The organism is Pseudoalteromonas obscura (assembly GCF_030135505.1).
GTDB lineage: Bacteria > Pseudomonadota > Gammaproteobacteria > Enterobacterales > Alteromonadaceae > Pseudoalteromonas > Pseudoalteromonas obscura.
Map to the genome: position 1 here is coordinate 111,387 of NZ_JASJUT010000003.1, position 115,343 is coordinate 226,729.

The following is a 115,343-nucleotide window of genomic DNA, read 5'->3' on the forward strand; positions in this document are numbered from 1 at the left end:
CGTACCAACTTAATTTAGTTAAGTTATGTAACAGTTTTATGATACGACCGTAGCTCAGTTGGTTAGAGCACTACCTTGACATGGTAGGGGTCGGTGGTTCGAATCCACTCGGTCGTACCAACTCAACTAAAATAAGAAACACAATTCAGTACGACCGTAGCTCAGTTGGTTAGAGCACCACCTTGACATGGTGGGGGTCGGTGGTTCGAATCCACTCGGTCGTACCAACTTAATTTAGTTAAGTTATGTAACAGTTTTATGATACGACCGTAGCTCAGTTGGTTAGAGCACTACCTTGACATGGTAGGGGTCGGTGGTTCGAATCCACTCGGTCGTACCAAGCTGTAAGCCTCCTTTAAATTTTCTAAACGTTCTCTCTTACTGATAGTAAAACGCAAAAACTCTGCCCTATTCTAAACTTCATTCTGACATCATAAATTTCAATAATAGTGCTTGCTAATTTATCACCGTTAACCCAATAAAGTTGAGGCCGATATTTGTTAAAGCCGACAATAGAAAAAAGAAAGCCAGCATTATTCAGCAAAGAACTTTTAGGCCATTGCTGTAGTTATGGTTACACTTATATTGATTGAATGGGGTAAAGATAAAAAAATAGGCACCTAATTACCTGATTATTTGCCTAGCTTATATAAAGAAGTTCTGTGCTAGTTGTTGTAGTTAAACCCCTAAACACTGGGCCTTGAAACAAGATCAGGATGACTAAAAGGGCGTATTTTGATCGGTTACAGAATTCATCATACTTGGCTAAGTTCGTCATCCCGGACTGGCTCCGGGATCCATGTAAAGCGTATAACAAGTACATATAATATTGTGAAAAGTGAGGCGTATCATCTTGCGAAAAGAAATGTACTCACTGTGCTTGCAGTCATTAGTCCTTTGCACCCTACTTGATAATTATCTGTTTTTAAAGCAAACTCATCCTACCTCTTTATAAATATAAGGAAAGAGTATGGATACTGAGTTGTTTTCCTTTGCGTTTAATCTATTTTTGTTTATTGGTGTAGTCATTGCACTTAAAGATCGTGGTCAGATCAAAGAGCTCATTCAAAAAGTCACACATCTTCAAAAAATTATCGACTTTCAGACTGCACAAATCGACAAGCTCAAACAAGCAATACACGAGCAAGCACCTGAGCCATCATCAACAAATATACAAGCACCGACGGAACAAGCAACCGTAGCTCCTCCCAGACAAATCCAGGCTACTGAAATTGACCAGTCACACAAATCGACTATTTCCCAATCGATTACTCCGAAGCCTCCAAAGCGACCGGTTAAAAGCCAATTTTCACTGCCTGAATTTAATTTAGATTCCCTTCTAAAAGGCAATGGTATTTTTTGGTTAGGCGCACTTATTTTATCCATCGGTGGTGTATTTCTCGCCAAATATTCAATTGAATCAGGCCTTATGCCACCAGCTGTGCGTGTTGTTTTAGGCGCTTTGTTCGGCTGTGCGCTAGTCGCTGGAGCTGAGCTGGTTAACCGCTTTAAAACTAAGCTCAATGTGAATACGCCCTATATCTCTGCGGCGCTTGCCAGTGGCGGTGTAATCACCTGCTTTGCTATGGTTTTGGTGTCATTTAATCACTATCACTTTTTACCTGCCAACCTCGCATTTATCTTTTTAGCGGTCATTGCCCTGTGCGCAACCTATTTGGCGCTGCGCTTTGGGCCTGTGCTTGCTGGAATTGGGATCATAGGTGCGTATGCCGTGCCAGCACTTGTCTCGACCGGATCTAATAATATCGGAGCGCTTTTACTCTATGTGGCTTTTGTGTCTGTATCTGCAGTATGGGTTGCAGACTACGTCAGACAAAAGTGGTTGTGGTGGCAAAGCTTTGTTGGCCATTGTGTTTGGTTTGTCGGTGCCATTGTTTTGGGTGATAAAGGTGATTTTGCTGCTGTTACCCTCTTCACTGTTGCTACCCTGTATTTTTATGTGCTCTCAAACCTACTTGGCTGGCGACTGAATTTAACCATGCACAATCCACTTCCCATTAAGTCATTGTTGATGGCAAGAAGGGAACAAGTCGCGACCCTCATCACCCTATTCTTGTTTGCCATTTACCTGATGTTTTCACCAGTATTCAGTCACATGGTCATAGCAGCTTTAATTGTTACAGCCATCACTTTCGCTTCAGCTTACAGGCATAGTGCCTTAGATACTTGGCCATATTTGGCACTGTGTTTTGCGTTAATTATGTTTATCAATATGCATCACAAAGTAGATTTTAATGACATCCTTTATCCATTTACTGGTAAATATTTGTTTATTCAAATAGCCGCGTTGTTAGGAATGGTATTCAGTGTGCTTATGATTAAACGTGACGCAGTACGCCACGCTTATTTACTACTACTTGTGTTAGTACCGCTTAGCCTATTTGGGGTAAGCTATATTTCACTACCCGTAGACAGTGATACTACCCTTTACCCTGTTTGGGCTTTTGAACTCCTGCTTATCGCCGCAGTCGCAGCACTTGCCGCTGCAAAATCATCAATGCCTTTGCAACGAGTGACATTTTTAGTGTTAGCAAATGCCATGCTGACTTTGTGTTTGACCATGTTGTTATCGGCAAGTACGCTGACCTTGGCCATAGCAGCGCAAGTCGCATCCATGAGCTATTTAAGTTGGAAGTACAAGGTTGAGCTCCCTGATTGGCTATACAAAGTAGCCTTATTAGTTGTGGTTGCTCGATTATCTGTGGCCCCTTGGGCACTTGACTACAAACATGAAACCATTTTAGATATCCATTGGACACTCATCGTCTACCCAATTGCGCTGGCTTTAGTTTGGTTTGCAGCAAAATATAATCCATCCAAGGTGCTTAATACTTGGTTTATGGGCGTGTTTATTCACTTATGTGCGCTACTTGTCACCACCGAAACCAGCTATTTACTAGTTGGGGATTATCCTGACTTTGATAATTTAAGTTATCAAGAAGGCATCGTTTTATCCTTAAACTGGTTAATTTTGGCAGGTGTATACTATTGGCGCAGTCAGTTTACACAAAACCTACACAAACTATACATGATTGGTGGCAGCATATTACTCGGTGCAAGTGGCCTGATACATGTGCAATTCTCGTTGTTTGAAAGCCCGTTTATACACAGTCAACACGTAGGCGGATATGTTATAAACTGGTTGTGGATCCAATGGCTTGCACCTGTATTATGCCTGTATGGGTTTATACACTTTAAGCTAGTTAAAGCGCACTTTAACCGTTTTATTTATGTGGCGATGACCATACTTGGCTTTATGTTTATCAACGGTGAAATACGCACCTTATTTAATGATGGCTTCATCAATTGGCATTTGGGGATGGAAGAAGCGGAGCTATACACTTATTCGATTGTCTGGTTATTGATCTCAACCACAACAATTTTTGTCGCGCAGCACTTTAATCATAAGCACTTAATCAATATTGGTTTTATCGGCCTAGCCATGGTGATTTTAAAAGCCTTTATGGTCGATATGTCTAATCTTGAGGGGCTGCTCCGAGCCTTATCATTCATAGGCTTAGGCTTATGTTTGGTGGGTGTGGGTTGGCTATTTCAAAAAATGCAGCCCAAGTCCGCTGCTAGCGTTTCAGGCAAAGAGAGTTAATTGCCAGCAATCATAAGCGAGTGCAGGTCACTCGCTTTTTTTCAATCACAAAAAGATTAACTTGAACTTTTATTTTTACTGGGCAGGACTTCTGAAAAACCGTCATCATACAAGTCAATCACACTTTCAAACCCATATTGTGGGGTCCAACCCAATTCGTTTTGCGCCTTAGCTGAGTCATAAACTCTGTCTAAGGTTTGTGGTAAAGACCAACCACGCTGTTTAAACAGCGCCACCAGTTTTGGTGATCGTGCGCGTAAAACGGCCTCACAATCGTAAAATAATTGCTCACAGCAACTTAAATCGAACGGTGTTTTCCCTGAAATAATAAAACGATTAAAACCTGGCAACGCTTTTTCAATGGCACTGCGGTGCGCAGACGCCACATCTCGGTAGTCAATTCCTCGATTTAACCGATACAGTGCCATTTGCTCAACTGGCTCTGGGAAACATCTCGACATTTGTAGTACAGTCACGGCGAAAGCAAACTCATTGCTTATCGCCCTAAGTGCTTTTTCCGCCTCAATTTTAGTATGATGGTAGATGGTTTTAGGTAAAGGTTTTGTCTGCTCTGTCACCCACCCTGCTCGACCATTCGGCGTGCTTGCATGCCCGTATAACGCTGTGGTACTGGTAAACACGAACTGCTTTACACCATAGGCGATGGCAAGCTCTGCTAATTTTATAGTCGCCAAAACATTCACGTCATGAAACATCTCGTCACTCATATGACCGATATGCGGCGCATGGAGTGCCGCGGTGTGCACAACCACATCAACCCCTTCAAGTGCCTGTTGTAAAAGTGCTTCATCTCGAATATCGCCAATAAAATCTGCGGTTGAACAAGGTGTGCTATCCAAGCCCACAACCTGATATGTGTGTGCCAAATTAATATAAATGGCTCGACCAACGCGTCCAGCGGAGCCTGTTACTAAAACCTTCATAAACCACTCAGTGTGACTATCATTGCTTTTATTGTAACAAACGAAAAAGGGCCTTTAAATCGGCCCTTTACTTAGTTTAATTCGTGTATCGTCTTTCTCGGCTTCAGTTTAGGCGACTGACAAGAATAAGGTCTTATCTCGCAAAATATGCCCGAGCTATACCCCAAGTAAGCTATTGAGTGCAGAATGCACTTGCATCTTGGCTTTTTCTTCAGTGTAAGGTGTAACCGCCAAAAGCGGAAAGTTGAGCCGTTGCTTTAACGTCTCAAGGTTTGCGTCGTACTCGGCCATGTTTGGGTCAATTTGATTGGCAATCCAGCCAACACATTTTGCACCTGAAGCCTCAATAGCTTGCGCTGTCAAAAACGCATGATTTAAACAACCAAGTTTCATGCCGACAACCAAAATTACAGGTAGGTTTTGCTCCGCAACCCACGTTGATAAAAAATCCTCGTCATTGATAGGTAACGCCCAACCACCAGCCCCTTCTACTAGGGTAAACTCAGCACCTAGTGTAGAAACATCAGCCAGTTTATTGGTCAAATCCTGCTTTGAAATATGCACACCTGCTCGACTTGCAGCGATATGCGGCGCAATCGGTGGTGCAAAGCAAAACGGATTAATTTGCTCATAGGTGCCGTGTACATTTGCCGCTTCCATTAAAGTTAAAGCATCTTCGTTGACCAGCTCGCCAAACGCTTCTTCAGCACCAGCGGCAATGGGCTTAAAACCAAGTGCCTTTTTCTTTTTTGAGACGAGATACTTAAGCAGCAAACTCGTGACATACGTTTTGCCAACTTCAGTATCTGTGCCGGTAATAAAAAACTGACTCATTATTTTGTTAACTCCAAAAATGCCACTTCGTAACTAACATGGGCGAAGCCATCGACTAACGGATAAGCTTTTAACAAAGCCTGATAACTTTCTTTACCTACTAAGCCACGGCGCGTATCCGCATTGTTTAACTGGTTTGCACCTATGCTTTTTACCGACTTAAGTGCCTCGCGTGGAGTGTTATAAATATCCACCAAGCAACGTTTGCTCATCGAGCGGATCGAAAACCCAGCTTGCCTTGCAATCTGCTGTATGTCCTCAAATCGCGTGAATTGGTTTACATGGCAATGACCATCTACCCCCTGCCAAGCTTTGGCAATTTCACGTAACGAACCATCAATAACAATGGATAAATGCGCACTGCCACCAGCCTTTAACACGGTATTCAAACGGCTAAATAATGTTGGTAAATCACTGCTCCACTGCATCGCAAAATTACTAAACACACATTCCACAGATTCAGCTTGCAAAGGCAATGCATCCATATCCGCGCACACTTTCATGGCGGATGCTGGCCCTTGCTTTAACATGCCTTCGCTCAGGTCCAAAGCCACTAAAGTATCGCACTTTTGTGACAACACACCATGATGCTGCATAGGCCCTGCACCTAAATCCAACATAGTGTTGTAACGACGGTTTAAACCCGCAAACAGGATTTCGGCAGAGCGTTGTTGCACGTTGGCGTGCTTAATATACTGTGCAGACGCGCGTGAGAACTTATCTGCAATATTCAGTTTTAACACAGCACTCATACAACCTCCTTAAGGCACTGCACCAAGTATTCGATGTCAGCTTGCTGGTGTGCTGCGGTGAGGGTCACACGCAATCTAGCAGTATTGTGTGGCACCGTTGGCGGTCTAATCGCGGTCAGCCAAATCCCTTTTTGTGCAAGGCGTTGCTGAGCATTTAGCGTGCTTTGCGCATCACCCAATACAATAGGCTGAATCGCACTATTTGACGCTTGTACAGGAATGCCCGCATCGCCACAAATCGCTTTAAATTGCGCAATGTGGCGATGTAGTGCCTCACGAGCGCTATGACTATCGCATAGTCGCTCTAGCTGCGTCGATGCAATCTCAGCTAAAGCTGGTGACATGGCCGTTGAGTAGGTGTATTCACGATTAAACTGCACCATGTAATCAATCACCCGCTTGCTTGAGAGCACAGCAGCGCCTTGACACCCCATGGCTTTACCAAAAGTGATGACCAAAATATCTGGCCTCACATTGGACTCAACAGAGCCTAATCCATTTTCACCGCACACCCCGAAACTGTGCGCATCATCAATCATCAACCAAGCACTGTGGGTATCAGCCAAAGACTTCAGCTCATGCAACGGCGCACCATCGCCATCCATTGAGAAAATACCTTCACTGACAATAAGCTTGTTTTGGGCGCGTGTTTTTTCCAAACGCGCGCGCAAATGACCCATGTCGTTGTGATTAAACCTGACCAGCTTAGCGCTGCTGTTCAGCCCACCATCGATGAGACTGGCATGATTGAGCTTGTCTTGAAAAATAGCGCTATCTTGGCCAGCTTTATTATCATGAAATAAAGTGCTGAGCACACTAAAATTAGCGCCAAAGCCACTGGCAAACAGCATCGCCCGCTCATAGCCGAGCAAATTACATAATTTGGCTTCTAGCAGTCGGTGAGTACGCTGATATCCAGTAACTAGTGCAGAGCTTTTGCTGCCAGCAACAAAGTCACCGGATACAGCTTGATCTGCAAGCGCTAAATAATCATTACTGGCAAAGTTTAAGTACTGCTGCCCATCAACCTGGATATGACGAGCAGACACTTTATCTATGCAGATACGGCGACGCTGTAGCGCGTCACGTGCTTTGTCTTCTAGCGCTTGATCTATAAATTCAAACGCCATTTATTTTGCTTCGTAGAATAGCTCTGACGTTGCTTTGTCTGCAATTGCAGAGTTTAAAGACGCTTCATACGCTTCATCTGAGTAATCTTCGCGCGTCTCAGGCTTCATACCTAGCTTTTTAAGTAGGTTCATATCCGCATCTGCTTCAGGGTTTTCTGTGGTTAATAGCTTATCACCATAGAAAATCGAGTTTGCGCCAGCAAAGAAACACATTGACTGCATTTGCTCATTCATTGCTGTACGACCAGCTGATAAACGCACATAGCTCTCTGGCATCATAATACGCGCCACAGCAATAGTACGGATAAACTCAAAATGATCTAAATCTTCCACATCTTCAAGTGGTGTACCTGCTACTTTTACTAGCATGTTGATTGGTACACTTTCAGGCTGTTTTGGTAAATTTGCTAACTGCATTAATAAACCGTAACGGTCAGCTGCTTGCTCACCCATGCCTACGATACCACCAGAACAAACCTTCATACCTGCATCGCGCACATGATCTATGGTATTTAGTCGATCTGCGTAAGTACGTGTTGTGATAATCTGCTCGTAATATTCAGGAGAGGTATCTAGGTTATGATTATAATAATCTAGACCAGCATTTCTTAGTGCATGTGCTTTTTCGTTGTCTAGCTTTCCTAGCGTCATACAAGTTTCTAGACCAAGTGCGCTAACTTCTTTAACCATTTTTTCGATGTATGGCATGTCTCTGTCTTTAGGATCTGACCAAGCAGCGCCCATACAAAAACGGGTTGCGCCCTTCTCTTTAGCTAGTTTTGCTTGATTGACCACCTTTTCCACTTCCATCAGTCTTTCTCTTTCTAGGTCTGTTTTGTAATGACCCGACTGCGGACAGTATTTACAATCTTCTGGACATGCACCTGTTTTGATCGACAGAAGAGTAGAGATCTGGACTTCATTTTGTTTGAAATTTTTGCGGTGTACACTCGCTGCATAAAAAAGTAAATCGTTGAAAGGCATTTCAAATAATGCTTTTACTTCTGCGTGTTTCCAATCGTGACGAACGATGCCATATTCCATAACTTAATCTCTTCTTTTTCTGGTTTTTTTTCGCCAGATAATTTGACGGTGATTGGCTTAGTCTACTTCTTGCTTTAGTATTGTCAACGAGTGATGAGCAAACAAGGTTTACAAATGAATAAAAATCAACCGATTGATCTCGATTTTGACAAGCAGCATATTTGGCACCCATATACATCGATGATTGATCCACTGCCTGTTTACCCAGTGACACACACAGACAAAAACCGGATCTTCCTAGAAACTGGTGAATCGTTGATCGATGGTATGGCATCATGGTGGAGCGCTTTACACGGTTACAACCACCCCAAACTGGTAAAAGCCATGACTGAGCAAGCTAGCCAAATGAGTCATGTGATGTTTGGCGGTATTACCCATGCACCTGCTGTAAACCTATGTAAAAAACTCGTCGAAATCACACCTGAGCCTTTGCAGCGCGTGTTTTTAGCCGATAGCGGTTCTGTAAGCGTTGAAGTTGCTATTAAAATGGCTTTGCAGTATTGGTTGAGCCAAGGGCGTCAGTCTAAAAATAAGTTAATGACAGCAAAAAAAGGTTACCACGGCGATACATTTGCGGCGATGAGTGTGTGCGACCCAGTCAACTCCATGCACAGCATGTATCAAGGTTTTTTACCTGAACATGTCTTTGTTGAAGCACCACAGTCTAAATTCAATGCACAACAAGAAGAAGCGGAACTCGCCACCTTAGAACAAGCATTCGCAGAGCATCATACCGAACTTGCAGCATTTATAATCGAGCCGATTGTGCAAAACGCCGGTGGTATGAACTTTTACAACCCCGCATATTTGAAAAAGCTTCGCGCACTTTGCGATCAATACGATGTGTTGTTGATCCTCGACGAAATAGCCACTGGATTTGGCCGAACAGGCAAGATGTTCGCCTGCGAACACGCAGATATCGCACCCGATATCTTGTGTGTAGGCAAAGCACTCACAGGCGGTTGCATGACTTTATCCGCCACGCTAACCACAGATAAAGTGGCATTGGGAATTAGCCAAGGCGAGGCCAAAGCCTTAATGCACGGCCCAACCTTTATGGGCAACCCGCTCGCATGCGCTACCGCAATTGCAAGTCTCGAGCTGCTTGAACAAACAGACTGGCAAGCAAATGTAGAAAGAGTCTACCAAGCCATGCAAAACCTGCATCGTTGCGAGACACTTGATGCAGTCAAAGAAGTCCGGACACTTGGTGCCATTGGCGTGGTCGAATTATTCGAAACCGTTGATGTGGCAAAAATCCAGAAGTTCTTCATTCAAAAAGGCTTGTGGATCCGACCATTTGGAAAATTAATCTATATTATGCCGCCTTATATCACGTCAGATGAAGACATTGCACATTTGAGCCACGGTATTTACCAAGCGATCGAGCAAAAAGCGTATTAAAATCGTGCTGTACCAGCGCACCTCTATCCCTGGGCTGGTACAAAACATTCGCTAGATGATTATTGTTCAAACAAGTCTGTATATATTCCAACCACATACGATGAAAAGTATCATTTTTTCATAATGTTTGATGAATTGTACCTGAAATTACTTCAGCTTTTTGATACAATACGCCTCTTATTTTTAATAATCTAGCAAGCTGAGAAGTAGTAAGTATGCAACAATCCGTCCAATTGCAGCCGGCAGAGGCCTATCAGCCACCTCGCTTTACTGTGTATCAACACCGTCAAATTGATAAAATCGAACAGCTCGATAAGCTACCTGAGCACCTTCGTTTTCAAATGAAGGTCGTTGCTAACGTTTTCCCATTTCGTGTAAATAATTACGTTATTGACGAACTGATTGATTGGGACAAGGTGCCTAACGATCCAGTATTCCAGCTCACATTCCCTCAGCGCGGCATGCTTGACGATGAGTCTTATGACGAAATGGCTGCTTTATTGAAGCGCGATCACACACCAGAAGAAGTGTTCGAGCTTGCAACCAAACTAAGACAAAAGCTTAACCCACACCCAGCAGGTCAAATGGACAAAAACGTACCGTCTTTTGAAGGCGAAAACGTAGCTGGTGTTCAACACAAGTATAAAGAAACAGTGCTGTTCTTCCCTGCGCAAGGACAATACTGCCACTCTTACTGCACTTTCTGTTTCCGTTGGGCGCAATTTGTTGGTAAGGCAACGCGTTTCAACAATAACGATGAAGAGCTACTGCACAGATATCTTGAAGAACACACAGAAGTCACCGATCTACTTATGACAGGTGGTGATCCTATGGTTATGCGTACTGTTAAATTGCGTAAATACCTAGAGGCACTTAAAGAGCCAAGATTTGATCATATCCGCACAATCCGAATTGGTACTAAGTCTTTAACTTTCTGGCCTTTCCGATACGTGACAGATCCAGATGCAAAAGACTTACTCGCACTTATCAAAGAGCTTGTTGATGCAGGTAAACACGTGTCATTCATGGCACACGTAAACCACAAACAAGAACTACGCACTGATGTTGCTAAAGAAGCTATCAAGCTTATCCGTAAAACTGGTGCGCAGATCAGAACGCAAGCGCCTTTGCTTAACCACCTAAATACAGATCCAAATATGTGGGCAGAAATGTGGAAAGAGCAAACACAGATGGGCATGATCCCATACTACATGTTCATTGAACGTGATACAGGCGCAAAACGTTACTTTGAATTACCACTTCACAAAACGTGGGAAATCTTCAAAGATGCGTATAAGCAAGTATCTGGTGTAAGCCGAACGGTTCGCGGCCCATCAATGAGTGCTGGCCCAGGTAAAGTTGAAATTTCAGGCGTTACTGAAATTAACGGCGAAAAAGTATTTGCTCTGCGCTTTATCCAAGCACGTAACCCTGAGTGGGTACAACGTCCATTCTTTGCAAAATTTGACGAGAACGCTCACTGGCTAGATGACTTGAAACCAGCATTTGGCGAAGAAAAGTTCTTCTGGCAAGAAGAATACGAAGCGATGTAACGCAGAAAAAAGCCGACTTTAAAGTCGGCTTTTTACCATTCAAACATATGTGCCATTTTACTTATGGTTTTTAATGCAACGCCATGTTGGTTTCGCTTGGCATATAGGTGCTGCATTGATTTATCTTTAACCTCTCCCACGATCACCTCTTTAACTTGGTAACCCATTGCATGTGCAGCACTGACGTAAGCGATAAATTCCCACTTTTTAATGTTGGTATTATCAAGAATAACCAGAGGCATACCTTCAGCCATTGCATTTATAAAACGTGCAATGTTTAGGTTGTGAAACTGAGGTAGTTTGGCTTTATTGAACTCATAATGGCCTTGTTCGTCAGTGAAATAATCATCGGTAGAGCAAATGGTGTACCTTGATTCATCACCCGAGACAAGTTCATCGGCCAATGTGTGCGCATAGTGTGTTTTGCCAGAGCCCGGCAACCCTCTAAGAATAAAAGCTTGTTTCATTTAGTGAAAATTCATTCCGACTATTTTTATTTATAACCGAGCTATAATGCCATAAAAATGTGCTGTCGCACAGTCTTCTATACCCCGTAAAACAAAGTGATAAGTCAAATATTGGTCGCAATCGTCAAATTTTTTTGAAATAGCGCCATTTGGTAGTTTTTTTATGTAGCCATCAGAGGTAAGATACCGATCACGTGACTCCAAACACAACAAGCAAATTGCGTTAAAAAACCGAGTCACAACAGAATTTGCGCTCAGTGCATTGAAATTTGCGCTGGTGAGCATATATAGACAAAAACAAGCTGGGCACTTTTAGCCCTTTTTACAAATCATTTTGGAGTAAAGATGAGCCACATAGCGATAACGGAGCTACTAGCAGGCACCGTTGCGGTAGACAGCCAAGTTACAATCAAAGGCTGGATCCGTACACGACGCGATTCAAAAGCGGGTATTTCATTCCTTGCCGTCCACGACGGTTCTTGTTTCGACCCTATTCAAGCAGTAGTACCTAATTCGCTTAATAATTATGAAGAAGTAACGAGCCTAACTGCTGGTTGCTCTGTGGCTGTAACAGGTGTGCTTGTTGAATCACAAGGTAAAGGCCAAAGCTTTGAACTACAGGCTAACTCTGTAGAAGTACTTGGCTGGGTAGAAAACCCAGACACGTACCCTATGGCTGCAAAGCGCCATTCAATCGAATATCTTCGTGAGCATGCACATCTTCGTCCTCGTACGAATGTAATAGGTGCAGTAACGCGTGTTCGTAACTGTTTATCACAAGCGATTCACAGATTCTTCCACGAGCAAGGTTACATGTGGATCAGCACACCTATTATCACTGCAAGTGACTGTGAAGGTGCAGGTGAGATGTTCCGTGTATCTACTTTAGATATGAACAACCTGCCTCGTACAGACAAAGGCGACGTTGATTACAATGAAGACTTCTTCGGTAAAGAGGCCTTCCTTACGGTATCTGGCCAGCTAAACGGTGAGACATACGCAAGTGCGATGTCAAAAATCTATACTTTTGGTCCTACGTTCCGTGCTGAAAACTCAAATACATCACGTCATCTAGCTGAATTCTGGATGGTAGAGCCAGAAGTTGCATTTGCTGATCTAGATGATGTTGCAAACCTGGCTGAGAGCATGTTGAAGTATGTGTTTAAAGCGGTATTAGAAGAGCGCCGTGATGACATGGAGTTCTTTGCTCAACGTATAAACAAAGAAGCGATCTCTCGTCTTGAAAGCTTTGTAGATAAAGATTTTGCTCAAGTAGACTACACAGATGCAATCGACATCTTGAAAGCGTCTGGTAAGAAGTTCGAATTTGACGTTGAGTGGGGTGTAGACCTTCAGTCAGAGCACGAACGCTACCTAGCTGAAGAGCACTTTAAAGCACCTGTGGTTATCAAAAACTATCCACGTGATATTAAAGCATTCTACATGCGTCAAAACGAAGACGGCAAAACTGTTGCTGCAATGGACGTTGTAGCACCAGGTATTGGCGAGATTATCGGTGGATCTCAGCGTGAAGAGCGTTTAGACGTATTGGATGCACGTTTAGAAGAAATGGGCTTAGACAAAGAAGATTACAGCTGGTACAGAGACCTTCGTAAATACGGTACTGTACCACACTCCGGTTTCGGTCTAGGCTTTGAGCGCCTAGTTGCATACGTGACTGGAATGGCAAACGTTCGTGACGTTATCGCATTCCCACGTACTAAAGGCAGCGCAACTTACTAGACTGGCCTAGTTTAAAAATGAAAGCCCCGTTATTACGGGGCTTTTTTGTTTCCACGCTTTGTTCTTTGAAGAACAATAGCTTGTGGTGATTTTTTCTTTTGCTTGCGCACAACTTAAAGTGGATTCTGAGGCAAGCTCAGAATGACGACAGAGGTATGAATAGAATAACTGGCGTTTTAATACACCAAAATGCTCAGAATGACGAAGAGGAATATTACCTCGTCACTCTGAACTCGATTCAAAGCCCAATTCCTTAGGTTAAACCACTAACGTATACGTATTATGGCAAGAGCTTCAATTGTAAAACCTAGCTTGCCTATTAATTGTTCAATACGTAAGTCTTACATGCACCAAGATCTGTATAGCGATGTGCATGGCCTAAAGTTTGAGGTGCCACACCATGCAATGGGCCGCCATTTACCTCCCAGTTTTTACCTTCAAAGCTTACTACATCACCTGTACTATATACGCTAGGGTACGGCTGCCACTGCTGTGCACATGGTTGACACTTAGGTAGCTCTTGAGCAATTACATCCAATAGCTTGTAGTCGTCATCGCGTGAGTCTTGATGTAGCTCCCATATAAAAATTCCTGGATAACCGTTTTGTGATACAAAATCCGTTTTCGTCTTTAGTAACTCAGGTGTTTCCCAAAAATGTACATAGTTGTCTAGCTCGTAAAAGCCTTGATCGTAATCAATGCCCTCTCCTTTGACGATAACATCGACTATTTCTCTGGCTGTAAGCGTTTTCACAGGCCCACTGCCCAAGGGAAATGATTTATTGTAAAAAGGGATACCAAGGCTGGTCTTCGCGACTTCATATTTCGTTATCATACTTTGGCTCCAAGGTGCTGGGTGTACCAAACCGCCATGAATATACTCCCAAGCAGCATGGTGATTTTTAGGAGAACCACCCCATCCGCCAGTATAGTCGTAAGCCATAAAGCGAATAATATCTGCATATTCATCTAGATCTTTATGGAAATTGATCCCTGACCAACCACCAGCCTGAACATCTACTGAAACCTCTAAATGCTGAGGTAACTTTTCACGTAGTTCTTTAACTAAGTTTAATAAGTACGCACTCTCAACCGGGTTTGGCTGGTTATATGTACTCCAGTCTTCCCAATCAACATCAATACCATCTAGTTTGTGTAACTCAGCATACGCGACTAAATTGTCAACCAAGTTGCTTCGGGCCTTCGCATCCATAGATAGGAAATCTACCCCTGCTCCACCAACAGACAACATTACACCTGTATTATTTGCATGCGCATGTGCCACAATGTCATCAATATAACGATCAGCTTCTGTCGTATCCATGGTGCCATCAGAGCGAGGATAGGCGAAAGCAACAATAATATGAGTGAGCTGATCTGTCGCAAGATCCCTTACATCAAGTTCACCACCAGCGGGGTAGTCCCAAGTTGAATAAAAGCCTTCGACTCTAGGGCAAGACTCTGCACTTACAGCACTTGTTGCTATTGTACCAAGACATGCAGCAGTCAATGCTGCAATGCAATTTAGTTTAAACATAACCTTCTCCATGTTGTTAAAAAGTGTATCCTTACTTTAAGTAACACGAATAACCTTCACAGAGTATTGAATTTTTATACGGTCAATATGTACCTTTTTTATTAGGCTTATATTGTTAAAAACAACAAATAAAATGTTTAATTGCCACAGCTTGCAAATCCAAAAAACCGCTAACCGCTAGTGCTTTGTGTTAAACGCATGATTTTTCATCACAGTTGCAACAACTTTAAATACATCGATCCAAGCTTGCCTTAACTCTGAATTCCAATCGCTCCCCAATCCCTTTTTCAAGGTATACAGTAATGCGTTCCCAACAAGTGTAAAATGCTCAGGTTTAACTCCATAGTTGACATGTCGCTCGGCCAGTTTTTGCAGAACCGGGACCAATGCGTCTATATCATCTAAAGAATTGACTGCAACTTTTAAGGTCGCCATTAACTTTTGGCCTTGGCTTTTAATACTGTTTTTAAATAACGATTTAAGCGACGGGTCATATTCGAAAAGTGTAGTGTAAAAAATATCAGCCGCCTGTTCTGAAATAGGTTCAACCTTTGCAAAACTTTCTTGTACTAACTGCTTTTGTCTCTGTGATATGCTCATATTAACATCCGAGATTTATGGCTCTGTTAACAACTCTAGACCCTATAACTCAATCTGGCTAATAATACGTAATATCACAATAAAATTGGTTATTCCCCCACTTGTATAAACCCGTTAAACCATGAAAAAAAATCAAGCTAACCGCTAATCAACACTGCGTTCCATTGTTTTCGATTGGGCACAACCCGCTCCAAGATATCAAGCTATGACCTAACAAAAAATGACCAATGAATTTACATAGCAACGCCAGTAGATTCCAACTCTAAAAACAAATAGTTGTAGATCAATGTGATCACCGCCCTACTATTATTACTTCTTTCAGTATCGAATCTACTTAAGCCGAAATGATAGGTCAATGTGGAAACCACCACTGTTCTGAAAAAGTATAATCGCCAATACAACAAGCCAAATAGCTCCACTAGCAGCAGGCTCTGAGGCGTGGCTCTCCAGACTCGCTCAAAAGGCAATCACGCATCCACCGTACAATGCAGTATATGTGTATATCAATATTTAAATTATCAATCACTTTATGGAAGGATAAGTACTAAAAATTCTGTCACCCAGTCACAATAGGTCAGAAGTCATTGGAAATGGAAACTATACAAGCTGCGAACAATTACGTCACAGCCTGCGTAATTACATCACTATTTTTTTCTAGAATAAAAATTGGCGAATATGAAATCGCGTTCTTCAATGCTTGCATGACAGTTTGAACACATTTGTTTTATCATTGGTTCACTGCCTTTCCCAGCCAAAACAATATTACCTTCTTTGTCAAATTGAACGTACTCCCAATCACCAAACCCTTTAGAATAACCTTTTTCTCGTTTAATCATCATCGTAATAGTTAAGGCATCATGCGGTGCCCCAGATACAGATGAAAAGTTCTCCTTCAAAACAATGGTACCTGGACTGTAGGCCTTAAAGTTTGGCTCTGCTATTTCGTCTTCATCCTCTTCTTCATCATAATCTTGATAATACCTTAAGTATTCTAAATAGTTTTGCTCATATACTTTCGCCTCTTTATTTAGAAATACAACAATAAACTGCTGCCAGTGAAGGCCTGAATGCTCAAAGCCCGTCATACGATGCCACTTTGTTCGATAATCCTTCAAAGCATCTTTGTATTTATCTGGTATTTTAAACGGGTACACATTAAATGGATCTGCCGCCGATACGGAAAAGGCATTAATACTGAGTAACAGACAAAGCATTTGTATAGTTCGAGTCATTGATGGCTCCCTAATTTAGAGCAAGCTTTAATGTCGCACGTTTTTTACCTTTATACATCACATCAACACTCGTCTCTTGTCCCTTTGCCAACTTTAGCTCGACAGGGTCATACTTGGGGATTTGAAGCACAAATTCAGTATGAGAGCCAACGTCTAGTTTAATTGGGTATACCTTTTGCTTTTTTGTAAAAGGCAGCACCTGATAGGCATCCGAGTTTACATTCGCAATATAGCTGCGCATTTTAGGGTGAATTTTACAGCCAATTCTGGTCAACGTATTTTCTGACCAATCAGCTGACACCTTAGTCGTCTGCCCATGGTTCATAAGCCCAACGTCAAACTTAACGCCTGAATTAGGGTCATTAGCAAAAATGTTATGCTGAAATTCGTCGGAATTTTTAAACGTAATTTCTCCATTTTTTCCAATAACTACCGCTTTTTTATCGAACACTTTATTGGACTGGTCCAACTCTGCAACGCTTGGCCCCTTACCACCTTTCGCATAGACTAAACCGACAAATGAAGGGCGTTTAACAAACTCTAACTCCCCGGTTAAAACCGCCGCTTCGGCAGAAAATATCGAACATAGCCCTATACTTATTAACATATATTTTTTCATGGCCACTCCTTAGTTTGGTAATTGGGGACGGGTGATGACAACCGGATCTGTTAAAGCCGCCATAAATGCAATGAGATCCGCTTTTTCCTGTGGATTTAAATTAAGCGGTACAATCAAAGGGCTAACATTTTTCACGTTTACCGCACCTTTGTCATAGTGTTCAACAACCTCTTCTAGGCTAGCCAAAGAACCGTCGTGCATATAAGGCGCACTCATGATGATGTTTCTGAGCCCAGGAGTTTTAAATGCACCTTTTAACTTACTATTTGGATCTACAGCAAAGCGACCATCGTCATTGTCTTCAATGCCTATGTTATGAAAGCTGTCGTCAGTAAAGTTCGCACCATCATGACACTTGACACATCTAGCCTTACCTACGAATAGCTTGAGCCCCCTAATTGCTGAATGCGACATCGCCTCTCTTTGACCAGCGAGGTATTTATCAAATGCCGAGTCGTCACTAATAATAGTCATTTCAAATGCCGCGATTGCTCGGCCAATATTTTCAAATGTTAAGGCTCCATATACCTCTTTGAATTCTTTTTTGTAAAACGCTACTTTTTCTAATCTCTGTAGCGCCTCTTTCGGTGTCATTTGCATTTCAACATCAGAAACTATCGGTCCTAAAGCTTGTTCTTCGAGGCTTTTTGCCCTGCCATCCCAGAAAAAAATAGATGACCAAGCTAGGTTGTAAAGATGAGGTGCGTTGCGCCCCAAAATATCCCCACCGCTTCCAATGCCTTTTGCTAAACCATCACTAAAACCCAACTCAGGGTTGTGACAAGTTGCACATGACTGGTTTTGGTGTTTTGACAATCTGTTGTCAAAAAATAGCATTTTACCGAGATTTACCTCTCTCTCGCTGGGCTCTTCATCATCGATATATTCTATGTCGTCAATATCCGGTGTTGCCAAATTACCATATGCGGGTGAATCCACCGCCCACGCTCCCGAACAAAGCGTCAGAGCACAAGAAAATAAAAGCCATTTGTTACAATCCATTATCAGCCCCCAAGTAATCAATAATCATTTGTAAATATTTAGATATAAACTTTGACCTTACCGAAGGATTGACTATATTTTTCAATAAATCAAAAAATTAGTAGCTTTTAATAAAAGTTTATTAAATCCAAGCAAGTAGGTACAAACACCAAAGTACCTTGCTACTAAAATAAATCAGAGCTCATAGCAAAATATGAAAATTTCTCGTTTCGTTCCAGGCATTGCTGCGCAAATGTTACTGGCTTTTGGTGTGATTACATCATTAGGCATTTTTAGTAACTTTTTTGTTTACTTGAGCACAGGTACATTGGCTAGCAACTTCACTCAAGTATCGTCAGTGTCGATCCCATTGGTGAATGTCAATTCTGATCTAAAAATGAAAATCCTCGATTCATTAATTGCACTTGAAGAGCAAATTATTACAGGTAGTAATGTACAAGCACGTAATATTGCAGTTGCGAGAAGAGAGAATGCATGGGAAGACATAGAGCGAAACTTTTCACAACTGAGCCAACTTGCGAACCAAACAGGGTTTAGCGAGGATAAGTTACGCGTCATTCAATCAAATCTAAAGCGGCTTAAACAAGAACAACAAATTACTTCCAACATCGCAAACACGCTTGAGAACGAGCCAGCGGTTAAGCTACTGGTTACACAGGCTATCCCGCTTGCTGAGTCCATGGTGCAGTTACTAGCACAAATGATCGAAATTGAAAGTGAACAAGATTTGGATGAAGACCGCATTGAGCTGTTCAAATTGTTAGTCGATTCTGAAGTCAGTTTTGCCACTGCCATTTCAGAGCTGCGGGCTTTTTTATTGACTCGCGAACAAAAGAACATAGATGGATTTGATCAAGCTTGGTTTAAAAATAGTGATGCGTTTGTATCTATCCTAGATGACTTCGAAGACTTATTTACCGATGAGCAATTAGACTATTGGAGTTCGTACAGTGAAGAGCGGGAAAAACTCGCCCCTATCACCATACAAGCCTTTGAAAAACAAGCCAGTGAAGAAGCCAATTTCGCCACTCACCACCTCAGCACAACAATAAAACCGTTGACAGAAACTATTTTCAGTGAACTGCAAGAAATGAACGAGCACGTAGAGTTTGTCACCAAGCAAGGCATTGATGACACACAACATGCGCTCTCCAATATGCTTGTTGTACTGGCGATCAGCTCTATCCTCACAATCATAATAGCCAGTGTGATCAGCGTGATGTTCAGCAGCAAGCTCAAAAACCGGGTTAAATCTTTGTTGACGAGAGCAAAAAACATATCTGTGGGTGATTTTAAAACACAACAATCGTATTTTGTTATTCGTTCTGATGATGAGCTAAACCAGCTGTCGGAAAGTTTTAACCACATGACGCTCTCTCTGTCCTCGACCATTGCGACAGTAAGGCGCCAATCTAGACAAGTTGGCCACTCGGCTCACCAAGTAGCTGCAATTGCGACAGAAATCAGCACTGTTGCCAAAAATGAGAACGCGAGTTATTCAGAAGTAATGCGCGTAATAGAGTCATTTATGGATTTGTTAGTTGAATCTGGGCAAGCTATTGAACAAAGCCAAGGAGTCTTAGAGCAAGCCAAAACAGAAGCTGACACAGGCATACAAGCGGTAGAGAGCAATCTCAATGAAATGGCAAAAACAGTTGAGGTCGTTACCCTTGCTTCTGAAGGCGTGGAAGAGCTCAAAGCTGCGAGTGAAGAAATTGAATCAGTGACTGACGCCATCTCAACGGTCGCAGATCAAACCGCGCTGATAGCGCTTAATGCCGCAATTGAAGCTGCGAGAGCTGGTGAACAAGGCAGAGGCTTTGCCGTTGTTGCAGACGAAGTGAGAAACTTAGCACAGAGAACAGCCAACTCTACAGACGAAATTAGAACTGTGATCTCTCAACTAACTAACAAAGTGGGTGATGTGATCAGGTTAATGTCGGATATCATTCATCAAGTGGATGTCAGTAAAATGCGTTCAGATGAAAGCGGTCAGGCGCTTAGAGCGATGACAAACACAATTGATTCTATTATTTCTGCAAATGACCAAATTGCACAACGTTCTAATGAACAAAGCAATCAGATGCACGAAATGCAACACAAACTACAGCACCTGTTCTCATCACTGCAGCAAAACGCTGAAAAAGCACAGATGGTTTCCATGATTGGGGCCGACTTATATCAGACATCAGAACTTGTAAACAACCTAATGGATAGTTTCCATTTTGACGAAGATAAAGATGCCATTAAAAAGCGACACGAGAAAAGGCGCTCAGACAGATTGGAAGCAAAAATTAAGATCCAACTCATCGCACAAGACATATCGTATTCTACCATCACTAGGGAGCTAAGCTGTGTAGGCTGTGGTGTCACTCTAAGCAAACAATTAAATCAAGAGTTAGACATTGATGCAAATTTAACCTTGGTAATGTATCTCCCCAAAAAGAATTACAAAGAGTATATGGATCAAACACCTATGAAGATATCCGCACGTGTGGTAAGGAAAGAGGAAAAGAATCAGGAATATACTTACTACGGTATGGAGTTCGTGATTGAAAATGAAGAGAGACGTGGCAAGTTGTCAGAACTATATGAGTTTTTTGATCAGTGATAATAGAATAAGTATGCTCAGCGCTTACTGAGCATACTACTTTTCAAGACAACCTAACTTATAGGATCTCTAGAAGCTCAACATCAAAGATAAGTGTTGAGTAAGGTGCGATTGATGCACCTGCGCCACGCTCACCGTATGCTAGGTCGTGTGGAATGTATAGACGTAGCTTAGAGCCAGCAGTCATAAGCTGTAGTGCTTCAGTCCAACCTTTGATAACACCATTTACTGGGAACTCAGCAGGTTGACCACGGTCATATGAGCTATCAAATACTGTACCGTTGATCAATGTACCGTGATAGTGAACACGAACTGTTGAATCTGCAACTGGCTTGTCGCCTTCGCCTGTAGTAATCACTTCGTACTGTAGACCTGACTCAGTCACTGTCACTTCTGCACGCTTTGCATTTTCTTCTAAGAAAGCAGTGCCTTCAGCCGCTAGTACTTTTGCTTCTTCTTCACGACGAGCTTGGATTTCGCCATTGATCTTTTCGAAAGCAGCTTGGATCTCAGGGATCTCAACGCGGAACTCACCGCCTGTGTATGCGTCTTTCATACCTTCAAAAACTGCATTTAAGTCTAGACCTTCGAAAGGGTTAGCTTTTAACTGCTCGCCCATCTGTAGACCAATACCGTAGCTCGCTTTACCAGCGTCTGTGTTGAATAAATCTGACATATAAATTCACTTTATTTATCATTTTAAAAGGACGCGCAGTTTAGCACAGAGAAAGGATAACTTATAGGGCGCAAAGAAAATACACGCCCTATAAACTACTTATCATGAGTTAGTATCAAAATTTTTTGATTTTAGTTCTTTAACTAAGAATGTCGCAAACGGGAGAGATAACACTAAACCTATAATCAGCTCATAGCTGTAACCAGCAAGTTTGTCGCCAAAGAACACCCCAAAACCAATCACACCAAATAATGAAATAACAATTGATGCTAAAAATGGCCATAGCTTTTCATATTTCGTAATGAGATGTCCAATCAGCGCATTAAATAGAAACGTATATAAAAGTGTTTGCCAAAGTGTCGGTTCAGACTGGCCATCAATTGACATTATCACTGCCATTTGCAGACCACTTAAATAGAAAAAACTAAAGACAATCCATAACGAGCAATGTTTAACAACATCTTGAGCCATTGAACTCTCCTAACGAAAAAAACCGCCGTTAGGCGGTTTTGGGAATGAGGTGGCGGAGAGATAGGGATTTGAACCCTAGATACGCTATTAACGTATGCCGGTTTTCAAGACCGGTGCTTTCAACCACTCAGCCATCTCTCCGTTGTTGGCGCGAATATTAATGGCTATTCATAAATATGTAAAGTACTTTTTTGAACTTTTGACAATTATTATATAATACCGAATTTAGTAATATTGTTTTGGACGTCGTGCCAAGAAAGCACAGACAATGCTCACTAATACGATACACAGAAACACAGCACCAGAGTCAATTGCAATATGGATTAGTTTTTCCCAACTATTGAACTTTTCTGCCATGAGTGGAATAACCGAAATAGATGCAACCACCATGAAAATTTTTAATGCAGCGAAGAAATCAAAACGCCGATTAAAGTTCATCCACGTGGTAATCATAACAAGTAGTAAAACAGGCGATGATAACGACACCCAAGCGTTGCTAACATATATAAGTAAATAGTGGCAAATGATACACCCGAGTACACCCCATGTGATCCACACCCACCAATTTTCTCGTCGCTTTAGAAACAAATCTCCCATAACCCATCTTCTTATATTTATTCACAGGTAACAAACTAGGTACATCTATACTAAGAATTACTAGACTAACAAACACAGTTTAAAAAACAACCAGCACACGAAGAATTATTTCACTCATCAGTATTAAGGTTTTTGTAAGGGTTATAAGAATGGACAAAACTTAATTAGAAATTACTTTTTGCACAGAAATTACTTCGCCGATAACCATAGACTCTATAAAGAAAACAAAATTTAAGTAAAACCTCCCTATTCCATTAAAAACTTAATATATGGCAATTTTTCAAGTTGTTATATCTAAATCAGCTTGACTTCACAATACCCATAACGATAATGCAAACCATTATCAGTTAACACTATATTTGGTACAAGCGTATGGACCGCATATTCCTTAACTGACTTCAGTTGCACCATTTATTGGTGTGACATTCACTTGTTCTTCTGGATAGGATTTTATGGACAACTCAACTTTTCAATCTTCTAATAAGCGCAGTGGTACTCTCCGTTTGGCTCCTGTTGCTATCGCGCTTGCTTCAGCTTTTACGGGTACTCATGCCTTTGCCGAGACCGAATCAGATAGCAGTCAATCTGCGAACGAAATCGAACGTATCTATGTTACAGCATCAACGGCTGGCAACTACTCTGACGCGGCGACCAAATCTGCGACAAAGATGATTCTTTCTTTGAAAGAAACGCCGCAATCGGTGTCGGTTATTACTCAACAGCAGTTGGAAGACTGGAAATCAGTTAATATCAAGGACATTTTGCAACACACAACGGGCGTCTATGCCAGCACATCTCGCAGCCACGACCGTCCATTTTTCATGGCGCGTGGTGAGCGAGTCAACTTAGTTCAAGTCGATGGTGTACAGCAGTTCCCTGGTGGTCGCCGTTCGGATGTAAATGGTGACGCCATTGCTTATGAACGTGTTGAAATTTTACGTGGGGCAAATGGTTTAATGACTGGCGTAGGTTCCCCGACAGCAACCATTAACTTAGTTCGCAAACGTGCTATTAGCAAAGAACTAGATGGTCATGTAGGAGTGACTACTGGCCGCTGGAATAATAATCGTGTTGAGTTAGACGTCTCTACCCCACTTAGTAGTGATGGCAGTACTCGTGGGCGTGTTGCAGCTGCGCATTACGATAGAGATTCTTTCGTAGACAGATACAGCCAGGAAAAAACCTCTGTTTATATGACAGCTGAAGCCGACTTAACAGAATCGACGCTTTTACGTATCGGCTACGAATATGCAGACACTGAGTCTTTGGGTGCAATGAATTCGCACGCTGTTCCATACTATTTCAGCGACGGCTCATTGTTTAATGCTGATAGAAGTGATACGGGTCTTGCCGCAAAGTACAGTTCGTGGCCGCTTGAAGAAAATACTTACTTTACAAGTATTAACCACGGTTTCGATAACGGATGGCAGCTAAATACGATTGCAACATATAACACTATTGAGATGGAAGGCGGCAATCTGTTTTTTGTGTGGACAGATGACTATTACAACCCCGACGGCACTAATACACTTGGTCACGGTTACAATTTTGTGATCAGTAATTCAAAAGACACGCAAAAGACTTTTGATATTAACTTACAGGGCGGCTTCGAGTTTTTAGGTCGAGAGCATGACCTTATTGTCGGTTTTAATTTATTTGATAGAGAGCGTATTGGTTACAATAAAACTGACAGTCAACGAGATATCTCAATCGACAACATCAATTATTTTGAGTGGACTGGAGATGTACCGCGTTATTCGTACACTCACTTAGACACACCAAATTACACAACACAGCATGATAGTAACGGTTTGTATATCGCCACACGTCTTTCTCTTACTGATAATTTAAAGTCCATCATTGGTCTCAGACAAACTGATTGGGAAGTAGTTGAATATAGAACTAATCGAAGGACGGGAAAGTATGCTCATAGCCAAGGCGGCAGCTATGAATTAAACAACGAAGTTACACCGTATGCAGGCCTCATTTATGATGTGAACGACGAGTTTAGTATTTACGCAAGCTATACCGACGCATTCGAGCCCCAAAACAAATACGATAAAGATGATAACCTACAAGACCCTGTTGTCGGCGACAGCCTCGAAGCAGGTTTGAAAGCTGAAGTCGGGCTGTTAAACTTTTCTTTTGCAGTATTTGAAAGCAATAAAAACAATGTTGCCCAAGATGACCCCACTCAGAAGCAACTCACACCAAATGGTAATACTGCTACCATTCTTATTGATGGTGCCAGAACCAGAGGCTTCGAATTAGAGCTCAGTGGTGAAGTATCTCCTGGGTTTAATATTTATTCTGGTTATTCATACGCTAAGACGGAAGATGAAACAGGTTACCCACTGAATACAGAAGTACCAAAGCAACTGTTTAACTTATACACAACTTACGAGCCAACTGAACTGATAGAGAATTTAACGGTTGGTTTAGGCGTCAACTGGAAGGACGGCTATTGGGTAAATAGTACCCGCCCTGCGGGCAATGGCGAATATTACGAAGCGCCTTGGGGACCAATGCCTGTAGAGGTTAAAGAGCTTCGTACCCACGGCTCTATAGCATTATTCAATTTGATGGCGCGTTATGACGTAACCGACAATTTGAGCGTTTCACTTAATGTAGACAACCTGTTTGATAAGAAATACTACAATGCCATTTCTAAAAATCAGGGTTATGTCACATGGGGTGAGCCAAGAAATTGGAAGCTATCAGCAAGATATAATTTTTAAGCTAACCTCACTTTCTCTCTAACAAGCGAGCACTGCGGCTCGCTTTTTCACACACACCAAAATTATAGCTAATACCGCAACCCCCTTTGTAAATTTATTGTTACACACAATTGTTTGTAATTAATGCAAATATTAACAATCTGATTTAGAAACAAAGTGGTCAAACCTCTGTTTATTTATCGGGCAAATCTTGAAATCTAGGTGTATCTCAGATTATTCATATATTAGCTCAATTCCGAGCTATTAAAGGAAACGATACATCATGAAAAAGGTTAATTTACTCCTATCAGCGCTCACAATAATGACAGCTAATGCGTATGCTTCACCACCTACAGATGTCCAACCAAACGTGGTTGGTGGCATAGAAACACCAGCCTACTCAAGACCATACCAAGTTGCTCTACTTATGAATGGCCGTCAGGGATGCGGCGGAACACTGATCAGCCCTAATTGGGTATTAACAGCTGCACACTGCCTCGACAGTGCTTCAACTTCGAGCTTAACCGTACGCGTTGGTGCGCATTCAATTAGTCGTGGTGACGGTCAATCTATCAGAGTATCTCAGATTATCAATCACGAACGTTGGCGCGGTGCAAACGGCATACGTTCGGGCTACGACATTGCACTTTTGAAGCTAGACTCTCCTGCCTCGAATCAGTATACCCCTGCAAAACTACCAACTGCCGCCATTGAATCTCAATATGCAAATGTAGGTGACTATGTCACTGTCTCGGGTTGGGGACTTACTTCAAATCGCGGTAGACCAAGCGATGTATTGCGAGAAGCTGAACTGCCGGTAATTAGCAATAGTAGCTGTAGCTCCTTACTAAACTTCTCTATTCCAGGCTCAGTAATTTGTGGTGGTGGCGAGGGTGGTCGCTCAGCCTGTAATGGTGACAGTGGCGGTCCGTATGCCGTGCGCGTAGGTAGTGACTTCTATAGTATTGGCACAGTCAGTTGGGGGATTGCTTGCCAAGGCGCAACCGCTTTTACGCGCACTACAAGCTATGTCGACTGGATCAAACAAAAAACCGGAATTGGTGAAGACAATCCGCCTGTAGCAGACTTCTCATACACAGTGAATGGCACTTCTGTTAACTTCACGAGTAAATCAACAGATGACAATGGCATCTCAGGTTTCGATTGGCAATTTGGCCAAGGTAATGCCTCTTCATCGTTAGAAAATCCAAGCTATGATTATAATTCAGAAGGTAGTTTTAACGTTACTTTGACAGTAACTGATACCAAAGGCCAGACTGACAGTATTTCAAAGCTTGTTACTATCGGTAAACCGACCGATTGCGCCGCGCAATGGCAAGCAACACAGAATTACTCGCCAGGTGATAAAGTGACATTTAATGGTGTAGTCTATGAAGCGATTTGGTGGTCACAAGGTGCGCAACCTGATCTATATAGCAATGTATGGAAATCCAGTGGTAAATGTGATGGTTCAACAGGCCCGCTTCCTGTTGCTGATTTTACCGTCGTTAAAAATAACCTTACCGTCTCGTTACAAAACCAAAGTACAGGAGCTGTTACGTATTCATGGGACTTCGGTGATGGCGCTATGAGCAGCCTACAATCACCAACACATACTTATGCTGTAAAAGGTCAGTACACGATCACTTTGGTTGCAAAAAATAACAAGGGTGAATCTGCAACATCCAGCAAACTTGTAACAGTTGGAGAGGTTACAGGAGGATGCGGTGGTTTACCAACTTGGTCTCCTGATGCCGTCTACTTAAAAGGTGACCGAGTTGCACACAATAGTGCTGTCTATGAAGCAAATTGGTGGGTACAGGGAGAAAACCCGGCTAACTCAGGTAATTGGGGTCCATGGACATATATCCAACCTTGCAATTAACAAACTGATAGTAAAATGTAAATTTTACTTTTAAAGCCAATCAGTCCCATGTAATCTTGTAGGAAAAATTTGTTATACAGAGAGCATGGGACTTAATCAACAAGACAGAACAGAATTAACCCGGTTAGGAGAAAGGATCCAAAAAACCTTTATCGCAGTACGAGATGCATTGCCCGATCATGCACAAACGATCGGCGGATTTACAAAGTACTTAGATTATAACCGCTCAAATAGCCAACGATTTTTCTCTGCATGTAAAGCGAACAGTGGATTGCAAGTACTCGTTGAGTTACCAGGTATTCACGCCTTAAAACAGCTATTACAAAAACTCTCCCCTATGTTATCCCAGTCACTGATGAGCCAAGTCAATCAAGTTGTTACTTTGTTTGTTCAGTGTATTGAAAATAATGCGAAAAGTCATGCTGACTTAAAACGTCGTATTCTTGCGCCACTGCACCAGATAGATGACAACAACGAAACCACTAACCATAAAGCTCAACTATATAAAGCGGCACAAGCACTTTTAAAATTTAGTGTTGAAGAAATATTTTGCGTCTATATTTTGCGCAAAAATCAGAACGATCCAAGGTATCTACAAGAAGTCGCACTTATTAGTAAATCCGGTATAAACCGACAAGTTGGTGCGGTACCTTTCGTGCAATTTTACACCCACCCTCACCCAGAGCATTTTAAAGGCCCCATTGCAATTACGCGCACTAGCACTTTACAGCCAAACGAATTCACACTTGGCGTCTCTAAAGAATATTCAAGTGCTGGGTTTCTCGAGGCTTTCAGTACTTATTCACCTAGTAATTCTGGGCTGGTATTTGATCCTTTACCTAGCAATAATTGTTACGTCACATTTGTATTTAATAACCCAGACGAAGTAGTCAACCCTTTACATCAAAACAGCCCTTGCAGTTCCACCAGCCTATCGATTAAAAACCCAGCAAAAAAGCTCACAATGCTTGTTTTGCTTGAAAAGCAAATAGATAAATGTAGTACGGTAAACATTGGCTGCTATCACAGCAACCAAAAAGTAGAGGAAGGTAAGCTCAAGGCCAGTGACTTATGGACAGAGCGTTTTCCTGAGTTTCCCGAGCTTAAAATTACATCTTTAGAAGAGCGCTTCGCACACAGCCAATTGCAACCGGCTCAAAAAGACAAGCTGCGCTATTTGCTCGACGTCAGTGGCACCAGAACAGATGACTTTATCTGTTATGCGACAGAAGTAGATTATCCAATTTGGTCAAGTACCTATAGAATATATTTCGAGCATCAGTGATCAGAGCTTGTCCAAGTTGCCTAGAAGACCTGAAGCATGCTGCAGTATTTCAGTTTGTTGTTCAGGTGACTTTTTGCGCCACGTTGCATAAACCATTCGATTGCGAGGATTAGCAGAAAACTGCTGCTCATGTTCGTGCATAAAATGCCAATAGAGTGAGTTAAGTGGACAAGCATTGTGCCCTGTTATAGATTTAATCTCGTAGTGGCAACTGGAGCAGTAATCGCTCATTTTGTTGATATAGTTACCACTTGCCGCATATGCTTTGGAGCCCACAATACCACCATCAGCAAACTGGCTCATACCACGAGTGTTTGGCATTTCTACCCATTCAATCGCATCAATATATATACCCAAATACCATGCATCAACTTGAGATGGTTCAATACCTGCAATCAAACAAAAATTACCTGTCACCATTAAACGTTGAATATGATGCGCATAGGCATAATCGAGGGATTGTTTAACAGCATGTTTTTGACAATTCATTTTGGTTTCTCCATGCCAAAACCAAACTGGCAAGTCTCGCTTTGCTGCAAGCGTATTTAATTGTCCATATCGCGGCATATTGAGCCAATAAATACCGCGTACAAACTCTCTCCAGCCAACTATTTGCCTAATAAAACCTTCTACTTGTGCAATATCTATTTCATCTTCATGTTGATGAAAATAAGCTATGACTGTATCTACAACAAATTTTGGGCTGATAATTTTACTATTCATTGCAAATGACAATCTCGAGTGGTACAAACTCCATTGTTTTTTCACATACATATCATCTGCTTTACACGTCATAGCATCTTGAAAAAAGCCAAATTTACTGAGTTGCGTTTCACAAAAAGAAAATAGAAGCGCCTTAGCTTGCTGCCTGGTTATGGGCCACAGACATTTTGATTCGTAGGTTCCAAAGGTGCTTATCTGATGTTTTTTTACTCTTGAAAATATATCACTCACATCATTTGCAAACACCAAAGGCTCTGGGATATGAGATAAATCTTTTTGTTTTAGTTTATTACGGTTACTAGTGTCGAAATTCCACTCTCCTCCCGCAGGTTGTCCATTATTCATAAGGATATTAAACCTAACCCGCATTTTTCGATAAAAAGCTTCCAACCGGTGCTTCTTTCCAGCGCTGAAATAGGTCGTTAATTCACTATCGGATAAATAAAAGTGCTCTGTTTCATATCCTCGGGTACTCAATTTACAGTACGCGCAAAAGTCACTCAGCTGTGTGCGGAGCCGATACTCATCGGGCAGCTGATATTCAAAAGTCTCTATCGCGTATTTTTCAAACAGTGCACCTAATAACGCTGGTAAATCCTCATGAGGCAGAGTGTCATCTAGCGTTAAATGAACAACATGATGGCCCGCTTTTTTAAGCGCATGCGAGAACTCCTGCATTGCGGCAAAAAATGCACAGACTTTCTGAACATGGTGTTTCACATAACTTGTCTCTTGGTGCAACTCTGCTATCACGTACAACGTACTGTCATTTATAGTCTTGTACCATGAATGACTGGCGTTGAGTTGATCGCCCAATATAAGTCGAAGCGTTTGATAGGTTTTAGCCATAATTTATTAACTCTCTTTAACGCGGTTCAACGCACAGCGTTTCGAACAGTACTTTACATTAGACCAATCCCTTGCCCACTTTTTCCGCCAGTAAAATGAACGCATGCACACAGGGCAAATTTTCGAAGGTAAGTTCAGTTTCTTGTGCATTACCTTTCCCTTACATGCGTCGCCAAAATACGTTTCGACTCCATTGTGACGTCTTCTCGTTTTTTCCAGTGCCATAACAAGGCTTGTGCTTTGGTATAACTTTCTTTTAAATTTATAATCGGCGACGGATAATCAGAACCAATCTCAATGCCATACATCAATTGCTCCATTTCCGATAAGTCCCAAGGAGAGTGCACCAAAGGAGCTGGAATATTGGACAGTTCCGGTACCCATTTTTTGACAAATATGCCCTCGGGATCTTTCTCTTGGCCCTGTTTAACTGGATTGTAGATCCGTATGGTATTTATCCCTGTGACGCCAGCTTGCATTTGAAACTGGCTGTAGTGGATCCCGGGTTCAAAATCTAAAAATAATTTGGCTAAATGCGCAACTCCCGCTCGCCAATCTAGCTCTAAGTGGTGGCATAAAAAACTCACCAACATGGCTCGCATTCTAAAGTTTAAGTATCCTGTTTTGATTAAGCTTCGCATGCAAGCATCAACCATAGGTATACCGGTATGCCCAGTTTCCCAAGCCCGAAGCCTCACGGTGAATTGATCACCTGCAATCCTTGGCATGCCCTCAAAGGCGCGGTTAACACACCTAAACTCCATCTCGCACTCGCTCTCAAATTTCTGAATGAAATGACAGTGCCAATGTAGCCTCGATGTAAAAGCGACGAGTGAGCGCCGCCATTGTGGCTTCTTCCAATTAGCCAAAACCGATTGGTATACCTGTTTCAAGCTCACATTCCCCCAGGCCAGATGAGCCGATAGCCTAGAACAGTGTTTCTGCGACTTTTCAGGGCTCGACAAAGAAAAAGCATACTCCTTCCCCCGATAGTCAAAAAAAGAGTCGATCACATACCAAGCTTGAGTTTCTCCACCTTTTTGAAAATCAGCTGCATCTTCTTCATATTTAAAGCGTGCTAAATCAACATGTCTGTTGAAATGGTTACCTCCTGAAAACCAATTAACCTGATTGCAATCGACGTCGTATAGCTGGCCGCGCATCACTTGTTGCCAATGTTTGTCCCAGTAAGTTCGCATTGTAAGACCCCGGACCACCGCCCCTTGAGGAAACTCTAACCAAGTAATATCACATTCATCGCACCACTGAGAGACCTGCTTATCTCTATCAAATGTTAAACCAAGTCCAATCTCTTGATGGGAATATAAGCCATCAATACCCACCTGTTGGTTGATCTGCTCTAGCACGTCTAGGATTTCTCCGTAGGCACAATACAAACTTCCAGAAGGGATATTTTGTGCGATGTCTTCTAGCGACTGTGTAATAAACCTAAGGTGGCGGCGTGATGTATGCTTATCTTTTACTACATTAGGTTCAAAGCAGTAAAAAAGTAAAACTGGACTACCCGATTGAGTAGCTTTGTGCAATGCAGCATGATCCTTGAGTCGCAGATCTCTCTTTAACCACACTAGACTAACGCCCATTGTCGGTTCTCATTACTGGCCAATCGACCATATCTACATCTACCAGACTTGGTTCTGATCCGCAGAGCCATTTCTTTTGAAAAGATCCATCAGGATCATACATTTGAGTTTGTTTTTCGATATTGAAATGCCGACCACCTCTGGGGTCATCGCCAACACCTGCAATGTACTGCCAGTTCCCCCAATTTGAAGCAACATCATAGTCAATCAGTTGCTGTTGGAAATACGCTGCACCATAACGCCAATCTACTTGAAGCTCGTTGACCAAACAGCTAGCAACTATTTGCCTACCTCGATTAGACATGAATCCTGTCTCATTTAACTCCTTCATAAAAGCATTCACGAGTGGGTACTGAGTTGTACCGCAACACCAGCTTTTAAATCGCTGAGGGTAATAACTTGTCAAGGGGCGAACACCCTGCGCGCCTGAAAACTTGAACAACATTGGACCTTTTAACATGGCTTTATGATGGAAGAAATCTCTCCACATCAACTCAAATCGTATCCATTGGGTTGACTCATTTGTTCCATTCTCTTTTTCATACTGCATTAAATGGTTAATTATTTGCCTTGGTGACAAGTTGCCAACACACAGGTAAGGGCTAAATTTAGTTGAACTGTATTTTCCATCTAATGCATTTCGAGTCAGCTTATATGTGGAAGCCGCTGGTTTTGAAAAGTATTCCTCAAGGTGATTTTGAGCTGCTCGTTCTCCTCCTATAAATTGGTGATGACCTATTGAGTATTGACTTTCCAGTTGATAGTTTTTTGAATTAAAAACTTTTAAATTTAAGGGTAATGGTAACGTATCCGAAAAAACATCTTCTGTTGGCTCAGTGGTAGCTAATTTGTCCACCTTTTTCCTAAATTTTGAAAAAGAGCCACTCAAATCTTGGTCATTCAACTGCTGAGGACCAAACAACAAGTTGTTGTGCTGATGTATAAAACGTACACACCCATTATCAGATTTTATATCACTCAGTAATGCTTGCTCATAATACCCTGCTCCTGCATGACAGCCCACTATGTCTATATCTGTCTGTTCGATTACTTGATTTAATACATCCCTTGAATTTCCTTGAAACACATGTAACTCATACCCCAATTGTTGCAGCTGCTCAGCTATATCAATTAGGCTGTCGTTTATAAACTGCTCCCGCTTTGGACCAAGGTGAACATGACTATAGTTGGTCGGCATAAAGAGCGCTTGGTCAAACACATAAATAAAAAGGATGTTTTTACACGCGTAAAGGGTTGAGTTTAAGGTAAGATTATCTTGAAGCCTTAGATCATCGGTAAACCAATATAGTGCATTGCTCATGACGCGTTAGTACCCTGCCCGTAAAATCAATATTTGACAGAGATATACGTATCAACAAAGAGATTAGATTTAAATATCCGGAAGAGTTTATGAGGAAAAGGGTTAAGGCTGGAATTAGCCTTAACCAAAAATCTGATTTTGTTTAAGCAATACTCTGGTTAATCTCTCGAAGCGCCTGAGCAGGATCTTCTGCTTTGGTAATTGGTCTGCCAATAACCAAATAATCACTGCCAGCTGCGATTGCTTTTGCAGGTGTCATAATACGCTTTTGATCACCTGCATCACTACCTGCTGGTCTAATACCGGGAGTGATCAACTTAAACTCGCTACCTAGCTCAGCCTTGAGAGATTCAGCTTCTTGAGCAGAACAAACAACGCCATCTAATCCCGACTCTTTAGCAAGTTTTGCAAGGTAGAGCACTTGCTCTTGCGGTGTTTTATCAATTCCTAACTTATCAAGCTGAGCTTGATCCATACTGGTCAGCACGGTTACGGCGATAAGTAATGGCGCTTTTTCACCATATTTGCTTAAAGCTTCTTTCGCTTTACTCATCATTTCAGTGCCACCGCTTGCATGCACGTTAACCATCCATACGCCCAACTCTGCAGCCGCAGTCACGGCCTTTGCAACCGTATTCGGAATGTCGTGGAACTTCAGGTCTAGAAATACGTCAAATCCAAGGTCTACCAGCTTTTTAACAAACTGAGGTCCAAAATAAGTAAACATCTCTTTACCTACTTTTAGTCTACACTCGTTTGGAGAAAGCTGAGACACAAACGCTAACGCCGCATTTTCGTCATCGTAATCCAATGCAATTAGCACTTTTTTTAGTTCAATATTTGACATAATTACCTTAATTTTCTTTTAAAAGAATCACATACAATATTAATATCCATCTAATCCCCGACTTGGTACAACTGACTCCCAAGTCTTACAAGATGGGCATAACCAGTATAGCTTATGGCTCGTAAAGCCACATTTATTGCACTGATAGTCAGGTTTTGTGGATATATAAGATGTCACTAGATGATCTATCTCTTCTAGCACATCTTGGATCTTTACATTTTTGGTACTCAATAACTGTAATAGATAACTAAAGCCTCTAATTGAAGGCTCTCTTTTTAAACTATCAGTTAAAAACTCTATCGCTTCAGCTACTCTTCCAGATTCTACTAACCCCTGACAGTGTTTTATTTTTATCGTTACACCAGCGTTAGGTAATAGCTCTTCAATCAACCCATAAAAGTCATCTGAAATATTTAAAGATGCATAGCAAGATTGAAGGTCATGAACAACAAGAGGGGCAATTTGAGGAAACTCAGAAGTTAACTTTCGCCAATAGTAAATGGCTTTAACATTGTCTTGGCGCTCATGCGCGTCTAAACCAAGCTCATAAAGTGGCCTGATCGCCTGATGGTTAAGCTTGGTTGCCCTCTCCAAATATTGAGTATCACTGGACTCAAGGGCAACTTCACAATAGAAGTTTGCTATCGCTGCACAGCTTGCTTTATCGCTAAAAAGTTCTGAATACGCCTCATACATATTCACCCCTTTTTGCCAATCCCGTGTTTGTGAGTACAGCTGAATCATGGGTTCCAATGCATCTTCAAAACCAGCTTTAACCAAAACAACTAAATTTGATTCAGCCCCATCTAACAAACCTGCCATTATATAATCTTTTGCAAGTTCAAGCCGACATGACTTTACCAACTCAATGTCTAAATTGGGCTGTTCTATAAGAAGTTCATGGATTTTAATTGCTCTATCCAATTCGCCGCGTTTTCTAAACAGCGTGGCCAAAGTGAGGTAGTGCTCTACGGAGTCTGCGGATACTTCTAATAATTTAATTAAATGCTCAAGACCCTGATCTTCTTCTCTATCAAGTAAGAATTTCAGGCCTTTACTGTATTCAGATGTGATTTTTCTATTTTGCTCATGTGCCAAATTTTTAGCACTGTTCTTTCCCATTACATAACCATAAGCAGCGGCAACAGGAAGCAGCAAGAACAAAAGCTCGATCATGGGTGGCTTTGATCTTTATTCAATAATAAGTTATTTGTTTTATGTAACTGACTATTCTTTCGTTTTAACCTTACTATTGAGCCCAAGTTAAACAAAACACCAAGAATTATACCTGTAAATAGACATAAACTCAGTAGTGTCGCTAACGGCATTTCGGCACTTGCAACGATAAAGTTTACTTCAACAACATTCGGATTTTGTGTGCCTACTACAAACGCCACTAAAAGCAACACCAAAAGTAGTCCCTTTTTTACAACTCGAACCAAACTAGGTACTCCAATTACCCTTCGAGACTGGCGTTAACGCGATCTCTTAATTCTTTACCAGGTTTAAAATGTGGCACATACTTACCATCTAGTTCAACCGTTTCGCCTGTTTTAGGGTTACGACCAGTTCTAGGTGAGCGATAGTGCAGAGAGAAACTGCCAAAGCCACGGATTTCAATTCTATCAGAACCAGATAGTGAACCCGCCATTTGTTCTAAAACTTCTTTTACTGCATTTTCTACGTCTTTTACAGGAACATGTGCATGCTGTTCAGCAAGTTTTTCTATTAATTCAGACTTTGTCATAACGTTTCCTTTAAATAAAAAAAGAAGGGCTAAAGTGCCCTTCTTGATTAGACTTAAAAATTAGTCTTTTTGAGCATTTTTGAAAGCTGCTGCCATTGCATTTTCGAATGCAGGCTCTTCTTTCTTCAGCTTCTCTAGCGCTTCTTTCTCTTCAGCTTCGAAGATAGCTTTAACTGATAGGCTGATCGCACGGTTCTTACGGTCAACACCTACAAATTTAGCTTCAATTTCGTCACCTGCAGAAACAACAGAAGTTGCATCTTCAACGCGCTCTTGAGCGATGTCAGCTACACGGATGTAACCTTCAACACCTTCAATAAGCTCTACAGTTGCGCCTTTCGCGTCAACTTCAGTCACTTTACCTTTAACAATAGCACCTTTTTTGTTTGCGTCTAGGTAGTTATTGAAAGGATCTGCTTCGATTTGCTTAACGCCTAGTGAGATACGCTCACGCTCTGGGTCAACTTGAAGAACGATTGCAGTGATCTCGTCGCCTTTCTTGTACTCACGTACAGCTTCTTCGCCTGGAGTGTTCCAAGAGATGTCAGAAAGGTGTACAAGACCGTCGATGCCGCCGTCAAGACCGATGAAGATACCGAAGTCAGTGATTGACTTGATCTTACCAGTAACTTGGTCGCCTTTGTTCTGTAGACGAGCAAATTCCTGCCAAGGGTTAGCTTTACACTGCTTAAGACCAAGAGAAATACGACGACGCTCTTCGTCAATTTCAAGAACCATTACTTCAACAGTATCACCTAGTGAAACAACTTTTGAAGGGTGGATGTTCTTGTTAGTCCAGTCCATTTCAGAAACGTGTACTAGACCTTCAACGCCTTCTTCGATCTCAACGAAACAACCGTAATCAGTTAGGTTAGTTACGCGACCAGTAAGCTTAGCGCCTTCTGGGTAACGACCAGCGATTGCTGCCCAAGGATCTTCGCCAAGTTGCTTAAGACCTAGAGAAACACGAGTCTTCTCTTTGTCGAATTTAAGTACTTTAACAGCGATTTCGTCACCAACATTTACGATCTCAGATGGGTGCTTAACACGCTTCCAAGCCATATCAGTGATGTGAAGTAGACCGTCAACACCGCCTAGATCTACGAATGCACCGTAGTCAGTAAGGTTTTTAACGATACCTTTAACTTCTTGACCTTCAACAAGGTTAGCAAGAAGTTCTTCACGCTCTTGTGAGTTCTCAGATTCGATAACTGCACGGCGAGAAACAACAACGTTGTTACGCTTCTGGTCAAGCTTGATCACTTTGAATTCAAGCTCTTTACCTTCAAGGTGAGCAGTGTCACGTACAGGACGAACATCAACAAGTGAACCAGGTAGGAAAGCACGGATTGAATCAACTTCAACAGTGAAACCACCTTTAACTTTACCGTTGATAACACCGATAACAGTCTCTTGGTCTTCACATGCTTTCTCAAGACGGATCCAAGCTTCGTGACGCTTCGCTTTCTCACGAGAAAGGATAGTTTCACCGAAACCGTCTTCGATTGCGTCTAGTGCTACGTCTACTTCGTCGCCAACAGCAACTTCTAGTTCACCAGCAGCATTTTTGAATTGCTCTGCAGGGATTGCACTTTCAGACTTAAGGCCAGCATCAACAAGAACGATGTTGTTCTCGATTGAAATAACAGTACCTTTAACGATAGAGCCTTGCTCTGCTTCAAAACCCTTTAGGCTTTCTTCAAATAACTGCGCAAAATTTTCTGACATACTAAATACGTCTCATATATAAATGTACCAATAAGCAACCATGCCGCATGGGGTAGTTAAAAAAACACCAGCAGCCCTGCCAGTGCTATGAAAAATTAGCTAACTTTTGGAAGTTTACCTGCCAAGACAGCTTCATCAACAAGTTTAAGCACTTGCTGGTACACTTGGTCAGCATCTAAAGTCGTGGTATCAATATGAATAGCATCGTCAGCTGGCACTAGCGGCGCCACCTTTCTATTCATATCTCGCTCATCACGCGCTTTAATATCTTCTAAAAGGCCCTCAATTGTAACATCAAGGCCCTTTTCCTTCAACTCATTAAAGCGTCTCTTAGCTCGCTCTTCGGCACTCGCTGTAAGATAGATTTTTAATTCAGCTGATGGAAAAACAACAGTACCCATATCTCTGCCGTCCGCGATAAGGCCGTTTTCTGTTCTGAACGCACGCTGCCTGCGAAGGAGCGCTTCCCTAACGCGTGGAAGCATTGCTATTTTGGACGCTGTGGCACCTACTTCTTCGTTTCGAATAGTGTTCGTTACATCTTCACCTTCTAGTACGATTTTAGACTTCTTTGACGCACTATCAATCACAAATTGGACATCAAGATTCGCAGCCAGAGGCACAAGCGCTTCTTCATTATCCAGAGCAATTTGGTGATGTAACACTGCAATAGATAACACGCGATATATTGCGCCACTATCTAATACATCCCAATTTAGTTTCTCAGCCAACAAGCGACAAACAGTCCCTTTGCCAGAACCGCTTGGGCCGTCTACGGTGATTACGGGCATTGCAGCCTGCATTAAAACCTCCTGAAATGCACACCTTATATAAATCGGCGCCCATTATACGCAAGTTTGCTGAATAGATCCTTATCAACATGTAACTTTTTGTTCTATTGTCGAATTTGTATCTTTTATAGGTATGAGAGCGTGTAAGAAACACGCTCTTTTTACAGAAAATTAATGATGTGAAATTGATGCCAATACGTCAAAGTACGTCGGGAAAGTTTTGGCAGTACACCCAGGGTCATTGATGGTGACAGGCTGCCCACCTACAGACACCATTGAAAAGCACATTGCGATCCGGTGATCATTATAAGTGTCGATCTCTGCAAGTTTAAACTCTTCTGGTGGCGTAATTTCAATAAAGTCCTCACCTTCAACAACTTCAGCGCCAACTTTACGGAGTTCTGTCGCCATGGCATATAACCGGTCCGTTTCTTTAACTCGCCAGTTGTAAATATTGCGAATAGCTGTTTTACCTTCTGCAAATAATGCCACTGTTGCAAGTGTCATAGCCGCATCCGGGATCGCATTTGCATCAATATCCACCCCCATTAACTGGCCTTTTTTGACAATAAGCTTCTCGTCAAACCACTCAATTTTCGCACCCACTTGTTCCATTACTTTTGCAAAGCCAATATCACCTTGAACGCTCGATTTACCTACACCATTGATCTCGATTTCACCACCAGCAATAGCAGCAGCCGCAACAAAGTAAGAAGCAGACGACGCATCGCCTTCAACCATTATACTTTTAGGCGATGTATAACCCTGTTGCCCTTTGACATAGAATACTTGGTAGTTATCGTGTTCAACGACGACACCGAACTGCCTCATAACACCTAACGTAATATCAATATAAGGCTTGGAGACCAACTCTCCAGAGATTTTAATCTCACTGTCTCCATCAAATATCGGCGCTGCCATCAACAATGCAGTTAAAAACTGACTTGAGATACTTCCGTCAATTTCAACTGTTCCACCTTGCAGCTTTTTGCCTACAATATCTAATGGAGGGTAGTGTTCATTTTTAAGATAAGTAACATCTGCCCCGAGTGCATCCAAAGCATCAACAAGGTGACCAATTGGGCGCTCTTCCATTCTCGGCTCACCCGTAAGCGTGAACTTACCTTGTGTCGCGGCCAAAACAGCTGTTAATGGTCGAAATGCAGTGCCAGCGTTACCTAAAAACAAAGGTTCAGATGGCGTTTTAAACTGTCCGCCATTACCGTGCACCAGTGCAACCGTTTTGTCGTCGTTTAGTTCAACTTTAACACCCATAACGTCAAGTGCAGCGAGCATATGACGAATATCATCGCTATCAAGTAAATTGCGCACTTCAGTGACGCCGTCACACAATGCAGCGAGCAATAAAATACGGTTCGATAAACTTTTTGAGCCCGGTAATGTAACTGAACCTGACACTTTTTTAATTGGTTTTAAAGGTAACTGTTCCATCAACTATGCTCCTTGGCGAACTTTTTCATAAATGCGATAAGTGCTTCGATACCTTCTTTTGGCATCGCATTGTAGATGCTAGCACGCATACCACCAACAAACCGGTGGCCTTCAAGTGCCATTAAACCGTGCTCTTCGGCTTGCTGCAGGAAGGTGTCATTTAAGGCATCATCTTTTAACCAAAATGGGACGTTCATCAATGAACGACAAGACTCAGCCACTTTGTTGTAGTAAAAGTCAGAGCTATCAATATAGTCGTATAAAAGCGCAGCTTTTTCTTTGTTATGTTTCTCCATCGCTGGCACACCGCCAATTGTCTCTAGATACTTAAATACTTCGGCTGCTAAATACCAAGCATAAGTTGGGGGTGTGTTGTACATGCTATTTTGCTTTGCTTCGATGGCATAATCTAAAATTGCAGGCTTTGGCAGGCCTTCTCTTTCAAGTAACGACTTTCGAATAATTGCGATACTTAAACCTGAAGGACCAATATTCTTTTGCGCGCCAGCATAAATCAAATCAAAATCATCTACGTTGATTTCGCGAGAGAGAATCATTGAAGACATATCGGCAACAATAGGTGCTGTAGGATGCTTAGGTACTTCAAATATTTCTATACCATCAATGGTTTCATTTGGGCAATAATGAATAAATGATGCGTTTTGTGGTAGTGGCCATTCTGACACTGGCAAAATATCAAATTGACCATCTTTGTCGGTGCGAATGTCAACTGATTCTACTTGTGTAAATTTAGCGCCCTCTTTGGTCGCACCCACAGACCAAATGCCATTTTCTACATACACGCCAGGCGCATTATCTAAATGCAGATTCAAAGGCACAGCTGAAAAGTGCCCTCTACCACCACCATGCATGAATAACACTTCAAATTCATCCGAGATATTCATTAACCTTCTCAGGCTCGCTTCACATTCTTCTGCCAGTTTTAAAAATGGCTTTGAACGGTGGCTGATCTCCATAACAGATACGCCCAACCCCTGCCAGTTAATGAACTCAGCTTGCGCTTTCTCCATAACGGCGGGTGGCAACATAGCAGGACCTGCACAAAAGTTATAAACAGTCATATTTTCCTCATTCCAAATAAAACGTGTCGCTCAAATAGCACAAATAAAGTTTGTACAGCGCGACACGGAAATAAAATTTTCAATCTATGAATTTACATCAAATACGGGGTCAGATAAAACAAAATTCTGGACTAAATCATCTTGGTTGGTTGAATTTTTTTAATAAAAAAGCGGCCTAAGCCGCTTTTGTATTATTCAGAATCTTGTTCTGGTGCACTTGGTGGTGCTTCTTCGCCAGTTGCATCATCTACAACGGCGTCTTCTATGTCATCTACTTCAATTTCTTCGATGCGCTGAAGCCCAACAACTTGCTCGTCTTCTATAGTACGGATCAAAATAACACCTTGCGTGTTACGACCAACTGTAGAGACTTCATTTACGCGTGTTCTAACCAAAGTACCACGGTTAGAGATAAGCATAATCTCATTGTTATCTTCTACTTGGACTGCACCAACCACGTTACCATTACGCTCAGTAACTTTGATAGATACAACACCTTGTGTAGCACGACTCTTAGCTGGGTACTCATCAAGAGGAGTGCGTTTACCATAACCGTTTTCTGTTACAGTCAAAATTGCACCATCATTCTTTGGTACAATTAAAGACACAACTTTCACGCCGTCAGGCATCTTGATACCACGAACACCGGTCGCAGTACGACCCATTGGACGCAAGGCTAACATTTCTTCACCCGTTTCAGGGTCAAGTTTCACTTCACCAGTCTCAGAGTCGCGTAACTTTTCATTGAAACGTACAACCTTACCGTGATCAGTAAATAGCATGATGTCATTGCTGCCATCAGTGATATCTGCACCAATTAGGTTGTCACCTTCATTAAGATTGATTGCAATGATACCACTTGCACGCTGTCGACTGTAGGCAGTCAATGGCGTCTTCTTAACAGTACCATTTGCTGTTGCCATCAAGACATATTTGTCTTCTTCGTATTCTCGAACTGGAAGAATTGTCGTAATTCGCTCGTCAGCTTCCAATGGCAATAAGTTTACTATCGGCTTACCACGTGCTTGACGCGACGCCAATGGGAGTTGATAAACTTTTAGCCAATACAGTCGGCCCGCTGTCGAGAAGCACAATATCGTGTCATGGGTATTGGCAACAAGTAGACGCTCGATAAAGTCTTCATCTTTCATCTTAGTCGCCGCTTTACCTTTACCACCACGGCGCTGTGCTTCGTAATCTGATAATGGCTGGTACTTTACATACCCTTCGTGTGAAAGCGTTACTACAACGTCTTCTTCGTTAATCAGGTCTTCTAAGCTGATGTCATGAGCGGCTGCTGTGATTTCTGTCCGGCGTTCATCGCCGTATACTTCTTTAATTTCAACCAATTCGTCACGGATAACTTCCATTAGACGCTCTGGTGAAGAAAGAATAAATAGTAGCTCTGCAATCAAATCAAGAAGCTCTTGGTACTCACCTAAGATCTTCTCATGCTCAAGACCGGTTAGCTTATGTAAGCGTAAGTCTAGAATTGCTTGTGCCTGTTGCTCGGATAGATAGTACTGACCATCTCTAATACCAAGTTCATCCGCTAACCAGTCAGGTCTAGCAACATTTTGCTCACCAGCACGCTCTAACATGGGTGCTACTGAACCTAGCTCCCATGCGCGTGAAGTCAACGCAGCCTTGGCCTCTGATGGAGTTGGTGACTTTCGAATAAGTTCGATAATAGGATCTATATTCGCAAGGGCGATTGCCAAGCCTTCAAGTGTATGTGCTCTGTCTCTTGCTTTACGCAAGTCAAATACAGTACGACGTGTCACAACTTCGCGACGGTGGATAACAAACGCCTCTAGCATTTCTTTTAAGTTGAAACACTTGGGCTGGTTATTGTCTAGCGCAACCATGTTCATACCGAACACAGTTTGAAGCTGCGTTTGAGCGTATAGGTTATTTAATACAACCTCTCCCACTTCTCCACGCTTGATCTCAATGACAATACGCATTCCGTCTTTATCCGACTCATCACGTAATGCACTGATCCCTTCAACTTTTTTATCTTTTACTAACTCGGCGATTTTTTCAATAAGACGCGCTTTGTTTACTTGATACGGGATCTCATGGACAATGATTGTTTCTTTGCCCGTTTTTTCGTCCGTCTCAATCTCAGCACGTGCGCGGATATAAACTTTACCACGACCCGTTTTATAAGCTTGCTCAATCCCTTTTTTACCACTGATAATTGCCGCAGTTGGGAAATCAGGGCCAGGGATATATTCCATTAGCTCTTCAATGGTGAGATCTGGATTTTGAATAATAGCCAAACAGCCATTGATAACTTCTGTTAGATTGTGTGGCGGAATATTTGTCGCCATACCAACTGCGATACCTGATGAACCGTTTACCAATAAGTTTGGAACCTTGGTCGGCAATACATCGGGAATTTGCTCAGTACCATCGTAGTTTGGCACATAATCAACAGTTTCTTTCTCTAAATCAGCAAGTAGTTCGTGAGACATTTTAGCCATACGTACTTCGGTATAACGCATTGCTGCAGCTGAGTCACCATCTACAGAACCGAAGTTACCTTGGCCGTCTACCAACATATAGCGCAAAGAAAACGGCTGCGCCATACGTACGATAGTATCGTATACTGCACTATCACCATGAGGGTGGTATTTACCGATGACGTCACCGACTACACGAGCTGATTTTTTATAAGGTTTATTCCAGTCATTACGTAGCTCGTTCATTGCGAAAAGTACACGACGGTGAACTGGTTTTAGTCCGTCACGTACGTCTGGCAATGCACGCCCTACAATTACACTCATCGCGTAATCTAGGTATGAATTTTTCAATTCATCTTCAATATTGACCGGGAGGATTTCATTGGCGAGATCAGTCATTTGATACCACTTTCCTTCAGAGTCTTGCCCTTTTGTGTCAAACTATTAGCAACAAAGGGTTAAGTTATTATTTATTCGGCTGCCGATAGTAACACAGTTAAATTCAATTTGCAGTCGTAAAATGTCTGGTATTTTTATAAATAGCCAATACAATGCGCCCAGATAAACGAGGAAGCTTTTTATGACCGAACATCAAAATGTAGATCACCAAGAAATCGCAAAATTTGAAGAAATCGCTGAGCGATGGTGGGATACCGAGGGAGAATTTAAACCGCTACATGACATCAACCCATTGAGATTGGACTTTATTAATGATAAAAGCGCAGGCTTGTTTTCTAAAAAAGTACTAGATGTCGGTTGCGGAGGCGGGATCCTAACAGAAAGCATGGCAAAACTTGGGGCACAAGCCACAGGTATCGACATGGGTCAAGAACCACTAAACGTAGCCAAATTGCACAGTCTAGAAAGCGGAATAGATGTGGATTATCAAAAGATCCCCGCCGAAGTATTTGCGCAGCAACATACAGAAGAATTTGATGTCGTCACTTGTATGGAAATGCTAGAACACGTGCCAGATCCAGCAGCGATTATTGGCGCCGTTGCACAGGCAGCAAAACCCGGGGCCAGTGTCTTTTTCTCTACTTTAAATAAAACACACAAAGCCTACTTACTTGCTGTGGTCGCTGCCGAAAAAGTATTAAAAATGGTGCCTGAAGGCACTCATGATCACAACAAATTCATTCGACCGTCGACGCTAATTGGGTGGGCCGAAGAACATGGTTTAAAAGTACGCAACGCTGCTGGTATCAGTTATAACCCTTTCACTAAGACATTTACGCTGACCAAAGATGTCAGTGTGAACTACTTACTTCACTTTGAGAAATTAGCATGACCAAAGCCGTTCTGTTCGATTTAGATGGTACGCTATTAGATACCAGTGACGACCTCGGGGCTGCATTAAATCACGTGCTCGAAGAGCATGGATTACCGACTTTACCCAAAAATGAATATAGCCCCGCAATCTCTAATGGAGTAAAAGCCCTATTAGAAGTAGGCTTTAAAGACAAACTGGTCGACTACGACTTTGCTTCTTTAAGGAAGCAAGTCTTAGACTATTATGAACAAAATATTTCTGTTCACAGCCATTGCTTTGACGGTATTACCGACATGCTAAAATCGTTGTATGAGCAAAATATCGCTGTTGGTATAGTCACAAACAAGCCTGAGTTTTTGACTTTCCCACTTCTTGCAAAAATAGATGCATTAAAAGACATTAAAGCAGTTGTGTGTGGAGATACGCTAAAAGTTGCTAAACCACACCCAGATCCACTGCTATATGCAGCCGAAAAACTTGGTGTCACGGCAACACAGTGTACTTATGTTGGTGATGCACAACGTGATATAGAAGCAGCTAAAGCAGCGAAGATGCGCTCAGTCACTGCTTTATGGGGGTTCATTCCTTCTCTTGAAGAAGCTCTTTCTTGGCAAGCCGAGTTAAACTTAAAGCAACCAAAAGAGTTAATTTCGCACATATAGTGAAAAATTATAATTTGAGACACTACATATTGTGTCTTACACTTTATTGGGCAATAAATTGAACATAAAAAAATCATTCAGTTTTTTTGTTAAAAAAAGACAAAAATCACCGAACTGAAGTTGATTTTTTTACGCACGCAGACTTCGTGGATAACAGAAGGTTAGTAAACACTAACACGCTAATTTTATCCCAATGTTATCCACAATTTGAGTGAAGTTGTTCTATTGCAAAATATAAATAACCACACTATCTTGTGATGCACTTTCAAATAGGCACCATATCTAGTGGTGATTTCCTAGCCAATATAAGAATTTGGGAATACAGGCATAGCTTATGAACCAACAATTATCTGTCAGTAAAAGAAACGGTCGTAAAGAGCCGCTTGATTTAGATAAAATCCATCGTGTGATAACTTGGGCTGCCGAAGGCCTAGACAATGTTTCAGTCTCTCAAGTGGAATTGAAGTCTCATATCCAATTTTACGATGGGATCCGTACTGAAGATATCCATGAAACAATCATTAAAGCAGCTGCTGATTTAATTTCAAAAGATACACCCGATTATCAATATCTAGCAGCACGTCTTGCAGTGTTCCATTTAAGAAAGAAAGCTTACGGTCAATTTGAGCCACCACATTTATACGATCATGTAGCCAAGCTGGTTGAAGATAAGCGCTACGACGAACACCTATTGAAAGACTACACCCGTGAAGAGCTTAACGAGCTAAATGAATACCTCGACCACAGCCGCGATATGACATTCAGCTACGCTGCGGTTAAACAGCTTGAAGGTAAATACCTGGTACAAAACCGTGTGACAGGTGAAATCTATGAGAGCGCGCAGTTTCTATACATGCTAGTTGCAGCAAGCCTGTTCTCAGATTATGAAAAAGAAACTCGTCTTGACTATATTAAGCGTTTTTACGACGCAGTTTCACAATTTAAAATTTCATTACCAACGCCTATTATGGCGGGTGTACGCACACCTACGCGCCAGTTTAGTTCATGTGTACTAATCGAGTGTGATGATAGCTTGGACTCAATCAATGCAACTTCTTCTGCAATCGTGAAGTATGTGAGCCAGCGAGCTGGTATTGGTGTTAATGCCGGCCGTATTCGTGCGCTAGGTAGCCCTATTCGTAACGGTGAAGCTTTCCATACTGGCTGTATTCCATTCTACAAGCACTTCCAAACAGCAGTAAAAAGCTGTTCACAAGGCGGTGTGCGTGGTGGCGCTGCAACACTATTCTACCCATTGTGGCATTTAGAAGTAGAAAACCTACTTGTTCTGAAAAACAACCGTGGTGTTGAAGAAAACCGTGTTCGTCACTTAGACTACGGCGTACAATTCAATAAAACGATGTATACGCGTCTATTAAAAGATGACTACATTACCCTATTCAGCCCGTCTGATACTCCGGGGCTATATGATGCATTCTTCGAAGATCAAGCACTATTCGAAGAGCTATACCTAAAATACGAGCAAGACGAGTCTATTCGTAAAAAACGCATCAAAGCGATTGAACTGTTTTCAATGTTCGCGCAAGAGCGTGCTAGTACTGGTCGTATTTACTTACAAAATGTTGACCACTGTAATACACATAGCCCATTTGACTCAAAAGTTGCGCCAATCCGTCAATCAAACTTATGTTTGGAAATAGCGCTTCCTACTAAGCCACTAAATAATGTAAATGATGCAGAAGGCGAAATCGCACTGTGTACCTTGTCTGCATTTAACTTAGGCGCGATTAACGACCTTTCAGAGCTTGAAGAACTTGCTGAGCTAGCGGTTCGTGCACTTGATAACCTACTTGATTTCCAAGATTACCCAGTGCCAGCAGCGCACACAGCAACAATGGGACGTCGTACGCTAGGTATTGGTGTTATCAACTACGCTTACTACCTTGCTAAAAATGGTAAGAAATACTCAGATGGCAGCGCAAATGCCCTAACACACAAAACATTTGAAGCAATTCAGTACTACTTAATGAAAGCGTCAAACGAACTAGCAAAAGAGCGCGGTGCTTGCCCTATGTTCAATGAGACGACGTATTCACAAGGTATTATGCCAATCGATACTTACAAAAAAGACATCGATGCAATTTGTGATGAGCCGTTACACCTTGATTGGGATTCGCTAAGAGCAAGTATCCAAGAGTATGGAATGAGAAACTCTACGCTATCAGCACTGATGCCTTCAGAGACCTCTTCTCAAATCTCTAACGCAACGAATGGTATTGAACCACCTCGAGGCCATATCAGCGTAAAAGCAAGTAAAGACGGTATCTTAAAGCAAGTTGTACCTGAGTACGAAAAGCTTAAAGATCAATATGAATTGCTATGGGATATTCCTTCAAATGATGGTTACCTAGGTCTAGTTGGTATTATGCAAAAGTTTGTCGACCAAACTATTTCTGCAAACACAAACTATGATCCAACTAAGTTTGAAGGCGGTAAAGTACCAATGAAGCTGTTACTAAAAGACTTACTAACAGCATACAAGCTTGGTGTTAAAACACTTTACTACCATAATACTCGCGATGGTGCAGCCGATGCACAAGACGAGTTGAAGCCTGAGCCAGAAGATGATGGCTGCGAAGGCGGTGCTTGTAAGATTTAACAAGCTTTAAAATAATAAAAGCCCAGCTATCGCTGGGTTTTTTTGTCAAAAAATTTTAACTCTCTTTTCAATAATCAACTCATTACATCAGATCCAACACCATATTAATCGCTCTAAATTATTCAGCCCAATTGACGTAACCAGCTATTTTTTCGTAAGCAATTTTCTTTTTGATGCCAAAATGCTCTTTCAAGGCTCGATTAAAAAGCTGCTCACTGTCCAATATTGTCTCTATGGTTTCGTCTTGCGTGTCAATTTTTAGCCTATTATTAAATAGAATATTTTTTCCGTATTTTGTACGCTTTACCAGCACTATATTCGATGTAAATAAAGAACTAGAGCCGGTAGAAGCAAAGTGATTACCATACTCAATATCTCCCTCACAGACATAGCTCATGTCAAGGCTGTAGAGACTTTGCCAACCACCTTCAATTTTACTTTGTAGCATCACACCAAAAGTGGTGTCTTTGACGAATCGAAAAACTTGCTTGTCGGTATTAAACTCCTGATCAAAAACAAGAGGTAATGGTTTTCTCGGTGTATTTGCACCAAACCCTACATCAACAACCCACTGCTGGCCTTCTATTGATACTAAATTAATAAGATGCCCTCGCCCTGTAGGTTTGTCTGACAAATGAACTCTGCCTAATGCTTGCGTCACCTCAAAGCCAATGGTCTTTAAAACTTGGTATAACAAGCCATTTAATTCGTAGCAGTATCCTCCCCGCTGTTTGTCCACCAGCTTTTTAAATACATGTTCATTAGATAAATCTATGGGGTTGCCATCAATAATGTCGAGGTTCTCAAAAGGGATGAACTCATGTTGCAATTCATGAATATGGAAAAGTGAATCAATATCCACAACCGCATCAGTTTTAAGGTTAATTCTATTAAAGTACTTTGCTAGTAACTCGCTATTCATAGGTATACCTCGGCTTTACTGTTGGCGCTTGCTTAAATTAACAGGCTCAATGTCATTACTCTTAAATGAATCTATTAACTGAGAATTAAACGAATCACTCGTAACCGTATTTGTTTCTAAGTCAAAATTGTCATAAAAACTAGGAAGCGATATAGCGCCAATAAGGTTAGCACTGAAGCTACTGGCTGATGATTGAGCCGATGATAAAACCTTTTTTGCTCCCCCTGCCCCCGGTGATGTGGCCAGCATGAGTACCTGCTTTTGCTGAAAAATTTGCATGCCAACTCTCGATGTCCAGTCAAGCAAGTTTTTATAAGCGGCAGTATATGAACTATTATATTCTGCAAATGAAACCACAATTAAGTCGGCCTCTGCTATTTTGTTGTAAAACCGAGTTGCTAGCTCTGGTATACCAAACTCCTTCTCTCTGTCCTCACTATAAATTGGCATTTCGTAGTCATTGAGATCGATTAGAGAAATAGTCGCGCCATTCACTTGTGTGGCAGCATAGAAAGCCAGTTTTTGATTTATTGATTTTTTACTATTGCTTGCACCAAATGCCAGTATATTCATTTAAAGCCCTCATTAATTAATCATAAGTTATCGATTTAAGTCGCGGCTCCTTACAGTCCAGCTTGCCTCAAATCTTATACTGCCACTCTAAAACCTTAAGTTAAGTTGAGGTCAAGCACTTAAAATAACTTTTAACGACAAGAGCAAAAAAGACGGAAAAACAAGAATCTAGTCGTAGAATGACCAAATATGGCAGCTCTGCCATACCAACTAAAAGAGGATCGAATTAAATAAAAGGTCTGAATACTTGGAATATATCAGCGCTTAAAAGCACCCAAATGAAACAATATGATATTTTGGTTTGTTTTAGAAAAAGTGATTACAAATATACAATTCGGATATTATTTACAGTGCCCAGGTAAAAGAGATGCAATACACGTCTTTTACCTGAGCATCACTATTAATTATTCGCAGTGAGAAGCTGACTGTTTTCACTTTTTATCTGTTGAACGTTTTTAGCAAGTAACATATAAACCGTCGGCAGCACAAATAATGTGAACACTGTGCCTATCAACATACCAGCAACCAGAATAATCCCTATGCTATTTCTTGCCTCTGCGCCTGCACCTGTAACCAACACCAAAGGGAAATGCCCCAACACGGTCGCTGCGGTTGTCATCATGATAGGCCTTAACCTGACTACCGCCCCTTCAATAATCGCTTCACTCTTGGACTTCCCTTGCGCTAATAATTCATTTGCAAACTCAGTGATCAAAATGCCATTTTTTGCGATTAAACCAACCAATGTAATAAGCCCAATCTGGGCGTAGATATTCATACTTGTTAGATTGAAAAAGCTAAATGACATAGCGCCAGATATCGCTAACGGTACCGACCCCAATAAAATTACCAATGGCGATCTAAAACTGTTAAATTGCACTGCAAGTACCAAGTAGACTACTAGAATGGCGACGCCCAATGTCGCTAAAAAGCTATTGCCTTGCTTTCTCAGCTGACGACTGTTTCCCGCATAATTTAGCGCGTACTCATCAGGTAAAATATGTCGGGCTTGTTCTTCAAGCGCTTTAAGTGCCTGCTCCGCCGTCACCCCGGGGGCCACTCCGCCAAGAATTCTAAATGCATTTTGCTGATTAAATTTCCCCATTTGCCTTGGTCCAACTCTCTCTTTAAGCGTCGCGATTGAACTCAACTGGATAAGCTCACCACTGGGTAGTTTTATATGTAACCCTAATGCTGCTTCAGCGAAACGACGATCTTTATGTTCAACCATAGGTATGACACGGTATGCCTTACCGTCAGCATCAAACCGATTAACCGCCTGCTCAGACAGTAAAGAAGACACTTGATTAACAACATTTGATACATCCAACCCCAAATCAGCCATTTGTTGATGATTAAATTCAAAATGTGCGAGCATCCGATCCACCTTCAAATCAGTATCTACAAAAAGAAACATGTTCGTTTCATATGCCGCACCAACCAATTGATATGCATAATTCAACATTTCTTCATAACTATCTTGAGATTGCACCACAAGCTCCACGTCAAACTTTCCAGCTGTTGGCAAAGGCATGGGCAAAACCGGGAACACTTTAATACCGGAAATCTGAGATAACTGCCCATATAATGTAGGTAGCATGGATTGTACTGACTCATCTCTTTGTTCAAAATCAACAAAGTTGATGCCACTGAATGCATTGCCCGGGCGTATAATTTGCCAAATAGCTTCAATGCCTTGGTTTTGACTCAAAGTATCAACAGCTTTAGACATATATTCAGTACCATAAGCCAACGTAGAAGCGGGAGGTGCATCCGAAACAATGTATACTGAACTTTGATCTTCAACTGGCGCTAACTCTTTCGCCGAGTACAAATAAAATGGCACCATCAAAGAGCTCAAGACAATTGATGTGAAAACGATTTGTACTTTATACCTAAAGCTTGCTTTTAATACCTTGGCGTACATCAACCCGAGTCTGTCAAAAAACTGGTTTACCCGTTTGGTGAAACTGCTCTCTGCGCCGCCTTCATTGAGCACAAATGCGCTCATCACCGGAGATAAAGTAACAGCAACAATACCGGAGATGAAAACAGCGATTGCCAAAGTAAACGCAAACTCTTTAAATAAAGCGCCCGTGAGGCCCGAGACAAAGCCAATTGGCGCATACACTACGGCCAAAGTTATTGTCATTGCCACAATTGGTGAAAACAGCTCTTTGGAACTTATCAGCGCAGCTGCGAGACGAGATTTGCCTTGACGCATGTGTCTGGCAACGTTTTCAACCACTACGATGGCATCGTCAACGACCAATCCCACTGAAAGTACAATCGCTAAAATCGTCAGTAAATTAAGTGAAAAGCCCATCGTTAAAATCACAGCAATACTGCCTAGAATTGAAATGGGTATCGTCACTAAAGGAACAATCGCCGAGCGAAAAGATCCCATAAGAAACAGAATAACAATACCGACAAGCACCACAGTTTCTAGCAAGGTTGTAAAAATTTCCTGCAAGGCATCTCGCATATAAAGTGTACCGTCAAAGCTAATATTGATTTTGATGCCTTGCGGTAAACTTGCATTAATTTGTTCCAACTGTGCATACAGCGCATCACCGATTTCGATTTCATTCGCCCCCGGTAGCGGATAAACAGACAGGTAAATGGTTTGACGTTGGTTGATTCGAGCATCTACCCTGCCCCTATCTTCTCCTTTCTCTACTCTCGCGATATCAATTAACCGAATGAATCCGCCATCAAACTTTTTAATGATCATCATTTCAAAGTCATTAACCGTTTTCATGGTTGCGTTACTTAAGAAATCTATCTCATGCGCATTATTTTTCGCACGACCTAGCGAAGCGACTACGTTATTGCTTTTCATCGCGTCATATACTTCATTACTGCCAATGTTAAATGCGGCCATTTTTATCGGGTCTAACCACACTCTCATCGCAGGGTTTCTTGCCCCTTCTAAATCTACTTTCTGCACGCCATTAATGCCTGACAGTAGTGGTGTGATTTTACGACTAAGAAAGTCAGTGAGTTCAGCTCGGCTCAGATCAGGTGCCTCAACATCTAAATAAAAGGTTGCACCGGGTCTGTCGACTCGAGAAACGGTAACAGCAGGGTCTTCTGCGCCTTCGGGCAGCTCAAACTTTATTTGGCTAAGCCTTGAGTTGAGTTCAGCCATCGCGTCTGTACTATTTTGATTTAATTTGAGCCACGCTGTTACTGTGGATGAGCCTGCAATAGTTGTAGAATCAACAAAGTCAACACCCGGAACTGTCATCGCGACCCGTTCTATGGGATCTGTTACAAACCCTTGTACGGTTTGCGCTGATACACCACTATATTGGGTAGAAATAACCAGTGAGGTACTTTCAATCTTAGGAAACTGAGAAACGGAGATTTTAGTCGCGGCAAGTAGACCACTCAACAAAATAACAACAGATAAGACAATCGCCAAGATTGGCTTTTTTACGAAAATTTCCATCTTATAGCTCCTTGTCCAATGGAGTCGAATTACCAGCCAGAGCAGTTGGTAGACTGACAATATTTACCAACACGCCATCAAACAACTTAAATGCACCAGGTGCTGCAACCAAACTGTTAGGTGCCACACTCGGCTTTAAAAATGTCACATGTTCATCCGAAGCAATAATTTCTACCTGTCGACGTTTAGCTCTGAATTGCTCATTACCACCTGTAGGTATTAATTCGAAAATATATCCTCCTGAAACATCCCTTAGAACAGACATGTTAGGCACGCTAATAACATTGTCATATTGTCTCACCGGCACATGAACCGACAGGGCTTCATTTGCATCGACTTCCAAAGCAGAACGCCATACTTTCGCTCTGTACTTGCGGCTTCGGATCCCTGCTTGAAGCGCGTCTTCCACTGCGACAATACTTGCGTTTGCCTGTAATGGAACCGTTGATTCTTCCACTTTTTGTAAATGAACTTGATTCCCAACACCTAGCTTGTGATATGTCTGCGGAATATAAAAGTCGACCCACATATAACCGAGGTCGCCAGTGACTGACACAACACGTGTATTGGCATTTAAAAACTCCCCCTCTTTCGCTGAGTGGATACCCAATACACCGTCAAATGGCGCTGTGATAGTCTTTTTCCTAATTATGTTTTTGATTGCTTCTATTTCGGCTTCAATGACTACTAGGTTGGCCTGTGCGGTATCCAACTCTTCTTGGCTGATCGCTTGGTGAGCGCTAAGCGCTTTGACACGATTATAATTCGAAGACACTAGTTTCTTTTTTGCAATAGCAGCCTTGAGGGTAGCTTGTTCGCTGCGAATATCTAATTGAATGATAACCTCGCCGCTTTTAACCCGCTCTCCAGATGAATAGTTGACCGCTTTGATCACGCCTGATGTTTCGCTCAGCAGCACAACATGATCAGGTGCAACAGCATTGCCTATTACGGCAACGGATTGTGTATATGTCGCCTTTTCAACTCGGGTAGCCTCCACGGTCTCAGAGTATTCCGGGGTATTTGATGCAGCCGCTAAAATAGCAGACATTTCAATCCACTTTATGTACCCCATGGTGCCTATTAGTGCAGCTATCATGACAACAGTTGCTATCCAAGCTTTTATTTTCATACGTCAAACCTCTTTTAATGGATGTCAATTCATAAAGTACGCGCACAATAAAACCTCAAGCTAAGTTGAGGTCAATGACGATGTTGAAAAAATTAAAACTGGATTTTTTGTTTAGCGAGCTAGATAAAATTTAATGTTATGAAGGAGTTTGTACGCATGCAAAAACACATACTTGATTACTTTCTCGCGATATTTGATAAAAAGCACCGCGACTGGACAATTGAAAACAGTCGAAAACTTGGTGGCTGGGCAACTGCCAATATACCGCCAAAAGTGGTGCAGCAGATCCGGTTGCAGAATCTTCCTTGACTCCGTACTGTGGTGCAAAATATCTAAAATATAAAGTGTGTGAGTGATTATCATCTAGTGCCGTTACAACTAGCGCTCTGCGTGTAGTTTGACAGTATTTATCTACTGCAAAATCAAACTTTAATAGACTATCTTTATTTGGCAACTGAGCTACGAAATAGCCATTTTCAGGCTTCGTTTGTTTTAAATTTCTTACCTCTTGTTCAAAAATGTTACGCATATCATGCGTTAGTGAGCTTATTCTCAGTTCGGGCTGAGGAAGAAACATAATATATTTACTTAAAGCCGTCCTTTTCACACAAATTGAGTGACTTGCAGATTGAAAGTTTAGGGTCTCTTGTGAGCTATTCAGGAACGTTATCAATACATCTGCGGCTGCTAAAGTTCCATGACCACAAAATTGAATCTCACCATGGGGTGAAAACCAACGAATTAAATGTGGGCCGTCAGATTGAACAAATATAAAAGCGGTTGCAGCCACCCCATTACGGATGGCAACTGATTGGAGGTACCCACCATCAGTAAACTCTGCTAAGTTCGCACACAGTTTCACATGAGCAGCCCCCCCTCTATAACGACCCGAGCAAAACACTTGACGAACAAAAACTTCATTCTTTTGGATGTCTTCAAAGTGTGTTTTTAACAATGTATTTTCCCGTCTAAAAATACCGTAATTGCTCGTGGTCAGCCTGCGTTACTGGCCATCTTTAACAACTTGCCAAAGAGAGTCGACGAAATCATGCTGTTCATCTGTAAAGTGCTTAGTGACTTTAAAACCTGTTTGTTGACATAAACACTCAATATCACTTTGTGTGAATTTAAACGAGTACTCTAAATGAATGGCTTCATATGCATCAAAATGAAACGTGCGTTGCAACGCCTCTATATATACGTCCTGTTTTTCGGTTGATAACACGTAACTTTCCATAGCACCCAAAATAGGGTTGTAAACGCCAAAGTGTTGAAACTTTTCCAACTGAAAGTTGCCACCCAGCTCTTTGTTGATTCGGTGCAGTAAGTTGAGATTAAATTGTGCTGTCAGTCCAGCTCTGTCATTGTATGCCGCAGTGAGCTTGTTCACGTCTTTTTTCAAGTCGTAGCCGATCAGTATGTAATCTGATGCATTTAAACTCATCCAGAGTTTTCTCAGAAAACCTTGGCTCTGCTCACGATTAAAATTGCCAATATTAGAGCCTAAAAATAGTACCAACTGCTTGTTGCTTGATTGGCTCCTAACAAGCTTTAGCCCTTCAAAGTACTCTGCAACGACGCCATGAATCGACAGCTTGTCATCCGGTATGATGTTCTCTTGTAACATCACCATGGCTTTTTCTGAAATATCAATAGGATAGAAGTTTACTTTACAACCACTTTGTAAAAAACCATCTATAATCAACTTACTTTTGTGACCATCCCCCACGCCAAGCTCAATAATATCAATTTCTTGCTCATCAACTAATTGTGCGAGCTGCCCGCTTATTCGGGTTAAAATTTCGACCTCTTTGGCAGTCAGGTAATAGTCTTCATGTTGAGTAATTTTCTGAAAAATTTCGCTCCCAATGTCGTCATAAAAGTACTTTGCTGACAAATGTTTTGGTGAAGCACTCAAGCCTGTCAATACCTCGATTGCCAGCTGGTCATCTTGCGTATTTTCACCGTGCGAGTCTTGCGTGAGTAATCTGAAGTGTGTCATTAAATATCCTTCGCTAATCTAATGCCTGAAAACATCCAGCGTTGATGGGGGGCAAAAAAGTTTCGGTAGCTATGGCGGTAATGATCACTGGGTGTAGCCACGCATCCACCTCTCAAAACAAACTGATTGCACATGAACTTACCATTGTATTCATTAAGCATGCCCTGATAGGGTTTGTAACCTGGGTAGCCCGAGTAGTGGCTTTTGCTCCAACACCAAACTTGCCCGAAAGGCATGTCACTTGATGTAGGGTGAAAAATGTCTGCACTTTTTGCGCTTTGCGTTTTAATATTGGATATCCTCTCAAGATCAGAGCTAGCTGACAGGTAGACCTCTAGTTCCTGTTCCGTTGGCAACCTCTTGCCTTTCCAGTTGGCAAACGCATCCGCTTCAAAATAACTAATATGTGTGACAGGGAGATTGAGCGCTAATGGCATTAATCCATGCAATGTGAACTCATACCATTCATTATCTATTTTTTGCCAATATAAAGGATGGCCAATTTTATTGTCATTTGACCAATCCCACCCCAAACTCAGCCAAAGTTCTGCTCTGTCATACCCTCCATCTTGAATAAAGTCCAAGTACTCCCCGTTTGTAACTAACTGTTCGCTCATGGCAAATGCATAGTTGTAGCTCTTATGCTTCGGCTTTTCATTGTCGTATGCAAAACTGCTGTCTGTAGCACCGATTTCGTACATCCCCTCGTCAAATGAGCGCCAAGGTGCTGTTTCAATATGGGTATTGTCTAGAGAAGACTCAAAATAAGTGGGAGAAAGAGGATTACAACCCAAAATATATTTAATGTCCATGAGCAATAATTCCTGATGCTGTTGCTCATGATGCAATCCAATTTCTAATAAAGATAAAATGGCGCTGTCTACTTCAGCAGTCGATAAAAAGTTCACTAGCTGTTTATCTACATAATTTCGATAACTCATGATCTCGCTGACGGTTGGCCTCGAAAGTTCACCCCGCTGGCTTTGCAACCAGTGTGCGCCAGCTGACTTGTAATAAGAGTTAAACAGCGTGCGATACCCTTGATGATACCTAGAGTAATCAACCATATGTTTTACTAGGATAACCTCTTCAAAAAACCATGTTGTATGCCCCAAATGCCATTTAGGTGGACTTACATCCGCAATGGGTTGAACTGTATAATCCTCAACCTCAAGTCTTTCACATAGCGCAGTTGAACGCGCTCGGATCCTGAGGTATTCCGCGATTAAATGTGTAATTTTGTTATTCCTGCTCAGTTGCTGTTTACTCATAAGCTACCTAATTGAAAAGTCTTTTATGTGTCAGTCGCCTATGAATTATTCTCTCGAACATACAGGCTTTGCTTCAATTCCTGTGTAAATGCTCGCCATCCCCCCTCGCTTGTAACTGTGTAAACACCCTACAGTGCAGTAAGTTAAGATTGTATAGCGATCGACGGGTGTCAAGTTCATATCAGAAGAGCTCCCTAAATCACCAAATAAAGTCATTTCATCTTGTAGCAATCATTTGTATATCGCTTTAAAGGTATTATTCCTTATGACCTTTGAACCGTGTATGTCCGATGCGACTTCAATTATGTCCAACTGTATTTTTAGATTTGATGTTGAGCTTTAAGTTTGCCCTAACGTTAAAATTGGTAGCTTGTAGAGATACGTATTGCACGAGGCTCAAACGAGTGGTGATGCACATCGTCAACTGGTGCTGCTTCATTCGCCAGCTGCGATTGATAAAAGTATGTAATATCGTGATTGCGGCTATCGGTCAAATTTAAAATATCAGCTTTTATCACCCAGTCATCAAAGCGATAACCAATACGCATATTCCAGATAGTGCTGGAACCAGATGAAACCGAATTGTCTTCAGTTAATGGACGTTCACCGAAGTACCGAACACGGATACTGCCAAACCAATGCTGGCCTTCTTCAAAATTCAACCCTGCTTGCAACACGTGCTTTACGGTGCCAGGAATATACTTTTCCTTCGCATTTTTATTGCGATATTGAGCATCAGTATATGCATACTCAATATCAATACTCCACCAGTCGCTCATTCGGAAGTACATGGTAGCCTCAACACCCTTACGAGTTGATGCATCGGTCGGTTCAGTATTGCCAGCGTCGCCAACAAACAATAATTCACTGTCTAAATCCAGCGCCCAAAAAGAGATAGACGTATTGACTTTGTCATCAATAAAACCTCTAAACCCTAATTCATAACCCGAGGACTCTACCAATGCATCAACTGTGTCAACGTGATCACCCGACACAGGATCAATTTGAATCGTTGTCCCCCGCGCATCATTTGAGTGAAACCCTTGTCCGAATGACAAGTAGCTTTGCCACTGTTCAGAGAGATCATAGATAAGACTTGCCTTTAGCGAAGTTAAATCGTCATTTCGTTTACCGCTATTGACGTTTAAATTGTGTCCATAAAAATTTTCACCAGCATTATCTGTGACGTCAAAATCAAAATAGTCGTAGCGGACCCCAAAAACAGTAGAAAAATTATTAAACCAATCTATTTTGTTGTCCCAATATAGACTGGCACTGGACTCTTTAATGCGGTCGCTTCGAACCGTGCCCAATCTATGCCTTTGTTTAGTTTTATATAAGCCGACTTCGTCAATGTCATCAATACGAATTTGCGTACCTAACGTATTGAACATGAGTGTATTATTCAACATGCTAGAAAACTCGTAGCTAACATGACCGCCATATATTCGTCGCTCATCGACTTGCTCAAATTGATCCCCAGAATCTGCATCATCTAAAAAATAAGTAAAGTTGGACCACAGTGCCAAACTGTAATCAATTACAAACGCTGATGCATGCCAGCTTTCATTTTCCCAGTTTGCACTAAAACTGTATCGGTCGGACGCGCCGCCTAGCGTTTTATCTAAAGACCCTAGTGGATCTAGAATGCCTTGTTCTACGGCTCGCGCTGGTATTTGATCTGCACTATTCCATTGATTGTCATAGGCCATAAAGTTGAGCGTCATCACACCATTTTTTATAGACTTGGTGTATTTGAATAACCCATTTAATTTTTCAACGGCTTCATCCACATCTAACCAAGGACCACGATAATTATTCCCCTCAAATGCCAAAATAGCATTGCCACCTTGTATTTGTAGGCTATCCATTAGTAACAAGCGACGAAATTCATTTTCTCCAATCGTAACTTCAGCCACTCCTTGGTTTAATACAGCCACAGTAGATAGAGATGCACCACCAGCACCACTGAAATCACCAACATCAGCGTAATAAGCGCCTTTTTTATATGCCAAAGTAGAAATCGTTTCTGGGATCACAAAGTTCATATCTGTATAACCTTGTCCATGGCCATGGGAGCGCATATTTACTGGCATACCATCAACAAAAGTGGCAAAGTCCGTACCGTGATCCAAGCTAAACCCGCGAAGAAAGTACTGAAGCGCTTTTCCAGATCCACTGTGTTGCGTAGCAATCATACCTGGAACCAGTTCCATAATTTCACCGCTGCGTGCTAGTGGACGAACTGAGATTTCCTTTTGACCAACAACACCTTCCGAAGCCGAGATAGAGCGGCCAATTAAATTTATGTTATGACCAGAAACCGAGATCGTTTCTATATCAACATCACTGCCAGCCAATATAGGTAACGACAGCGTTCCTGATAATAATACCCACACACGATTCACCATTGATTTGCACTCCTGAGTACCTAGCTCAATATTCAGTTCAAGGCACTTTTAGCTGTTGAGGCTGCAAGCACATATCGCCAATTAACTCTCTATTCATTGTGCCTAAATAGCCCGATTGGAAATATGCTTGAGAAACCGCTTTTCATGTCAGATCGTCCTTAACCTATTGAATAACCGCAACTGTCACAATTGATAGCGTATCAGGATTCTCTTCGCTCCTTGTTCGTGCCAAGTTGGGCTATCTCAACTATAGTTTTCAATGGTATATCATCTTGCAGGCACAGCCATGGGCCAACATACTCAATCAACACCACTGTTAGATAATTTACAATTGCTGCTAAAAGAGCTTAGAGAGCCCGCCGCAGTGTTTGATAACCGTGGGCAAAAGATCTTCGCCAATCGAGTGTGGCAATTCACTAAGCAAACATCCCAAAATGCGGTTCAGACACTGGTATCTGAGCGGAACCGACAATCTCACGAGTGTCAAATTGAAGGCGGCAATGTCTCTATTGCACAAGTGTCGAACTATCAAGTTGTGATCTTCTTTCAAGAGCAATCGTATTACGACCTTAAGGACAAGATCCTAAAGAGTATCTTGGGCTGTGTAGATTGCGAAGAAAGCATATTTACTTCTATCACTCGTGTTTTGGGCGAACTACTTGGCTGGCGTTGGGTGGCAGTCAATAAATTTAAACCTGACTGTACAGTTGAAGTATTAGCTCATTGGGACACAAACCAACTGGTGGACAATTTTACCTATTCACTTGCAGGTGTTCCCTGTGAGTCTGTCGAACAAACCCAGAAGTTTACGCGATTTGAAAACCTCACCGAGCTATTCCCAAACGACACTCACATACAAGAAATTGGCGCACAAGTATACGCAGGGTATGTCTACAAAGACTCTAGAGGGTGTGTCGTGGGGCATATTTTTTTGATGCATGATAATAGTTTCGTAAATTGGTCACTGGCAGAAGACGTTTTACACATGGCATCAGTGATCATCGGAAAAGCGATTTCATTGCAACAAAAAGAGCAAGAAGTACAGAAACACAAACACCTCGCAGAGCGAGATAATCTCACTGGCGTATTCAATCAATTGGCATTTGATAGAGATATCGCAGCAGCTTTTAAAGCGCAAACAACGGATAGTAAAAACCAATTCGTCATAGCTGTTATTGACCTAGATGGAATGAAACAAATTAATGATCAACTGGGTCATCAGCAAGGAGACAAATTGCTGCAAACTTTTGCCCAAGAGCTCTCAGCTGCGTGCCGAGATAGTGACAGAGCTTACAGGATAGGCGGCGACGAATTTGTCGTTATTTACTACCTCGCTAACTTAGACTTAGCAAAAGTACTCAAAGAACGCTTAAATCAGGCTATTGCAAACGTTGTTGCAAGAGGTTTTGAGCAAGTAGGTGCTAGTATCGGATTTGCGGCCTCCAGCGAAGGGGATAAAACGGCCAAGGGTATTTTTGCCTTAGCCGATGAACGGATGTATCAGGACAAACGCTTGAACAAGCAAAATATGCGCAAGTGAATACACCAACAATGATAATACCTATCATTGTTGGTGTATTCACTCAGAAGGGGTTAATCAATGCCAGTGCAGCAGCTTTTATACCAAGATGCTTCCTTACGTGTCTGTGAGCTTTATGATGCAATATTGGAACAATTTAAACTTGAACACTTGCCCAACTGGGCACTTTACCTAGGTAATGACTATAGCTCACTTAAAGTTACCTGCGCTATTTGGGCTGATTTATATCAAAACGGAACTTTGCCTGTGTTATTAAAAGAACTCATCATGTTCACGGTATCACGTGAACAAGCCTCACCTTATTGTGCAGAGTTACACGCATACAATACACTATTTCTTGCTAAAAACTTAGACTATGACGCCTTGATCGAAATCGTCGACAATAAATCTCAAGGAGTCGTTCCTGATCAATATCACTGCGCTATTACGGTGGCCAAAAACCGCAGTCAAGGATTATGCAATTTTGTCATTGATGACCAAGCTTCATTGCTTTCTTGTGGTTTCAACCAAGCACAAGTCGTTGAAATCATGGCGACCTGTGCACATGCAATGTTTTTGTCGACTTTAACTCTCGCGCTTAACATCCCTATTGACCCCGACAAAAAAGTCCCCGGTTTTAGGCTCAAATAGCCTGCCTTTAGCTACTTACCTCAAAAAAGTCGCGTAAAAGAAAGGCTAATGAAATCCAGCCCCGGATTGGGACGCTTTATCCCTGCATTAGAATAATGTAAATAGCGTAAGGCGATAATATCCTTATTCTTTTCACCAAACTTCATCGCAACTCCAATTCTATCTTCAAACTGTAAGTGACTACCGATGTTTTTCCCAACAAATACCTTATTTTTTACATACGCCACGCCAATACCAAGCTCAGCAAAAATTGCAGCGCCATTTTTTAAACTCATTACCTGATAGTGAAGTATTGGAGAAATGGCAAACACCAGATTAGTTTCCTTGATATGGTATTTTTCCCTATCCCATAGGTTGATGCTTGCTTCAAGTGATACATCGAAACTCGCCAACAAATCAGACGAGGTCATTAGCCTTTCCAAGTAAGCTAGCTTAACGCCCGAAGTCCCGCCTTCCCCTTGAATATAATCAATGGCTAATGCACTTCCTCTACTTTGACTTTGCGCAGAAAACACGCTTATTGCGACCAAGAGTAACGCAATAAAAGTGCTCTGAGATTTGACTGCTGACATCACCTCTATTCACCAGAGCACTCTGAATCGGCAGCATCACTGTCATTGGTGAGCAAAAGGTAGTCAATTATATCTTGTGATTCATACATCCAATTGTCAGCACCTTCTCCCCTAACCAACAAACAGGGAACTTGCCGTTTACCCCCATGTTTAATCAATTCGGTTTCATACTCAGCACTGTCTGTAATATTTCTTAGTTCAATGTTAATGTTGTGGGCTTTTAGTGCGCCAAGTACATAGTGGCAGTAGGGACAACTGGGCCTATAATAAAGTGATAGTTTTTGATGTGTCTGATTAAAACCTGTAGAACGTGTTTTTGAAACTTTGGTTGCTATATTCACTTTCATCACCGCATATATTTAATTGGAGATAAAAGTATAAAAAAAACTGTATTCTGGTTTTTCCCCGAAAGTTCTAACAATTTGACTAATCGTTTTTATTTAACATTGCAATATCGAACAACTCGCCATGCACAGAGAGCATGGATTATTATCTCACCAGCAACATTCCTTTATTAAAATCTGTGTCGCTCTTAGTAGGCGACATTTATTGCCGCTTTTCTATAGGCAGAAGGCGCCAAATCATAAAATTGCTTAAATGCTCGACTAAATGCCGCATCAGACTGATACCCTGCACTCAGCGCAATGTCAAAAATGCTTCTGTCGCTTTGCGCCAGTTGGTTTGCGGCCCAAATCATGCGCCACTGTGTCATATATGTACCAGGAGACTGGCCAATAATGTGGTTAAAACACGCAATAAATTTACTGCGAGACAAGCCAGCAGCATGTGCAAGTTGCTTTACTGTCCAAGGCGAAGAGAAATCTTTATGAAAAACGGCCAGTGACTTCGACAAATGTGGATGAGCTAACCCTGCGATTAACCCTCTATCAACAAAACTTGAGTTCAACACATATCGTAAAATGAGCGTAAATAGCAATTCTGTCAAAGACTTTGCCGCTACGTTTGCTCCATATTTCTTACTATTTACTTCTTGTACTAACATCTGCATCACCATGGCCAACCTTCTGGACTCAGACATGTGTTCTTTTTTAATAACAATTACGTCGGGTAAGCTATCTAAGAAGGGTTTGTTGTACATCGCTAAGAATTCGAAATAGCCGCATATCAAAGTTGTTGTTTGGGGGATTTGAGCACGAGCACTTTTGAGTGTGTGGTGGTGAGTCGGCCGTAATATCGCGATGAAATCCCCCTCTTTCAGATGATAGTCTTTGTTTGCTGTAGAAATAACACATTCACCCCTTTCGATGTAATGAAATGGCATCCGATCGCGATTTAATGCTTCAAAATCATGAAATGCATTTTGAAACGTCGGGTGGTTAATGACGCTACCTGTGTAGCGAAATCCTGACAAAATAATATCAATTAGATCTTTGGTATAAGCCATAATATCGTACCTAAGATATCAGATTGCAATACACACTTAGTATATTTAAGTGGCTGTTTAAGCGAAGGCTTTCATACCCATAATGGTGCATCTCAAAATTGAGAAACACCATGGTCGGGGTAAAATATAATTAGCCTATTACTGCACTGGTACTACGTATGGAAACTTAACAGGGTGTCGATTAAAGGTGTTTGCATGATCAGTCACCTTGCGCCCAACCATTAAGCTCAGCACGGCGTCCATACCATCATCACTGGGTTTACGACCATTAACTTTAGGGTAGCTGTACTCTGCACGGCTGCCCACCTTGTAAGAAATCATATCAGGTAACAATTGTGCTGCCACCGAGTCCGCATACTCTACAGGATTAGATATTTTTCCATCCAATGCGACAGCCCTTAGTACCATCCCAGATATCGCATATCTGCGAGTCACATCACTATCAGGGCGGTGTTGAATATGTTCACTCACTTCCATTTTGTTATTTGCCAAAAACATATGCGTGACAAGCGGATTTGCCACTCGATTCACTTGCACCCACTGGTCAACATTGTACATAGCACTGCTCGCATACACATGAATACTTTTAGGCAACATTTTGTTAGGCACCTCAACTAAAATGATGCTGCTGTTAAAGTCTTTAAATAAATCAACCCCTTTATTGAACTGGGACAATTCAAGCTTACCTTTGCCAATCAGTGTGGTTAAAAATCCGACAATACCTTCGGAGTTTCCTACAAATGGATCTCGTGCTGCTCCGCTCCATACTTTCACGCCATTTTTAAATTTAACAGTTTTGCCTACTCCAGCCCTACCAAATACTTTACCTTTTGTACCTACGGCCTGATTCGCGCCATCTACGAGCCCAAAAACCAACTGATTTCCTTCCAAATGTGCTGTAATAGTCATTCCACCACTACCAAAAGATTTATCACTGGCAATATGAAAGCTGTATACTCCTTTCTCACCAAAAGCTGCGCTGCCTTTCGTTGTTGGATTCACATCCATCATAAATGCAGTGTAACCTCGTCGCTCAGAGTCAAACACAAACATGTCAGTCAGATCAAACTGCGGATGCTCCTGAGCCAATTTACTTTCAAAGTGATGGCTCGCAACAGCCGGGGCAGCGCTTATACTTGCACCAATAGCAAAAGCTATCGCCGCCATAGCTGATTTATTGGGTAATTTTTTTAGCAATTTAATCATGGTGGTCTCCTATAAACCGGGTTGCTATTAAAAAGTGGGTTTTGCGGTTTAAATTTTTGCTCTATACCCCCTTACTTTTTTATATTTGAGTTGCTTCATTGGCTCAGCTGCGAGCACGTAAACGCGCAAAGCAGTGAGTCGCTACTAATATTGAAATACCTAACAACGCAACATCCTTGATTAAAAATTGACCTAAAAAATTGACATATGGAAATCCGCCTTCTTTTTCCTCCCATATAGGCAGCACAAGTAAAGTGCTCACCGTCACCAAAAAAGTCATCGCACCCATAGCCCCGCCGGCAATACCTGCACGTGCAGACCAAACCGACATGACTAATAAAGTAGCCGTAATTATCTCAAACACACCGAGAAAATAAGACGCTCCCTCAAAGCCAAATAAGGCATATAACCAAGTTAACCAAGGGGTGCCATTGATAATTGGTTTCAATGCCTCAACTTCTGTAGGGGTGAACTTGAGTATCCCAATTAGCAATAATGGCAGCACTACTCCCAGCAGAGCAGTGCCTTGTCCAATCTTGTGCATAGAATTAATTGAATTAGTGAGCATAGGCGGCCTCCTTAAAAAATGAATAAGCTTCGAATTCTCATTGCCGTGTCCAGAAACGTAACAAAACGGCGGCTGTCATTACGCTTAATGCTTTGCATGTCGCGACTTCATCTATCTATTGCCATTCGCCCCTAGATATTTCAGGCCAGCTGCAAAAATAACGTCATCTATCAACGGCTCGCTATAGATTATTTCCCAGCTGCTCTGTATGAACCATGACCATATGAACTAAAATCTTGTCTATTCGTACAAATATAAAGGGAAATAAACAAATTAAACTTGATTGTAAGCTGCAATAAAATTGCTAAAAGTAAATCCCACCAGTGTCCGGTAATAAAGCCAGCAACATGTGTTTTAGATATGGAAAAAAGACAGTTGGAATGAAGAAAGGCGTAGAAAGGTACCACTTAACGCTCAGGCATAGCGAGGAGTGATATTTCGCGATTGAACCTATGCCATGAAAAATTTTGATTGACTACATGACGCCTGTATTATTTAAAAACGACTGCGGGTCATTGCAACCCGCTCATATATGTCACTATGCCCGACTTATACTGTATATTACTGATTAAAAACCTGCTGGCGTGTTTTATATAGACCTGTCGCCATCAAAATACAAAATAGCCATGGCATAATAAACATGGGGGCACCTGTTTCAAAATAAAACTGAGTCACGCTATAAACATCATTAAAGCCTTCCCACACAAGCATGAACAAAAGGTAATACCAAGCCCATTTTTGCCCCTTTCTAAGAGCAAATATAGAGATAAGAATAATGGGCACGGCTGCTGAAACAATGTTAACACTTGCAAGCATCGCTAAAAACGCAACAAATGGACCCGCTTGCGGATCGACTGCTGCAAGCTGAGAAAAACTAAAGTCTAAGTTGTGAATAACAAATGTCCAAAGCGACATATCATTCGACATAGAGATATTTGAAGTCAATAACATAAATAACCCCGCCATCAAAGGTATTAACCCAGCATACATTGTCCATTTCCAACCTGTTACTTCATTTGCTGTTTCATTCATCGTGATACTCTCCACTTTAATAAACGATAGAATCAACAATTTTATAGTTTTTCCTTGTACTAACTATGATATTTAGTGCAACATAAATGTCCAATCGTACTTTTTTAGTTCACATTAACCAATGGGAGTAAACAAGTGTTTAATCATGTTCAACCCCAATCTAATGATCAGGTCCCCAATGCTGGAAACAGTTTAATTGGGGGGGACGCATTATCAGATATCCTAAATGCGCTTCGTCTCCAAGCTAGCAGTTACTTTTGCACTGAGTTCTCCGCACCTTGGGGCATAAAGGAGCAAAAGACAGACTATGGTACTTTTCATTTTGTGGTGCGGGGCAGTGCTTGGCTAAACATGCCTGAATCACAGCATGCCACTTACCTCTCAACTGGAGATATTGTCGCCTTCCCCACGGGATCTGCTCACCAAATTGGCGACCAACCAAATGGCGTATGTGTATCAGGTGACGAATTACTAACGCAGATCCAAAATAACGAAAATCCATTTACTGGGGATGGTAACAATACCACCCTTTTATGTGGATACTTTAAATATCAACAGCATATCCAACTGCCTCTGCTAAGAGATATGCCTGATTTTTTGCATATTAAAACAAATGAAGAACCCTCACTCTTATGGTTAAACAACCTCGCCAATATGCTGGCCCATGAATCCCGTTCAACATTACCTGGGGGCACCGTCATAGTTGATCGTCTAACCGAAGTGCTTGTCATTCAATTACTTCGATGGCATATGAACAAACAACACTCTGGTACTGGGTACTTTAGGGCGCTCGCTGATACGCGTCTTAGTCATGCATTAAGCCTGATCCACAAACAGCCAGCCCAAGCCTGGACAGTTGAGCGGATGGCACACTCTGTTGGTATGTCACGCTCAGCATTTGCTAATCTATTTCATGAAATCATCGGTATGACGCCTCTGTCGTACCTGAGTCAATGGCGAATGCATATCGCTCAGGACCTGTTGAAAGAAGGGAAAGAGTCTATGATCAGTATTGCAGAACAAGTTGGCTATCGTTCAGAAGCCTCATTTAGCAAGGCTTTCAAAAAGATTATCGGTGTCAGCCCTGGCCAATTAAGAAGACAAAAATAGTTACTAATCAAATATTTTACAAGTCCAAGCTAGTATACCCCCAACGTCTATACTAGCTGGCTTTGTGCGTCTTAAATAATGCCAAGATAATACGGTTTGACATAAATCCTATACCTTCCAACATTGTTTAGCAGGCTTGTTGTTCTCAAAATATATGGCGTCTGAAGCAGGTTTAAAGTACAGAGGTCTATATTTACTTCCTGTTTATTTTATCTGTTCATAGACGCTTTTATTTCGCTAAACATCATAATTGGAGTGTAACTATGACTCGTATCAAACCGATTGATCCAAATATTGCTGAGGGTGAAACCAAAGAAGTACTAGCACTCGCTCAAAAGCAATTTGGTGGCATACCGAATGCTTTCAAAACACTCGCAAGTTCGCATGTGGTACTAGAAGCATTTCTTGGTATGAGTAGCCCGTTGGCTAGAGGAAGTTTAACGCCCGCTCTGCGCGAACAAATTGCATTAGCGGTGGCTGGCAAAAACAACTGTGATTACTGCGCATCAGCACACACTGCCATCGGAGAAATGGCAGGTCTAAGCACAAAGGAAATGGCACTTAACTTAAAGGGTAAGTCTCAAGAATCAACAACACAGTGTATATTAGAGTTTGTTAATCATATCCTCGAATCCCGCGGGCAAGTATATGATATCGAGTTTATCAAGTTAAAAGAATTGAAACTAACGGAAGCTGAGATCAGCGAAATTGTGGCACACACTGCTATGAACATCTTTACAACTTACTACCATATGATCGCCAAAACGGAAATCGATTACCCACTAGTCAAAGCCCAAAATAAACAATTTGATGATTACTAACTCCAGTCCGTCAAAGTTTACTCTTGTTACTAGTTCGAACTTACATTCGGTGTACTGCTTTAAAATTAAATGGGGTTAGGCAATTGCGCCTAAAGCTATTATGCAAAACAAACGCACAATACATTGCAAAACGCAAAATTCAATCTCATTATCTGGCTCATATGGCCTTAAGTATTTGCTACCAATGATGCTTTTCAATTCTTCTTTGGCATGGGGCCAGATTGAAACATCAGACAAACCGCCTCAATGGAATAAAATCAAAGCCGCTCAGTGGCTCGATAATAGAGCGCTGTGGTGGCTCGATTATCCAATTAAACAAACGCCTACAGACCATAACGGCGCAGTACAATGCAATGCCTGTCACACAACACACACTTACACACTCGTTCGTCCTAAGCTTACACAAGGAGCAGGACTGAATGAGCGCATATTTGATAACATACGTCGCCGCCTTGTTGCCGGCCCAGGCGTTGCGCCATGGTTTGTAAATCCTCCCGGCAGATTGACTCAGTCTCGCGGTAGTGAAGCGATTAATACCACTTACTTGCTCGCGATGAAAGAAGCCAGAGAAGGCGCTTTGCAGTCTTCCCCTTTATTGATTACAGCTTTCGAACGGCTTTGGCTTCATCAGCGCGCCGATGGTGGTTGGGATTGGTTTAACTTTACATACGAACCCTTAGCTACGATAGAAGCACAGCATTTTGCAGCTTGTCAGGCTGCGGTTGCTATCGGCACAGCTCCTGGCTACTTCAATGAAAACGCACTGCCAGCACTTAAAGGTCGTGTAGATAAACTGCGAAACTGGCTCAAAGCCAGTCGTAATCCAAATAATCTATTTGGAGAAGCTTGGTTGCTTTTTGCGTCAACGCGATTGCAAGGGTTATTAACACCTCAAGAGCAAAATCAAATAATTAGTAAGTTGTTACAAAAACAAAACAGAGATGAAGTGAATAAAGGAAGTTGGGCCCTATATGAGCTCAACGATTGGCGCTACAGTGAAAAAACAGCGCCAACCAAGCCGAGAAAGCTGCACCCTGACGCGCGTAAACCGGAGGCTTATTCAACTGGTTTGATTGCCTATATTCTGATGCAAGCTGGTGTTAAAAGTGACGATCCAAGTATTACATCCGCTCTCAATTGGCTGCGTAACAATCAACAGCCTGACGGCTCTTGGAGAACATACTCTATCAGTGTGAACCGAAGCAAAGACGATCCTGCCTATCTATTTTTATCTGATGAAGCAACCGCTTGGGCGTCACTCGCATTGCTCGAGGGGGAAAGGAGTTGAGATGATAGCGAACATGGTTTAGGCCCATAGATATTCATAGGCCTTGAAGGCGACTGACTGAAGTCAGTCGCCCTGTTCATCTAACGGAGCTACGCTCGTCAGTTCTATATCTAAATAAACTTTTTAATGATAAAGTCTACTTTCACACGTTTAGCCTGCCCTAGTATCTTTTGCACAGGTGCAGGGTAATCTTGCAAGGTTTCGATATCATCTGGCCCACTTAATTTTCTACAATGAGATAAAATCGCGTTTTTCTCATCGTCTATAAATGGCTTTAATACTTGGTTTCTATCTTCAATTAAAATGCCATTTTCAATGTCTAGTCCCCATGCTCGTGGGTTTAAATTATGCCCAGTCATCAAATGAACCTGATTATCTTGATTGATACCTTTCAAATGGAATGAGTTGTCTCCATCTTTCCAGAGGTACACATTAAGCAACCCCTGCTCTATATACCTTTTTTGTGACTTTAAAAACTTGTGTAAAATTCGCTCATACAAATAAGGCAAAGCCCCTATGCGGCTGAATGGCTTATCTGGCGCAATATAAAAGTCATTTGCCGTCTTATCGCCAACAACAATAGTAATAGACTTACCTTGCTTGAGTAAGCGGCGCAACGAACGCAATAATGGAGCCGGAAAGTTGAAATAAGGCGTGTATAGGATCAACTCTTGTTCTGTTGTGTCAAACAAGGTTTTAATCAATCTATTCAGCTTATTTGTTCTGCGCCCAAATCCAAGGAATGCACGGACATTTAAGTCTGTTGATTCGGTTGCCTTGGACATATCGTAATTGGCACGCTTCAGTGAACGCATTAACTTTTTCTGCGCCAGTTTAATATCGCTAAAAGGCGTTAAAGGCCGAGTATCAATACGGGGGACTGCTTCCGAGCTGATTAGATGCTTTTCAATAAAGTCAGTAAAACTGTTGGCTAGCATCTCATTTTCGATAAGGAAATAACGATCGAGTCTATATCTATCTTCTTGATGTAGATACACATCGTTAATACTCGCACCGCTGTACAATACGGTGTCGTCAATCACAAACCCTTTAAGGTGAAGCACACCAAAAAGCTCTTTCGCTTTAACAGGCACACCATAGACTTCTACATTAGAATTAAACTTTTCCAAGTAATCACAGTACAAACGTGCATTTCCCTCGGACTTAGCTTCACCAATAAGACCTCTTTGCGCTCTGTGGAAGTCTACCAGTATTTTAATTTCTAACTCTGGATTCTGCAGTGACGCATTATGTAACGCAGCCAATACGCCTTGGCCAGCAGTGTCATCTTGTAAATAAAGTGCTGCGATATAAATTCGCTGCTTCGCTTTACTGATCAGAGACAAAAGTTCACTGTGATAATGCTTAGCGTCTGTTAAGACTTTACAGCTGTCTGCTTGTAAAGCAAAGCCGGAGTTGTCCTGCCAAAATGCCATATACACCTTTTAATCTTGGGCTACTGATAATTTAGTAGCAAAAAAAATTCCTTCAAACATAACAAAAAAAAATAGAAAGGTCATGAAGATCCGACAATTTCAGCTTTGTTGGCTTACTTTTCCATCAAGTACACTATATTTGACAAGTTTAGAATTTCGAAATTTGCTTTATTTGATTTTTATTTTACTTCTGGGTTGATTTACTTAGAATCGGCATCATTGTAATGCTAATACTAAATTTTAGGATAGAAATTCATGAGTGATAAGCACTGTAAACTATTAATCCTTGGCTCTGGCCCAGCTGGTTACACTGCGGCTGTTTATGCAGCGCGTGCAAACTTAAACCCTGTTTTAATCACGGGTATGCAACAAGGTGGTCAGCTTACAACAACAACAGAAGTAGAAAATTGGCCTGGTGATGCACACGGTTTGACAGGACCTGCTCTAATGGAGCGTATGAAAGAGCATGCGGAACGCTTTGAAACAGAGATCATTTTTGACCATATTAATAAAGTAGACGTAACAAAACGTCCATTTACCTTAACTGGTGATCAGGGTACGTATACATGTGATGCTCTAATCATCGCAACTGGCGCGTCTGCAAAGTACTTAGGCCTAGAATCTGAAACAGCCTTCCAAGGCCGCGGTGTTTCTGCTTGTGCTACATGTGATGGCTTTTTCTACAGAGGCCAAAAAGTTGCTGTAGTAGGTGGTGGTAACACTGCCGTTGAAGAGGCACTATACCTTTCAAACATCGCAGATGAAGTACACGTTATTCACCGCAGAGACAGCTTCCGCAGTGAGAAAATCTTATCTGACCGCCTGATGGAAAAAGCGAAAAACGGCAATGTTGTTCTTCACTTCGACCGTACGTTAGATGAAGTACTGGGTGATGACATGGGCGTTACGGGCATCAGAATCAAAGATACTCAGTCAGACGCAACTGAAGATTTAGATCTAGCTGGTGTATTCATTGCGATTGGTCACAAGCCAAACACAGACATGTTTGCAGGCCAGCTTGAAATGAAAGATGGATATTTAGTTGTTGAGTCAGGCTTAAACGGCAATGCGACGCAAACAAGTGTTGAAGGTGTATTCGCTGCTGGTGATGTTTCAGATCATATCTACCGCCAAGCAATTACCTCTGCGGGCACAGGTTGTATGGCCGCACTAGATGCTGAGCGTTATTTAGATAACCTAAAATAATGCAATTGCACGCCATAAATCATGGCGTGCTTCACCCCTTAATTTGCTAAACTTGTCTTAGCAAACTTCCTACTCAAAACTAAAGTCACTTATGACACAACAGCTGTTTCACCTATCGCCAACTGACTACATATTTCCACCTTGCCACTTTGCATTAAAAGAACCTGATGGCCTATTAGCCATTGGCGGCTGCCTGAACACGTTAAGGCTAAAAAAAGCTTACCAGCAAGGTATTTTTCCTTGGTTTAATGAGCGAGAACCCATAATGTGGTGGTCACCTAGCGAACGGGGTATATTGGAATTAAAGGATTTTCATATCGGGCGTACCTTAAAAAAGGCCAAAAATAGACTCAACCCTAGGGTTACTATAAACCACGCCTTTGAGCAGGTGATTTCACAGTGTCGCAACCAAAGGCTTAATGAAGAAGGGACATGGATCAACAAAAATATGCTCAAAGCATATTGCCAAGCTCATAAAGAAGGGTTTGCTCACAGTGTAGAGGTGTGGATAGATAACCAACTTGTTGGCGGGCTATATGGCATTATGGTCTCTGGAGTATTTTGTGGCGAATCGATGTTTCACAACCAGCCAAACACGTCTAAGTTAGCCATGTGGGCGCTGGTGAATTGGCTTAAAAAGCACAATGCTCACTTTATTGATTGCCAGCTCGATAACCCTTACTTAAGCTCTATGGGCGCAAAAGTCATTCCTAGAGAAGAATTTTTGACTAAACTAAAAGAAGCAAGTGACTATCACCCTGTAAGCACCATGTGGCAACCACAAGACATAGGGGCAATATATGACTGAACACTTTCCTTCTAAAATAGGCCTCAGTCAACAATTTGATTGCAGCTATCTGCCAGATAGAAAAGAACAACTGCTCGTTATCTTGGATAACGAGTGTTATACGGCTCCTCGGTTTGAGGCGTTATTATCTCTGGGGTTTAGGCGTAGCGGAGACCAAATTTATCGCCCACACTGCCCTATGTGTAGTGCATGTCAATCAGTCAGGGTACTTGCAAAAGAATATGTGCCTTCAAAATCACAAAAGCGTAAATACAAGAAGATAGATAGTAACTTTTCAGTTAAAGTCAGCTTTCAAGAGAAGGAAAATTACTTTTCGCTGTATGAAAAGTACATCAATCAAAGGCACAGTGATGGCACTATGTTCCCGCCAAATAGACTGCAATATGAAAGCTTTCTCTTTTGTCGCTGGATGCCGATTTCATTTATAGAGCTTTGGCATGAGAAAAAACTCGTTGCTGTCGCTGTCACCGACACTATGCCCAATGCATTATCTGCCATCTATACTTTTTTTGACCCGGATTACGAACATTTAAGTTTAGGCACCATCATGATAATGGCGCAGCTTAACCTCGCGCGTTCTGAAAATAAGGATTTTGTATATTTAGGTTATCAAATAGACGAATGTAAAAAAATGCGCTACAAAAAGCAGTTTGCGCCAGCTCAACAGCTTAAAGAAGATACTTGGATAAATATTTAAGTTACTAATTTAAGCTCTTACCTTTACTTATTGTGTGCTTTTGGGCAAAATCTCCAACGATAAACTTATATAGAGGTGATACGCTCCAAATGGCGAAAGAAGACGTTATTGAAATGCAAGGCACGGTCCTTGAAACATTACCAAATACAATGTTCCGTGTTGAATTAGAAAATGGTCACGTTGTTGTGGCACATATTTCTGGTAAGATGCGCAAAAACTACATCCGTATTTTAACAGGTGACAAAGTCACTGTAGAGTTAACTCCTTACGACTTAAGTAAGGGACGCATCGTTTTCCGTGCACGTTAATTCTACCGTCTCGCCAGCATCTGTTTGATGCTATAAGACGTATGTAGCAAAAAACCTAGCCAATTGGCTAGGTTTTTTGCTTGTGTACTACCTTTAGAACCAGCCAGCTCCGCCAGCCGGTCCTCATACGTTGCTAGTTAGCTAATATTATGCAGAAACTAACTCCTGCTCAAAATCAAACTCCAACGCATTGCCTTTCACAGTCACTTTAACGCTACCGCCGTCAATTAAAGAGCCAAACAGAATTTCATTTGCCAACGGCTTTTTAAGATTGTCTTGAATAACTCGTGCCATCGGACGTGCGCCCATCGCTTTGTCGTAGCCAATGTCAGCTATCCAATCTCTCGCTTCGTTAGTAAGCTCTAAGTTAACAGACTTTTTATCTAATTGAGCTTGCAGCTCAACAATAAACTTATCAACAACCTGCAAAATAACTTCTTTTTCAAGGTGGTTAAACCAAATGATATTGTCCAATCTATTTCTAAATTCAGGAGTAAATACCTTATTGATTTCAATCATTGCATCATGCGAGTGATCTTGCTGCTGGAATCCAATCGACTTTCTCACCGTCTCTTGAACACCCGCATTTGTCGTCATAACAAAAATCACGTTTCGGAAATCGGCTTTACGACCATTGTTGTCTGTCAGCGTGCCATGATCCATCACTTGTAAAAGTATGTTGTATATATCAGGGTGGGCTTTTTCAATCTCATCTAACAATACAACAGCATGAGGGTGCTTAATGACAGAATCAGTCAACAAACCGCCCTGCTCAAAACCAACATAGCCAGGAGGTGCGCCAATTAAGCGGCTCACAGCGTGTCGCTCTGAGTATTCAGACATATCAAAACGTATAAACTCTATGCCCATACATTTGGCGAGCTGCTTAGTCACTTCCGTTTTACCAACACCCGTCGGACCAGCAAATAAGAAAGACCCAATTGGCTTTTCTTCGTTTGCAAGGCCGGAGCGTGATAAACGAATAGCCGATGTAAGCGCATCAATAGACTCATCTTGGCCAAACACAAGCATTTTCAGGTTTCTATCAAGGTTTTTAAGTACTTCTTTATCACTTGATGACACATTTTGCTGTGGAATACGTGCAATTTTTGAAACAATTTGCTCAATATCAGCAACACCAATGGTCTTTTTACGCCTAGACATAGGTAATAGTCGTTGATTTGCACCCGCTTCATCAATCACGTCTATCGCCTTGTCAGGTAAGTGGCGCTCATTGATATATTTTGCGCTCAGTTCAGCTGCGGCTTTCAACGCTTTTTGGGTGTAGCGAATACCGTGATGTTCTTCGTAACGTTCTTTCAAGCCGTATAATATCTTGGCTGTGTCAGCAACACTAGGTTCAACTACGTCAATTTTTTGGAAGCGACGAACTAGCGCTCTATCCTTCTCAAAAATGTTTTTAAATTCTGAATAAGTTGTTGAGCCCAAACAGCGCAGCTTACCACTAGAAAGCAGTGGTTTAATTAAATTCGACGCATCCATTACCCCGCCAGATGCAGCACCTGCACCGATAATTGTATGAATTTCGTCAATAAATAAAATTGCGTTTGGTTTGGCTTGCAGTTCTTTTAAAAGTGCTTTAAAACGCTTTTCAAAATCCCCACGGTATTTTGTACCAGCGAGCAATGCGCCCATATCAAGAGAGTAAACGACCGCATCTTCAATGACTTCAGGTACTTGGTCATTCACAATACGATAAGCCAACCCTTCAGCAATGGCAGTTTTACCTACCCCAGCCTCTCCAACAAGTAATGGGTTGTTTTTCTTACGGCGACATAATACTTGAATGGTTCTTTCAACTTCTTGATCGCGACCAACCAAAGGATCAATTTGCCCAGCTTTTGCCAGCACATTAAGGTTTGCAGTAAAGTTTTCAAGCTTGGTTTTTTCGTCGCTTTGTACTTCCGCTCCCTCTTCGTTGATATCCTCATGCTCTTCTGGCTCAGGATCATCGTCCGATTTTGAAATACCGTGACTAATAAAATTAACGATGTCTAATCGACTGACATCTGCTTTTTTGAGTAAATATACAGCTTGGCTCTCTTGCTCTGAGAAAATAGCTACCAAAACATTGACGCCAGTTACTTCGTTTCTACCTGAAGACTGCACATGAAACACTGCTCTTTGTAATACACGCTGAAATCCAAGCGTTGGTTGAGTCTCCCGGTCTTCCTCTAACTCAGGAATGATTGGCGTTGTTTCATCAATAAACTCTGACAGCTCCCTTTTAAGGTTGTCAGTATCTACGCTACAGGCATTAAGCGCTTCACTTGCCGAAGGATTATCGATTAGGGCAAGTAATAAATGCTCCACCGTCATAAATTCATGACGACGTGTACGAGCTTCACGAAACGCGGTGTTAAGTGTAATTTCTAAATCTTTATTTAGCATTGGCAACCCCCAACGAGAATAAATAAGGTCATTCTTGCTCACAGCTACACAGGAGCGGATGCTCATGATCGCGAGCGTATCTGTTCACCTGCTCAGCCTTTGTATGGGCTATGTCTGCAGGATACATTCCACATACCGCTTTTCCCTCGTGATGTACTTTCAACATCACTTCAGTTGCTCTTTCGCTATCCATGTTGAAAAAAGTCATTAACACTTCGATGACGAAATCCATCGGCGTGTAATCATCATTGTTTAAAATTACTTTGTACTTTTTCGGTGGTTGAAGTTTTTGCTTCTCTAGGTCTTTGACCTCTTCCAACACACCTGAATCTTTTATCCCACTCATAATTAAATATAGTCTTGTCTTATATACTCAAGCAAACTTGAATTAAAAAATAAATAAAATGTTAAAAAACTGCACTAAAAAACTTGACTGTATGGTTATTTAAACTACATTCTAGTCCTAGTTGTTCATGTTATGGACAGCTTAGCAAATTTCAAAGGTTAGATTAACTTAATTAGTCAACTTATAGAAGGATGTAGAAGTATGGCTTGCGGAAAAGTCAAATGGTTTAACAACGCCAAAGGGTTTGGTTTCATCGTAGAAGACGGCAGTGACGAAGATATCTTTGCACATTACTCGACGATTGTAATGGATGGATACAAGACGCTTAAAGCTGGTCAAGATGTAACATTCGAGCTACAGGAAGGGCCTAAGGGCTTACATGCTACTAATATTGCACCGAAAGTTGGTGAAATGGCATAGCAATTCTCAAGGCTCTAAAAGCGAGCTACGCAAGTTGCTCGCTTCATCTCTTTTTTCTCACTATAAATCCCCCCTTGTAACATATTTTTCTATATCTTAAGTAAATTGCATTAGCAGCATTACGATTAGATTGGTACAATCCCTGCCGATGTCCAGGTCTGTTAGTTATTTCTATTCCCTAACTTCAGTAGGAATAACTAACAAACTTGCTAATTACAAAGAGATTAAGCTTTTTATTTAAAGCTAATTTTTTTGTCACTCAATCGTCAAAATAGCGTTGGGTAACAAAAGTTAGCAAGATCTTGCTTATTGTTGAACGGTCTAATTGACCCAAAACTATCTAGGAATGATGATGACATCAAAAATTATTTATACAAAAACCGATGAAGCACCAGCTTTAGCAACTTATTCTTTGCTGCCTGTGATCCAAGCTTACACAAAAGCAGCTGGTGTTGAAGTAGAAACAAGAGATATCTCTTTAGCTGGTCGTGTGATCGCTAATTTCCCTGAGTTTCTTACTGAAGAACAAAGAATCGCAGACGCCCTGTCTGAGCTAGGCGAACTTGCTAAGACGCCAGAAGCAAATATCATCAAATTACCTAATATCAGTGCTTCAATCCCTCAACTTAAAGCAACCATTAAAGAGCTACAAGAGAAAGGCTACGCACTTCCAGATTACCCTGAAGAGCCAAAAGACGACAAAGAAGCTGCTATCAAAGCAACTTACGACAAAATCAAAGGTAGCGCTGTAAACCCAGTACTACGTGAAGGTAATTCAGACCGTCGTGCACCTGGTTCTGTTAAAGCATACGCACAGAAAAACCCACATTCAATGGGCGCTTGGTCTGCGGACTCTCAGTCTTATGTTGCAAGCATGAGCGAAGGTGACTTCTTCGGTTCAGAGCAATCTACAACAGTAGCAGAGGCAACTGATGTACGTATTGAGCACGTTGCAGCAGACGGTACTGTTAATGTATTGAAGCAAAGCACGCCGCTACTAGCTGGCGAGATCATCGACGCTTCTCGCATGAGTGTTAGCGCACTTCGCAGCTTCCTTGAAGCTGAGGTAGAAGCCGCTAAAGAAAAAGGCGTACTTTTCTCTCTTCACATGAAAGCAACTATGATGAAGGTTTCTGACCCAATCATCTTTGGTCACGCTGTAAAAGTATTCTACAAAGAAGTTTTCGAAAAGCATGGCGAAACTTTCGAGCAATTAGGTGTTGACGTAAATAACGGTATTGGTGACGTTTACAACAAACTTGCTAACTTAGATGATGCAAAACGCGCTGAAATCGAAGCTGATCTAGCTGCTGTATACGACGTTCGCCCAAGCATTGCAATGGTTGACTCTGATCGTGGTATCACTAACCTACACGTACCAAGTGACGTTATCATCGACGCATCTATGCCAGCGGCTATCCGTACAAGCGGCCAGATGTGGAACGCTGAAGGTAAGCAACAAGACACAAGCTTTGTTATTCCAGATCGTTGTTACTCTGGTGTTTACCAAGCAACTATCGATTTCTGTAAAGAAAATGGTGCTTTTGATCCTCGTACTATGGGTACAATCCCTAACGTTGGCCTTATGGCTCAAAAAGCAGAAGAATACGGTTCACACGACAAAACATTTGAAGCACCTTCAAATGGTGTTATCCGTGTGGTTGACCAAGCAGGTAACGTACTACTTCAACACGATGTTGAGCAAGGCGATATCTGGCGTATGTGTCAGGTTAAAGACGCACCAATCAAAGATTGGGTTAAGCTAGCTGTTAACCGTTCACGTGCATCTAACACACCTGCTGTTTTCTGGTTAAACGAAGCGCGTGCACACGACGCTGAGCTTATCAAAAAAGTAAATGCATATTTACCAGAGCACGACACAGACGGTCTTGATATCCGCATTCTTGCGCCTGTTGAAGCGACTGAGTTTTCACTTGCGCGTATGAAAGACAGCCAAGACACAATTTCAGTAACTGGTAACGTATTACGTGACTACCTAACTGACTTATTCCCAATTTTAGAGCTTGGTACAAGTGCGAAAATGCTATCTATCGTTCCACTAATGAACGGCGGTGGCTTATTCGAAACTGGTGCTGGTGGTTCAGCGCCTAAGCACGTTCAACAGTTCGAAAAAGAAAACCACTTACGCTGGGATTCTTTAGGTGAATTCCTTGCACTAGCTGCTTCTTTAGAGCACCTAAGCCAAGTAACTAACAATCCTAAAGCGCAAGTACTTGCTGATACACTAGACGCGGCAACAGGTAAATTCCTTGATGAGAACAAATCACCTTCTCGTAAAGTAAATGAGCTGGATAACCGTGGTAGCCACTTCTATCTTTCTCTTTACTGGGCACAAGAGCTTGCAGCCCAAGGTACTGATGCTGAGCTTAAAGCTAAATTCGAAGCAGTTGCAAAACAACTTACCGAGAATGAAGCTGCTATCGTGGCTGAACTAAATGACGTTCAAGGCCAAGCAATGGATGTAGAAGGCTACTTCCAGCCAAACGATGAAAAAGCGTTTGCAGCTATGCGTCCAAGTAAATTATTTAACGATGCATTAAACCTAATCGCTTAAGTTAAATAAACTCAATTAGAAAGGCAGCAATACGCTGCCTTTTTTCGTTTTACAAGCTGAAGTATTTGTTCAATTTTGCTAGTATAAGCGCCCAATCATGCTGGCCCTCTGTGAGTTATGACACATAAAAATAGCAAACGCCCTAACACATCACCTAAAAATAGATCCAATGGCAATACTCGACGACGCCCTTCCAACGGCTCCAAAAAACCGCCAGTCAAGCCTGAGGATGTTAAGATTGTCTTATTCAACAAACCTTTTGATGTTTTATGTCAATTTACTGATGACCAACACCGAAAAACCTTAGCTGACTTTATCGATGTCAAATCAGTCTATGCTGCGGGTCGACTAGACCGCGATAGCGAAGGTTTATTACTTTTGACTAACTGCGGCAAGTTGCAGCACAAGCTCACCGAGCCGAAAAAGAACACTGACAAAACTTATTGGGTTCAAGTAGAGGGATCGCCCGATGAGCAATCACTCGAGATGCTGAGAAAAGGGGTCGAATTAAAAGACGGCATGACCAAACCCGCCAAAGTCGAAGTCATTGACGAGCCTAACATTTGGCCTCGCAATCCGCCAATACGAGAGCGAAAAAATATTCCCACAACTTGGTTAAGTATTACGATTTCTGAAGGGAGAAACCGTCAAGTTCGGCGCATGACTGCACACATTGGCTACCCAACCTTGCGGTTGATTAGATACAGCATTGGCAAATATACACTCAGTGGTCTAAATAACGGGCAGTATAAGGTTTTACAGCCAAATAAAGTCTAGGGAGTGTCTTTTGAGGGCGGCCAAATGCGTGCTATACTCACGACCTTTCAAATATTACATATAGATGTACAGCGATATTATGAGCGATAACAGTAACATTAAAGTCATTGTCGGCATGTCTGGCGGCGTGGATTCTTCAGTTTCAGCTTACCTTCTAAAAGAACAGGGCTATCAAGTAGAAGGCTTGTTCATGAAAAACTGGGAAGAAGACGATAACGATGAATACTGTGCCGCAGCTGAAGATCTAAAAGATGCACAAGCCGTGTGTGAAAAACTGGGTATTGAACTGCATACTGTCAATTTTGCGGCTGAATACTGGGACAATGTATTTGAGTATTTCTTAGAGGAATACCGTGCAGGTCGCACACCAAACCCAGATATCATGTGCAACAAAGAAATCAAGTTCAAAGCTTTTTTGGAATTTGCAGCAGAAGCACTAGGTGCTGACTATATAGCGACTGGCCACTACGTTCGCCGTGAAGAGCGTGATGGTAAGTTTGCAATGCTAAGAGGCTTAGACAACAACAAAGATCAAAGCTATTTCTTATATACGTTAAGCCACGAACACGTTGCACAAACACTATTCCCTGTCGGTGAGATTGAAAAGCCTGAAGTACGCCGCATTGCAGAAGAACAAGGTTTAATCACTCATAACAAAAAAGACAGCACGGGTATCTGTTTTATTGGTGAGCGCAAATTTAAAGATTTCTTGCAAAAATTCCTTCCTGCTCAGCCTGGCATTATTGAAGATGCTGAAGGAAACCAAGTCGGCGAGCATGAAGGCTTAATGTACCACACGCTCGGCCAGAGAAAAGGCCTACTAATCGGCGGGATGAAAGAAGGCTCTGGCGAGCCTTGGTATGTTGTCGATAAAGATGTAGAGCGCAACGTCCTTGTGGTTGGTCAAGGTAAAGACCACCCTCGCCTGTATAGTAACGGGCTCAATGCCAATCAACTGCACTGGGTTGACCGCGAAGGCCCACAAGGAACCACTCGCTGCACAGTAAAAACTCGTTATAGACAAGAAGATATTCCATGTACTCTGCTGGTAGGTAAAGATGGCATGGCACGAGTGCTGTTCGATGAGCCACAAAAAGCAGTTACACCGGGTCAATCAGCGGTATTTTACTTAGATGATGCCTGTCTTGGCGGCGGTATCATCGAGTCGGTGATCAAATAATGCAACCAAAAGCCGTTATTCCATTAGCAGCTATATGTCAGATAGCTAAGCTTGTTCAAAAATGCGCACGTTATGGCACTTTTAACGAAAACGAAGTCCATACATTTTTGCAAAGTATACTAAATACGTCACCTCAAAACCCAGAGGACGTCTATGACGACCACTTCGCTTTAAAAGGTGGCTATCAAGCTTTGGTAGCGCAATTATCCAGCGAAGGTGAAAAAGACGTTGAAATCGTAAAATACGTCGGTAGCTTGTTACAGCTTGAACGCGCTTTGTCTGCAAATAGCGCTGTATTTTCAGAGCTGGCCAAACGCATTGAACAAGTCGAAAGACAAACCTTACATTTTAATGTATACGACGAACAAGTATTAGGTGCACTTGCTGATATCTATACCCAAGTTATCAGCCCTGCCGGTCCTAAAATCCAAGTATTTGGTAAACCAGATTTACTTCAGCAAAGCCATATTCAACACAAAATACGTGCATTGTTGTTGGCAGGAATTAGAAGTGCGGTGTTGTGGAGACAACTTGGTGGTAAACGCCGCCATTTCTTTTTTTCTAAAAAGAAAATTATCTCCACTGCACAACAGTTTATATAAATTATCGTTCAAAAAACCAATTAGTTAGGAGAAATTATGGAGCTTTCAGCGTTAACCGCTATCTCTCCAGTGGATGGTCGCTATGGTAGCAAAACCAAAGAGCTGAGAAGTATCTTTAGTGAGTTCGGTCTTATCAAATACCGTGTCACAGTTGAAGTTCGTTGGTTACAAGCTCTAGCAAAAGCAGACGCAATCAAAGAAGTGCCTGCTTTCAGTGATGAAGCTAATGCGATACTTGACGGCATTGTTGCAAACTTCAGTGAAGAAGATGCACAACGTGTCAAAGATATCGAGCGCACTACAAACCACGATGTTAAAGCAGTTGAATATTTGCTAAAAGAGAAAGTAGCGGATAATGCAGAGCTACAAGCTGTAAATGAATTCATTCACTTTGCTTGTACATCTGAAGACATTAATAACCTATCTCATGGTTTAATGCTGAGTGAAGCGCGCGATCAGGTGTTACTACCATACTGTGATAACCTACTTGCGGCAATCAAAGAAAAAGCAGTTGAGTACAAATCAGTACCAATGATGACTCGTACCCACGGTCAACCTGCTTCGCCTTCAACTATGGGTAAAGAATTTGCTAACGTTTATGTTCGTCTACAACGTCAACGCGAGCAAATTGCTAACGTCGCTCTTTTAGGCAAAATCAATGGCGCTGTTGGTAACTACAACGCTCACCTAAGTGCTTACCCAGAGTATGATTGGCATGCACATGCAGAATCATTTGTAACTAGCCTAGGACTAACTTGGAATGCGTTCACAACGCAAATTGAGCCGCATGATTACATTGCGGAGCTATTTGACGCAATTGCACGTTTCAATACTATCCTACTAGACTTTGATCGTGATGTTTGGGGTTACATTGCTCTTAACCACTTCAAACAAAAGACCATTGCAGGTGAGATTGGCTCTTCTACAATGCCGCACAAAGTTAACCCTATCGATTTTGAAAACTCTGAAGGTAACTTAGGTCTAGCAAATGCGATTTTCGCGCATCTAGCACAGAAACTACCAGTTTCTCGTTGGCAACGTGACCTAACTGACTCAACGGTTTTACGTAACCTTGGTGTTGGTATGGGCTATGCGCTAATTGCATACCAAGCGACACTTAAAGGTATCAGCAAATTAGAAGTAAACGCAGATCGTCTTCTTGCTGAACTAGATGACAACTGGGAGCTGCTTGCTGAACCGATTCAAACAGTAATGCGTAAGTACGGCATCGAAAAGCCATACGAAAAGCTAAAAGAGCTAACACGTGGTAAGCGTGTTAATCAAGAAATCATGGCTGACTTTATCGATGGTTTAGACTTACCTGACTCAGTTAAAGCGGAAATGAAGTTGATGACGCCAGCAAACTATATCGGTCGTGCTGAAGCGTTTATTGACGAATTAAACTAATCTAGTCAATTAGATTTTATTAAGCGAAAGGAACAGCATTGAGCTTGTATCTTTCGCTTTTTTTATGGAGAAAATATGTACCAGCTGTCTATTAATAACATGACTCAAGAAGCGTTTTTGAGTCAGTACTGGCAAAAAAAACCCTTGTTAATTAAAGGAGGTTTCAAAGACTTTCAGGACCCCTTGTCTGCAGAAGAACTTGCAGGATTGGCAATGGAAGACAGCATTGAGTCTCGATTAATCACTAATCATGACGAAAATTGGCAAGCGCACCATGGTCCATTTGAAAACTTCGAAAAACTAACTGACACAAATAGCACCTTATTAGTGCAAGCCGTTGATCACTGGCATCCACCAGCGGCCCAACTACTTGTCCCTTTCAGGTTTATACCTAATTGGCGGATCGATGACTTGATGGTGAGCTTTTCAACACCGAATGGTGGTGTAGGTCCACATTTAGATCAGTATGATGTTTTTATCATTCAGGGAGAAGGCAAAAGACATTGGCGAGTTGGCATGCCAAATGCCAACTTAAAACAGTTCACAAAAGATAAAGCCTTACTTCAAGTCGAGCAATTTGAAGCTGTAATAGATCATATTTTAGAACCTGGTGATATTTTGTATATTCCTCCGGGTTGTCCTCATGAGGGCTATGCAGTTGAAAATGCGTTAAATTATTCTGTCGGTTTTAGAGCGCCGGATCAAAAAGATTTCATCAGTAGTTTTGCTGACCATGTCATTGACGAGGAAGCAGGCATAGAGCGATACAATGATCCAGAACTGGCAATAAGGTCTTCTCTTGGCGAAATAACCACACAAGATAAAACCAAAATACAAGCAATGCTATCAGGTCTGATCCATGATGAAGAATTGTTTAGTAAGTGGCTAGGGACTTATCTCAGCCAGCCCAAACACGATATGGATTTAGCTCCTCTTGAAGATGCACTTGTTGCCGACCACTTAGAATCAGAAATTGAACCAGATGACACAATAGTGCGAGCTGGTGGCGTTCGAGCAATATATCAAAACATTGGTGAATATATACTCTTGAGTATCAATGGTGAAACCTATCAATTGTCACAAAATGACCTAGAGCAGGTAAAGTTGTTAACTGATAATACAAATTTTTTGTTTAAACAGGTAAAACCAGCGTTAATGAGCTTGGAATTCAAACAAACGTTAACTACGCTTATAAACGACGGGCTTTATTATGTCGAAGCTTGGTCTTAATGCCTGACTGACAGGGCCAACCATACAAACAAGGTGTCACGATATTTGGCACCTAAAATAATAATAAGGGTTGATATTTCCCTTATTCGTCAGGGCGTGTTGTATGATTTTCGCTAAGAGGTAATCATGATTTATCACGTCGACAAAGTGAGTTGGAAACAAACTCAGGGACAGCTGCGCCAAATTCGTGAAAGAGTGTTTGTGTGCGAATTACACTTACCAAAGCATGTTGAGTTCGATCAACATGATAAAACTGCGGATCATGTCTTGATTCGCGATGAAAACCACCAGGCTGTTGGTACAGGTCGGCTGTGCAGTGACGGGTTAATCAGCCGTATCGCAATTGTTAAAGATCACCGAAATAGACAAGCCTATCAATCTTTAATCGGGTACCTTGCAGATCTCGCACAGCAAAAAGGTCTTAAAGAGGTTTTTGTGCAATGTATTTTGGAAGAAGTACCCACCTTTGTAAAATCAGGCTTCAGCAAACAGGGTGGCGTTTTTATGGAAGCGGGGATCCCAAGACAACGTCTCAAGTGCCCAGCTTCGATGATAAACTCAGAACCATTTACGATGCTACACTAGCCCACAATTTGTCATTGTTATAAATTGCATATATGTCATGAGCTTTGTTGACCAGTAAGTTGGCAAAGTCCACTTGTGTTTTCTCTTTAACACCGGCCGTAATAATGCCATCTGCTTTGAGCTGCCATTGATATGAAAAATACCTCAGCGCTTCTCTCGCATTGCTCGCGGCTTTGTCTCCGGTAGCATCGGTTGGCACTTGTCCTGTTATTGCCCAATACCCTTTGCCCTGTTCGTCTTGCAGCTTCCAAACTGCAATCGCTGGTGGCAAAATGCGGCACTCTTTTTCAATGACTTTATTGGTGATAATTCCTTTTTCTGCCAAATGGCGCTGCGCAGCTTGTAGTTGCTCTCTTTGCCACAATTGTAGTGACTGCTGCTGTTGTGATTTAGACATAATAAACCTTGCTTACTTTTATTCTTACGCACTTCAACTTGCCTGTAACTCTATTAATTTCGTTAATGACTTGCAACATAGAAACGCCAAAGTGCAGACATAAATTAAAGTTTGCACAATAATCATACTTTACTAGGCTAAAATTAATCCAACTGAAGATTAAGTAACATGTTTTTGTTTGTATCTTACATTGTGCCAATATTGGTACTCGTTATTGGTTTAATATTTATTGACTCAGTAGCTATCTCAGTGCTTATGGCGGGTTTATCTGCTGCGAGTTTGTTTATGCAAAAGTTGGCACTCGCACAACAGCAGGCTGAGCAACAAGAGGAGCCAACCCTACCCCACGACAACATAATACAAGAACAACAAGAAGACCTCGCTTGTTTAGAGCAACTCAGCAGCGTGATCATTCCACAATTGATTGCCCAAGTGTCAAGTGCTAGAGAACAGACAAAAGGCTCCGTCGTAAACATGTCAGGAGAGTTTTCAAATCTCGTTGGCAATATATCAGCTACGCTAGATAGAACAGCAAATGACAGTGGGGCCAGTTTACAAGACGTTTCAGAGTCTAGTCGAGACAAGTTAAATGGCGTACTCGCCTATATTGAACAAACCAACGACTCACAGGCACAGATGACTACGACCATTAAGGATCTAGTAGATAAAAGTAACGAACTTCAAACCATGTCAATTGATGTGTCAAAAATTGCTGAGCAAACCAATTTGCTTGCACTAAATGCATCAATTGAGGCGGCGCGTGCTGGCGAGAATGGTAGAGGCTTCGCTGTGGTCGCCGACGAAGTGCGCTCTTTGGCCAACTCAAGTGGCGAGACCGGTGTACGTATTGGCCAGCTCATAGAAAGTATTGCCAATGCAATGCGCTCTTCAATGGACTTGATGAACTCAGAGCTTGAAAAAAAGCAAGTGCTGACTGAAAAATATCGCACCGAGATAAATACCGTTGTTGACGAATGGCTGGCTCTGTCGCAGCACGTCGAATCTCATGCAGCTGAATTACATGCGTCGAATTTAGAAATTCGAGAAAAAATCTCTCAGATCCTTGTTGATTTGCAGTTTCAAGACAGAGTCGATCAGATCCAAGACAGTGTCACTATCGCTTTAAATATCATGATTGAAGAAATAGACCAATTTATTTTGAGTCGCAGAGAGTGCCAAACAGCCAAATTTAATCATCAAAGGATCAGTAATGAATTGAAAAAAACTGCTGCGACTAATGAGCAACGTAGCATCTTATCCAAAGGTCGTGACGACGACACAGTTGATGATTTAACTTTCTTATGAGGACGTTATGAGTAAAACCATTCTAGTTGTAGACGATTCTGATTCTCTCAGACAAGTTGTAAACATTGCTCTAACCGGGGCGGGATTTAATGTTGTCGAAGCCAGAGATGGTAAAGACGCTTTAACTAAGCTAAATGGCAATAAAATACACTTGATAATCAGCGATGTGAACATGCCCAATATGAACGGCATCGAATTTGTAAAGCAAGCTAAGCAATTGCCGCAATACAAGTTTACGCCTGTCATTATGCTCACTACGGAAAACCAGCAAAGTATGATGGAAGAGGGAAAAAAAGCTGGCGCCAAAGCTTGGATGGTCAAACCCTTCAAGCCAGCACAGATGTTGCAAGCAGTATCGAAACTTTTAATGATGTAGAGAATACGTATGTCTGAGTGTTTTAAATTTCCAACAGAGCTGACAATTTACGAAGTTCAACAAACGTTCAATGAAATAAAGTTATATATTTCAGAAAAAGACAGCGTTTCTTTTGATTTTAGTGAGACCACGGAAGTCGATTCAGCGGGCCTGCAACTCATAATTTGGGTTGTTTATCACAGCCAAAAGATAGGTTTAAAAATTGATACTATCTCCACCAATGACGTCATCGAAGCGCGCTGTCAAAAACTGGGTGTTGGCATGTCCACGCCCCCAAATGACTAAGGGGTAGTCATGTCTATTGATTTGTCTTCGGCTATAGCAACATTTGTCACTGAATCAAAAGAACTGTTGCAAGAGATGGAGAATGGCCTTCTAGACTTGGAGTCTGAAACCTCTGAAGAACATGCGAGCGAAATTATCAACGCACTGTTCAGAGCCATTCATACAATCAAAGGCAGCGCAGGCATTTTTGATTTTGTGCATGTCGTTACACTGACCCATATCGCAGAAACGTTATTGGAAAGTGCCAGAAATGGTGAACTGCAATTGGGCAAAGACTTAATTTCACTCTATCTAGAAACCAGAGATGCAACAGAAACACTCATCACACTCGCCGCTGCTGAAACAGAGCCCGATCAAGACCTACTCAATAAAGTAAATCATTTAGTCTCTTGCTTCTCTAAATACATTGAAGCAGATGCCGATGAAGCCCAAGATGAAGTTTTTAAAAAAACGACCTCGGGAAACCAACTTGATAACGAGCGCTGGGTACTATTTTTTGTGCCAAATGAAAATGTGCTCAGGAATGGATTGGACCCCTACTCGTTCATTCACTATTTGAATTCAGAAACAGATGATCTCAAAGTCAGTACATGGTTTGATTCAATGTTTGGACCACAACAATTTGACCCTGAGTCCAATTACTTGTCGTTTATAATATCGTTCAATACAGACAAAACGGAAAATGACATCATTGACATTTTTGAATTTATTCGCAGTGAAGCTTATATCGCCATTTTACCGCCTCAAGGCGACACTGAGATCCTCAAAGCCAGTATTCAAAAATATCAAGACATTGACTTTGTAACCCACTCTCTCAAAGAAGCAGACCCTGCTTTTGCTGACATAATGCAATTGCTAAATCAAAAAGAAAAAACACCTCCACCCGAACAAACCCTTGAACAATCAGGCGCTGCACCAACTGTAAATACATCAAAGCTTCATAAAAGTAAGACACTCCGGGTTGAGGCGCTGAAACTAGACAGGCTCATAGATCAAGTTGGGGAGATGGTCATAACTGGCGCTAGAACCAACTTGCTTGCTCATGAAACAGGCAACGAAACCCTAATCGAAGCAATGGCGCTTCTAGAACGGCTTGTCGAAAACATTAGAGATAGCTCATTAAAACTCAGAATGGTGCAAATTGGTGAAACGTTTAATAAGTTTAAACGTGTTGTACGAGATATTGCGGACGAGCTTGGAAAGCAAGTGGAATTAACCATAGTCGGTGCAGAAACCGAACTGGATAAGACGTTTGTAGAAAAAGTCAGTGATCCACTAATGCATATTGTAAGGAATGCAATTGATCATGGTATAGAAGATCCAGATACACGGCGTGCACAAGGTAAACCCGAGCAAGGACAGTTAACACTTAAAGCGTATCATGACTCAGGTTCAATAGTAATTGAAGTGAGTGATGATGGCAAAGGGCTAGATCAAGAAAAGATTTTAAAACGTGCAGTCGACAGAGGGCTAGTCTCCGCAAACCAAACTCTTCAAGAAAAAGATATTAACTTGTTGATTTTTGAACCCGGATTCTCAACTGCTGAGTCGATCACCAATATCTCTGGACGCGGTGTGGGAATGGATGTCGTGAAGCGAAACATCGACAGCCTAAGAGGCAGTGTTGAAGTTGAAAGCACACCGGGGCAAGGTTCAACCATTTTAATTCGCTTACCTCTTACTTTATCTATTATCGATGGTTTTATGTTCGAGGTCCACAAAGAAAACTATGTTATCCCATTGGATACCGTTGTCGAGTGTTTAGAGCTTCATGAAGTGGTATCTGAGCAGGATATTCAGGATAAAAGTTATATCAATTTAAGAACTGAAGTTCTGCCATTTATACGGTTAAGAACCTTATTTGGTATTGAAGAACAAATAGATCATACCAGAGAATCTCTGGTCATTGTTCAGTTCGGCACGCTGCGTGCTGGTTTGGTAGTGGACTCGCTTAAAGGCGAGTTCCAAACAGTTGTAAAACCACTAGGAAGGTTGTTCGAAGGACTCAAATGTATTAGCGGTGCGACCATTTTAGGTAGCGGAAATGTCGCCATTATTTTAGACGTTTCCGCACTTATAAAGTCTGCAATTTCAGTTTATGAGGCGTTAGAGAAAAAGCATTAGGTAATCCCGGAGAGCTAACATGTTTAAGAACTTTACGATTCGCAACAAGATTATTCTTGCGATGTTTACCATGGGGGTATTGTTATTAGTCATAGCAATGTCTGTTCAGCTTAAAAATGGAGAAATTGAAGAGTTTGCGGTAGACGTCGGTAAAGTGGATATACCTGAAACAATCTACGCATTAAACATGTTGGACGAGCTGGGGGATATGAACAGTAACGTGCTGGAATATATTGCTGGCGAGTCTGATGAGAGTGAGGACTTTCGTTCAAATTACAATGAGTTCATTCGTTATTTAGAGGACTTGAAACAACTTGGAACAGTCAATAATTCTCTATTGAGACAACTGGAAGAATTAGTTACTCGCTACGCAAATGAAAATCAAGAGTTGATTTTCGACCGCTTCGACCCCTTGTTAGAAGCAAAGGCGATTGATAAATACGACTATCTAAACAAAGAGTTTGCCATCCCTCTTGAGCAACTTCTAGACACATTGAAAGAAGAAGAAGTGGCTGATGCAGGTAGTAGCGGTGACTTCAATGAAGTGGTTAACGATGACCTACCAGGTGTTCGCTATTACCTTGAGTTAATTGATGAACAAGGGGATATGATGAGCTCCCTGAATGCATATATGCGTGGTGCATTAGGTGCAGACTCGGCATTTGAAAAAGATGCGAGAACATTCTCTGGTTTTTTAGCTGATATCAAACCCCTAGAAAGAAAACCTCCAGAAATAAAAGCGCTGAGTGAGGTCGAGCGGATGTACCTCGAGCTATACAATGGCGGTAAAGAAATTTTTGCCATGTATGATCCGCGCAATAAAATCAAGGCATCTAAGGATGTTGACCGCCTCGAACATGAAGTATTCAACAAAATCGAAGACCTCTTAGAAGAGATATCAAATGAGGCCATTCAAGAGGGTGATGAATCTCTCAACGCTTTAGTCACCGCAGCTCGAGAAAGTATTTCGTTAGTATGGGCACTATTAGTTGTGGCCATTGTGCTGGCAACTGCCACGGCAGCTTTTCTGATCCGGGGTATCGTAATTCCCATCAACGCACTCGCTGAAGCGGCTGAAGACTTGCGTTCAGGTGAGGGAGATCTAACAAGACGCATTCCAGATTTTGGCAATGACGAAATAGGAGAAACTGCACGCAGTTTCAATGGCTTTATTGAACGTCTGCAAAATATCCTGCTAGACATTCAAGAATCTGTTGAATCTATTGCCCATAGTACTAACGAAGTGGGAACGACATCGCGAATGCTCAGTTCTACGTCGAACCAACTCGCAGCCAGCGTAGAAGAAACCTCCGCGTCTTTAGAGCAAATGAGCTCCTCAATTTCAATGAATACAGAAAACTCTAAGGTAACCAATGACATTGCCAAGCAATCAAGTAGCGAAGCAAACGATGGCGGTCGCGCTGTAAAGGATACCGTTAAAGCCATGACACAAATTGCTGAAAAAATTGGAATCATTGAAGACATTGCCTACAAAACTAATTTACTTGCACTTAACGCTGCTATTGAAGCGGCAAGAGCTGGCGAGCACGGTAAAGGGTTTGCCGTAGTAGCAGATGAAGTCAGAAAGCTTGCTGAGCGCTCACAAGTTGCTGCACAAGATATCAGTACACTGGCAGATAACAGCGTGAAAATAGCGCAACATGCCGGAGGAATGCTAGATAGAATGGTGCCTAATATTGGTAAAACCGCTGATTTGGTACAAGAGATCACCGCAGCTTCAACAGAGCAAAGCACGAGTGTTGCTGAAATCAACCGAACTGTCTCGCAATTAGATGAAATTGCGCAACAAAATGCGTCAGCATCGGAAGAACTAGCTTCAACCGCCAAAATGGTGCAAGACCAAACCAGTGATATTCGCTCTACAGTGAACTACTTCAAACTCAGTAACGATAGGCAAATGATGAAGTTGAGACGTTCTGTACAAGAAGCTAAGTCATCAAGTTCAATGCCAGAAGAAGGCTATACACCGTTTGATGAGTAAATGTTATGACAGATCATACTAATCAAAGTAGTTTAGTCGACAAAGATAAGTATTTGGCATTTGAACTCAATCATGCCTCTTACTCCATCAATATCTCTTTGGTTAAGGAGATCATGGAATATATTGAGGTTGACCCTATCCCCATGGCACCCGAGTTTATTATTGGTGCTATTAACTTACGCGGAGAGGTTATCCCGGTTTTCGACCTCTCCTTGCGCCTTGGTAAACAATCTCAAGATATTACCAATCGAACCTGCATTATTATCGCTGAATGCCTGTTCAATAGCCAACAGATAACGATAGGCTTAAAAGTAGATATGGTCACCAAAGTACTTGATATTTCTGGGGCAGACATTGATGCAGTGCCAAGTATTGGTGGACAATTTCACAGCCGATTTGTACTTGGATTGGCCAAGTTACCCGATAAGCTAATGACAATCTTAGATATATCTAAAATTCTCACGTTAGATGAACTAAAACTTATTGAGGATCTCAATAACGCAGACCTTAACGAAACATCTCAAGAGCCTGGTGACAACATTGAAACGCAAGAAAACTTAGATGAAGAAGCACCAAATGAGGTAAACCATGAGTGATGGACATCAAGAACTGACCCATATTCAGCAAAAAGGTGAACTAAGATACTTATTTGTCAAAGTTGGCCATGATCACTTTGGGATCCCTATTGACTCTGTAAAAGAAGTCATTGAATTGGTTGAAACAACTATGGTCCCAATGTGTTCTGATGTTATTCGCGGCGTGATCAATGTCCGTGGCAGCGTGATACCAGTGTTAGATCTACAAAGCCGCCTCGGTCTAAAATCAGTAACCCCTTATGACAAATATAGTTGTATCGTGTTGTACGATTTTTTTGACCAATCATTAGAAGAGTCAATGACGCTTGGTATGTTAGTGAATAGTGTGGTGTCCATCGAGTTTATTGATCTGAACAAGCTCGAATCTTCCCCTTCCTTTGGTTCCAACATCCCTCGTCATTTTGAGTGGAAAATGGCAAAGATTAATAACAAACTCACCACATTATTGGACATTGCAAAAGTGCTCAATGTGAATGAAATCAACTCTACGTTAAAGCATGAACAAGAGCAGTTTTTTATTGATTATTGCCAAAGGTAATTTTAATACATGACCATCAGTCAGCTGGAGTTCAATCAATTGAACAGAGTGCTCGATGAACACACGGGTATTCGGTTGAACAATGCTAAGGCTGACATAATGGCAAGTCGCTTGAGTTCCCGGCTTAGAGCAACAAAATGCACAACACATAACCAGTACTACCAGTTAATTACCAGTCCTAACGGACACAAAGAACTTGATATATTTATCGACAAGCTGACCACACACGAAACTTACTTCTTTCGTGAACAGTCTCAATTCGAGTTTATGTATGAATATTATAGAAACAGGCGTAGTCGCAACGTGCCTATCAGAGCTTGGAGTGCAGCCTCCTCGACCGGGGAAGAAGCATACTCAATAGCCATGGTGTTAGATGACTTATTCTACAATGGACGCTGGTCTGTCACAGGCACTGATATTTCTCCAACTGCGGTAGAAATGGCCAAAGAAGCGTGCTTTGCTGTTTCTACCGCACAAAAAATCCCTAAAAAATACCGAAAGGCCTATTGTTTAAAGGGCATAGGACCAAATGAGGGAACGTTTACGGTCAATAAGTCAATTAAAAGCCACTGTACATTCGATGTAGACAATTTGTTGCACTTACGAAAGGTAGACTATTCTTTTGATATTATCTTTTTACGCAACGTCTTAATTTATTTTGACGAAATTAAACAAAAAGCAATTATTGATAATATTGTGCATCGTCTTAATCATGGTGGCCTTTTGTTTTTAGGACATTCGGAGTCATTGAGAAAAAAGCGCCCAGGGCTGGAGTTAATTCAACCCTGTATCTATAAAAAGGTTAGGTTATGATCAGCGTATTCATCGTTGACGATTCTGCGGTAATGCGGCAACTCGTCGGCGAAATCATACAGCATGATAGAGAATTAAAACTTATTGGTTCAGCACCTGACCCGATATTAGCTGAGCGAAAAATGAAAATGAATTGGCCTGACGTCATTTTGCTTGATGTTGAGATGCCAAAAATGGATGGCATCACCTTCCTAAAGAAAATCATGCAAGAGAAGCCGACCCCAATTATCATGTGCTCGGCACTCACACAAAAGCACACTGAAACCGCGATGGAAGCACTCGCTTCTGGTGCTGTCGATGTTATCGCCAAACCAAGTCAGGGCCTGTCAGATTTCCTTAATAATCAAGGTATCACACAAATCATTGATGCGATCAAAGCGGCGGGAAAGGCGAAAGTGAAACCTCTGCGTTACTTAGCTGAAGAATCAGTACGGCATAATCACACCGTTGATGAAATGCTGCCGCCTACTGCGCCAAATGAGCTTAAACCACCTATTACTCCAGAAAAAGTCATCGCGGTTGGCGCTTCAACTGGGGGCACTGAGGCCCTCACAGGGTTTTTGTCTCTTTTGCCACCCAATACTCCCCCAATTGTCATAGTTCAGCATATGCCTAGCAAGTTTACCCATGCGTTTGCACAACGGCTCAACACGGTTACTCGCCATACAGTCGTTGAAGGTGAAAATGCAATGAGATTAAAAACAGGTCACGTATACATAGCGCCTGGCGGTAAGCATATGTTGGTAAAACGTCAAGGTAGCGACTACTATTTAGAAGTACGTGATGGTCCTTTGGTAAGCAGGCACAGGCCTTCAGTGGATGTTTTATTCAGGTCAGTCGCCCAGTCAGTCGGGCGAAACGCAATTGGCGTAATACTAACAGGCATGGGCGATGATGGTGCATCTGGCATGCTAGACATGAAAAATGCTGGCGCAATAAACTTTGCTGAAAGTGAGGCAAGCTGCGTTGTGTTTGGTATGCCAAAAGAAGCCATTGCACGAGGCGCCGTTGATAAAGTCTTTTCACTAAGCAATATCCCGTATCAAATTTTAAAAGTGTTAAGGTGCTAGTTATGCAAAAAAGCCTTCTAGAACTGCTAGATATTATCTACGTTGCCTATGAACAAGACGGCACCATTACAGGCATCTCAGACAAAGCCAGTAATTTAATCGCACTAAAAGTAGGTGATAATATTATTAACTGCCCTACCTTAAAATTTTTCGACGAAGACTTTAACGATTTAAAAAGCCAAGACGTATTATTTGAAACCTGTTTTGACCAGCTAGAGCTAGGGGTTAGTGTAGACAACAGTAATGTGCACTGGGTTCGGTTTAGTTATACAAAAAAAAATTCTCTCACTTTTGTCAAAGTAGATTTAATAGAAGAATTAGTTGCTATTCGGCGGCTAAATAAACAACTGGCAATTCGCGACCCACACACAGGCCTTTTATACAGAGAAGCCTTTGTAGCAAAAGTACAAGAATTGGATACCGCAGGCGTTATGTGCTGTATTCGAATTTGCAACTATCAAAGGATCTCTGAAGTTTGGAACATTGGTGTCGCGAACCTTGTATTTATGGAAGTGTTGTCACGCTTCCAAGGAGAATATGAACAAGGTATTTTTTCCAAACACTCATCTGATTGCTTTTGTGTATTTGTTCCCAACTCTTCTTCCCTCAATATCGAGGCCTTATACAACCACCTAAACGAGCCATTTGAGTTCAATGACAGTAGCTTTTATAGCAATGTCGCCTTGGGGTATTACAAAGAAACGAGTAAAGATGACCATGAACTAAGCCTCAACAAAGCAGAAATGGCAACTTTTGATGTCCTATCGGAAAAGCTTAGATTGGTTGAATTTCAAGAAGGGTTAGCGCGACAGATCGAACGGCAAAATAAAATAGAGACTGCGCTAAGAGATGCTTTACATAATGAAAAGTCAAAAAATGCTTTTAATGTTGTGCTACAGCCTCTACACGATACCAAGACGGAATGTTTGATTGGCGCTGAATGCTTGATGAGGTGGACGCTCGACGGTCAACCTGTCTCACCTGTTGAGTTTATTCCTATTGTAGAGAGTACAGGGGATATCAATAAGCTCACTATGTTTACACTTTCACAAATAAAGGAAGCCAAAGACAAGCTCAGACGCGAAGGTATTGATCCCAAAAACTATATGTTTGCCATCAATATCAGTGTCGTAGAAATTTTGGATGTCAACTTTGAAAGTAAATTGCTTACCGCTTTATCTGATTACAACATAGATCCGCGTTGCATTAAATTAGAACTTACCGAATCGGCCCTAATCGATAATTTCTCCTATGTAAATGAAGTGCTTATATCTCTACAAAGCAAAGGGTTACTCATTTCTATTGACGACTTTGGTACTGGGTTTTCAAGCCTAAGTTATTTATGTAAGCTGCACTTTGATGAAATCAAAATTGACCGCTCGTTTGTGACCAACGTGGTCAAAGATGGAAAATTGCAATCCGTTTTTAACTCAATTGTATCTTTGGCAAAAAACCTCGATAAACCCTTAGTCGCAGAGGGTGTGGAAGACATGGAGCAAATGATTTATGCAAAAGCAAAAGGCGTCCAATATGTTCAGGGGTACTATTATAGTAAACCGCTTCCAATAGACGCCTTTATTGAATATGTACTTGAAGACAAATCAAGTTACTTACACTTTGAGAGCTAAATCTCGCGCTGCGTAAACTACCCACCACCAAGTACGCGTGCAGGTTGCACCTTAGTAGCCTGCCATGCAGGATATACACTCGAGATAATTGAAATTACCACTGTCGCCAATAGTACAATTATGATATCCGAAAATTCCAATTTACTCGGTAAAAACTCAATAAAGTAAACCCCTTGCAATGGGTTACTACCATCAATTGAAGTCCAAAAAGCGAATATATCTGATACATTAAGCGCGATTAAAGTACCGACAATTAGCCCAAAAAACGCGCCTACTAATGCATAACTTAGCCCTTGTACTGCGAAGGTCATAAAAATTGTTTTGTCTCTTGTGCCCATCGTTTTTAAGATAGCAATGTCAGCTTGTTTTTCTTTTACTTCCATGACCATTGAAGAAATAATATTGAAACTCGCTACTGCAATAATCAGAAAAACAACAAGGTAGACAATAGTTCGCACCATTTGAATGTCTTGATATAAACTACCTTGTGTTCTAAACCAACTTTGCACGTAAACCAGATCTGGCAATATTCTGCCAGCATCCATCGCAATTTGGTGCGCATTGAAGACATCATCAACAGTAAGTCGCAACCCCGTTACGGTCATTGGTTCTAGTGAAAGCGCCTGCTGAATCTTCGCAATGTTGACCAAGGCTAAATTTTTATCTACCTCCCCTCCCATTGCAATCAGGCCTGCTACATTGAAAGAAACACGTTTAGGTGCCGCAAGGGCATTTTTTGCATGCTGATTTGCGACAAGTACCGTGACCTTATTCCCTAAGTTTACACCCAAATGAGCAGCGATCCCTTGCCCTAAGACAATTTCGTCAGCTGCAAGGGCTTTTAGGTTTAGTGGCTGAATATATTCATGAATGCTCGAAACGTTGACATGTCGGCTTGGATCAATACCTTTCAGCTGAGCTGCTTTTAACTGGCCTTTGTACTGAACCATACCCGTTAAATTGATTTCCGCCGTCGCAGCTGTTACGCCAGGTTGCGCTTCCAGCAATTCAACTTTACTAGGCCAGTCCGAGATTGGGTCATAAGGCGCTTGATAACTCACATGTGGAACAACCGACAGTAACCTTTCTTTAAGCTGCTGCTCAAACCCGTTTATTACGGACAGAGCCACTATCAGTACAGTAACACCTAGAAACACACCTATTGTTGAAGCTTTACTGAGAAAACCTATAAAACCGCTTTGATGCTTGGACTCTCGCAGCCGTTTACTCAAAAACAGACTAAGCATGCACACTCCTATCTGTTTTCTGGTAATCAACCAAAACACCGTCATCAAGCTGAACTACACGTCCTAACTTTTCAGCCAATTCCAAATCATGAGTTACAATGACAAAACTGGTGTCGAATTCCTTGTTAAGTTCATTCAGTAACTCATAGATTTTAAGGGCGTTATGTTTGTCTAAATTACCAGTCGGTTCATCTGCAAGTACCAATGATGGTTTGGTTACTAGTGCTCTCGCTATTGCAACACGCTGCCTTTCTCCGCCAGAAAGCTCAGATGGGCGATGTTCAGCTCTGTGTCCAAGGCCCACTTTTTCAAGCATTTTTGTAGCTTCATTTTTTGCCTCTTGCTTTGGTTTACCTGCTATCAAAAGTGGCATAGCCACATTTTCTAGTGCACTGAAATCCATTAACAAGTGATGAAACTGGTATATAAACCCCATATGACGATTACGAAAATCGGCTTGTTTCGCACGCGAAAGAGACTGAACATCTACACCTTTAATTTTTAGCGTGCCATCTGTGGCCGCATCCAATGTGCCCAGTATATGTAGTAGCGTACTTTTGCCTGAACCTGAACTACCCACAATCGAAAGCGTATCACCTTGCTGCAAAGATAAGTTGACCCCTTTTAAAACTGACACTTGATTGCCAGCTTCTTGATAGGACTTGTTGAGTGCTTGGCATTGAATCACTGGATCATTCATATCTTAAAACCTCTGCAGGCATCACTTTGGCTGCTTTTTTCGCAGGGTAAAGCGTTGCTAAAAAACTTAATAATAAACTGGTGAAAATAATAAAGGACAAGCCCACAGTATCAAATTTCACTGGGAGTGCCATTCCCCCTAATAGGGATAGACCAATCAAATTCAGAACTTCATTGATATTCGCAGCAAGTAACAGTCCTAAAATCGAGCCAATCAAAGTGCCAACGACACCATTGTATAAACCCTGGACCATAAATACTTGAGCAATCTTACTAGGTGTAAATCCAAGGGTTTGTAAAATCGCCACCTCCCCTTGCTTTTCACTTACCATCATGGATAACGCTGAAACAATGTTGAATACCGCGACAATGACAATCAATGCTAATAGTAAAGACATAACGCGTTTTTCCATGGCAACGGCTGCAAATAATGCCCCTTGTTGGACTTGCCAATCTTGGTAGGTAAACTGAGACAATAATGCTTGATGATCAGCCTTAAAATCTGACACAGAAAATGCGTCATCTAGGGTCAAACTCACATCGTATTCGCCGGGCTTTTTCTTTAGCATTTTCATCAAGCTGTTGCCATCAGCGAAGGCTAAGCTCGTATCGGCCTCACTGCGTGAATTGTAAATTGCCGCCACCGTAAATAGCCTTTGCTTGGGGACTCTGCCTAAGGGAGTGTAACTCGTAATATCTGGAAAAATAACTCGCACTTTACTACCTAGCCTAACGTCCAGCTTATTTGCCAAAAAGCGACTTAACGCTAGCTGATACCTATCATCATGCAGTGATTTCACACTGCCTGATTCAATATGAGGGCTTATCGCAGTTGGGTAGCCATCAAATGAGCCTTGTAGCCGAACACCGACCAACTCTTTATTGGTCTGTAAAATCACATCCGAAGTCACATAAGGAGAGACACGTTTAATACCTGGTAGCGATGTAAGTGCATCCAGCTTTGTAGCTGGCTGATTATGTTCTTTTGCCGATAACTGTATATGTGGGATGAGATCCAACATGGCATTTTTTAGGCTTTGTTCGAAGCCGTTCATAACCGAATTTACGGTTATCAAAGACATTAATCCAAGGGCGATCCCTGCAATAGAGAAAAATGAGATAAATGAAACAAATGCATTTCCCTTGGATGAGCGACTATATCTAAGCCCTACAAATAGGCTAACCGATTGAAACATATTAAAATTTAATTATTTAATTTCTTCTAATTTGGTAATGCTAACACAGATAAGATCCACTGGTCACACCTAGTTGTGTAAAAAATTTTTAATTATCCGCTACTTAATGTCTCAATTTGGTGTAAAATGCGTGAAATCTTGCGGTATGGAAGTTCTATGTTATCCCTAGACAGATTTAAGCATATGAATTTTAAGGGGGATTTGTTCGGTGGTGTGACCACTGCGATTATTTCTCTTCCCCTAGCCCTCGCCTTCGGGGTTGCTTCTGGTGCCGGTGCAGAAGCAGGAATGTGGGGCGCTATTCTCGTCGGTCTTTTTGCTGCCTTATTTGGTGGTTCTACCTCTTTGATTTCTGAGCCTACAGGTCCGATGACGGTTATTATGACCGCAGTTTTGACCACCATGATGGCACAGTACCCCGAAAATGGATTAGCAATGGGCTTTACCGTTGTTATGATGGCCGGGGCATTTCAAATATTGCTCGGAACTTTAAAGTTAGGCAAATATGTCACCTTAATGCCATATAGCGTAATATCCGGATTTATGTCTGGTATTGGTGTTATACTCATTATTTTGCAGTTGGCCCCTCTACTAGGCCATCAGGCACCGGCAGGCGGTGTTTTGGGTACTCTCAGTGCCTTACCTGAACTCTTATTAGACCTACATTTTGCTGAGTTATTTTTAGGGATCCTCACATTAGGGATCTTGTTTTATCTGCCACAAAAGTATCGCCAATATGTTCCTGCACAATTGGTCGCGCTTGTTGCAGTGACTCTAGTATCTATCCTACTCTTTGACAAAGATAGCATTAGCCGCATCGGCGAAATCCCAAGTGGCCTACCTTCAATCGTATGGCCTACGTTCACCGCAGAGCAATTTACTTCCATGGTTATTGATGCTCTGGTACTTGGTACATTAGGCTGTATAGATACGCTTCTAACTGCGGTTATCGGCGACAGTTTGACACGAACAGAACACGACTCAGATAAAGAGTTACGAGGTCAAGGCATAGCAAATATGATCTCAGGCTTGTTTGGCGCATTACCAGGGGCTGGGGCGACTATGGGCACTGTCGTCAATATTCAAGTTGGTGCTCGCTCGCCACTGGCTGGCATTATTCGTGCCCTGATCTTGATGGCTGTGGTATTTGTCGCAGGCGGTTTGACTGAACCTATTCCTATGGCTGTACTTGCAGGCATCGCCGTATATGTTGGTTACAATATTCTGGATTGGAGTTTCATTCAACGAGCGCATAAGCTAAGCCTTAGCCAAATGGTGATCATGTATGGCGTTATGCTTTTAACTGTATTTGTCGATTTGATCGTCGCAGTAGGTCTGGGTGTTTTCATCTCAAATATCATGGTTATCGAACGATTAAGTCGTGTTCAAGAGCAGCATGTTAAAGCCATCAGCGACAGTGATACAGATGAAGATGTGCCGCTCAATAGCCATGAAAAGGCGCTACTAGAGCAAGCACAAGGCCAGCTATTATTTTTCTATTTGTCTGGGCCAATGATTTTCAGTGTGTCAAAGGCTATCGCACGTCAGCATAGATACATCAGTGAGTATAAAACCATGGTACTGGACTTAAGTGATGTGGCTATGTTGGACGTCACAGTAAGCTTGGCCATAGAAAATGCCATCACAGATGCAATTGATGCGAATGTTCAAGTGTTCATTTATTCACCTAACCAAGAGACCAGTGAAAAACTGAACAAAATCAATATTCGTGAAAAGCTGGGTAAAGATGCATTTTGTCACAGCCGTGAAGCTGCTTTAAATAAGGCATTAGAAGCAATGTCACTAGGAAATGACAACTAGTTTGACAATAACCCTTCTGCTAAAAACTCAAGCAGCTCTCTGACTGAGGTAGGCAAATAACGTCTGGGTGGATACACTGCCCAGACCCCTTCCGCCTCTGGCCTGAATGCGTTCAATACTTCCACCAACTCACCCTTTTCAATTTCTTCTATTAAGTAATAATGGGGAAGCTGTGCCAAACCCAAGCCTTGCTTGGCTGCATCGACAAGCGCCCAACCACTGTTACAACGCAACCGTCCCTTGACGCTTATCTGGCGCTCTTTTCCTTTCTCAACAAAGCGCCAGACACTCGACTGCCCTACCAAACAAGCGTGGTTATCTAAATCAGCAATGCTTTTGATTGGTTTATTGTTGTCTATGTACTCCGGAGCACCACAGACTAGAGTTTGTCTATGCGTCAATAACCGGGCTCTCATGGATGAGTCTTTTAAATTGCCAAGGCGTATCGCAAAGTCAAATCCTTGCTCGATTAAATCAAGCTGGTTGTTATTGAGCTCCATATCAATTTGAATATTTGGATATTTGGACATAAATTGGTTTACCAAAGGCATAATATACTGTTCGCCATACATCACTGGGGCTGTCATTTTAATTTTTCCAGCTGGTTGGCTGTCCCTCTGTCTAAGAGCTGAAGTTGCATCATCCAAGACATGTTGCAAGTGCTTGGCATGTGACAGGAATACATTTCCTTCTGTTGTTAGCGATAACTTTCGCGTAGTTCGATTTAACAACTGGTAACCCAAAGTACTTTCAAGCGCTTTGACCCTGCGACTTACCTGCGCAACCGATGTATCTAATTGATCTGCTGCCCCAGTAAATGATCCACACACCGCAACAGCGACAAACTCATCTATACCAATCCATCTATCCATTATTACATATCCGTAAAAGTCTTTTATTATTTTCGAGATTATCAAATTTCTAATAAAGGTTATACTTAAGCCTCTCTATAAAACAGGAAAGCAAGAACATGACACAATTCATTAAATCCAAAGCCGCCATTGCTTGGGGACCAGGAAAACCACTCAGTATTGAGGAAGTGGACGTCATGATGCCCAAAGCTGGCGAAGTGCTAGTGAAAATTACAGCAACCGGTGTATGCCATACCGATGCATTCACCCTATCCGGTGAAGATCCAGAGGGTGTTTTCCCTGCTATTTTAGGTCACGAGGGCGCAGGCATTGTAGAAGCCGTTGGCGAAGGCGTTACTGGTGTTGAAATCGGCGACCACGTGATACCACTTTACACACCAGAATGCGGCGAATGTAAATTCTGTACATCAGGTAAAACAAACCTTTGTCAAAAAATCAGAGAAACACAAGGTAAAGGTTTGATGCCAGACGGCACGACTAGATTCTACAAAGATGGCGAACCTATCTACCATTATATGGGAACATCTACCTTCTCTGAATACACTGTTTTACCAGAAATTTCATTAGCTAAAGTAAATAAAGAAGCACCGCTAGAAGAGATCTGCTTATTGGGTTGTGGTGTGACAACTGGTATGGGTGCGGTACTTAATACGGCTAAAGTTCAAAAAGGTGATACAGTCGCTATATTCGGCTTAGGTGGCATTGGTTTATCAGCGATAATTGGTGCCACTATGGCCGGTGCTGGTCGTATCATCGGTATCGATATCAATACCGACAAATTCGATTTAGCGACCAAGCTTGGGGCTACAGACTTAATCAACCCGAACGACTATGACAAACCAATTCAAGAAGTCATCGTCGAAATGACAGATGGTGGCGTCGACTTCTCCTTTGAGTGTATTGGTAATGTCAATGTAATGCGCAGCGCTCTTGAGTGCTGCCACAAAGGTTGGGGGGAATCTGTGATCATTGGTGTTGCGGGCGCAGGGCAAGAGATCTCAACACGTCCATTCCAACTTGTTACGGGTAGAGTCTGGCGTGGTTCTGCTTTTGGTGGTGTAAAAGGTCGCTCAGAGCTACCTGAGATTGTAGAACGCTACATGGCAGGTGAGTTTAAGCTAAATGATTTTATTACCCACACGATGGCATTGGAAGAAATTAACAATGCATTCGATCTGATGCACGAAGGTAAGAGCATTCGTTCGGTCATTCATTACTAATTGCGATTTCGCGCGGCAAGTCTATCACTTGCCGTTGACTTCCACTTTAACCTTTATCAATCTCTAATTAGCGTAAAATATATGGAATTAATCAGCGAAAACAAAGTGTTTGGCGGCGTGCATAAACGCTTCAAGCACCAGAGCTCAACTAACAATTGCGAGATGACCTTTGCTATTTTCTTGCCAAAGTCAGTAAACAACGACACCAAGCTCCCCGTTTTATATTGGCTCTCAGGGCTGACATGCACGGATGAAAACTTTATGCAAAAAGCCGGTGTATTCAAATATGCCAGTGAACGGGGGCTTGTCATTGTCGCGCCGGATACTAGCCCACGTGGTGAAGACGTTGCCGACGATGAAAATGGCAGTTACGACTTTGGGCTGGGCGCGGGGTTCTATTTGAATGCAACACAGTCCCCCTACTCAACCCATTACAACATGTATGACTATGTCACGAACGAACTGCCAAAGCTTATTGAATCAAATTTCCTTGTCAGCACGAAAAAGTCAATCAGTGGTCACTCTATGGGCGGTCATGGCGCATTGACTATCGGCCTTAGAAATAGCCTCCAATACGAGAGTATCTCAGCGTTTGCCCCCATTTCAAACCCAACCAATTGTCCTTGGGGTATTAAAGCATTTAGCGGATATTTAGGTGATGATGAGGCCTCTTGGGCACAATACGATGCAACGGCGCTCTTGAGACAAAACACCATCTCTAGACAAATCCCAATCAAGATTGACCAAGGCGCTGACGATGCTTTTTTAGTAGACCAGCTAAAACCTGAAGCACTACAAAACGCAGCTAAAAATATCGGCTATAACATCGAGTTTCAGTTGCATGATGGCTATGACCACAGCTACTTTTTTATCAGTTCATTTATCGAACAGCACATCGAGTTTCACGCCAAACACTTGCGTTGATCAACGGTACTTAAAGCACAAAAAAAGGCGCTATTCCCTAGCGCCTTTGTTGCTTAACATTAATTCTATTTGCTGATATCAGCATACTGATTGTTACCAGTTAGCTTAATCGCTTCTTCAAAACCTGGAATGTGTAATTCATTTTGGTCTAAGGTCAGTTGTGATTCATCCACCATGCCGTTACCAAAGCGATAAATCAGCTCATAATTACCTAAATCTGCGGCTTCTTTATATGCCTCCTGATTCTTGGTAGTTTGCGCCAGTTTTTGCTGATACCCATTAAGTGCCTCTTCGCCATGGCGCTTTGCCAGTAAACTGTGCGTTACTTTTGGCGAGAATACTGTTGCTGTTGCATTATTTCCACCAAAACCTTTGGAGTTGATGAACGCAATGTCCATGTCGCCACAGTCATAGTGGTAATTACGTATATCCAAATGCTCATCGAATACATCATCCGCCACTTTATCAATTGTCGTAATTCCCGGCATAATATTATGGCTAAATACACCTAGGGCCATTGCCAACTGATCACCTGATGCCGGCGCAATTGTGTGCCCAACATAAGCTTTTGGAGCAGCAAGCTTCCAGCCATTAATTGAAAATGCTTCTGCAACTTTATGGTAAATAGCAGACTCTGTAACGCGATTTTGTGGAGTACTTGAGCCATGAGCCAAGATGAAGCTACGCTCTTTTAGAGATTCTTCGCCTACAATCTCCTGCGCTAATGCCACAGATTTTGCCATTGTAATATAATTACCAGGCCCCGGCGCCGTAATCGACTTTTTGACGCCATCAGCATTTACAAAAACATCGACGACTGATCCCATTACCTCAGCACCGAGTTCTAAAGCGAGTTTGTCGTCCATCAAAATCGCAACCTGTGCACCTTCACCAATAGTGAAACCACAGTTTTCACCAAACGGGCGGCTCGTTCTGCGATGATCGACTTGATCCGTATTGTCCAGCTTTTTCAAACCTTCTTCATTTGCAAGAGCCCCCATATTACCGAAGCCTTCGATAACTTCTGGCGTAAGTGCACATTCGACGCTGGCTACAACCGCTACACGTGTACGGCCTGCCTGAATGTCATTAACAGCCGCGCGCAAGTTGTAAAGGAAGGTTGCACATGCCCCTGCTGTCGAGAATGTAGTACCTACGCTTCCTGTTACATACGCATTGATAAAGTCAGTTGACATGGTGTTTAGTCCTAATGCCAGCTGTTTAGTACTTACACGCTCTCCTTTGAGTCGGCTTCTTACCAGCCCACCGAGGCCTTCATTATCCATTTGTCCTGCAACAGATGCTGAGTAAGTGCCAATTTCATCAGGCTTCACACGAGACATGACGCCGTCCCAATCAAGGCCTGTTGATTTAATCGCATCAGTTGCGGCAAATATCGTGGCTTGTAATCCACGAGGTTGGTAACGGCTGTTATACATTTTTGCAGGTTCAAAGCCTGTAGGTAATTGGCCCGCAGCTTTAATTGGGTTGTCTCTGAAGCTGTCGTGTTTAACTTCTAATTGCTCAGGAACATGGACGTTAACCGTTTTTGCATCCACCTCTTCGACCACCCAACTACTAGGGACTGGAGTAGGTAAGTCTTTTTTACGACAGGTAAAGCGGATACCCTGCTCAGTATTTGCAGTAATTGTTAGCTTCTGCTGCCAATGCGTTGCATCTACATCAAAGTGGTTTTTTTCTATTCTTCGAATTAAAGTACCAGCAATCACTTGCTCACCAACTTTGGCTTCAACTTCTGACTTACTGATGACATCGCCATGGTGTGTGACGAGATTGTCCCCGTCCACAGACACTAAATTCATCAAAGTTGCCAAACCTAAAAAGGTATCTGCTCTTGCGTCATTATCTAATTTATCTAGCACAATTCTGCGATACGCTTGGTGAAAAGATGTTCTACCTGCGGCATTAATACCACCCATACCGACAATAATAGGTAATGCTGTCATACTTAACTCTTTAATACATATTTGTTGCAATAATTCTAGAATGAAGTAGATAATATAACTTTACACAATTCGCCACTGAATTGACTTTTTTCGCCAACCTAACCAGATCCGATGAGTTTTATGGAAATAATAAAAATAGCCATTTCTTTATATGAGCAATTATTGATCACTAGCGTAACGCTACCTATAGAAATGCTCAAAGCTGGTGAAGCTTATGCAAAGCGACACAAAGGTCAAAACTTTAAGCCTCTAGCCATAGAGTGCTTAAGCGAGGACGGGAATAATATAACGACGAGTGTTGGTATCAATATGGCTGTTCATTCTGACTTTCAGTCATTAAATAGCTACGACTATATTATTGTGCCTAGTATCTGGAGAAACCCTAGACCCGTTGTTCGGCACAATCCGCAACTCGCTACAAACTTAGCCTTTGCATGGGAGCGTGGCGCCACCATTATTGGTGTTGGCACAGGCGTATGTTTTTTGGCCGAGTCAGGTATGTTAAATGGCCATTCAGCAACTACACATTGGCACTACGCCAACCAATTTATGAAAAGCTACCCTGCTGTCGAGTTAAAACCCGACTATTTCATAACCCAGTCTGATAGGTTGTACACTGTAGCCAGTCTCAACGCTTTGGCGGATGTTGTGGTGCATTTGATCGGGCAGTTTTATGGCAAAGACGCAGCCAATCACGTGCAACAAAATTTTTCCCATGAGATCAGAAAGCCCTATGAAGAGCAACGTTACTTAGAGGGTGCTGTCGATCGGCACAGTGACGAACAAATTGCCGCTATCCAGTTTTGGCTAAAGAACAATGCGAGCTCCGCCTTATCACTGGCAGAAGTTGCGCAGCAATTTGGTATAAGTTATCGAAGCTTCAACCGCCGATTTAAAGCTGCCACAGGTAAAACGGCCATTGCATACTTGCAAGAAGTTAGACTCCAACAGGCATGCGAGCTATTGGCCTCGAGTAACTTAAGCATTCAGGAAGTTGCCTTGACGGTAGGCTTTAACTCACAGAGCCAGCTATCTAGGGCTTTTAAAGAGCAAATGAACCAAACGCCGAGTGCGTATCGCAAAATTGTCAGAAAAAAGCTATTTTCTTAGTGCAACTCGAGACCAAGTTACATTGTGTTTATGTGGCATCTTGCTGGGCTGATCTTCTACATGGAATACAACTTCGAGTCCACACTCCTTCGCATACTTGAATAGTTCATTGCAACTGGTTGGAAAGATATGGGTGCCTTTTCCTGCCGGACCATTTCTCAAAGAAATTGCGCAGACGCCACCAGGAGACAACAAATTAGACAATCTATCGATACAGCGCTTTCTTTGCGAATAGTTTAAATGATGCCAAACGCCATCCATCAGAATAAAGTCAAATAGCACATCACGGGGTGTCAGCAGCTTTAAATCAGGTAAACTATCTTGCTGCCAGTTAATTTCTAACTCTGGAAACTGCAACTTAGCTGCTTCTAGAAAGGCGCCTAAGGGCTCTATTGCAACAACATCGTAGCCCATTTTAAACAGTGCCGCAGAGTTCTGTCCTACGCCGCACCCAGCATCAAGTACTCGCGCTGGTGCATCTGGTAAAAAAGGTAAAAACTCTTTGTTTATATACTCAAACTCAAGAGCGAAACTCACCTTTGCAAAGGTCAAAACATCTTTTTCGTATCCTTTTGTACCTGCAACCATAGTGTTAGCTCCTATCCAACTATAGTGATGACGTATACAATGATGTGACGATATCACAGTGAAACTCAGTATCCCGTCCCGTTCGTAAAAAGTACTTCTTCAGTCACGGGCGCTTCGACAACCAGCGTCAAAACTAGATTTTTGAACGATAAAATGCCAGTACATGCGTAAAACTCTTCATTACTCAAGTCGCAAATTGCTTATCAACGATTGCAACGACATCTAACAACGATTCAACTTTGTTTGCGCTTAGCTTGCCTTTCTTTAATACAAAAATAAAAACTATAAACAATACCCATCAGGCAAAGCGAAGCAATCAAAGCAGCAGGAATGAAAACAAGTAACATGCTCGCCTTATAGCCAACAACAGCAAGTACGCAGCAGATAACACCAACTATCAACTCGATTGAAATCAGCTCCCAATCCACTGTATGGGTTCTTTTTATTGTTTTTGCCGCATAATGATTGACTTTAAATCCCATTGAAAAAACTTCCTTTAAAATGCTCATTATGGTGATGATTGTACCATATCAATCGTGAACTTAAGTTCGGCATATTAGAAGTTGCTTAACAATAAATGAAATCTGCTTTGACGTATAAAATCGACTATAAAATCTCATCAATATAAAAAAGCTGCTTTGTGCCATTAAAGTCAAATTCAACTTCATCGTCTAGCTGCTTATCTTTTAATACTTGTCCTAATGGAGACTGCAAGGTAAGTACTAATATCTTTGTATTCAAAATAGTGACTTTAAGACCACCTTCGGTCGGTCCGATAAAATACCAGTAATACTCGCCTTGCTCATCACTAATTTTGACCAATGCTCCTTCAATTACTGAGCCAATTTTTTCCGCTTTAAACGCTGATTCGAAAGCATTAATTGAAAAATGTGCCTGCTCAACACGTTCACTTTGCCCTTCGGCCAAATACCCTGATTCAATGCTTAATGAGTCATACTGTGTTTCAGCAGCACTTTGCTCATGAATCGCATCCATTCTTGCACTATCAGCAGCGGCTTGGGCTTCATAAAGCTTTTTTTCTAAAGCAAGCCTCAACGTTTCTACAACAACGACTTTTTTCACTCGACAACCACCAAATAAAAAAGGGCCATTTGGGCCCTTTACTTTGTTCATTCAAAACAATCAGAACAAGGATTCAAAGCTCCCATCAGGAAATAAAATTCCTGGGATGCCTCTTATTGTTCGTACATCTCCCACGAGTTTATCACCAAAATAGAATCCTCCGGTATACAATTTCTTCTTTTTCTTGATATCGACCCAGTAACCGTCTCGACCTCGTACAATTAGGTTGATATTCCCAACTAGATTTGTAACCGTTAGTTCACTCACATGCCCGCCTAGAATAAGTGACACATCCGCACTTGTGAAATCGGATAACATATCAGGCTCACCAGAGAGTTGGACCCTTAAATCCTTGCCACCGTTCAATGGCAGCTCTAATTGCGCACCAAAGACGAGATCCATATCAGATCGCATAGCCAACGGCGAGCGCTCGTTTGCATACAGTCTGATAGGCGTCACTTGATTTGGGGTTGTTAGTACACCATCGATTGATAAATAAGGGATAACAGCTTTGATAGTTCGGACACTTAATCGCTTTCTCAAATAGTCGATCTCGATGTCACCTGATAAAATCGAGCTTCCCTGTGTCAATTTTACATTGCCTGTAGCGTCTGAAACACCGACAACCTCTTCTATGTTGTTCGGGTCGAAACGCCCTTCTGTTACAATTTCGAATTGATCAAAGACGAAGTCTAGCGCAATATCAGGTTTAGTTACCGACCCTTTACCAGACCCAACTATTTTATCACCCAATAATGGGCTGATCCGCCATTGAGGCACGGTAATGTCCATATCAACCTCAAATCCACGTCTAACACCTGTTATTATCCATCGAAAACCGTCCTCAGTCTGATATTCGATGTTGAGTCTAGGTAACGAATATTCACCAGCTACTGAGCCTTCGAAAGGAGACACATGCTTCACCACGTCACTGATGACTTCTAGCGATGCTAAAAATGCATTTTGAGCATCTGAGTTTGCTAAGTCTTCAACTTCCTCAAGCTTCGTTTTGATTTCCTCACTATATTGCTCGTCCTGAAGACGCAAGACACCCAAAGCGTTTCTTACTTCGGTCAGTAATTCATTGGTATACGGCTTTATCTCTGTATGTAATTCTCTAGAAGAGCCTAATCGAAGTAGCTCATTCACCTCCAAAAGTACCTTAGCTGAGGATACTCGGTACACCGTGTTTGACTCTTCCGACAATAATGTCTCAGATAAATACTGGTTCGCTAATTGTTTGTATACTGAAACCGCCTCGTTATTACCACTTACCCCCTCCGCAATAGCATTTGAGAACAACGAGATATCTTTTTGACCCGTTGCATGCTGCTGCATTATATCGGCATAGGTTAGTGCGTTTGCAACATACTCAGCTTTTTGCTCATTGAGTATGGTGCTTTGTGTAATATGATAGTTTGGTGCTGCGGTTAAAGACCAAATAGCACTATCTAACTTAGCTGACACCAATGCACTTGAAAACGTAGAAAATAACAATTGATTTAGGCCAGGCACAGGCAACGCTATTGCCTCATAGCTAATTTCAGCATTAATTGGTTCGCCAAAATCGATTTCATTATTCCCATTAAGATCATTTGGGTCATTTAACAATGATCGCCCACAACCTTGCTCCCTTGGACAAGATACTTGGTTATTATCTGGCTCAAACTTAAAATGATATTGACCATCTACTGGCAAGGTCAAAGAAAAACGATTGAGTGACTCAACCTGATGGCGTGTTTCAACATTGTCTTTGAGGTTTTGTACGATCAATTCACCTTTGTGGCTTATAAAGTTTGGCGCATAAAATTGCATATCAGCTTCAAAGCTCTCGGTTACATCATTGCCAAACCCTGGCTGAATATCAGAAACTTGAGGAACTTCATCACTACTACCACCACACCCTGTTAGACCAGCAATGAATAGGCACAATACACTTCTTTTTATCATAATTATCCTCCTAGAACACCAAACGGATAAACCAGTTAATGTTTGCATAGTGCGCGTCATCTAAATCTAATTTGTCTGTTTTAACAGAAAAGCCAAAATACTCGTTCGCAATTCCTAACTCGACAGCCTTGGAGTTCGATTCATAACCGGAAAATACACGCCAACTATCATTAAAGTGGTAGTTCACGTTTCCTTGCACAAACGTGTCTTTATAAAACCGTCTCGTAAACACATCGAACGACACGCGACCATTTAAACGATAGGATACATCTAAATAATATCGAGCATCGTGTTCAAATGTATAATCGACTTCTCGATTAAACGCAGATGTCCGCAGTCGAATTGACGGTGAAGTAACAATGCTATCCCCTTCCTCTATAAATGGCACATCAGTTGTCACGCCATTGACATAGCCAACGCCTTCATACTTTGTTTCATTGACTAAATCGAGTGCTTTAAGTGACACATTCAAATCATCACTAATTTGCCAGTCAATTGATAAGTCGAAAGAATACCCTTTGCCTTCAGGGCTTTGTTCAGGCGTAAAAGATTTAAATAAAATGTCTTTAGAAAAGAAGTACTGTGTTTGTAGATCACCTTTTATTTCATCACTAAATACCGTGCCATCAACGCTTGCGTCTTGAAAGTGAGCACTCTGATAGTAAGTTACCTTGGGTGTGATAGTCAGGGAGTTATCAAATAAAGACACATCATAAGCAAGAAAAACCCCATGTGTGGTTGACTGTTTACCTTTTAGTAAATAGCGATAGTTTCTTCTTTCAAATGGCAGATCATTCTTTTCAAGATAGGTAAATAGCGCTGTGTCTGGATCAAACTCAAGCGCATAGTTATATCGGCTTTGAGCGCCCAAAGAAACCCCTTTATACTTAACTCCGAGCTCAAAAACATTGAATGTAAAAGCACTGTCGCCAGATTCAAGGGGTTTGTTAAACTCATCAAGAAATGATTTAACTGGTTGAGCTTCTGTATATATTTCGGAGTCAAAGTTATTAATTATTTCGAAGTCGTTGGCATATGAAGAAGTAGAAAAAAGCATCGCCAAGAGAAGAGCATTGGGTTTTGTCATAAATATTAAGTTAAAGGCGGTATAAACCGCCTTCCTTTTATTATTGTGAAGAATAAACTAGTTGGTATTTTGTCCTAGGAAGTCGATATCAGTATAATCAATGACTGAGCCATCGTTATAAGTCACTCTAAATCCATTGGTAATTTCAATCACGTCACCAACTTTCACAGGCGTTGTATCATTGTATAGTGTTACATCACCGAGTAATGGGCCATCAGTATCGACAAGGTCAACATTGAACACATAACCATTAAACTCATTTAGCATAATTTTAGCTAAACCGAGGTCATCATTATTGTCTTCGTTCTTAAGCTCGAAGTCAGCGGTGAACAGAAGACCCTCTGTCGTTCCTGAAACAACAATGCTTGCATGCTCAATTGCGTCATCAACAAAGAGTGGAATCGAGTTACCTGCGCTATCGGTCGAAGTGAGCTCTGAATATAAAGTACCGTCGAAACCGTATTGACCATCAACAAATTCAACAATGTTAAATGTCTGTGCTTTAGATGCATCAAAGTTTCTAGCATCTTCAATCGTAGTAATGCTGCCATCAACAAAAATCACAGAACATGAAGCATTTGGTTGTGCCACGACATCTAGCGCCCAACGTTCACACTCTGCTAAATCAGATGATTTAACTTGAACTGTTTGGCCTTCAGTCGATTTCAAAGTACCAGTCCACGTTAAAATAATTTTACTCGTTGCGCCCGAGTTAACCTGAGCATTTGCAAGAATGTGTTCTTCTCCTTGCGTATTCGTCAACTCAACTTCATAGGTCTCAGTGTTGTAACGATATGTCCATTCAGGGTAGTTAGGTGCCGTACCATTGTGTGAACCAGAATCAAGGTTTTGGTCCCAAATGTCTCTTACTACATCGTATACAACTTCACCTGCATTAAATACCGCATCAGCACCTTCTTTTGTCACAAATGCGATTGAAGTTAGTTTATCTGTACCTGACTTGCCTCTAGCAGTATCAACAGCTGAATTAATATTTGTTCTCAAAGCGCGGATACCTTGCTCACTCGCTTTAAAATTATTAATGCCACTTGTCACATTCGTTTGAACTAGCGTCGCGTCAGCAAGTAACTGCTCAGCGCCTTCTTTTAACGCATCAGTAGCTACTGCCACATATTCATCGGCACGGGTTTTTGCAGTATTGACATCAGTTAAAAATCCATCGGTTAACGCATTTAATGTGTTGAACTTTTCAACTGCGTTTTCAGCTGTCGCCAATGCTGTTTCAAGCGCGGCCAAATCACTACCTGCAGCTGCAAATTGGCTAGTTGCTTCAGTAAATAGCGCTGACACCTCGGCATTGCTTGTATTGAAAGTCTGCTCGCTTGCTTGAGCCCTTTCTAGTGCCGCTTCAGCAAGTACTTTTGCGGCATTTGCAGCATCGTCAATGGCTGCAATCGCTTTTTCGCGCTCAGCGTTGGCGGCCGTGATTAGCGCAGCAACGTTTGTGTTAAGCGTGCCAGAGTTAGTTACAAGTGTTTGTGAATTTGTAACCGCTCCCTGTGCGTCTTGAGTCAATGATAGTAAGCCTTGTGCACTGGTTAAAAGCTGACCTGCTTGAGAAACCAACGCTGTTACATTTTGCTGTAGGTTCAGATTTGCAAGTGCTGCTACAAAATCGTCAGCCGCTTTTAGGTAAGCCTCTTTTTGTTCTTGAGATTCTGCCGCTTCACCCAGTGAAACAACCGTGCCCAGAACTGTATTTTGCTCTGTATATGACTGATTAAGTGTTGTAAATTGCTCTTGTGCCTGAGTCAGCGCAGTCTGCAATTCTGCTAAACTGTCATTGATCAAGCTGGTATCATCAGTGTCACACTCATCCCCTTGGCAGCCAAGGTCTTCAACGGCTTTCTTCGAATCTTCCGCCGCATCTTCAAGGGCATTTTCATCGGTAGCACCAGATTCAATCGCTTGGTCACGCGCATCTTTTGCTTTCTCAGCTAATTCATTTAACGCGTCTTCACCTAGTTCTGGAGCGACTTCCTTAAGTGCTTCTTTGATCGCTTCAACATCACCGCTGGCAATAGCAACAAACACCGTCGCTGTTTTATTTACTTCTTCTTGAAGTGTTGTTGCAAGCGCAGCTACCGCTTCATTATTACTGTCTTTAAGGCTTCCATCACCAACACCTTGCTTCAAAGTTGTAAGTACAGACTCCAAAGAAGAACCGTCATTTGCGCTAGAAGCAATATTTTGAATTGTCGATGCAACGTTAATAAGAGCCAATGTACCAGCATCAATAGTGTCTTCAGCGGTTACATTTGTAAAATCTACAGCACCGCCAAGAGAAATATCACCCGTTAATAAAACCGCATCTTTTGTCGCTTCAGGACCCATTAGCAATAGCAAAGTGTTTAAACTTGCATTCGCGACACTATCGGAATCGATCGCGCCACCATCTTCAGACACTTTTTGTAATAGTTCAGATGCGAGCGTTGTAAATATGGTTGCGTTAGCCGTGTATGCCTTAGTTGTGCCTTCTGCACCTCTTGCCTGACGATTAGCTTGAGCAGTGATCTCTTTTACGACGTTTAATGTCAAATCATCTTGATACCACTCATTAAAATCAACCTTTGAGTTTGAGTTTGTATCGTTTTCGTTTGCTT

98 protein-coding genes and 4 tRNA genes (1 of these 102 only partly in view) are annotated in these 115,343 nt (G+C 41.8%); 45 read left to right on the forward strand and 57 right to left on the reverse strand.

Features of this window, described 5'->3' with window-relative positions:
• Positions 1-43 precede the first annotated feature (43 nt).
• The 4 genes from QNM18_RS08455 to QNM18_RS08470 all read left to right on the forward strand — a co-directional run bounded on the left by QNM18_RS08455 (position 44) and on the right by QNM18_RS08470 (position 3,625).
• Positions 44-120: transfer RNA gene (locus QNM18_RS08455), tRNA-Val, on the forward strand.
• 30 nt (positions 121-150) lie between these two features.
• Positions 151-227: transfer RNA gene (locus QNM18_RS08460), tRNA-Val, on the forward strand.
• 36 nt (positions 228-263) lie between these two features.
• A tRNA-Val gene (locus tag QNM18_RS08465) sits at positions 264-340 on the forward strand.
• 630 nt (positions 341-970) lie between these two features.
• Positions 971-3,625 (forward strand): DUF2339 domain-containing protein, encoded by a 2,655-nt coding sequence (locus QNM18_RS08470; protein ID WP_284136898.1) that lies wholly within the window; start codon positions 971-973, stop codon positions 3,623-3,625.
• A 56-nt stretch (positions 3,626-3,681) separates the two neighbouring features.
• Here the strand turns inward: QNM18_RS08470 and QNM18_RS08475 are convergent, their stop codons facing one another.
• The 5 genes from QNM18_RS08475 to bioB all read right to left on the reverse strand — a co-directional run bounded on the left by QNM18_RS08475 (position 3,682) and on the right by bioB (position 8,329).
• The gene (locus QNM18_RS08475) at positions 3,682-4,569 is read right to left on the reverse strand and encodes an NAD-dependent epimerase/dehydratase family protein (protein WP_284136899.1); all 888 of its coding nucleotides are present in this window, start codon (positions 4,567-4,569) and stop codon (positions 3,682-3,684) included.
• Between the two features lie 156 nt (positions 4,570-4,725).
• Positions 4,726-5,403 (reverse strand): dethiobiotin synthase, encoded by a 678-nt coding sequence (bioD, locus tag QNM18_RS08480; RefSeq protein WP_211010089.1) that lies wholly within the window; start codon positions 5,401-5,403, stop codon positions 4,726-4,728.
• A complete protein-coding gene (locus tag QNM18_RS08485) occupies positions 5,403-6,155 on the reverse strand; it encodes a methyltransferase domain-containing protein (protein WP_284136900.1) in 753 nt (250 codons plus the stop codon). The genes bioD and QNM18_RS08485 overlap by 1 nt, the downstream gene beginning before the upstream one ends.
• Positions 6,152-7,285, reverse strand: a complete 1,134-nt coding sequence (locus QNM18_RS08490; protein ID WP_284136901.1) for an aminotransferase class I/II-fold pyridoxal phosphate-dependent enzyme — start codon at positions 7,283-7,285, stop codon at positions 6,152-6,154. The genes QNM18_RS08485 and QNM18_RS08490 overlap by 4 nt, the downstream gene beginning before the upstream one ends.
• Positions 7,286-8,329 carry a biotin synthase BioB gene (gene bioB, locus QNM18_RS08495; protein WP_211010092.1) on the reverse strand — a complete coding sequence of 348 codons (1,044 nt, stop codon included), beginning with the start codon at positions 8,327-8,329 and terminating at the stop codon, positions 7,286-7,288.
• A 114-nt stretch (positions 8,330-8,443) separates the two neighbouring features.
• Between bioB and bioA the strand changes: the two genes are divergently transcribed.
• Together bioA and QNM18_RS08505 are read left to right on the forward strand one after the other, a co-directional pair.
• Entirely contained in the window at positions 8,444-9,733 is a 1,290-nt protein-coding gene (bioA, locus tag QNM18_RS08500) for an adenosylmethionine--8-amino-7-oxononanoate transaminase (protein WP_284136902.1), read from the forward strand.
• 215 nt (positions 9,734-9,948) lie between these two features.
• Complete coding sequence (locus tag QNM18_RS08505) at positions 9,949-11,286, forward strand: KamA family radical SAM protein (protein ID WP_211010094.1); 1,338 nt, start codon at positions 9,949-9,951, stop codon at positions 11,284-11,286.
• A gap of 32 nt (positions 11,287-11,318) precedes the next feature.
• Here QNM18_RS08505 and QNM18_RS08510 read toward each other — a convergent pair whose 3' ends face one another.
• Complete coding sequence (locus tag QNM18_RS08510; protein WP_211010095.1) at positions 11,319-11,753, reverse strand: AAA family ATPase; 435 nt, start codon at positions 11,751-11,753, stop codon at positions 11,319-11,321.
• Positions 11,754-12,098: 345 nt separating this feature from the next.
• Between QNM18_RS08510 and asnS the strand changes: the two genes are divergently transcribed.
• Positions 12,099-13,496, forward strand: coding sequence for an asparagine--tRNA ligase (gene asnS, locus QNM18_RS08515; protein ID WP_211010096.1), 1,398 nt, complete (start codon positions 12,099-12,101; stop codon positions 13,494-13,496).
• 319 nt (positions 13,497-13,815) lie between these two features.
• On the opposite strand, the gene QNM18_RS08520 is transcribed toward asnS, so the two are convergent.
• The 5 genes from QNM18_RS08520 to QNM18_RS08540 all read right to left on the reverse strand — a co-directional run bounded on the left by QNM18_RS08520 (position 13,816) and on the right by QNM18_RS08540 (position 18,486).
• The gene (locus QNM18_RS08520) at positions 13,816-15,033 is read right to left on the reverse strand and encodes a glycoside hydrolase family 18 protein (RefSeq protein WP_284136903.1); all 1,218 of its coding nucleotides are present in this window, start codon (positions 15,031-15,033) and stop codon (positions 13,816-13,818) included.
• Positions 15,034-15,210: 177 nt separating this feature from the next.
• Positions 15,211-15,633, reverse strand: a complete 423-nt coding sequence (locus QNM18_RS08525; RefSeq protein ID WP_211010098.1) for a globin family protein — start codon at positions 15,631-15,633, stop codon at positions 15,211-15,213.
• 644 nt (positions 15,634-16,277) lie between these two features.
• Complete coding sequence (locus QNM18_RS08530; protein ID WP_211010099.1) at positions 16,278-16,865, reverse strand: cytochrome P460 family protein; 588 nt, start codon at positions 16,863-16,865, stop codon at positions 16,278-16,280.
• A 10-nt stretch (positions 16,866-16,875) separates the two neighbouring features.
• Positions 16,876-17,484 carry a cupredoxin domain-containing protein gene (locus QNM18_RS08535; protein ID WP_211010100.1) on the reverse strand — a complete coding sequence of 203 codons (609 nt, stop codon included), beginning with the start codon at positions 17,482-17,484 and terminating at the stop codon, positions 16,876-16,878.
• A gap of 9 nt (positions 17,485-17,493) precedes the next feature.
• Positions 17,494-18,486 (reverse strand): cytochrome-c peroxidase, encoded by a 993-nt coding sequence (locus tag QNM18_RS08540; RefSeq protein WP_211010101.1) that lies wholly within the window; start codon positions 18,484-18,486, stop codon positions 17,494-17,496.
• Positions 18,487-18,679: 193 nt separating this feature from the next.
• Between QNM18_RS08540 and QNM18_RS08545 the strand changes: the two genes are divergently transcribed.
• Positions 18,680-21,097 (forward strand): methyl-accepting chemotaxis protein, encoded by a 2,418-nt coding sequence (locus QNM18_RS08545; protein ID WP_211010102.1) that lies wholly within the window; start codon positions 18,680-18,682, stop codon positions 21,095-21,097.
• A 58-nt stretch (positions 21,098-21,155) separates the two neighbouring features.
• Here QNM18_RS08545 and QNM18_RS08550 read toward each other — a convergent pair whose 3' ends face one another.
• The 4 genes from QNM18_RS08550 to QNM18_RS08565 all read right to left on the reverse strand — a co-directional run bounded on the left by QNM18_RS08550 (position 21,156) and on the right by QNM18_RS08565 (position 22,841).
• A complete protein-coding gene (locus QNM18_RS08550; protein ID WP_211010103.1) occupies positions 21,156-21,773 on the reverse strand; it encodes an FKBP-type peptidyl-prolyl cis-trans isomerase in 618 nt (205 codons plus the stop codon).
• A gap of 102 nt (positions 21,774-21,875) precedes the next feature.
• Positions 21,876-22,244 carry a hypothetical protein gene (locus QNM18_RS08555; protein ID WP_211010104.1) on the reverse strand — a complete coding sequence of 123 codons (369 nt, stop codon included), beginning with the start codon at positions 22,242-22,244 and terminating at the stop codon, positions 21,876-21,878.
• A gap of 50 nt (positions 22,245-22,294) precedes the next feature.
• Positions 22,295-22,385: transfer RNA gene (locus tag QNM18_RS08560), tRNA-Ser, on the reverse strand.
• 84 nt (positions 22,386-22,469) lie between these two features.
• On the reverse strand, positions 22,470-22,841 hold the full coding sequence (locus tag QNM18_RS08565; RefSeq protein WP_211010105.1) for a hypothetical protein: 372 nt from the start codon (positions 22,839-22,841) through the stop codon (positions 22,470-22,472).
• 452 nt (positions 22,842-23,293) lie between these two features.
• On the opposite strand from QNM18_RS08565, the gene QNM18_RS08570 reads away from it, so the two are divergent.
• From QNM18_RS08570 to QNM18_RS08580, 3 genes are all read left to right on the forward strand, one after another.
• Positions 23,294-25,579 (forward strand): TonB-dependent siderophore receptor, encoded by a 2,286-nt coding sequence (locus QNM18_RS08570; protein WP_284136904.1) that lies wholly within the window; start codon positions 23,294-23,296, stop codon positions 25,577-25,579.
• A 262-nt stretch (positions 25,580-25,841) separates the two neighbouring features.
• Positions 25,842-27,443 (forward strand): trypsin-like serine protease, encoded by a 1,602-nt coding sequence (locus QNM18_RS08575; protein ID WP_284136905.1) that lies wholly within the window; start codon positions 25,842-25,844, stop codon positions 27,441-27,443.
• An 85-nt stretch (positions 27,444-27,528) separates the two neighbouring features.
• Positions 27,529-28,728, forward strand: a complete 1,200-nt coding sequence (locus tag QNM18_RS08580; RefSeq protein ID WP_284136906.1) for a hypothetical protein — start codon at positions 27,529-27,531, stop codon at positions 28,726-28,728.
• On the opposite strand, the gene QNM18_RS08585 is transcribed toward QNM18_RS08580, so the two are convergent.
• The 13 genes from QNM18_RS08585 to gyrA all read right to left on the reverse strand — a co-directional run bounded on the left by QNM18_RS08585 (position 28,729) and on the right by gyrA (position 43,739).
• Positions 28,729-30,300 (reverse strand): cryptochrome/photolyase family protein, encoded by a 1,572-nt coding sequence (locus tag QNM18_RS08585; protein ID WP_284136907.1) that lies wholly within the window; start codon positions 30,298-30,300, stop codon positions 28,729-28,731. It abuts the gene before it with no gap.
• A gap of 6 nt (positions 30,301-30,306) precedes the next feature.
• Positions 30,307-30,450 (reverse strand): DUF2256 domain-containing protein, encoded by a 144-nt coding sequence (locus QNM18_RS08590; protein WP_211010110.1) that lies wholly within the window; start codon positions 30,448-30,450, stop codon positions 30,307-30,309.
• The gene (locus QNM18_RS08595; RefSeq protein ID WP_284136908.1) at positions 30,450-31,904 is read right to left on the reverse strand and encodes a cryptochrome/deoxyribodipyrimidine photo-lyase family protein; all 1,455 of its coding nucleotides are present in this window, start codon (positions 31,902-31,904) and stop codon (positions 30,450-30,452) included. The genes QNM18_RS08590 and QNM18_RS08595 overlap by 1 nt, the downstream gene beginning before the upstream one ends.
• Positions 31,894-33,225, reverse strand: a complete 1,332-nt coding sequence (locus QNM18_RS08600; protein ID WP_284136909.1) for a DASH family cryptochrome — start codon at positions 33,223-33,225, stop codon at positions 31,894-31,896. Before QNM18_RS08600 ends, QNM18_RS08595 begins: the two co-directional genes overlap by 11 nt.
• A 142-nt stretch (positions 33,226-33,367) precedes the next feature.
• Positions 33,368-34,072 carry an orotidine-5'-phosphate decarboxylase gene (gene pyrF, locus QNM18_RS08605; protein ID WP_211010113.1) on the reverse strand — a complete coding sequence of 235 codons (705 nt, stop codon included), beginning with the start codon at positions 34,070-34,072 and terminating at the stop codon, positions 33,368-33,370.
• Positions 34,073-34,111: 39 nt separating this feature from the next.
• Positions 34,112-35,248: a lipopolysaccharide assembly protein LapB gene (lapB, locus tag QNM18_RS08610; protein ID WP_211010114.1), complete on the reverse strand. Its 1,137-nt coding sequence runs from the start codon at positions 35,246-35,248 to the stop codon at positions 34,112-34,114.
• A complete protein-coding gene (locus QNM18_RS08615) occupies positions 35,245-35,481 on the reverse strand; it encodes a LapA family protein (RefSeq protein ID WP_349774890.1) in 237 nt (78 codons plus the stop codon). The genes lapB and QNM18_RS08615 overlap by 4 nt, the downstream gene beginning before the upstream one ends.
• 47 nt (positions 35,482-35,528) lie before the next feature.
• Complete coding sequence (ihfB, locus tag QNM18_RS08620) at positions 35,529-35,819, reverse strand: integration host factor subunit beta (RefSeq protein ID WP_023401704.1); 291 nt, start codon at positions 35,817-35,819, stop codon at positions 35,529-35,531.
• Between the two features lie 60 nt (positions 35,820-35,879).
• Positions 35,880-37,547, reverse strand: a complete 1,668-nt coding sequence (gene rpsA / locus QNM18_RS08625) for a 30S ribosomal protein S1 (RefSeq protein WP_023401703.1) — start codon at positions 37,545-37,547, stop codon at positions 35,880-35,882.
• A 95-nt stretch (positions 37,548-37,642) separates the two neighbouring features.
• Positions 37,643-38,350, reverse strand: a complete 708-nt coding sequence (gene cmk / locus QNM18_RS08630; RefSeq protein ID WP_023401702.1) for a (d)CMP kinase — start codon at positions 38,348-38,350, stop codon at positions 37,643-37,645.
• 159 nt (positions 38,351-38,509) lie between these two features.
• On the reverse strand, positions 38,510-39,790 hold the full coding sequence (aroA, locus tag QNM18_RS08635; protein ID WP_284136911.1) for a 3-phosphoshikimate 1-carboxyvinyltransferase: 1,281 nt from the start codon (positions 39,788-39,790) through the stop codon (positions 38,510-38,512).
• The gene (gene serC, locus QNM18_RS08640) at positions 39,790-40,872 is read right to left on the reverse strand and encodes a 3-phosphoserine/phosphohydroxythreonine transaminase (protein WP_284136912.1); all 1,083 of its coding nucleotides are present in this window, start codon (positions 40,870-40,872) and stop codon (positions 39,790-39,792) included. The genes aroA and serC overlap by 1 nt, the downstream gene beginning before the upstream one ends.
• 191 nt (positions 40,873-41,063) lie before the next feature.
• The gene (gene gyrA / locus QNM18_RS08645) at positions 41,064-43,739 is read right to left on the reverse strand and encodes a DNA gyrase subunit A (protein WP_211010118.1); all 2,676 of its coding nucleotides are present in this window, start codon (positions 43,737-43,739) and stop codon (positions 41,064-41,066) included.
• A 181-nt stretch (positions 43,740-43,920) separates the two neighbouring features.
• Between gyrA and ubiG the strand changes: the two genes are divergently transcribed.
• The 3 genes from ubiG (at position 43,921) to nrdA (ending at position 47,895) form a co-directional block, all read left to right on the forward strand.
• Entirely contained in the window at positions 43,921-44,631 is a 711-nt protein-coding gene (gene ubiG / locus QNM18_RS08650) for a bifunctional 2-polyprenyl-6-hydroxyphenol methylase/3-demethylubiquinol 3-O-methyltransferase UbiG (protein WP_211010119.1), read from the forward strand.
• On the forward strand, positions 44,628-45,275 hold the full coding sequence (locus QNM18_RS08655; RefSeq protein WP_211010120.1) for an HAD family hydrolase: 648 nt from the start codon (positions 44,628-44,630) through the stop codon (positions 45,273-45,275). Before ubiG ends, QNM18_RS08655 begins: the two co-directional genes overlap by 4 nt.
• Before the next feature lie 334 nt (positions 45,276-45,609).
• A complete protein-coding gene (nrdA, locus tag QNM18_RS08660; RefSeq protein WP_211010121.1) occupies positions 45,610-47,895 on the forward strand; it encodes a class 1a ribonucleoside-diphosphate reductase subunit alpha in 2,286 nt (761 codons plus the stop codon).
• 118 nt (positions 47,896-48,013) lie between these two features.
• On the opposite strand, the gene QNM18_RS08665 is transcribed toward nrdA, so the two are convergent.
• From QNM18_RS08665 to QNM18_RS08700, 8 genes are all read right to left on the reverse strand, one after another.
• Positions 48,014-48,817: an arylamine N-acetyltransferase family protein gene (locus QNM18_RS08665; RefSeq protein ID WP_211010122.1), complete on the reverse strand. Its 804-nt coding sequence runs from the start codon at positions 48,815-48,817 to the stop codon at positions 48,014-48,016.
• A 15-nt stretch (positions 48,818-48,832) separates the two neighbouring features.
• Positions 48,833-49,390: an NADPH-dependent FMN reductase gene (locus QNM18_RS08670; protein ID WP_284136913.1), complete on the reverse strand. Its 558-nt coding sequence runs from the start codon at positions 49,388-49,390 to the stop codon at positions 48,833-48,835.
• A 400-nt stretch (positions 49,391-49,790) separates the two neighbouring features.
• Positions 49,791-52,844, reverse strand: coding sequence for an efflux RND transporter permease subunit (locus QNM18_RS08675; protein WP_284136914.1), 3,054 nt, complete (start codon positions 52,842-52,844; stop codon positions 49,791-49,793).
• A gap of 1 nt (position 52,845) precedes the next feature.
• A complete protein-coding gene (locus QNM18_RS08680; protein ID WP_284136915.1) occupies positions 52,846-53,976 on the reverse strand; it encodes an efflux RND transporter periplasmic adaptor subunit in 1,131 nt (376 codons plus the stop codon).
• Between the two features lie 136 nt (positions 53,977-54,112).
• On the reverse strand, positions 54,113-54,931 hold the full coding sequence (locus QNM18_RS08685) for a PhzF family phenazine biosynthesis protein (RefSeq protein WP_284136916.1): 819 nt from the start codon (positions 54,929-54,931) through the stop codon (positions 54,113-54,115).
• A 48-nt stretch (positions 54,932-54,979) separates the two neighbouring features.
• Positions 54,980-55,978, reverse strand: coding sequence for an L-histidine N(alpha)-methyltransferase (locus tag QNM18_RS08690; protein WP_211010127.1), 999 nt, complete (start codon positions 55,976-55,978; stop codon positions 54,980-54,982).
• Positions 55,978-57,249: an ergothioneine biosynthesis protein EgtB gene (egtB, locus tag QNM18_RS08695; protein WP_284136917.1), complete on the reverse strand. Its 1,272-nt coding sequence runs from the start codon at positions 57,247-57,249 to the stop codon at positions 55,978-55,980. The genes QNM18_RS08690 and egtB overlap by 1 nt, the downstream gene beginning before the upstream one ends.
• A 356-nt stretch (positions 57,250-57,605) precedes the next feature.
• On the reverse strand, positions 57,606-59,660 hold the full coding sequence (locus QNM18_RS08700) for a TonB-dependent receptor (protein ID WP_284136918.1): 2,055 nt from the start codon (positions 59,658-59,660) through the stop codon (positions 57,606-57,608).
• 259 nt (positions 59,661-59,919) lie between these two features.
• Here QNM18_RS08700 and QNM18_RS08705 point away from each other — a divergent pair, with 259 nt between their 5' ends.
• Positions 59,920-61,200 (forward strand): GGDEF domain-containing protein, encoded by a 1,281-nt coding sequence (locus QNM18_RS08705; protein WP_284136919.1) that lies wholly within the window; start codon positions 59,920-59,922, stop codon positions 61,198-61,200.
• 60 nt (positions 61,201-61,260) lie between these two features.
• A complete protein-coding gene (locus QNM18_RS08710; RefSeq protein WP_284136920.1) occupies positions 61,261-61,830 on the forward strand; it encodes a carboxymuconolactone decarboxylase family protein in 570 nt (189 codons plus the stop codon).
• 20 nt (positions 61,831-61,850) lie between these two features.
• Here QNM18_RS08710 and QNM18_RS08715 read toward each other — a convergent pair whose 3' ends face one another.
• The 6 genes from QNM18_RS08715 to QNM18_RS08740 all read right to left on the reverse strand — a co-directional run bounded on the left by QNM18_RS08715 (position 61,851) and on the right by QNM18_RS08740 (position 66,613).
• A complete protein-coding gene (locus tag QNM18_RS08715; protein WP_284136921.1) occupies positions 61,851-62,402 on the reverse strand; it encodes an acyloxyacyl hydrolase in 552 nt (183 codons plus the stop codon).
• Between the two features lie 5 nt (positions 62,403-62,407).
• Positions 62,408-62,743, reverse strand: a complete 336-nt coding sequence (locus QNM18_RS08720) for a glutaredoxin family protein (protein ID WP_211010133.1) — start codon at positions 62,741-62,743, stop codon at positions 62,408-62,410.
• Between the two features lie 191 nt (positions 62,744-62,934).
• The gene (locus QNM18_RS08725) at positions 62,935-63,807 is read right to left on the reverse strand and encodes an AraC family transcriptional regulator (RefSeq protein WP_284136922.1); all 873 of its coding nucleotides are present in this window, start codon (positions 63,805-63,807) and stop codon (positions 62,935-62,937) included.
• Between the two features lie 138 nt (positions 63,808-63,945).
• Positions 63,946-65,013, reverse strand: coding sequence for a DUF4331 family protein (locus tag QNM18_RS08730; RefSeq protein WP_284136923.1), 1,068 nt, complete (start codon positions 65,011-65,013; stop codon positions 63,946-63,948).
• Between the two features lie 103 nt (positions 65,014-65,116).
• Positions 65,117-65,581 (reverse strand): DUF417 family protein, encoded by a 465-nt coding sequence (locus tag QNM18_RS08735; protein ID WP_284136924.1) that lies wholly within the window; start codon positions 65,579-65,581, stop codon positions 65,117-65,119.
• A gap of 561 nt (positions 65,582-66,142) precedes the next feature.
• Positions 66,143-66,613, reverse strand: a complete 471-nt coding sequence (locus tag QNM18_RS08740) for a hypothetical protein (protein WP_284136925.1) — start codon at positions 66,611-66,613, stop codon at positions 66,143-66,145.
• A gap of 135 nt (positions 66,614-66,748) precedes the next feature.
• Here QNM18_RS08740 and QNM18_RS08745 point away from each other — a divergent pair, with 135 nt between their 5' ends.
• The 3 genes from QNM18_RS08745 to QNM18_RS08755 all read left to right on the forward strand — a co-directional run bounded on the left by QNM18_RS08745 (position 66,749) and on the right by QNM18_RS08755 (position 69,832).
• Positions 66,749-67,723: an AraC family transcriptional regulator gene (locus QNM18_RS08745; protein WP_211010138.1), complete on the forward strand. Its 975-nt coding sequence runs from the start codon at positions 66,749-66,751 to the stop codon at positions 67,721-67,723.
• A 263-nt stretch (positions 67,724-67,986) separates the two neighbouring features.
• On the forward strand, positions 67,987-68,544 hold the full coding sequence (locus QNM18_RS08750) for a carboxymuconolactone decarboxylase family protein (protein ID WP_284136926.1): 558 nt from the start codon (positions 67,987-67,989) through the stop codon (positions 68,542-68,544).
• Between the two features lie 184 nt (positions 68,545-68,728).
• Positions 68,729-69,832, forward strand: a complete 1,104-nt coding sequence (locus QNM18_RS08755) for a prenyltransferase/squalene oxidase repeat-containing protein (protein ID WP_284136927.1) — start codon at positions 68,729-68,731, stop codon at positions 69,830-69,832.
• Between the two features lie 110 nt (positions 69,833-69,942).
• Here QNM18_RS08755 and pssA read toward each other — a convergent pair whose 3' ends face one another.
• Complete coding sequence (gene pssA / locus QNM18_RS08760) at positions 69,943-71,268, reverse strand: CDP-diacylglycerol--serine O-phosphatidyltransferase (protein ID WP_211010141.1); 1,326 nt, start codon at positions 71,266-71,268, stop codon at positions 69,943-69,945.
• Between the two features lie 255 nt (positions 71,269-71,523).
• Between pssA and trxB the strand changes: the two genes are divergently transcribed.
• The 4 genes from trxB (at position 71,524) to infA (ending at position 74,287) form a co-directional block, all read left to right on the forward strand.
• Complete coding sequence (gene trxB, locus QNM18_RS08765; protein ID WP_284136928.1) at positions 71,524-72,474, forward strand: thioredoxin-disulfide reductase; 951 nt, start codon at positions 71,524-71,526, stop codon at positions 72,472-72,474.
• A 91-nt stretch (positions 72,475-72,565) separates the two neighbouring features.
• Positions 72,566-73,282: a leucyl/phenylalanyl-tRNA--protein transferase gene (gene aat, locus QNM18_RS08770; protein WP_211010143.1), complete on the forward strand. Its 717-nt coding sequence runs from the start codon at positions 72,566-72,568 to the stop codon at positions 73,280-73,282.
• The gene (locus tag QNM18_RS08775) at positions 73,275-73,979 is read left to right on the forward strand and encodes an arginyltransferase (RefSeq protein ID WP_211010144.1); all 705 of its coding nucleotides are present in this window, start codon (positions 73,275-73,277) and stop codon (positions 73,977-73,979) included. The genes aat and QNM18_RS08775 overlap by 8 nt, the downstream gene beginning before the upstream one ends.
• An 89-nt stretch (positions 73,980-74,068) precedes the next feature.
• Positions 74,069-74,287, forward strand: coding sequence for a translation initiation factor IF-1 (gene infA / locus QNM18_RS08780; protein WP_023401681.1), 219 nt, complete (start codon positions 74,069-74,071; stop codon positions 74,285-74,287).
• A gap of 147 nt (positions 74,288-74,434) precedes the next feature.
• Here the strand turns inward: infA and clpA are convergent, their stop codons facing one another.
• Together clpA and clpS are read right to left on the reverse strand one after the other, a co-directional pair.
• Entirely contained in the window at positions 74,435-76,699 is a 2,265-nt protein-coding gene (gene clpA, locus QNM18_RS08785; RefSeq protein ID WP_211010145.1) for an ATP-dependent Clp protease ATP-binding subunit ClpA, read from the reverse strand.
• Positions 76,700-76,727: 28 nt separating this feature from the next.
• A complete protein-coding gene (gene clpS, locus QNM18_RS08790; RefSeq protein WP_023401679.1) occupies positions 76,728-77,045 on the reverse strand; it encodes an ATP-dependent Clp protease adapter ClpS in 318 nt (105 codons plus the stop codon).
• Positions 77,046-77,246: 201 nt separating this feature from the next.
• Between clpS and cspD the strand changes: the two genes are divergently transcribed.
• From cspD to QNM18_RS08830, 8 genes are all read left to right on the forward strand, one after another.
• Complete coding sequence (cspD, locus tag QNM18_RS08795; RefSeq protein WP_023401678.1) at positions 77,247-77,465, forward strand: cold shock domain-containing protein CspD; 219 nt, start codon at positions 77,247-77,249, stop codon at positions 77,463-77,465.
• A 352-nt stretch (positions 77,466-77,817) separates the two neighbouring features.
• Positions 77,818-80,040 carry an NADP-dependent isocitrate dehydrogenase gene (locus QNM18_RS08800; protein ID WP_211010146.1) on the forward strand — a complete coding sequence of 741 codons (2,223 nt, stop codon included), beginning with the start codon at positions 77,818-77,820 and terminating at the stop codon, positions 80,038-80,040.
• Positions 80,041-80,157: 117 nt separating this feature from the next.
• Positions 80,158-80,817, forward strand: coding sequence for a pseudouridine synthase (locus QNM18_RS08805; protein ID WP_284136929.1), 660 nt, complete (start codon positions 80,158-80,160; stop codon positions 80,815-80,817).
• A gap of 79 nt (positions 80,818-80,896) precedes the next feature.
• Positions 80,897-81,997: a tRNA 2-thiouridine(34) synthase MnmA gene (gene mnmA / locus QNM18_RS08810; protein ID WP_023401675.1), complete on the forward strand. Its 1,101-nt coding sequence runs from the start codon at positions 80,897-80,899 to the stop codon at positions 81,995-81,997.
• Complete coding sequence (gene hflD, locus QNM18_RS08815) at positions 81,997-82,599, forward strand: high frequency lysogenization protein HflD (RefSeq protein ID WP_284136930.1); 603 nt, start codon at positions 81,997-81,999, stop codon at positions 82,597-82,599. The genes mnmA and hflD overlap by 1 nt, the downstream gene beginning before the upstream one ends.
• Before the next feature lie 36 nt (positions 82,600-82,635).
• Positions 82,636-84,006 (forward strand): adenylosuccinate lyase, encoded by a 1,371-nt coding sequence (gene purB, locus QNM18_RS08820; RefSeq protein ID WP_023401673.1) that lies wholly within the window; start codon positions 82,636-82,638, stop codon positions 84,004-84,006.
• A gap of 75 nt (positions 84,007-84,081) precedes the next feature.
• Entirely contained in the window at positions 84,082-85,236 is a 1,155-nt protein-coding gene (locus QNM18_RS08825; RefSeq protein WP_284136931.1) for a ribosomal protein uL16 3-hydroxylase, read from the forward strand.
• A 126-nt stretch (positions 85,237-85,362) separates the two neighbouring features.
• Positions 85,363-85,821, forward strand: a complete 459-nt coding sequence (locus QNM18_RS08830) for a GNAT family N-acetyltransferase (protein WP_211010149.1) — start codon at positions 85,363-85,365, stop codon at positions 85,819-85,821.
• On the opposite strand, the gene QNM18_RS08835 is transcribed toward QNM18_RS08830, so the two are convergent.
• Positions 85,805-86,218: a DUF4826 family protein gene (locus tag QNM18_RS08835; protein WP_211010150.1), complete on the reverse strand. Its 414-nt coding sequence runs from the start codon at positions 86,216-86,218 to the stop codon at positions 85,805-85,807. The two genes, QNM18_RS08830 and QNM18_RS08835, sit on opposite strands and share 17 nt — an antisense overlap.
• Positions 86,219-86,386: 168 nt before the next feature.
• Here QNM18_RS08835 and QNM18_RS08840 point away from each other — a divergent pair, with 168 nt between their 5' ends.
• Genes QNM18_RS08840 through QNM18_RS08885 form a run of 10 tightly spaced genes read left to right on the forward strand, consistent with a single transcriptional unit; the run spans position 86,387 to position 96,955 of the window.
• On the forward strand, positions 86,387-87,523 hold the full coding sequence (locus QNM18_RS08840) for a methyl-accepting chemotaxis protein (protein ID WP_211010151.1): 1,137 nt from the start codon (positions 86,387-86,389) through the stop codon (positions 87,521-87,523).
• Positions 87,524-87,530: 7 nt separating this feature from the next.
• On the forward strand, positions 87,531-87,899 hold the full coding sequence (locus tag QNM18_RS08845; RefSeq protein ID WP_039608997.1) for a response regulator: 369 nt from the start codon (positions 87,531-87,533) through the stop codon (positions 87,897-87,899).
• Positions 87,900-87,908: 9 nt separating this feature from the next.
• The gene (locus QNM18_RS08850) at positions 87,909-88,184 is read left to right on the forward strand and encodes an STAS domain-containing protein (protein WP_284136932.1); all 276 of its coding nucleotides are present in this window, start codon (positions 87,909-87,911) and stop codon (positions 88,182-88,184) included.
• A 9-nt stretch (positions 88,185-88,193) separates the two neighbouring features.
• Positions 88,194-90,308 (forward strand): chemotaxis protein CheA, encoded by a 2,115-nt coding sequence (locus QNM18_RS08855; protein ID WP_284136933.1) that lies wholly within the window; start codon positions 88,194-88,196, stop codon positions 90,306-90,308.
• Positions 90,309-90,327: 19 nt separating this feature from the next.
• Positions 90,328-92,310, forward strand: coding sequence for a methyl-accepting chemotaxis protein (locus tag QNM18_RS08860; protein ID WP_023401665.1), 1,983 nt, complete (start codon positions 90,328-90,330; stop codon positions 92,308-92,310).
• 5 nt (positions 92,311-92,315) lie between these two features.
• A complete protein-coding gene (locus tag QNM18_RS08865; protein ID WP_211010154.1) occupies positions 92,316-92,906 on the forward strand; it encodes a chemotaxis protein CheW in 591 nt (196 codons plus the stop codon).
• On the forward strand, positions 92,899-93,444 hold the full coding sequence (locus tag QNM18_RS08870; protein ID WP_211010155.1) for a chemotaxis protein CheW: 546 nt from the start codon (positions 92,899-92,901) through the stop codon (positions 93,442-93,444). Before QNM18_RS08865 ends, QNM18_RS08870 begins: the two co-directional genes overlap by 8 nt.
• 9 nt (positions 93,445-93,453) lie before the next feature.
• Positions 93,454-94,257 carry a CheR family methyltransferase gene (locus tag QNM18_RS08875; RefSeq protein WP_211010156.1) on the forward strand — a complete coding sequence of 268 codons (804 nt, stop codon included), beginning with the start codon at positions 93,454-93,456 and terminating at the stop codon, positions 94,255-94,257.
• Positions 94,254-95,327 carry a protein-glutamate methylesterase/protein-glutamine glutaminase gene (locus tag QNM18_RS08880; RefSeq protein ID WP_211010157.1) on the forward strand — a complete coding sequence of 358 codons (1,074 nt, stop codon included), beginning with the start codon at positions 94,254-94,256 and terminating at the stop codon, positions 95,325-95,327. Before QNM18_RS08875 ends, QNM18_RS08880 begins: the two co-directional genes overlap by 4 nt.
• A 2-nt stretch (positions 95,328-95,329) precedes the next feature.
• Entirely contained in the window at positions 95,330-96,955 is a 1,626-nt protein-coding gene (locus tag QNM18_RS08885; RefSeq protein WP_284136934.1) for a bifunctional diguanylate cyclase/phosphodiesterase, read from the forward strand.
• 17 nt (positions 96,956-96,972) lie between these two features.
• Here the strand turns inward: QNM18_RS08885 and QNM18_RS08890 are convergent, their stop codons facing one another.
• Genes QNM18_RS08890 through QNM18_RS08900 form a run of 3 tightly spaced genes read right to left on the reverse strand, consistent with a single transcriptional unit; the run spans position 96,973 to position 100,097 of the window.
• Positions 96,973-98,202, reverse strand: coding sequence for a lipoprotein-releasing ABC transporter permease subunit (locus QNM18_RS08890; protein WP_284136935.1), 1,230 nt, complete (start codon positions 98,200-98,202; stop codon positions 96,973-96,975).
• Complete coding sequence (gene lolD, locus QNM18_RS08895) at positions 98,195-98,902, reverse strand: lipoprotein-releasing ABC transporter ATP-binding protein LolD (RefSeq protein WP_211010160.1); 708 nt, start codon at positions 98,900-98,902, stop codon at positions 98,195-98,197. The genes QNM18_RS08890 and lolD overlap by 8 nt, the downstream gene beginning before the upstream one ends.
• The gene (locus QNM18_RS08900) at positions 98,895-100,097 is read right to left on the reverse strand and encodes a lipoprotein-releasing ABC transporter permease subunit (protein WP_284136936.1); all 1,203 of its coding nucleotides are present in this window, start codon (positions 100,095-100,097) and stop codon (positions 98,895-98,897) included. Before QNM18_RS08900 ends, lolD begins: the two co-directional genes overlap by 8 nt.
• 156 nt (positions 100,098-100,253) lie before the next feature.
• Between QNM18_RS08900 and QNM18_RS08905 the strand changes: the two genes are divergently transcribed.
• Complete coding sequence (locus tag QNM18_RS08905; RefSeq protein ID WP_211010162.1) at positions 100,254-101,918, forward strand: SulP family inorganic anion transporter; 1,665 nt, start codon at positions 100,254-100,256, stop codon at positions 101,916-101,918.
• Here QNM18_RS08905 and QNM18_RS08910 read toward each other — a convergent pair.
• Positions 101,915-102,790 carry a LysR family transcriptional regulator gene (locus tag QNM18_RS08910; RefSeq protein ID WP_284136937.1) on the reverse strand — a complete coding sequence of 292 codons (876 nt, stop codon included), beginning with the start codon at positions 102,788-102,790 and terminating at the stop codon, positions 101,915-101,917. The two genes, QNM18_RS08905 and QNM18_RS08910, sit on opposite strands and share 4 nt — an antisense overlap.
• Positions 102,791-102,888: 98 nt before the next feature.
• Between QNM18_RS08910 and QNM18_RS08915 the strand changes: the two genes are divergently transcribed.
• The gene (locus QNM18_RS08915) at positions 102,889-104,010 is read left to right on the forward strand and encodes an S-(hydroxymethyl)glutathione dehydrogenase/class III alcohol dehydrogenase (RefSeq protein WP_211010164.1); all 1,122 of its coding nucleotides are present in this window, start codon (positions 102,889-102,891) and stop codon (positions 104,008-104,010) included.
• Positions 104,011-104,091: 81 nt separating this feature from the next.
• Positions 104,092-104,934 (forward strand): S-formylglutathione hydrolase, encoded by an 843-nt coding sequence (gene fghA / locus QNM18_RS08920; protein WP_284136938.1) that lies wholly within the window; start codon positions 104,092-104,094, stop codon positions 104,932-104,934.
• A gap of 65 nt (positions 104,935-104,999) precedes the next feature.
• Here the strand turns inward: fghA and QNM18_RS08925 are convergent, their stop codons facing one another.
• Positions 105,000-106,901, reverse strand: coding sequence for a beta-ketoacyl synthase (locus QNM18_RS08925; protein ID WP_211010166.1), 1,902 nt, complete (start codon positions 106,899-106,901; stop codon positions 105,000-105,002).
• A 120-nt stretch (positions 106,902-107,021) separates the two neighbouring features.
• Between QNM18_RS08925 and QNM18_RS08930 the strand changes: the two genes are divergently transcribed.
• Positions 107,022-108,011 (forward strand): GlxA family transcriptional regulator, encoded by a 990-nt coding sequence (locus QNM18_RS08930; RefSeq protein WP_247687317.1) that lies wholly within the window; start codon positions 107,022-107,024, stop codon positions 108,009-108,011.
• Here the strand turns inward: QNM18_RS08930 and QNM18_RS08935 are convergent.
• The 6 genes from QNM18_RS08935 to QNM18_RS08960 form a co-directional block, all read right to left on the reverse strand.
• A complete protein-coding gene (locus tag QNM18_RS08935; RefSeq protein ID WP_284136939.1) occupies positions 108,000-108,599 on the reverse strand; it encodes a class I SAM-dependent methyltransferase in 600 nt (199 codons plus the stop codon). The genes QNM18_RS08930 and QNM18_RS08935 overlap by 12 nt on opposite strands.
• Positions 108,600-108,832: 233 nt before the next feature.
• A complete protein-coding gene (locus tag QNM18_RS08940) occupies positions 108,833-109,081 on the reverse strand; it encodes a hypothetical protein (RefSeq protein WP_284136940.1) in 249 nt (82 codons plus the stop codon).
• A gap of 124 nt (positions 109,082-109,205) precedes the next feature.
• Positions 109,206-109,733 carry a transcription elongation factor GreAB gene (locus QNM18_RS08945; protein WP_284136941.1) on the reverse strand — a complete coding sequence of 176 codons (528 nt, stop codon included), beginning with the start codon at positions 109,731-109,733 and terminating at the stop codon, positions 109,206-109,208.
• Positions 109,734-109,742: 9 nt separating this feature from the next.
• A complete protein-coding gene (locus QNM18_RS08950) occupies positions 109,743-111,632 on the reverse strand; it encodes a hypothetical protein (RefSeq protein ID WP_284136942.1) in 1,890 nt (629 codons plus the stop codon).
• 10 nt (positions 111,633-111,642) lie between these two features.
• Positions 111,643-112,719 (reverse strand): hypothetical protein, encoded by a 1,077-nt coding sequence (locus tag QNM18_RS08955; RefSeq protein ID WP_284136943.1) that lies wholly within the window; start codon positions 112,717-112,719, stop codon positions 111,643-111,645.
• A gap of 57 nt (positions 112,720-112,776) precedes the next feature.
• Positions 112,777-115,343 carry the 3' portion of a hypothetical protein gene (locus QNM18_RS08960; protein ID WP_284136944.1) on the reverse strand. 499 nt of this gene lie beyond the right edge of the window, so only the last 2,567 of its 3,066 coding nucleotides appear in the window; its start codon lies off the right edge, out of view; its stop codon occupies positions 112,777-112,779.

What these genes read in the sequence shown, in the direction of transcription:
- QNM18_RS08470 (WP_284136898.1), top strand. Translation starts at nt 971, where the DNA reads ATGGATACTGAGTTGTTTTCCTTTGCGTTTAATCTATTTTTGTTTATT.
- QNM18_RS08475 (WP_284136899.1), bottom strand. Translation starts at nt 4,569, where the DNA reads ATGAAGGTTTTAGTAACAGGCTCCGCTGGACGCGTTGGTCGAGCCATT.
- bioD (WP_211010089.1), bottom strand. Translation starts at nt 5,403, where the DNA reads ATGAGTCAGTTTTTTATTACCGGCACAGATACTGAAGTTGGCAAAACG.
- QNM18_RS08485 (WP_284136900.1), bottom strand. Translation starts at nt 6,155, where the DNA reads ATGAGTGCTGTGTTAAAACTGAATATTGCAGATAAGTTCTCACGCGCG.
- QNM18_RS08490 (WP_284136901.1), bottom strand. Translation starts at nt 7,285, where the DNA reads ATGGCGTTTGAATTTATAGATCAAGCGCTAGAAGACAAAGCACGTGAC.
- bioB (WP_211010092.1), bottom strand. Translation starts at nt 8,329, where the DNA reads ATGGAATATGGCATCGTTCGTCACGATTGGAAACACGCAGAAGTAAAA.
- bioA (WP_284136902.1), top strand. Translation starts at nt 8,444, where the DNA reads ATGAATAAAAATCAACCGATTGATCTCGATTTTGACAAGCAGCATATT.
- QNM18_RS08505 (WP_211010094.1), top strand. Translation starts at nt 9,949, where the DNA reads ATGCAACAATCCGTCCAATTGCAGCCGGCAGAGGCCTATCAGCCACCT.
- QNM18_RS08510 (WP_211010095.1), bottom strand. Translation starts at nt 11,753, where the DNA reads ATGAAACAAGCTTTTATTCTTAGAGGGTTGCCGGGCTCTGGCAAAACA.
- asnS (WP_211010096.1), top strand. Translation starts at nt 12,099, where the DNA reads ATGAGCCACATAGCGATAACGGAGCTACTAGCAGGCACCGTTGCGGTA.
- QNM18_RS08520 (WP_284136903.1), bottom strand. Translation starts at nt 15,033, where the DNA reads ATGTTTAAACTAAATTGCATTGCAGCATTGACTGCTGCATGTCTTGGT.
- QNM18_RS08525 (WP_211010098.1), bottom strand. Translation starts at nt 15,633, where the DNA reads ATGAGCATATCACAGAGACAAAAGCAGTTAGTACAAGAAAGTTTTGCA.
- QNM18_RS08530 (WP_211010099.1), bottom strand. Translation starts at nt 16,865, where the DNA reads ATGACTCGAACTATACAAATGCTTTGTCTGTTACTCAGTATTAATGCC.
- QNM18_RS08535 (WP_211010100.1), bottom strand. Translation starts at nt 17,484, where the DNA reads ATGAAAAAATATATGTTAATAAGTATAGGGCTATGTTCGATATTTTCT.
- QNM18_RS08540 (WP_211010101.1), bottom strand. Translation starts at nt 18,486, where the DNA reads ATGGATTGTAACAAATGGCTTTTATTTTCTTGTGCTCTGACGCTTTGT.
- QNM18_RS08545 (WP_211010102.1), top strand. Translation starts at nt 18,680, where the DNA reads ATGAAAATTTCTCGTTTCGTTCCAGGCATTGCTGCGCAAATGTTACTG.
- QNM18_RS08550 (WP_211010103.1), bottom strand. Translation starts at nt 21,773, where the DNA reads ATGTCAGATTTATTCAACACAGACGCTGGTAAAGCGAGCTACGGTATT.
- QNM18_RS08555 (WP_211010104.1), bottom strand. Translation starts at nt 22,244, where the DNA reads ATGGCTCAAGATGTTGTTAAACATTGCTCGTTATGGATTGTCTTTAGT.
- QNM18_RS08565 (WP_211010105.1), bottom strand. Translation starts at nt 22,841, where the DNA reads ATGGGAGATTTGTTTCTAAAGCGACGAGAAAATTGGTGGGTGTGGATC.
- QNM18_RS08570 (WP_284136904.1), top strand. Translation starts at nt 23,294, where the DNA reads ATGGACAACTCAACTTTTCAATCTTCTAATAAGCGCAGTGGTACTCTC.
- QNM18_RS08575 (WP_284136905.1), top strand. Translation starts at nt 25,842, where the DNA reads ATGAAAAAGGTTAATTTACTCCTATCAGCGCTCACAATAATGACAGCT.
- QNM18_RS08580 (WP_284136906.1), top strand. Translation starts at nt 27,529, where the DNA reads ATGGGACTTAATCAACAAGACAGAACAGAATTAACCCGGTTAGGAGAA.
- QNM18_RS08585 (WP_284136907.1), bottom strand. Translation starts at nt 30,300, where the DNA reads ATGGCTAAAACCTATCAAACGCTTCGACTTATATTGGGCGATCAACTC.
- QNM18_RS08590 (WP_211010110.1), bottom strand. Translation starts at nt 30,450, where the DNA reads ATGCACAAGAAACTGAACTTACCTTCGAAAATTTGCCCTGTGTGCATG.
- QNM18_RS08595 (WP_284136908.1), bottom strand. Translation starts at nt 31,904, where the DNA reads ATGGGCGTTAGTCTAGTGTGGTTAAAGAGAGATCTGCGACTCAAGGAT.
- QNM18_RS08600 (WP_284136909.1), bottom strand. Translation starts at nt 33,225, where the DNA reads ATGAGCAATGCACTATATTGGTTTACCGATGATCTAAGGCTTCAAGAT.
- pyrF (WP_211010113.1), bottom strand. Translation starts at nt 34,072, where the DNA reads ATGTCAAATATTGAACTAAAAAAAGTGCTAATTGCATTGGATTACGAT.
- lapB (WP_211010114.1), bottom strand. Translation starts at nt 35,248, where the DNA reads ATGATCGAGCTTTTGTTCTTGCTGCTTCCTGTTGCCGCTGCTTATGGT.
- ihfB (WP_023401704.1), bottom strand. Translation starts at nt 35,819, where the DNA reads ATGACAAAGTCTGAATTAATAGAAAAACTTGCTGAACAGCATGCACAT.
- rpsA (WP_023401703.1), bottom strand. Translation starts at nt 37,547, where the DNA reads ATGTCAGAAAATTTTGCGCAGTTATTTGAAGAAAGCCTAAAGGGTTTT.
- cmk (WP_023401702.1), bottom strand. Translation starts at nt 38,350, where the DNA reads ATGCAGGCTGCAATGCCCGTAATCACCGTAGACGGCCCAAGCGGTTCT.
- aroA (WP_284136911.1), bottom strand. Translation starts at nt 39,790, where the DNA reads ATGGAACAGTTACCTTTAAAACCAATTAAAAAAGTGTCAGGTTCAGTT.
- serC (WP_284136912.1), bottom strand. Translation starts at nt 40,872, where the DNA reads ATGACTGTTTATAACTTTTGTGCAGGTCCTGCTATGTTGCCACCCGCC.
- gyrA (WP_211010118.1), bottom strand. Translation starts at nt 43,739, where the DNA reads ATGACTGATCTCGCCAATGAAATCCTCCCGGTCAATATTGAAGATGAA.
- ubiG (WP_211010119.1), top strand. Translation starts at nt 43,921, where the DNA reads ATGACCGAACATCAAAATGTAGATCACCAAGAAATCGCAAAATTTGAA.
- QNM18_RS08655 (WP_211010120.1), top strand. Translation starts at nt 44,628, where the DNA reads ATGACCAAAGCCGTTCTGTTCGATTTAGATGGTACGCTATTAGATACC.
- nrdA (WP_211010121.1), top strand. Translation starts at nt 45,610, where the DNA reads ATGAACCAACAATTATCTGTCAGTAAAAGAAACGGTCGTAAAGAGCCG.
- QNM18_RS08665 (WP_211010122.1), bottom strand. Translation starts at nt 48,817, where the DNA reads ATGAATAGCGAGTTACTAGCAAAGTACTTTAATAGAATTAACCTTAAA.
- QNM18_RS08670 (WP_284136913.1), bottom strand. Translation starts at nt 49,390, where the DNA reads ATGAATATACTGGCATTTGGTGCAAGCAATAGTAAAAAATCAATAAAT.
- QNM18_RS08675 (WP_284136914.1), bottom strand. Translation starts at nt 52,844, where the DNA reads ATGGAAATTTTCGTAAAAAAGCCAATCTTGGCGATTGTCTTATCTGTT.
- QNM18_RS08680 (WP_284136915.1), bottom strand. Translation starts at nt 53,976, where the DNA reads ATGAAAATAAAAGCTTGGATAGCAACTGTTGTCATGATAGCTGCACTA.
- QNM18_RS08690 (WP_211010127.1), bottom strand. Translation starts at nt 55,978, where the DNA reads ATGACACACTTCAGATTACTCACGCAAGACTCGCACGGTGAAAATACG.
- egtB (WP_284136917.1), bottom strand. Translation starts at nt 57,249, where the DNA reads ATGAGTAAACAGCAACTGAGCAGGAATAACAAAATTACACATTTAATC.
- QNM18_RS08700 (WP_284136918.1), bottom strand. Translation starts at nt 59,660, where the DNA reads ATGGTGAATCGTGTGTGGGTATTATTATCAGGAACGCTGTCGTTACCT.
- QNM18_RS08705 (WP_284136919.1), top strand. Translation starts at nt 59,920, where the DNA reads ATGGTATATCATCTTGCAGGCACAGCCATGGGCCAACATACTCAATCA.
- QNM18_RS08710 (WP_284136920.1), top strand. Translation starts at nt 61,261, where the DNA reads ATGCCAGTGCAGCAGCTTTTATACCAAGATGCTTCCTTACGTGTCTGT.
- QNM18_RS08715 (WP_284136921.1), bottom strand. Translation starts at nt 62,402, where the DNA reads ATGTCAGCAGTCAAATCTCAGAGCACTTTTATTGCGTTACTCTTGGTC.
- QNM18_RS08725 (WP_284136922.1), bottom strand. Translation starts at nt 63,807, where the DNA reads ATGGCTTATACCAAAGATCTAATTGATATTATTTTGTCAGGATTTCGC.
- QNM18_RS08730 (WP_284136923.1), bottom strand. Translation starts at nt 65,013, where the DNA reads ATGATTAAATTGCTAAAAAAATTACCCAATAAATCAGCTATGGCGGCG.
- QNM18_RS08735 (WP_284136924.1), bottom strand. Translation starts at nt 65,581, where the DNA reads ATGCTCACTAATTCAATTAATTCTATGCACAAGATTGGACAAGGCACT.
- QNM18_RS08740 (WP_284136925.1), bottom strand. Translation starts at nt 66,613, where the DNA reads ATGAATGAAACAGCAAATGAAGTAACAGGTTGGAAATGGACAATGTAT.
- QNM18_RS08750 (WP_284136926.1), top strand. Translation starts at nt 67,987, where the DNA reads ATGACTCGTATCAAACCGATTGATCCAAATATTGCTGAGGGTGAAACC.
- QNM18_RS08755 (WP_284136927.1), top strand. Translation starts at nt 68,729, where the DNA reads ATGATGCTTTTCAATTCTTCTTTGGCATGGGGCCAGATTGAAACATCA.
- pssA (WP_211010141.1), bottom strand. Translation starts at nt 71,268, where the DNA reads ATGGCATTTTGGCAGGACAACTCCGGCTTTGCTTTACAAGCAGACAGC.
- trxB (WP_284136928.1), top strand. Translation starts at nt 71,524, where the DNA reads ATGAGTGATAAGCACTGTAAACTATTAATCCTTGGCTCTGGCCCAGCT.
- aat (WP_211010143.1), top strand. Translation starts at nt 72,566, where the DNA reads ATGACACAACAGCTGTTTCACCTATCGCCAACTGACTACATATTTCCA.
- QNM18_RS08775 (WP_211010144.1), top strand. Translation starts at nt 73,275, where the DNA reads ATGACTGAACACTTTCCTTCTAAAATAGGCCTCAGTCAACAATTTGAT.
- infA (WP_023401681.1), top strand. Translation starts at nt 74,069, where the DNA reads ATGGCGAAAGAAGACGTTATTGAAATGCAAGGCACGGTCCTTGAAACA.
- clpA (WP_211010145.1), bottom strand. Translation starts at nt 76,699, where the DNA reads ATGCTAAATAAAGATTTAGAAATTACACTTAACACCGCGTTTCGTGAA.
- clpS (WP_023401679.1), bottom strand. Translation starts at nt 77,045, where the DNA reads ATGAGTGGGATAAAAGATTCAGGTGTGTTGGAAGAGGTCAAAGACCTA.
- cspD (WP_023401678.1), top strand. Translation starts at nt 77,247, where the DNA reads ATGGCTTGCGGAAAAGTCAAATGGTTTAACAACGCCAAAGGGTTTGGT.
- QNM18_RS08800 (WP_211010146.1), top strand. Translation starts at nt 77,818, where the DNA reads ATGACATCAAAAATTATTTATACAAAAACCGATGAAGCACCAGCTTTA.
- QNM18_RS08805 (WP_284136929.1), top strand. Translation starts at nt 80,158, where the DNA reads ATGACACATAAAAATAGCAAACGCCCTAACACATCACCTAAAAATAGA.
- mnmA (WP_023401675.1), top strand. Translation starts at nt 80,897, where the DNA reads ATGAGCGATAACAGTAACATTAAAGTCATTGTCGGCATGTCTGGCGGC.
- hflD (WP_284136930.1), top strand. Translation starts at nt 81,997, where the DNA reads ATGCAACCAAAAGCCGTTATTCCATTAGCAGCTATATGTCAGATAGCT.
- purB (WP_023401673.1), top strand. Translation starts at nt 82,636, where the DNA reads ATGGAGCTTTCAGCGTTAACCGCTATCTCTCCAGTGGATGGTCGCTAT.
- QNM18_RS08825 (WP_284136931.1), top strand. Translation starts at nt 84,082, where the DNA reads ATGTACCAGCTGTCTATTAATAACATGACTCAAGAAGCGTTTTTGAGT.
- QNM18_RS08830 (WP_211010149.1), top strand. Translation starts at nt 85,363, where the DNA reads ATGATTTATCACGTCGACAAAGTGAGTTGGAAACAAACTCAGGGACAG.
- QNM18_RS08835 (WP_211010150.1), bottom strand. Translation starts at nt 86,218, where the DNA reads ATGTCTAAATCACAACAGCAGCAGTCACTACAATTGTGGCAAAGAGAG.
- QNM18_RS08840 (WP_211010151.1), top strand. Translation starts at nt 86,387, where the DNA reads ATGTTTTTGTTTGTATCTTACATTGTGCCAATATTGGTACTCGTTATT.
- QNM18_RS08845 (WP_039608997.1), top strand. Translation starts at nt 87,531, where the DNA reads ATGAGTAAAACCATTCTAGTTGTAGACGATTCTGATTCTCTCAGACAA.
- QNM18_RS08850 (WP_284136932.1), top strand. Translation starts at nt 87,909, where the DNA reads ATGTCTGAGTGTTTTAAATTTCCAACAGAGCTGACAATTTACGAAGTT.
- QNM18_RS08855 (WP_284136933.1), top strand. Translation starts at nt 88,194, where the DNA reads ATGTCTATTGATTTGTCTTCGGCTATAGCAACATTTGTCACTGAATCA.
- QNM18_RS08860 (WP_023401665.1), top strand. Translation starts at nt 90,328, where the DNA reads ATGTTTAAGAACTTTACGATTCGCAACAAGATTATTCTTGCGATGTTT.
- QNM18_RS08865 (WP_211010154.1), top strand. Translation starts at nt 92,316, where the DNA reads ATGACAGATCATACTAATCAAAGTAGTTTAGTCGACAAAGATAAGTAT.
- QNM18_RS08870 (WP_211010155.1), top strand. Translation starts at nt 92,899, where the DNA reads ATGAGTGATGGACATCAAGAACTGACCCATATTCAGCAAAAAGGTGAA.
- QNM18_RS08875 (WP_211010156.1), top strand. Translation starts at nt 93,454, where the DNA reads ATGACCATCAGTCAGCTGGAGTTCAATCAATTGAACAGAGTGCTCGAT.
- QNM18_RS08880 (WP_211010157.1), top strand. Translation starts at nt 94,254, where the DNA reads ATGATCAGCGTATTCATCGTTGACGATTCTGCGGTAATGCGGCAACTC.
- QNM18_RS08885 (WP_284136934.1), top strand. Translation starts at nt 95,330, where the DNA reads ATGCAAAAAAGCCTTCTAGAACTGCTAGATATTATCTACGTTGCCTAT.
- QNM18_RS08890 (WP_284136935.1), bottom strand. Translation starts at nt 98,202, where the DNA reads ATGCTTAGTCTGTTTTTGAGTAAACGGCTGCGAGAGTCCAAGCATCAA.
- lolD (WP_211010160.1), bottom strand. Translation starts at nt 98,902, where the DNA reads ATGAATGATCCAGTGATTCAATGCCAAGCACTCAACAAGTCCTATCAA.
- QNM18_RS08900 (WP_284136936.1), bottom strand. Translation starts at nt 100,097, where the DNA reads ATGTTTCAATCGGTTAGCCTATTTGTAGGGCTTAGATATAGTCGCTCA.
- QNM18_RS08905 (WP_211010162.1), top strand. Translation starts at nt 100,254, where the DNA reads ATGTTATCCCTAGACAGATTTAAGCATATGAATTTTAAGGGGGATTTG.
- QNM18_RS08910 (WP_284136937.1), bottom strand. Translation starts at nt 102,790, where the DNA reads ATGGATAGATGGATTGGTATAGATGAGTTTGTCGCTGTTGCGGTGTGT.
- QNM18_RS08915 (WP_211010164.1), top strand. Translation starts at nt 102,889, where the DNA reads ATGACACAATTCATTAAATCCAAAGCCGCCATTGCTTGGGGACCAGGA.
- fghA (WP_284136938.1), top strand. Translation starts at nt 104,092, where the DNA reads ATGGAATTAATCAGCGAAAACAAAGTGTTTGGCGGCGTGCATAAACGC.
- QNM18_RS08925 (WP_211010166.1), bottom strand. Translation starts at nt 106,901, where the DNA reads ATGACAGCATTACCTATTATTGTCGGTATGGGTGGTATTAATGCCGCA.
- QNM18_RS08930 (WP_247687317.1), top strand. Translation starts at nt 107,022, where the DNA reads ATGGAAATAATAAAAATAGCCATTTCTTTATATGAGCAATTATTGATC.
- QNM18_RS08935 (WP_284136939.1), bottom strand. Translation starts at nt 108,599, where the DNA reads ATGGTTGCAGGTACAAAAGGATACGAAAAAGATGTTTTGACCTTTGCA.
- QNM18_RS08940 (WP_284136940.1), bottom strand. Translation starts at nt 109,081, where the DNA reads ATGGGATTTAAAGTCAATCATTATGCGGCAAAAACAATAAAAAGAACC.
- QNM18_RS08945 (WP_284136941.1), bottom strand. Translation starts at nt 109,733, where the DNA reads ATGAACAAAGTAAAGGGCCCAAATGGCCCTTTTTTATTTGGTGGTTGT.
- QNM18_RS08950 (WP_284136942.1), bottom strand. Translation starts at nt 111,632, where the DNA reads ATGATAAAAAGAAGTGTATTGTGCCTATTCATTGCTGGTCTAACAGGG.
- QNM18_RS08955 (WP_284136943.1), bottom strand. Translation starts at nt 112,719, where the DNA reads ATGACAAAACCCAATGCTCTTCTCTTGGCGATGCTTTTTTCTACTTCT.